100 protein-coding genes, 3 pseudogenes and 3 riboswitches (2 of these 106 running past the window's edge) are annotated in these 115343 nt (G+C 56.6%); of the genes and pseudogenes, 101 read left to right on the forward strand and 2 right to left on the reverse strand.

Going from position 1 to position 115343, the window contains the following annotated elements; genetic code table 11:
* From HMPREF9334_RS10440 to HMPREF9334_RS10640, 40 genes and pseudogenes are all read left to right on the forward strand, one after another.
* Positions 1-251, forward strand: the end of a protein-coding gene (locus HMPREF9334_RS10440) for an insulinase family protein (RefSeq protein ID WP_006693432.1). Its footprint begins 2671 nt before the window's first position; only the last 251 of its 2922 coding nucleotides appear in the window; its start codon lies beyond the left edge, outside the window; the stop codon is at positions 249-251.
* A gap of 68 nt (positions 252-319) precedes the next feature.
* Positions 320-1207 carry a 4-hydroxy-tetrahydrodipicolinate synthase gene (dapA, locus tag HMPREF9334_RS10445; RefSeq protein ID WP_006693433.1) on the forward strand — a complete coding sequence of 296 codons (888 nt, stop codon included), beginning with the start codon at positions 320-322 and terminating at the stop codon, positions 1205-1207.
* A gap of 69 nt (positions 1208-1276) precedes the next feature.
* Positions 1277-1882, forward strand: a complete 606-nt coding sequence (gene folE / locus HMPREF9334_RS10450) for a GTP cyclohydrolase I (protein ID WP_006693434.1) — start codon at positions 1277-1279, stop codon at positions 1880-1882.
* Complete coding sequence (gene folP / locus HMPREF9334_RS10455; protein WP_006693435.1) at positions 1854-2699, forward strand: dihydropteroate synthase; 846 nt, start codon at positions 1854-1856, stop codon at positions 2697-2699. Before folE ends, folP begins: the two co-directional genes overlap by 29 nt.
* Before the next feature lie 2 nt (positions 2700-2701).
* Entirely contained in the window at positions 2702-3076 is a 375-nt protein-coding gene (folB, locus tag HMPREF9334_RS10460; RefSeq protein ID WP_006693436.1) for a dihydroneopterin aldolase, read from the forward strand.
* The gene (gene folK / locus HMPREF9334_RS10465) at positions 3070-4062 is read left to right on the forward strand and encodes a 2-amino-4-hydroxy-6-hydroxymethyldihydropteridine diphosphokinase (RefSeq protein ID WP_006693437.1); all 993 of its coding nucleotides are present in this window, start codon (positions 3070-3072) and stop codon (positions 4060-4062) included. Before folB ends, folK begins: the two co-directional genes overlap by 7 nt.
* Positions 4037-4732, forward strand: coding sequence for a uracil-DNA glycosylase (locus HMPREF9334_RS10470; RefSeq protein WP_006693438.1), 696 nt, complete (start codon positions 4037-4039; stop codon positions 4730-4732). Before folK ends, HMPREF9334_RS10470 begins: the two co-directional genes overlap by 26 nt.
* 28 nt (positions 4733-4760) lie before the next feature.
* A complete protein-coding gene (msrB, locus tag HMPREF9334_RS10475) occupies positions 4761-5897 on the forward strand; it encodes a peptide-methionine (R)-S-oxide reductase MsrB (RefSeq protein ID WP_006693439.1) in 1137 nt (378 codons plus the stop codon).
* Positions 5898-5933: 36 nt separating this feature from the next.
* Positions 5934-6622: pseudogene (locus HMPREF9334_RS10480) on the forward strand (MotA/TolQ/ExbB proton channel family protein).
* Positions 6619-7017: an ExbD/TolR family protein gene (locus tag HMPREF9334_RS10485; RefSeq protein WP_006693440.1), complete on the forward strand. Its 399-nt coding sequence runs from the start codon at positions 6619-6621 to the stop codon at positions 7015-7017. Before HMPREF9334_RS10480 ends, HMPREF9334_RS10485 begins: the two are co-directional and overlap by 4 nt.
* A 235-nt stretch (positions 7018-7252) precedes the next feature.
* Positions 7253-7467, forward strand: a riboswitch (cobalamin riboswitch).
* A 224-nt stretch (positions 7468-7691) separates the two neighbouring features.
* Positions 7692-8747 carry a radical SAM/SPASM domain-containing protein gene (locus HMPREF9334_RS10490; protein ID WP_006693441.1) on the forward strand — a complete coding sequence of 352 codons (1056 nt, stop codon included), beginning with the start codon at positions 7692-7694 and terminating at the stop codon, positions 8745-8747.
* A complete protein-coding gene (locus tag HMPREF9334_RS10495; RefSeq protein WP_006693442.1) occupies positions 8744-9775 on the forward strand; it encodes a magnesium chelatase ATPase subunit I in 1032 nt (343 codons plus the stop codon). The genes HMPREF9334_RS10490 and HMPREF9334_RS10495 overlap by 4 nt, the downstream gene beginning before the upstream one ends.
* Positions 9776-9794: 19 nt before the next feature.
* Positions 9795-11693, forward strand: a complete 1899-nt coding sequence (locus tag HMPREF9334_RS10500) for a VWA domain-containing protein (RefSeq protein ID WP_006693443.1) — start codon at positions 9795-9797, stop codon at positions 11691-11693.
* A 4-nt stretch (positions 11694-11697) separates the two neighbouring features.
* Entirely contained in the window at positions 11698-12801 is a 1104-nt protein-coding gene (locus tag HMPREF9334_RS10505) for an adenosylcobinamide amidohydrolase (RefSeq protein WP_006693444.1), read from the forward strand.
* Complete coding sequence (cobN, locus tag HMPREF9334_RS10510; protein ID WP_006693445.1) at positions 12798-16481, forward strand: cobaltochelatase subunit CobN; 3684 nt, start codon at positions 12798-12800, stop codon at positions 16479-16481. Before HMPREF9334_RS10505 ends, cobN begins: the two co-directional genes overlap by 4 nt.
* A gap of 91 nt (positions 16482-16572) precedes the next feature.
* A complete protein-coding gene (locus tag HMPREF9334_RS10515; protein ID WP_006693446.1) occupies positions 16573-17385 on the forward strand; it encodes a nucleotide-binding protein in 813 nt (270 codons plus the stop codon).
* Positions 17375-18679: a nitrogenase component 1 gene (locus tag HMPREF9334_RS10520; RefSeq protein ID WP_006693447.1), complete on the forward strand. Its 1305-nt coding sequence runs from the start codon at positions 17375-17377 to the stop codon at positions 18677-18679. The genes HMPREF9334_RS10515 and HMPREF9334_RS10520 overlap by 11 nt, the downstream gene beginning before the upstream one ends.
* Positions 18672-19943: a nitrogenase component 1 gene (locus HMPREF9334_RS10525; RefSeq protein ID WP_006693448.1), complete on the forward strand. Its 1272-nt coding sequence runs from the start codon at positions 18672-18674 to the stop codon at positions 19941-19943. Before HMPREF9334_RS10520 ends, HMPREF9334_RS10525 begins: the two co-directional genes overlap by 8 nt.
* Positions 19944-20001: 58 nt before the next feature.
* The gene (locus HMPREF9334_RS10530) at positions 20002-20982 is read left to right on the forward strand and encodes an ABC transporter substrate-binding protein (RefSeq protein WP_006693449.1); all 981 of its coding nucleotides are present in this window, start codon (positions 20002-20004) and stop codon (positions 20980-20982) included.
* Positions 20983-21007: 25 nt separating this feature from the next.
* Complete coding sequence (locus HMPREF9334_RS10535; RefSeq protein ID WP_006693450.1) at positions 21008-21850, forward strand: ABC transporter ATP-binding protein; 843 nt, start codon at positions 21008-21010, stop codon at positions 21848-21850.
* Positions 21847-22878 (forward strand): FecCD family ABC transporter permease, encoded by a 1032-nt coding sequence (locus HMPREF9334_RS10540; protein ID WP_006693451.1) that lies wholly within the window; start codon positions 21847-21849, stop codon positions 22876-22878. The genes HMPREF9334_RS10535 and HMPREF9334_RS10540 overlap by 4 nt, the downstream gene beginning before the upstream one ends.
* Before the next feature lies 1 nt (position 22879).
* The gene (locus HMPREF9334_RS10545) at positions 22880-23617 is read left to right on the forward strand and encodes an energy transducer TonB (protein WP_006693452.1); all 738 of its coding nucleotides are present in this window, start codon (positions 22880-22882) and stop codon (positions 23615-23617) included.
* A 33-nt stretch (positions 23618-23650) separates the two neighbouring features.
* Positions 23651-25819, forward strand: a complete 2169-nt coding sequence (locus tag HMPREF9334_RS10550; protein ID WP_006693453.1) for a TonB-dependent receptor — start codon at positions 23651-23653, stop codon at positions 25817-25819.
* A 98-nt stretch (positions 25820-25917) separates the two neighbouring features.
* Positions 25918-26886: a TIM barrel protein gene (locus HMPREF9334_RS10555; RefSeq protein ID WP_006693454.1), complete on the forward strand. Its 969-nt coding sequence runs from the start codon at positions 25918-25920 to the stop codon at positions 26884-26886.
* 137 nt (positions 26887-27023) lie between these two features.
* A riboswitch (cobalamin riboswitch) is annotated at positions 27024-27268 on the forward strand.
* Positions 27269-27507: 239 nt separating this feature from the next.
* Positions 27508-29433, forward strand: coding sequence for a TonB-dependent receptor plug domain-containing protein (locus HMPREF9334_RS10560; RefSeq protein ID WP_006693455.1), 1926 nt, complete (start codon positions 27508-27510; stop codon positions 29431-29433).
* Between the two features lie 10 nt (positions 29434-29443).
* A riboswitch (cobalamin riboswitch) is annotated at positions 29444-29616 on the forward strand.
* 234 nt (positions 29617-29850) lie between these two features.
* On the forward strand, positions 29851-38061 hold the full coding sequence (locus HMPREF9334_RS11410; protein ID WP_006693456.1) for an autotransporter outer membrane beta-barrel domain-containing protein: 8211 nt from the start codon (positions 29851-29853) through the stop codon (positions 38059-38061).
* A gap of 96 nt (positions 38062-38157) precedes the next feature.
* Complete coding sequence (locus tag HMPREF9334_RS10575; protein WP_006693457.1) at positions 38158-38676, forward strand: hypothetical protein; 519 nt, start codon at positions 38158-38160, stop codon at positions 38674-38676.
* Positions 38677-38832: 156 nt separating this feature from the next.
* Entirely contained in the window at positions 38833-39921 is a 1089-nt protein-coding gene (locus HMPREF9334_RS10580) for a methyl-accepting chemotaxis protein (RefSeq protein WP_039957532.1), read from the forward strand.
* 115 nt (positions 39922-40036) lie between these two features.
* Positions 40037-40525, forward strand: a complete 489-nt coding sequence (locus tag HMPREF9334_RS10585) for a GNAT family N-acetyltransferase (RefSeq protein ID WP_006693459.1) — start codon at positions 40037-40039, stop codon at positions 40523-40525.
* Between the two features lie 291 nt (positions 40526-40816).
* Positions 40817-41476: an amino acid ABC transporter permease gene (locus HMPREF9334_RS10590; RefSeq protein WP_006693460.1), complete on the forward strand. Its 660-nt coding sequence runs from the start codon at positions 40817-40819 to the stop codon at positions 41474-41476.
* The gene (locus tag HMPREF9334_RS10595; RefSeq protein WP_006693461.1) at positions 41469-42188 is read left to right on the forward strand and encodes an amino acid ABC transporter ATP-binding protein; all 720 of its coding nucleotides are present in this window, start codon (positions 41469-41471) and stop codon (positions 42186-42188) included. The genes HMPREF9334_RS10590 and HMPREF9334_RS10595 overlap by 8 nt, the downstream gene beginning before the upstream one ends.
* 3 nt (positions 42189-42191) lie before the next feature.
* Positions 42192-43076: a DMT family transporter gene (locus tag HMPREF9334_RS10600; RefSeq protein ID WP_006693462.1), complete on the forward strand. Its 885-nt coding sequence runs from the start codon at positions 42192-42194 to the stop codon at positions 43074-43076.
* A 30-nt stretch (positions 43077-43106) separates the two neighbouring features.
* Positions 43107-44087: a cell division protein FtsZ gene (locus HMPREF9334_RS10605; RefSeq protein ID WP_039957534.1), complete on the forward strand. Its 981-nt coding sequence runs from the start codon at positions 43107-43109 to the stop codon at positions 44085-44087.
* Positions 44088-44119: 32 nt separating this feature from the next.
* A complete protein-coding gene (locus HMPREF9334_RS10610) occupies positions 44120-44908 on the forward strand; it encodes an HD domain-containing protein (RefSeq protein WP_006693464.1) in 789 nt (262 codons plus the stop codon).
* A 30-nt stretch (positions 44909-44938) separates the two neighbouring features.
* Positions 44939-46606, forward strand: coding sequence for a glutamine--tRNA ligase/YqeY domain fusion protein (locus HMPREF9334_RS10615; RefSeq protein ID WP_006693465.1), 1668 nt, complete (start codon positions 44939-44941; stop codon positions 46604-46606).
* Positions 46607-46660: 54 nt separating this feature from the next.
* Positions 46661-46957 (forward strand): hypothetical protein, encoded by a 297-nt coding sequence (locus HMPREF9334_RS10620; RefSeq protein WP_006693466.1) that lies wholly within the window; start codon positions 46661-46663, stop codon positions 46955-46957.
* 32 nt (positions 46958-46989) lie between these two features.
* Entirely contained in the window at positions 46990-48276 is a 1287-nt protein-coding gene (locus HMPREF9334_RS10625; RefSeq protein ID WP_006693467.1) for an ArsB/NhaD family transporter, read from the forward strand.
* Between the two features lie 259 nt (positions 48277-48535).
* Positions 48536-49462, forward strand: coding sequence for a DUF1848 domain-containing protein (locus tag HMPREF9334_RS10630; protein ID WP_006693468.1), 927 nt, complete (start codon positions 48536-48538; stop codon positions 49460-49462).
* A gap of 219 nt (positions 49463-49681) precedes the next feature.
* Positions 49682-49978, forward strand: a complete 297-nt coding sequence (locus HMPREF9334_RS10635; RefSeq protein WP_006693469.1) for a zinc-ribbon domain containing protein — start codon at positions 49682-49684, stop codon at positions 49976-49978.
* Positions 49979-50077: 99 nt separating this feature from the next.
* A complete protein-coding gene (locus tag HMPREF9334_RS10640; protein ID WP_006693470.1) occupies positions 50078-50848 on the forward strand; it encodes a basic amino acid ABC transporter substrate-binding protein in 771 nt (256 codons plus the stop codon).
* A gap of 58 nt (positions 50849-50906) precedes the next feature.
* Here HMPREF9334_RS10640 and HMPREF9334_RS10645 read toward each other — a convergent pair whose 3' ends face one another.
* On the reverse strand, positions 50907-51773 hold the full coding sequence (locus HMPREF9334_RS10645) for an RluA family pseudouridine synthase (RefSeq protein ID WP_006693471.1): 867 nt from the start codon (positions 51771-51773) through the stop codon (positions 50907-50909).
* The gene (gene uraA, locus HMPREF9334_RS10650; protein WP_039957535.1) at positions 51770-53029 is read right to left on the reverse strand and encodes a uracil permease; all 1260 of its coding nucleotides are present in this window, start codon (positions 53027-53029) and stop codon (positions 51770-51772) included. The genes HMPREF9334_RS10645 and uraA overlap by 4 nt, the downstream gene beginning before the upstream one ends.
* 333 nt (positions 53030-53362) lie before the next feature.
* Here uraA and HMPREF9334_RS10655 point away from each other — a divergent pair, with 333 nt between their 5' ends.
* The 61 genes and pseudogenes from HMPREF9334_RS10655 to rsmB form a co-directional block, all read left to right on the forward strand.
* Entirely contained in the window at positions 53363-54289 is a 927-nt protein-coding gene (locus HMPREF9334_RS10655) for a DUF2156 domain-containing protein (RefSeq protein ID WP_006693473.1), read from the forward strand.
* Between the two features lie 114 nt (positions 54290-54403).
* Positions 54404-56071: a 2-isopropylmalate synthase gene (locus tag HMPREF9334_RS10660; protein ID WP_006693474.1), complete on the forward strand. Its 1668-nt coding sequence runs from the start codon at positions 54404-54406 to the stop codon at positions 56069-56071.
* 1 nt (position 56072) lies between these two features.
* The gene (uvrC, locus tag HMPREF9334_RS10665; protein ID WP_006693475.1) at positions 56073-57902 is read left to right on the forward strand and encodes an excinuclease ABC subunit UvrC; all 1830 of its coding nucleotides are present in this window, start codon (positions 56073-56075) and stop codon (positions 57900-57902) included.
* Between the two features lie 117 nt (positions 57903-58019).
* The gene (locus HMPREF9334_RS10670; protein ID WP_006693476.1) at positions 58020-59033 is read left to right on the forward strand and encodes an extracellular solute-binding protein; all 1014 of its coding nucleotides are present in this window, start codon (positions 58020-58022) and stop codon (positions 59031-59033) included.
* A gap of 232 nt (positions 59034-59265) precedes the next feature.
* Positions 59266-60960: a sensor histidine kinase gene (locus tag HMPREF9334_RS10675; RefSeq protein WP_006693477.1), complete on the forward strand. Its 1695-nt coding sequence runs from the start codon at positions 59266-59268 to the stop codon at positions 60958-60960.
* The gene (locus HMPREF9334_RS10680) at positions 60953-61720 is read left to right on the forward strand and encodes a response regulator transcription factor (RefSeq protein ID WP_006693478.1); all 768 of its coding nucleotides are present in this window, start codon (positions 60953-60955) and stop codon (positions 61718-61720) included. The genes HMPREF9334_RS10675 and HMPREF9334_RS10680 overlap by 8 nt, the downstream gene beginning before the upstream one ends.
* Positions 61721-61868: 148 nt before the next feature.
* Positions 61869-62030, forward strand: a complete 162-nt coding sequence (locus HMPREF9334_RS10685; RefSeq protein WP_006693479.1) for a rubredoxin — start codon at positions 61869-61871, stop codon at positions 62028-62030.
* Between the two features lie 140 nt (positions 62031-62170).
* The gene (gene putP, locus HMPREF9334_RS10690) at positions 62171-63643 is read left to right on the forward strand and encodes a sodium/proline symporter PutP (RefSeq protein WP_006693480.1); all 1473 of its coding nucleotides are present in this window, start codon (positions 62171-62173) and stop codon (positions 63641-63643) included.
* 63 nt (positions 63644-63706) lie between these two features.
* Complete coding sequence (locus HMPREF9334_RS10695) at positions 63707-64072, forward strand: VOC family protein (RefSeq protein ID WP_006693481.1); 366 nt, start codon at positions 63707-63709, stop codon at positions 64070-64072.
* A 67-nt stretch (positions 64073-64139) separates the two neighbouring features.
* Positions 64140-65003, forward strand: coding sequence for a response regulator (locus HMPREF9334_RS10700; RefSeq protein WP_006693482.1), 864 nt, complete (start codon positions 64140-64142; stop codon positions 65001-65003).
* A 3-nt stretch (positions 65004-65006) separates the two neighbouring features.
* Positions 65007-65471 carry a chemotaxis protein CheX gene (locus HMPREF9334_RS10705; protein ID WP_006693483.1) on the forward strand — a complete coding sequence of 155 codons (465 nt, stop codon included), beginning with the start codon at positions 65007-65009 and terminating at the stop codon, positions 65469-65471.
* A gap of 15 nt (positions 65472-65486) precedes the next feature.
* Positions 65487-65576, forward strand: a pseudogene (locus HMPREF9334_RS12715) (secretion protein HlyD); the annotation flags it as partial.
* Between the two features lie 98 nt (positions 65577-65674).
* Positions 65675-66106: a YwiB family protein gene (locus tag HMPREF9334_RS10710; protein WP_006693485.1), complete on the forward strand. Its 432-nt coding sequence runs from the start codon at positions 65675-65677 to the stop codon at positions 66104-66106.
* A 16-nt stretch (positions 66107-66122) separates the two neighbouring features.
* Complete coding sequence (argS, locus tag HMPREF9334_RS10715; protein WP_006693486.1) at positions 66123-67781, forward strand: arginine--tRNA ligase; 1659 nt, start codon at positions 66123-66125, stop codon at positions 67779-67781.
* Between the two features lie 49 nt (positions 67782-67830).
* On the forward strand, positions 67831-68160 hold the full coding sequence (rpoE, locus tag HMPREF9334_RS10720; RefSeq protein ID WP_006693487.1) for a DNA-directed RNA polymerase subunit delta: 330 nt from the start codon (positions 67831-67833) through the stop codon (positions 68158-68160).
* 16 nt (positions 68161-68176) lie between these two features.
* Positions 68177-69787 carry a CTP synthase gene (locus HMPREF9334_RS10725; protein WP_006693488.1) on the forward strand — a complete coding sequence of 537 codons (1611 nt, stop codon included), beginning with the start codon at positions 68177-68179 and terminating at the stop codon, positions 69785-69787.
* Entirely contained in the window at positions 69784-73068 is a 3285-nt protein-coding gene (gene mfd, locus HMPREF9334_RS10730) for a transcription-repair coupling factor (protein WP_006693489.1), read from the forward strand. Before HMPREF9334_RS10725 ends, mfd begins: the two co-directional genes overlap by 4 nt.
* A gap of 3 nt (positions 73069-73071) precedes the next feature.
* Complete coding sequence (locus HMPREF9334_RS10735) at positions 73072-73764, forward strand: SAM-dependent methyltransferase (RefSeq protein WP_006693490.1); 693 nt, start codon at positions 73072-73074, stop codon at positions 73762-73764.
* A 141-nt stretch (positions 73765-73905) separates the two neighbouring features.
* On the forward strand, positions 73906-74178 hold the full coding sequence (locus HMPREF9334_RS10740) for an HU family DNA-binding protein (protein ID WP_006693491.1): 273 nt from the start codon (positions 73906-73908) through the stop codon (positions 74176-74178).
* A gap of 74 nt (positions 74179-74252) precedes the next feature.
* Positions 74253-75029, forward strand: coding sequence for an SDR family NAD(P)-dependent oxidoreductase (locus tag HMPREF9334_RS10745; RefSeq protein ID WP_006693492.1), 777 nt, complete (start codon positions 74253-74255; stop codon positions 75027-75029).
* A 63-nt stretch (positions 75030-75092) separates the two neighbouring features.
* Positions 75093-76250: an MGDG synthase family glycosyltransferase gene (locus HMPREF9334_RS10750; RefSeq protein WP_006693493.1), complete on the forward strand. Its 1158-nt coding sequence runs from the start codon at positions 75093-75095 to the stop codon at positions 76248-76250.
* A complete protein-coding gene (locus HMPREF9334_RS10755) occupies positions 76228-76527 on the forward strand; it encodes an FtsB family cell division protein (protein WP_006693494.1) in 300 nt (99 codons plus the stop codon). The genes HMPREF9334_RS10750 and HMPREF9334_RS10755 overlap by 23 nt, the downstream gene beginning before the upstream one ends.
* A 96-nt stretch (positions 76528-76623) precedes the next feature.
* Positions 76624-77070 (forward strand): S1 domain-containing RNA-binding protein, encoded by a 447-nt coding sequence (locus HMPREF9334_RS10760; RefSeq protein WP_006693495.1) that lies wholly within the window; start codon positions 76624-76626, stop codon positions 77068-77070.
* 94 nt (positions 77071-77164) lie between these two features.
* Positions 77165-78577, forward strand: coding sequence for a tRNA lysidine(34) synthetase TilS (gene tilS / locus HMPREF9334_RS10765; RefSeq protein ID WP_006693496.1), 1413 nt, complete (start codon positions 77165-77167; stop codon positions 78575-78577).
* A 16-nt stretch (positions 78578-78593) separates the two neighbouring features.
* A complete protein-coding gene (gene hpt / locus HMPREF9334_RS10770; protein ID WP_006693497.1) occupies positions 78594-79139 on the forward strand; it encodes a hypoxanthine phosphoribosyltransferase in 546 nt (181 codons plus the stop codon).
* 14 nt (positions 79140-79153) lie between these two features.
* The gene (gene ftsH / locus HMPREF9334_RS10775; RefSeq protein WP_006693498.1) at positions 79154-81148 is read left to right on the forward strand and encodes an ATP-dependent zinc metalloprotease FtsH; all 1995 of its coding nucleotides are present in this window, start codon (positions 79154-79156) and stop codon (positions 81146-81148) included.
* Between the two features lie 292 nt (positions 81149-81440).
* Positions 81441-83306, forward strand: a complete 1866-nt coding sequence (locus tag HMPREF9334_RS10780) for a glycosyltransferase (RefSeq protein ID WP_006693499.1) — start codon at positions 81441-81443, stop codon at positions 83304-83306.
* Positions 83307-83362: 56 nt separating this feature from the next.
* A complete protein-coding gene (gene rfbF / locus HMPREF9334_RS10785; protein WP_006693500.1) occupies positions 83363-84163 on the forward strand; it encodes a glucose-1-phosphate cytidylyltransferase in 801 nt (266 codons plus the stop codon).
* Between the two features lie 43 nt (positions 84164-84206).
* Positions 84207-85559 (forward strand): bifunctional glycosyltransferase/class I SAM-dependent methyltransferase, encoded by a 1353-nt coding sequence (locus HMPREF9334_RS10790; RefSeq protein ID WP_006693501.1) that lies wholly within the window; start codon positions 84207-84209, stop codon positions 85557-85559.
* 97 nt (positions 85560-85656) lie between these two features.
* Entirely contained in the window at positions 85657-86628 is a 972-nt protein-coding gene (locus HMPREF9334_RS10795; RefSeq protein ID WP_006693502.1) for a biotin--[acetyl-CoA-carboxylase] ligase, read from the forward strand.
* 15 nt (positions 86629-86643) lie between these two features.
* Positions 86644-87411 carry a type III pantothenate kinase gene (locus tag HMPREF9334_RS10800; RefSeq protein ID WP_006693503.1) on the forward strand — a complete coding sequence of 256 codons (768 nt, stop codon included), beginning with the start codon at positions 86644-86646 and terminating at the stop codon, positions 87409-87411.
* A gap of 8 nt (positions 87412-87419) precedes the next feature.
* Complete coding sequence (dusB, locus tag HMPREF9334_RS10805) at positions 87420-88391, forward strand: tRNA dihydrouridine synthase DusB (protein ID WP_039957536.1); 972 nt, start codon at positions 87420-87422, stop codon at positions 88389-88391.
* An 11-nt stretch (positions 88392-88402) separates the two neighbouring features.
* Positions 88403-89791, forward strand: coding sequence for an aminopeptidase (locus tag HMPREF9334_RS10810; protein ID WP_039957537.1), 1389 nt, complete (start codon positions 88403-88405; stop codon positions 89789-89791).
* 75 nt (positions 89792-89866) lie between these two features.
* A complete protein-coding gene (locus HMPREF9334_RS10815; protein ID WP_006693506.1) occupies positions 89867-91063 on the forward strand; it encodes a pyridoxal phosphate-dependent aminotransferase in 1197 nt (398 codons plus the stop codon).
* 208 nt (positions 91064-91271) lie between these two features.
* Positions 91272-91859: a MotA/TolQ/ExbB proton channel family protein gene (locus tag HMPREF9334_RS10820; protein ID WP_039957582.1), complete on the forward strand. Its 588-nt coding sequence runs from the start codon at positions 91272-91274 to the stop codon at positions 91857-91859.
* Positions 91849-92259, forward strand: a complete 411-nt coding sequence (locus HMPREF9334_RS10825; RefSeq protein WP_006693508.1) for an ExbD/TolR family protein — start codon at positions 91849-91851, stop codon at positions 92257-92259. The genes HMPREF9334_RS10820 and HMPREF9334_RS10825 overlap by 11 nt, the downstream gene beginning before the upstream one ends.
* On the forward strand, positions 92260-92901 hold the full coding sequence (locus HMPREF9334_RS10830) for an energy transducer TonB (protein WP_006693509.1): 642 nt from the start codon (positions 92260-92262) through the stop codon (positions 92899-92901).
* Between the two features lie 39 nt (positions 92902-92940).
* Positions 92941-94137: an FTR1 family iron permease gene (locus HMPREF9334_RS10835; protein WP_006693510.1), complete on the forward strand. Its 1197-nt coding sequence runs from the start codon at positions 92941-92943 to the stop codon at positions 94135-94137.
* Between the two features lie 52 nt (positions 94138-94189).
* Positions 94190-94759: an iron transporter gene (locus tag HMPREF9334_RS10840; RefSeq protein WP_006693511.1), complete on the forward strand. Its 570-nt coding sequence runs from the start codon at positions 94190-94192 to the stop codon at positions 94757-94759.
* A gap of 121 nt (positions 94760-94880) precedes the next feature.
* The gene (locus HMPREF9334_RS10845) at positions 94881-96146 is read left to right on the forward strand and encodes a DUF2318 domain-containing protein (protein ID WP_006693512.1); all 1266 of its coding nucleotides are present in this window, start codon (positions 94881-94883) and stop codon (positions 96144-96146) included.
* Positions 96147-96167: 21 nt separating this feature from the next.
* On the forward strand, positions 96168-97451 hold the full coding sequence (locus tag HMPREF9334_RS10850) for an ABC transporter permease (protein ID WP_006693513.1): 1284 nt from the start codon (positions 96168-96170) through the stop codon (positions 97449-97451).
* 3 nt (positions 97452-97454) lie between these two features.
* Positions 97455-98588: an ABC transporter permease gene (locus HMPREF9334_RS10855; protein ID WP_006693514.1), complete on the forward strand. Its 1134-nt coding sequence runs from the start codon at positions 97455-97457 to the stop codon at positions 98586-98588.
* 13 nt (positions 98589-98601) lie between these two features.
* Positions 98602-99261: an ABC transporter ATP-binding protein gene (locus HMPREF9334_RS10860; RefSeq protein ID WP_006693515.1), complete on the forward strand. Its 660-nt coding sequence runs from the start codon at positions 98602-98604 to the stop codon at positions 99259-99261.
* A gap of 2 nt (positions 99262-99263) precedes the next feature.
* Entirely contained in the window at positions 99264-99734 is a 471-nt protein-coding gene (locus HMPREF9334_RS10865; RefSeq protein ID WP_006693516.1) for an FMN-binding protein, read from the forward strand.
* A 101-nt stretch (positions 99735-99835) separates the two neighbouring features.
* A complete protein-coding gene (gene pepD / locus HMPREF9334_RS10870; RefSeq protein WP_006693517.1) occupies positions 99836-101290 on the forward strand; it encodes a beta-Ala-His dipeptidase in 1455 nt (484 codons plus the stop codon).
* A 163-nt stretch (positions 101291-101453) separates the two neighbouring features.
* Positions 101454-101576 (forward strand): annotated as a pseudogene (locus tag HMPREF9334_RS12725) (secretion protein HlyD); the annotation flags it as partial.
* A 26-nt stretch (positions 101577-101602) separates the two neighbouring features.
* Entirely contained in the window at positions 101603-102085 is a 483-nt protein-coding gene (locus HMPREF9334_RS10875; RefSeq protein ID WP_006693518.1) for a Fur family transcriptional regulator, read from the forward strand.
* Positions 102082-103587, forward strand: coding sequence for a coproporphyrinogen dehydrogenase HemZ (hemZ, locus tag HMPREF9334_RS10880; protein ID WP_006693519.1), 1506 nt, complete (start codon positions 102082-102084; stop codon positions 103585-103587). The genes HMPREF9334_RS10875 and hemZ overlap by 4 nt, the downstream gene beginning before the upstream one ends.
* A complete protein-coding gene (gene hisS, locus HMPREF9334_RS10885; protein ID WP_006693520.1) occupies positions 103587-104852 on the forward strand; it encodes a histidine--tRNA ligase in 1266 nt (421 codons plus the stop codon). The genes hemZ and hisS overlap by 1 nt, the downstream gene beginning before the upstream one ends.
* Before the next feature lies 1 nt (position 104853).
* Positions 104854-106662, forward strand: a complete 1809-nt coding sequence (gene aspS, locus HMPREF9334_RS10890) for an aspartate--tRNA ligase (RefSeq protein ID WP_006693521.1) — start codon at positions 104854-104856, stop codon at positions 106660-106662.
* A gap of 66 nt (positions 106663-106728) precedes the next feature.
* Positions 106729-107454, forward strand: a complete 726-nt coding sequence (locus HMPREF9334_RS10895) for a WecB/TagA/CpsF family glycosyltransferase (RefSeq protein WP_039957584.1) — start codon at positions 106729-106731, stop codon at positions 107452-107454.
* Positions 107455-107926: 472 nt separating this feature from the next.
* Positions 107927-108559: a phosphatidylserine decarboxylase gene (locus HMPREF9334_RS10900; protein ID WP_006693523.1), complete on the forward strand. Its 633-nt coding sequence runs from the start codon at positions 107927-107929 to the stop codon at positions 108557-108559.
* Positions 108556-109269, forward strand: a complete 714-nt coding sequence (pssA, locus tag HMPREF9334_RS10905; protein WP_006693524.1) for a CDP-diacylglycerol--serine O-phosphatidyltransferase — start codon at positions 108556-108558, stop codon at positions 109267-109269. The genes HMPREF9334_RS10900 and pssA overlap by 4 nt, the downstream gene beginning before the upstream one ends.
* A gap of 6 nt (positions 109270-109275) precedes the next feature.
* Entirely contained in the window at positions 109276-110550 is a 1275-nt protein-coding gene (locus HMPREF9334_RS10910) for a glycosyltransferase family 2 protein (protein ID WP_006693525.1), read from the forward strand.
* A 198-nt stretch (positions 110551-110748) separates the two neighbouring features.
* On the forward strand, positions 110749-111129 hold the full coding sequence (queD, locus tag HMPREF9334_RS10915) for a 6-carboxytetrahydropterin synthase QueD (protein ID WP_006693526.1): 381 nt from the start codon (positions 110749-110751) through the stop codon (positions 111127-111129).
* Between the two features lies 1 nt (position 111130).
* Positions 111131-111862, forward strand: a complete 732-nt coding sequence (locus tag HMPREF9334_RS10920; protein ID WP_006693527.1) for a 7-carboxy-7-deazaguanine synthase QueE — start codon at positions 111131-111133, stop codon at positions 111860-111862.
* A gap of 85 nt (positions 111863-111947) precedes the next feature.
* Positions 111948-112769, forward strand: coding sequence for an amidohydrolase family protein (locus HMPREF9334_RS10925; RefSeq protein WP_006693528.1), 822 nt, complete (start codon positions 111948-111950; stop codon positions 112767-112769).
* 13 nt (positions 112770-112782) lie between these two features.
* Complete coding sequence (gene def, locus HMPREF9334_RS10930; protein ID WP_006693529.1) at positions 112783-113253, forward strand: peptide deformylase; 471 nt, start codon at positions 112783-112785, stop codon at positions 113251-113253.
* Positions 113254-113258: 5 nt separating this feature from the next.
* Positions 113259-114197: a methionyl-tRNA formyltransferase gene (gene fmt / locus HMPREF9334_RS10935; RefSeq protein WP_006693530.1), complete on the forward strand. Its 939-nt coding sequence runs from the start codon at positions 113259-113261 to the stop codon at positions 114195-114197.
* Positions 114194-115036, forward strand: coding sequence for a DUF116 domain-containing protein (locus tag HMPREF9334_RS10940; RefSeq protein WP_006693531.1), 843 nt, complete (start codon positions 114194-114196; stop codon positions 115034-115036). The genes fmt and HMPREF9334_RS10940 overlap by 4 nt, the downstream gene beginning before the upstream one ends.
* Positions 115036-115343: the start of a 16S rRNA (cytosine(967)-C(5))-methyltransferase RsmB gene (gene rsmB / locus HMPREF9334_RS10945; protein ID WP_006693532.1), read on the forward strand. 1039 nt of this gene lie beyond the right edge of the window; 308 of the gene's 1347 nt are visible here — the first part of the coding sequence; its start codon is at positions 115036-115038; the stop codon falls past the right edge of the window. Before HMPREF9334_RS10940 ends, rsmB begins: the two co-directional genes overlap by 1 nt.

Below are 115343 nucleotides of genomic sequence, written 5' to 3' on the forward strand. Positions count from 1 at the left end.
TGGATGCGCCGCTCACGCCGCAGATGAAGGGCGATATTGCGGCGACGTTCCACCTGCGCGGCATTACATGGGAGGATCGCCAGAAGGCGCGCGCGGAGATTCTCACGGCACGTCAGGAAGATGTGCGCGCACTCGCGCCGATGATTGAGGCGGCAATGCGTGAAAATGTGCGCTGCGTGCTCGGCGGCGAGGAGAAGATTCGCGCAAACGAGGCACTCTTTGGGGAGATTCGTCCTGCGCTGCGGACGTGAGGAAAGTTTTTGACTTTTCACGCTGCGCGTGGGATAATAGCAGAAGATAAACTGAAGGGGGAACTGCCATGAAAAAGACGATTTTCCGTGGTGCCGGCGTTGCCATTATCACGCCGTTTACGGAAACAGGCGTAAATTATCCCGAACTCGGACGTATCATTGACGATCAGATTGCGGGCGGTACGGATGCCATCATCATTACGGGGACGACAGGTGAGTCTGCGACGATGACGGACGCAGAGCACCGCGAGGCAATCCGCTTTGCGGTGGAGCAGGTTAAGGGGCGTATCCCCGTCGTGGCGGGAACCGGCTCGAACGAAACTGCCTATGCGGTCGAGCTCTCGCAGTATGCGGAGAAGGTCGGGGCGGATGCGCTGCTCCTCGTGACCCCGTACTACAATAAGTGTACGCAGAACGGGCTCATTGCCCACTATACGAAGATCGCGGACAGTGTGAGCATCCCCGCGATTCTCTACAATGTGCCCTCGCGTACGGGCGTGAACATCAAGACGGAGACGTACGCCGCACTCGCAAAGCATCCGCGCATCGTCGCGGTGAAGGAGGCGAGCGGAGATCTCTCTGCGATCCTGCGTCTGCGTGCGGCAGTCGGCGACGAGCTCGCGGTCTACTCGGGCAACGACGATCAGATCGTGCCCATCCTCTCGCTCGGCGGCGCGGGGGTTATCTCCGTACTTTCAAATGTTGCGCCGCAGGCAACGCACGATATCTGTCAGAACTATTTCGACGGGAACGTTGCGGAGGCGGCGCGGCTCCAGATTGCATACGCCGACCTCATCGACGCACTTTTCTGTGAGGTCAATCCGATCCCGGTCAAGACAGCGATGCGCAGTCTTGGCTATGAGACGGGTCCCCTGCGTATGCCGCTCTCGGAGATGGAGCCCGCGCATGCGGCGCAGCTCGACGCGGCACTGCGTGCACACAATCTGCTGAAATGATGTCAGACGCTCTCCTTTTGTGCAGTGCAGCGCGGGGGAGCGTTTTTGATATGGAAAGGACGGAGTGCGGTGACAGAGGATAAAGTCGATCTCGCGCGTGCAGAATGTGCCATGCGCGAATTCCTCACGGCGGTCGGCGTTGATCTTGCGGCGCAGGGAATGGAGGAAACTCCTGCGCGTGCGGCTGCGCTCTATGCGGAGCTTTTCGCAGGGCTGCATACGGATACGCAGGATCTCTGGGCGGATGTGCTGACGGAGAAGACGGACGGGCTTGTCGCCGTTCGATCCATTTCCTTTCACTCTATCTGTGAGCACCACCTGCTCCCGTTCTTTGGGACGGCACATATTGTCTATCGTCCGCACGCAGGACGTGTGGCTGGGTTTGGTGTTTTCGCGCGGCTCGTTGCACGCATGGCACAACGTCCACAGCTGCAGGAGCGGCTGACGGAAGATATTGCGCGGGAGATCGAGCAGGGGCTCGGTGCGGAGGGCGTTCTTGTCGTTCTCGACGCGCGGCAGCTCTGTATGACGATGCGCGGAGCGCATGCACACGGAACGCGAACGACGACCTCCACGTGTCGGGGGGGCTTTCGCGAGGACAAAATGATGGAATTACAGGCGTGGCAGATGCTCGGAGAGAGGAATCATGGTGCAGAGAATATATCGCTTTCGTGACGGCAAGGAGCTGACGATTGGCGGACGGACGCTCGTCATGGGGATTCTGAATGTGACACCGGATTCGTTTTCGGACGGCGGCAAATGGAATACACGGGATATGGCGCTGCGCCATATGGAGGAGATGGTGCGGGATGGCGCGGACATCATCGACATTGGCGCGGAGTCCAGCCGTCCCGGCTTTGTGCCGATGGGGGCAGCAGAGGAAATGGAGCGGCTTTTGCCATTCCTTGAGACAGTCCTATCGGAGTGTCCCGTGCCCGTCTCCGTGGATACGTTCAAGGCAGAGACCGCACGTACGGCACTGCGGGCGGGTGCGCATATGCTGAACGACATCTGGGGTCTGCAGTATGCGGAGGAGCCGGAAGCGATGGCGCGTGTTGCTGCCGAGGCGGACGTGCCCGTTGTCGTCATGCACAACCAAAATGAAACAACGTATGACGGGGATATCATCCGAGAAATGCGTGCGTTCTTTATACGCTCGCTTGCGATAGCGGACACGGCGGGGCTTTCGCGTGAGAATCTCATCCTTGACCCGGGCATCGGCTTTGGCAAGACGGCGGAGCAGAATATGCACGTTCTCAGACGCATGGATGAACTCATCTCGTATGACGGCGTGGACTATCCCGTGCTTCTCGGCGCGAGCCGCAAGAGCTTTATCGGGGCGGCACTCGATCTGCCTGTCACGGAGCGCATGGAGGCGACGGGGGCGGTGTGCGTCATGGGGATTGAGCGCGGCGCGTCAATTGTGCGCGTGCATGATGTGAAGCCGATTGCACGGATGTGCCGTATGACGGACGCGATTTTGGGAGCGTAGGTATGGATCGAATTTTTCTGCGCGGGATGCGCTTTATGGCGTGTCACGGCGTACTGCCGCATGAACGGGAAGTGCCGCAGCCCTTCGAGGTAGATGTGGAGATGGGGCTCGATCTGCGAGCGGCGGGGGAGAGCGACGACCTTGACGATACGGTGAACTATGCCAAGGTCTATGATGTTGTGTCCACAGTTTTGACGGTCACACGGAAATATCTCATTGAGGCACTTGCAGAGGAGATCGCGGACGATCTTCTGCGGGACTTCGATGTGCTTCGATGGGTGCGCGTGACGGTGCATAAACCGACTGCACCCATCGACGGCATATTCTCCGATGTCGGTGTGACGATCCTGCGCCGCAGGAAAGACCTCGTATGCTGACGGCATACATCGGTATCGGAGCAAATCTCGGTGCGCGCGGGGAGACGATGCGTGCGGCACTGCGGCGTGTGGCGGAGCTTTCCTCTGTGCACGTGGAGCAGGTATCGCATTTCTACGAAACGCCGCCGTGGGGGAAGACCGATCAGCCGTCGTTTCTCAATGCGGCAGCACGCATTTCGCTTGACGGTGCGCCGCACGAACTGCTCGGTGAACTCCAACGCATCGAGCATGAGCTCGGACGCGTGCGTCACGAGCACTGGGGGGCACGGACGATTGACCTCGACATTCTGCATATCGAGGGGGTGACGTATGCGGATGGGGGGCTGACCCTGCCGCATCCCTATCTTACGGAGCGTGCGTTTGTGCTTGTGCCGCTTGCGGAGATTGCGCCCGATCTGATGGTGAACGGTAAGAGCATTGCGGCGTGGCTTGCTGCAGTCGATACGGCAGGGATTGTACGCGCATCGGAAATCTTTGAGCCGTATCCCCTCGAACTCATCGCCGCCTGTGACGAGGCGGGCGGCATTGGGCGCGATGGCTGCTTGCTGACGGATTGCCGTGAGGATATGGCACATTTCCGCCGCACGACGATGGGCGGCATTGTCGTTATGGGGCGGCGTACGATGGAGAGTCTGCCTGACCGCCGACCACTTGCAGGGCGCGAGAACATCGTGCTCTCGCGGACAGTGGAGCACGCCGAGGGCTTTCGTGTCGTACATGATCTTGTCGAACTGTGGGCACTGCTCGGTCGGTTGGTGAGCGAAATGCCACGACCGATCTTTGCCATCGGCGGCGCGGCGTGCTATCGTCTCCTGCTGCCCTATGTGCGCCGCGCCTATGTGACGCGTCTTACGGGGGATTATGGCGCGGATGTCTTTCTGCCGCCGCTCGATGGCCTTGCTCGGACAGAGTTGCGGCGCGGAGAATACTGTATGTTTGAACTTTACGAGAGAATTTATCATGGCAAAGGAAATTTTTCAAAATGATTGGCAGGAGCTCCTCGCGGATGAGATGGCACAGCCCTACTATCGGGAACTGCGGCAGTTTCTCATCGAGGAGTACCGCACGAAGCGCATCTATCCTGATATGTTTGCGATCTTCAACGCGCTGCACTATACGAGCTTTGCGGATACAAAGGTCGTCATTCTCGGACAGGATCCATACCACGGTGACGGGCAGGCACACGGGCTTTCGTTTTCCGTGCAGATCGGCATCGATCCGCCGCCATCCCTTCTCAATATTTACAAGGAGATGCAGGATGATCTCGGGATCCAACCACCCGCACACGGCTGTCTCATCCCATGGGCAAGGCAGGGCGTGCTTCTCCTCAATACGGTGCTGACCGTACGCGCACACGCAGCGGCCTCCCATGCGGGGCACGGCTGGGAGCGGTTCACCGACCACATCATTCGACTGCTCGGTGCACGTGAGCGTCCGCTCGCCTTTATCCTCTGGGGCAGCCCTGCACGGAAGAAGCGCAGCCTCATCGCGAATCCGCGCCATCTCATCGTCGAGTCGCCGCACCCGAGCCCGCTCTCGGCACACCGCGGCTTCTTCGGCAGCCATCCCTTTTCGCGCGTCAATGAATTCTTGGTGCGGGAAGGTGAGACGCCGATCGCGTGGCAGCTGCCGCCGGCGGAGGAGATTAAGGCGTGACTTTGAATACAATGGAAAGGTGTTTATCATGAAATTTTCATCCCTGCGTAATATCTGCGCACTCGGATTGCTTGCCTGTCTTGGCGGATGCGGCGCGCCCGCTGCGACTTCGGCGGAGATGCCGCATGAGATTGTGCAGGCGAATGCCCCCGTGTATGGACAGAAGGAAATCTATCTTGCGGGTGGCTGCTTCTGGGGAACGGAACTGTATCTTGACCTTGTGTACGGCGTGGTCTCAGCGGAAAGCGGCTATGCAAACGGAGCAACCCCACATCCCTCCTATCGTGAGGTCTGCAGCGGGAGTGGTCATGCGGAGGCAGTTCATGTTGTCTACGATCCGCAGCTTGTTTCTCTCGACGAGATCCTGACGGCGTTTTATGACTCCATTGACCCGACGGCGGTGGATCGGCAGGGCAACGATATTGGTCGACAGTATCGCTCGGGCATTTACTACGTGCCGAATGCGGACGGCGGTGAGAGCGATGATGTGCGCGTGATACGAGCATCCCTCGATGCCCTGCAGAAGCGCATCGGCAAACCTGTTGCGATCGAGGTGAAACCGATTGTGAACTTCTATCGCGCGGAGGAGGAGCACCAAGAGTATCTTGAGAAAAATCCGAATGGTTACTGCCACATCTCGCCTGCCCTCATTGCTCAGATGCGCGAGAAACGCGCCGCTGCAGAGCATGCTGAGAGAACGGAGAAGGGGGCGGTGCAGCGCATATATGAAAAACTGTCGGATGCCGAGCTCAAGGAACGCCTGACGGATCTGCAGTATGAGGTCACACAGAAGAAGGCAACGGAGCGACCGTTTTTCAACGAATACGATCATGAATTCCGAGCAGGAATTTACTGTGACATCACGACGGGCGAGCCGCTCTTTATCTCAACGGACAAATACGACTCGGGCTGCGGCTGGCCGGCGTTCTCGCGCCCGATTGACAGCGCACTCATTGCCGAGCACGAGGATCGATCGCATGGCATGGTTCGTACTGAGGTGACAGCATCGAACAGCGGCGCACATCTGGGGCACGTCTTTAATGATGGGCCTGCGGCAACGGGCGGTCTGCGCTATTGCATCAACAGTGCCTCTCTGCGCTTTATTCCGAAGGAGGAGATGGAGACGGAGGGATACGGCGACTATCTCTATCTATTGGAAAAATAAGTCTAAAATATTAGGGGATATAGGAGGCATCGGATTATGGAGTTTATTTCGCAGGGGATCGAGTTTTTTCGGCACGGTGGCATCATCATGTATTTCCTGCTGGCAGCTTCGATCTTTGTCGTCTTTATCGGCATTGAGCGTGCATTTTATTTTGCGCGTGCGGATGCGGGGCGTGCGTTCGCGCGTACGTTTATGCTCCACGTTGCCAACGAGCGTTATAAGGATGCCCTCGCGCTGACGGACGCACACCGCGGTGCGATAGCGGACATTCTGTTCAGCGCAATCTCGAAGAACAGTAAAAACTCGCGGAAGATGTCCTCCTACATGGAGATTCAGTCCGGCTCGCGCTCTCGAAGCTGCGTAGCCGTATGTACTATCTGAGCGTGATCGTCACGATGGCGCCTCTTCTTGGTCTGCTCGGTACAATCAGCGGCATGATCTCGGCATTCAGCGTATTTAACCTTGAGTCAGGTGAGCCGAGCGCTATTACGGGCGGCGTTGGCGAGGCGCTGATCGCAACGGCAATGGGGCTCTGTGTTGCCATCATCGCACTCTCTGTGCACGCATATTTCTCCCAGCGCATCGAGAACATCGTTACGGACATGGAGATGTGCTTCTCTGCTGCGGAGAATAGCCGCATCGAATTGGCGCGTGCGGCGGAGGTCAAGGGCGTGATCGAGACCTCTCTGCACACGGGAGACTCCTCGGAAGGTGATGAGGGATGAGGCTGCGCGACAGAAGGGCATTTGAAAAGCCCGAGGTCATGATTATCCCCATGATCGACATCATGTTTTTCCTGCTCGTATTCTTCATCATGAGCACGCTCTATATGGTGAATCTGAGGACGGTGGACGTGAATCTGCCGAAAGCGCAGACAGCGCAGACACAGCTGAACGTCACCTATCTCGTCACCGTGCGTAAGGACGGCTCGCTCTGGCTTGAGGATCAGCAGATCGACGAGGCGACTCTCCTGCGCCGTGCGCGTGCCGAGAGTCAGAAGAATGCACGGTTTGCCGTTGTCGTTCGCGCAGATGGGGATATGAATTACAGCGGCGTCATGGAGCTGCTGGACAAGTTCCGCAAGGAAGGGATCACGCGCTTCGGACTTGCGGCGGAGTAAATGAAAAGACCGAAGTCATTGTGGTTTCGCTCTTTTCATTTCTGGTGCACGGCTCGAAATATTTCTTTGGCGCATTGACAAGTACTTCTTCCAATGTTATCTTTAGGAAGCACTGATAAATTCAACCGCGCCATTTTGACGCATCTTTTTTGTCCGCACTTCGGCGGAAAATCTACACCAATCTGACGGATTTTATTTTATCAGTGATTCCTATTGCAAAGTCTATTATGAAAACTTTATAGTAATTGGATCAGGTGTTTTGATACTTAAAAGAAAATCTGGTGAATGAATCGGTATTCATGAAGCCGGAGCGGTCCCGCCACTGTAACAGTGAGCAAACCTGCATGGAAATGCGATCGTATTTCCGAGAACGTCACTGGGGGAGTCCTGGGAAGGCGCAGGTGCGCGATGAACTGGAGTCAGGAGAACTGCCTGATTAACAATCGCCGTTTGACCTGCGAGTGATGGGGATGGGGATTCGTATCCTTTCATTGTGTGAAAATAAGTCCTTTTCTGTTGCCGCAGAAAGGGACTTTTGTTTTTTGCTATGCCTAAAGGTTTTCAAAATATAAATGTGGTGCATGGAGCGTGTTGCAATACAGGGCAGAATGCGATGGCGTGCGTCTGCGGATCGGTACACACGGTCTGCTCTGAGTCCTTTGTGGAGGTGAGGAATGATGCCGCTGCGGATGCTCGTGCTGAGTCTCACAGGGACCTGCAACCTTGCGTGTCGATACTGCTACGCCGCAGGGCAAGACCCACGCACGATGACGTGGGAGACGGCGCGGCGTGCGATTGACCTCGCGGCGGCGGGCGGTACGTCCTTTATCCTTCAGTTCTCGGGCGGCGAGCCGCTGCTGGCACTTCCTCTGCTATGCCGGATTGCGGACTATATCCGCACCAATCGGATACGGGCACGTATGGATTTGCAGACCAATGGCACATTGCTGACCGAGGAGACAGCAGATTTCCTGCGCAACGCACGCATCGGTATCGGTGTCAGTCTCGACGGCAGACCTGATGTTCACGATGCACTGCGTTGTTATCCGGATGGACGTGGAACATCGGTAGATGTGGCGGCAGGGATTCAGATGCTTGCACAGCGCGGCATCGAGATCGGTCTGACGTGCGTTGTCACGGCGGAGAATGTCAGGGATCTCTCCGGCGTCATCGAGATGGCATACTATCTCGGCAATGTGCGCCGTGTGGGTTTTGATCTCCTGCGCGGACAGGGGCGTGGCGGCTCTGTTCAGTCCGCGCGTGCTGAGGATGTGGCGCGGGCGATAACGCAGGTCTTTGCACTGAATCGGAGGCTCGGGAGTTTGAGCGGACGTCCCATAACCATCTCACAGGCAGATCAGGCGGCATGTCTTGCGCGCCGCTCGGATTGTGGATTTTCCCACTGTCACGCGATGAACGGGGCAGGGGCTCACGTCGATCCAGTTGGGAATATCTACGCCTGTTCCTCCTTTGTCGGCGATGTGCGTTTCCTGCTCGGCAATGTGAAGCAGGGGATCTATGAATGGAGACAGAAAGAATTGGTACATGAGATGCAGAATGCTATGGCATTTTGTCGGGCGTGTGCCGACTTTTCGGTCTGCGGCGGTGCATGCTATGCGCGTGGGGTGGAAAGAAGTGCTCCGTATATGCCGGAGTGTGTGCTGAAACGTGCGGCGATTCGGGAGACTGTACCGACTCCGTGGAAGTATAACGAAGGGAAATTTGCATGAAACATAGAACAGTTTATCCGTTTACTGCCATCGTCGGGCAGGAGGAGATGAAGACGGCGCTTCTCCTCAGTATCATCATGCCATCGCTCGGCGGTGTGCTCATCAAGGGGGAGAAGGGGACGGCGAAATCCACCGCTGTTCGCGCTGCTGCAGCACTCCTGCCGGTTCTGGACGCAGTGCGCGGCTGTGCCTGTCACTGCGATCCTGCGCTTCCCGATCTATGCTGCGATGCCTGTCGCAGCAAGCAGCAGGAGAGCGTATCGCTCCCCACGGAGAAGATCCCTATGCGCGTAGTGGAGCTGCCCGTCAGCGCGACGGAGGACCGCGTCGTCGGGACACTTGACATGGAGGCGGCGATCCAACACGGGCGCAAGGAGTTTGAACCCGGTATCCTTGCGGCGGCGAACCGCAATATCCTCTATGTGGATGAGGTCAATCTGCTTGAGGATCACATTGTCGATATTCTGCTCGACTCTGCGGCCATGGGGGTAAATACGGTCGAGCGCGAGGGCATTTCCTATGCGCACCCTGCGCGATTTGTTCTCATCGGTACAATGAATCCGGAGGAGGGGGACATTCGTCCGCAGCTTCTCGATCGCTTTGCCCTCTCGATGACGGTAACGGGTGAGCACGATGCCGCGTGCCGTGTTGAGGTGATTCGTCGGCGAATTGCCTACGAGCGCGACCCCGATGCCTTTGCGGCGGCGTATACAGCGGAGCAGGAACGCCTACGCACGCAGATTGTCGAGGCGCGTGAACGCGTCTCCCGCGTGGAGGTACCGGATGAAATCCTTGACCATGCGGTGCAGATCTCACTGACACTCGGGGTTGATGGGCATCGCGCGGACATCACACTCATCAAAGCGGGCATTGCACACGCAGCACTTGCAGGGCGCAGTGTGGTTACGCCGGAGGATCTTCGGCGTGTCAGCCGCCTCGTCCTTGCACATCGTATGCGCCGCCGTCCCTTTGAGGAGGAGGCGGTCGATTGGAGTATGGTGGACGCGATACTGGGAGAAGCCTCATGATCGTTTTCGGAGGAAAAACTTGGACACGTCGCATTATCCGCTGACTGCCGTCGTCGGGCAGGAGCAGGCACGCCGCGCACTTGCGATTGCTCTGGTGAACCCGCGTGCGGGTGCTCTTCTGATCTCCGGTACGCGCGGCACGGCAAAATCCCTTCTTGTCCGTGCAGCTGCACCCTTCACGGCGACGGGACGCATGGTTGAGCTGCCGCTTGGCGCATCGGAGGACATGGTCTTTGGCACCATCGACATGGAGACGGCTCTGCAAAAAGGAGAACGCCGCCTGCGGCACGGGCTGCTCCATCGTGCAAGCAATACCGTTCTCTATATGGACGAGGTGAATCTCCTGCGCGAGGATATTTTGCTGGCGGTTCTAAAATGTGCGGGGGATCAATTCTTTCACCTCGAACGGGACGGGCTTTCGTTCACCGAGGAGGTTTCCTATACGCCTGTCGGTACGATGGATCCCGCCGAGGGAACGCTTCGTGCCTCACTGCTGGATGCCTTTGGTCTGTTTGTGTCGATGGAGGATGTGAGTGACCCCGCGCAGCGCAGGGAGATTGCTGCGCGGGTGCTCGCATACGAGCGCGATCCTGCGGGATTTCGTGCGTCATACGAGGCGCAGGAAACAGTGTTCGCTGCGACAATTCGCCGTGCACGTGTGCTGCTGCCGGATGTAGAGGTCCCGTCTGCCATTTTGCATTTTGCGGCGGCATGTGTCCTGCGTGCGCACTGTGTCGGCAACCATGCAGAGATCTATCTCATTGAGGCGGCGCGTGCGCTTGCTGCGCTTGCGGGCAGATCGTTCGTTATGCCCGCAGACGTGGAGGAGGCGGCGGCGTTCGTGCTCGTACATCGAATGAGCCGATCGCAGGAGGAGCAGCAGCCGCTGCCCGAGGACGGGAATGTATCGGAGCAAGGCGAGATTGATATGCCGGATGCACCGCAGGATGAGGGCATAGAGACGCAGCGTCAGGAGCCAACAAAGGAGAATGGGCAGCAGGACTCTGCGCGGGATGGGGAGGAGGCATCCCCGTCCTCGGAGGAGACAAGGCACGCCGATGCAGATGAGAGCGTTGACGCTCCACTTGAGAATGTGATGGCGCGGCTCTCGCTGCTGCGTATGACGCTGCGTGTGCAGGGGGGGAAGAGCGGCAAGCGCGACATCATCCGTAGGCATATGGCGGATGGCCGTTGTATGCGCACGGGATTGCCGCAGACGGGTGTTCGCCCCGATCTCGCACTCTCTGCCACGCTGCGTGCAGCTGCGCCCCATCAGCGTATGCGTCAAGGGAATCAAGCAGTTGTCATACATCCCGAGGATGTGCGCGTCTGGGTGCGTGCAAAACGCACGGCGGCGAACATTCTCTTTCTCGTTGATGCGAGCGGTTCGATGGGAGCGCGTGCGCGTATGCGCATGGTGAAAGGGGCGATTCTCGCCCTCCTGCAGGAGGCGTATCAAAAGCGTGACTGTGTGGGGCTTGCTGCCTTTCGACGCGACCGTGCGGAGACGCTCCTGCCGATGACGCGCAGCGTGGAACTGGCGGAAAAGCTCCTGCGCGACCTGCCGACGGGCGGACGGACGCCGCTTGCCAAGGGGATCGCCCATGCGCTGCAAATGCTGCGCGCGTTGGAGCGCAGGGGCAGCGGGAAGAATGTTCTCGTTTTGGTCACAGATGGGCGCGTGAATGCCAAAGAGGGGGACGCCGGGATGCAGCGTGCGCTACGTGCGGCAGAGGAACTGGCGGGGACAGAGACGCTTGCCCTCGTCCTTGATACAGAGCACGCCGTTCCGCGCGTCGGTATTGCGCCCGAACTCGCACGCCGCATGGGAGCGCGGTATTACACATTGGATCAGCTCTCGGCAGAGGGCGTGTTGGAGATTGTCCGCGCATCCCGCAGACTTACAGGAGGTCAATAGAATCGTGGAACTGGCAAAGTTGACGACGGGGGACACTATCTACCGATATGACAAGAGCCTTGTTTTGTTTTTTTCGGGTGTGCGCAAGGTGCTCAGCACCTCGCTTTACAACGGGGGGTACCATGAGGATTTTACCGCAGTGTTCAACCGTGATATGACGCAGGGCGCGGGTATGCCCTGCGAGACGTTCGCGGATACCTATGTGGAGAGTATGCGCATCGTTGCGCAGAAGATCGGTCTGGATCCGAACCGTACAACGGGGATGGGAACCGCCGCACAGATGGAGAACGTCTCCATAGAGTCGCGCAGCTATAAGGAACTCACGGTGACCGCCATTGTGACGGGCGGCGTGGAGACGAACGGGGGACGCGTTGGCGATCCGGCATCGTATTACAAGACAGTACCGAAGAAATGTGGGACGATCAACATTATTCTCGTGATCGATGCCGATCTGCCACCGGGGATTCTTGCGCGTGCACTCGTGACCTGTACGGAGGCAAAGACGGCGGCGCTGCAGGAACTCATGGCAGACAGCCGTTACTCTTGCGGGCTTGCTACCGGCTCTGGCACAGATCAGACGATCGTCGTCGCCAATACGGATTCACCGCTGTACTTCGAGGGCGCGGGAAAGCACTCCAAACTCGGCGAGCTGATTGGTCAGTCGGTCATGACTGCGGTCAAGGAGGCGCTTGGAAAACAGTCGGGGCTGACCCCTGCGCACCAGCACAATCTGCTGCGTCGTCTGCGCCGTTTCGGCATTACCGGAGACACGCTCTGGCATGACTATGAGGAGCGGGTGCAGACCGTGCGGCTTATCAAGCCTCGTTTTTTGCAGATCCTTCATGAGTTTGGGGAGCATTCGGGTGTCTTTGCCCTCGGCGTGAGCTATATACATCTCTACGATGAATTTTTGTGGGGGCTGCTCACGGAGGAAGAAACGCACATGATGGGTGCACATTTTCTCATGGAGATGGCGCACCGTGCGGATGTTCCCCTGCCTGCGGAGCGACAGGCGGGAGAGGACTATATGCAGGCTTTGGCGACCTTCCTTGTGGATTCTGTCTGTGCGAGGGCGGAGAACCTGCCCGAAGAAGGCGGGACGGTATGAGGATTGCAGTCTATACCAATATTCTGCGCGTTACCGCTCTTACACGTCGTTGTGCCGCATTGATGGAAGAACCCGAGGTATGCGTGTGCGCCGCAGACGGCATGGACGACTGGAGGTCAATGCGTGCGGCGGCGGATCTCCATCTCTTTCTCTGGATGGGGACGGGACTGGACAATGTTTTTTTGCAGAAGGCATCGCGTGACTTGCAGAGGAATCGGATTCCCCATCTGATCGTCGTGGACAATGCCGATCATGACAAGGTAACGTACAGTTTCTCGGAGGAGCAGATTCAGCGGGCATGGGCATATTTTCGCTATGACGGCGAGGAGAATATGCGCAATCTCTTTCTCTGGCTTGGCAGAGAGTTCGGGGGGCTTTCCTACATCGCAGCACCGCCCGTGCCGCTTGCGTGGAACGGTGTCTATCATCCGAGATGGCAGGGAAATCCTGAGGATATTGCGGGCTATCTCGCTGCTCATTACAAAGAGGGCCGTCCGACGGTCGGCGTAATTTTCTATCGCGCGGAGTGGATTACGGGCGATTTCACCTATCATACGGCGCTCATACATGCGATTGAACGGGAGGGGATGAACGCCATCGCCGTGTTCTCCAACTCCTACCGTGACGAACGCGTAGCGTCGCCGACGCTGATGGATGCGATTCGGAAATATTTTTGCAGGGACGGACAGCCCTTTGTCGATGTCATCATCAGTACGATGAAGTTCTCCATCAAGGCGGGCGGCACGCGCATCGAGGATCTCTATGCGCTCGGTGTGCCTGTTCTGGAGGCATATACGGTGCTTGCGCCAAAGGAGGAGTGGGAGCAGTCGCCGGCAGGGCTTGACCCGATGGAGGTCTCGATGAGCGTCGCCATGCCGGAGTTTGACGGTGTGATCCACGCCGTTCCGATCGCGGCAAAGGTGCGCGATGAGCGCGGCGAAGTCAGCTATGCGGCACTGGATGAGCGCATGGAGCGCATTGCCCGAAAGGCGCGGAAATGGGCGGCGCTGCGCCGGAAGCCGAACGCAAAGAAGAAAGTCGCGATCGTGTTCCACAACTACCCGCCGACGAACGCGAACATCGGCAGTGCGGCGGGACTGGACTCGCCCGAGAGCGTGCTCCGCTTGCTGAGGGCAATGCGTGCGGCGGGCTATGTCGTGGATGAGATTCCCGAGAGCAGCAAGGCATTTATGAAGTTGCTGACGGATCATGTGACGAATGATCGACGGTTCATGAGTGCGGAGCAGGCAGCGGCGGCAGACGGACAGCTGACGGCAGAGCAGTACGGTGCCTTTTTCACGGAGCTGCCCGAGCAGGTGCGCACGCAGCTCGCGCTAGACTGGGGCGATGCGCCCGGCGACGTGTTCAATTACGACGGGAAACTGCTCATCCCGGGGACGCTCAACGGGAATTTGTTCATCACAGTGCAGCCGCCGCGCGGCTTCGGCGAGGATCCCGGCAAGCTCCTGCACGCGCCGGATGCTGCGCCCACGCACCACTACATCGGCTACTATCATTGGCTACGCGATGTATGGAAGGTGGATGCGGTCATCCACGTCGGGACGCACGGCTCGCTCGAATGGCTGCCGGGAAAGGGAACGGCACTATCGAGCACCTGCTATCCGGATGTATCCCTCGGCGATCTGCCGGACATCTATCCCTACTGGATCACGATTGTCGGGGAGGGGATTCAGGCAAAGCGGCGCGGTGCGGCGTGCCTCATCAGTCATCTCTCGCCGCCGATGGAGCTGGCGGGGGCGTTTGAGGAGATCGAGGAGCTGGAACAGGCTCTTGATGAATACGTCCATTTTCGCGCAGCGCAGCCGGAGAATATCGAGGCAGCGCAGACGCTTGTCCGCGAGAAGGCTGCCGCCTGTCATTTTGAGGGGGAAATCGACGAAGGCGATTCTTTTGACGACTATGCCGATGCCCTGCACAACTATGTGACCGACATCAAGAATATGCAGATCCGCACGGGGCTGCATATCCTCGGGTGTGCGCCCGAGGGCGAGGAGCTGATCGATTTCCTGTGTGCGCTCATGCGCATGGAGCACGGCGGGGAGCAATCCCTCGTCCGTCTGATTGCGGCGCAGTTCGGCTATGACTATGAGGAGCTGCTCACGCACAGCGAGCGCATGACGGCGGACGGCATGACCTACGGGCGAAAACTGGATGCGGTCGAGGCGGAGATGCGTGCGCTCATCTCCTTCCTTGCCGAACATGGCTACGCACCGGAGGTCGTCGAGCAGGCAATGGGATTGTCTGTGATTGCCGCCGCCGCAGAGGAGGAGCGCACAGCATTTCTTCATGCCCTGCACGAGATTGTGGAGGATATGGTGCCGCGTCTGCGCCGTACGGAAGGGGAGATTACGGAGACGCTGCGTGCTCTTACGGGGCGTTACATCGAGCCGAGTCCTGCGGGTGCGCCGACGACGAACGGCGTTGACGTACTGCCGACGGGACGCAATTTCTACGGTCTTGATCCGCGCTGTATGCCGACGCCCGCCGCGTGGGAATATGGAAAACAACTGGGGGACGCGCTCATCGAGCAGTATATCAGCGATGAGGGGCGCTATCCCGAGGCAGTCGGCATCGTCTTCTGGGCGGGATCGAATATGCGTAGTCACGGGCAGTGCATTGCCGAGCTTTTCTATCTCATGGGCGTGCGTCCTGTGTGGCGGCGTCCGTCGCAGCGCGTCTCGGGACTTGCGATTATCCCGATTGCAGAATTGCAGCGTCCGCGCATCGATGTGACGGCACGCATCAGCGGACTATTCCGCGATGCTGTTCCGAATGCCGTGCATTGGGTGGACGAGGCGGTGCGCATGGTGCGCGACCTCGACGAGAGCAATGCGGAGAACTATGTGCGAAAGCATGTCCTCTCTGATACCGCGTGGCTTGAGGAACAGGGCGAGACGCGGGAGAGCGCATGGGAACGCGCCTCCGTGCGCATCTTTGGCGATCCGCCGGGGGCGTATGGCGCAGGTGTTGGCGACCTGCTTGAGACGAAGGAGTGGGAGACACTGGATGATCTTGCCGCTGTTTATACGCGGTTCTCTGGGACGGCATACGGCGGCGACGGATACGCACGCGGCTATGATCCCGAGGTCTTTCAGCGGCGCATGGCGGGGCTGGATGTCACGGTCAAGAACGAGGATACGCGCGAGACGCACATGTTCAGCTCGGACGACTACAACGCCTACCACGGCGGCATGATTGCGACCGTGCGGGCACTGACAGGCAAGGCACCGCGCTCCTATACGGGCGATTCGAGCGATCGGCAGCGCATTTCTGTGCGCAGCGTGGCGGAGGAGGCGGCGCGTCTCTTTCGCGGGGAAGCGATGAATCCGAAGTTCATCGAGGGCATGAAAAAGCATGACTACAAGGGCGCCTCCGATCTCGCCAATTATTTGGCGCACAGCTATCAGTGGGACGCGACGAGCGCCGTGATGAAGGACTGGATGTACGAGGGCTACGCACGCAAATACGTGCTTGACGCAGGGATGCAGGAATGGATGCAGGAGGTCAACCCGTGGGCGCTTCATCGCATGGCAGAGACACTGCTTGAGGCGCAGCAGCGCGGGCTGTGGAACGCATCGAAGGAGACCCTTGCGGAGTTGCGCAGTCTCTACCTCTCCATTGAGGGCGATCTTGAAGAACGTGCGGAGGGTGTAGTGTGAACAGATTCAAGAAACGGCGCGGAGCCTTTTCGACGGCGGCTTCAAGCAGTTGTGCCGCGCGTTTCTTACTGCCGTGAAATGAGGAGAGCTTATGAAAAAAATTGCGTTCTACGGCAAGGGCGGTATCGGCAAGTCCACGACTGCCGCGAATGTCTCCGCCGCATTCGCACAGATGGGGCGGCGCGTCTGTCAGATCGGCTGCGATCCGAAGAATGATTCGACTCGCCTCCTGCTCGGGCGTATTGCCCCGTCTACCATTCTCGATCTCGAACGGGAGAAGAAGGGCGCTGCACTCACGCTCGCCGACCTCGTGCACGAAGGGGCTGGCGGCATTCGCTGCATCGAGGCGGGCGGCCCCGATCCGGGGGTCGGATGTGCGGGGCGCGGGATCATCGTCGCACTCGAACGTCTGAAGGCGCTCCATGCCTTTGACGATCTGGATGTCGTACTCTACGATGTCCTCGGCGATGTGGTCTGCGGCGGCTTTGCCGTTCCGATACGCGAGGGGTATGCCGAGGAAGTCTATATCGTGTCCTCGGGCGAACTCATGTCGCTCTATGCGGCAAACAATATTGCAAAGGGCGTGTGCCGTTTTGCCGCACGCGGCGCAGTGAAGCTCGGCGGCATCATCGGCAACGGGCGGGACGTGTTGAACGAGCGCGAACTCCTCACGGCGTTTGCCGCACGTCTCGGCACACAGCTCATCACCTATATCCCGCGCGCGCGTGCCGTGCACGAGGCAGAGATTCATCGGCAGACACTCATCGCCTACGCGCCGGAGTCGGAACAGGCACAGCACTACGTAGGGCTTGCGCGTGCAATTGATGCGAATGAAATGCTGACAGTACCGACTCCGATGAACTTCGAGGAACTGGAAGCACTGGTGGAGCGCTATGGGGATTGAGGTCAAGCGCGTCGGCGTGCGCCGAACGAACTGCAGCTGCAGCATGCCCGGTGTCTGGCGTGCGCTTTCGTTCGTGCGCGGTGCGCTCGTCATCTTTCACAGTCCGCGCCCATGTGCGCATATTGCGCACGGGATGGATGTGAGCAGCTTCCATAAGCTGACGGCGGTGGATGCATCGGTGCGTCTCTCGCCCGTGCCACTTCTGACGAGCGGTCTGGGTGAGAGTGAGGCGGTCTTTGGCGGGGAGGAGCGGCTGCGGGAGTGCGTGCGCTTTGCCGCAGAGAAGTATCATCCGCAGGCAGTCTTTATCGCAAACTCCTGTGTCAGCGGCGTGATCGGCGATGATACAAAGGCGGTTGCGGCAGAGATGGAGGAGGAACTCGGGCTGCCTGTCATGGCAGTCTCCGCGCACGGCTTTCTCGACGGCGAATACTATGCGGGGTATCTCGATGCTGCGCGTGCGCTTGTAGACCGCTTTATGCAGCCCGCCGCACGAAAAGAGGGGACGGTGGTTCTCCTTGGCGACTGCGGGGGCATGCACGGAGAATATGCGAAGGAACTGCGGCGGCTGCTCTCCCTGCTCGATCTGCGCGTGACGGGACAGTTCCCGTCCTACCTCGCGCTCGATGAATTGCAGGCAGTACCGGAGGCGGAGCTCATCATCCTGCTCGGACGCTGGATGAACGACGAAAAACAGGCGCAGCTTGCAGAACTTGCAGCGTGTATAGAGGAACGCTTCGGCACACCATATCTTGCCGATATATATCCCGTCGGAGCAGAGGAGACGACCCATTGGATGCGGCGTGTCGGTCAGCTCTGTCGCCGTGAGGAGGCGGCAGAACGTGCTATTGCTGCGGAGGAGGAAAACTTTGCCGCTGCCGTGGAAAAGGCACGCAGCGACCTTGCGACGCGCAGATGCGCACTTGCCATCGGTCGTGATCTTGCATGGTTCCGACCGGAGATTGTCCTGCGTCTGCTGGAGAAGGTCGGCATCACGTTGTCCGGTGTCGTTTTGCTCGACTGCTTTATGCCCGAGCGGCGTGACGTGATGGAGGAGGAACTGCGCCGCCGGACAGATGTCCCCATCCATTATGAGGGAGGGGCTGCGGCAGAGGAATTACTGCACAGTGTGGATTTTGTTCTTACAACGCATGAGCTTGTCGATACGAAGCTGCGCCAGCTCTTTCTTGCACTGCTGCCGTCGGTCGGCTGGTCGATGGAGTGCCGTCTGCTGGGCGATATGCGGCGGATTTTGCATCGGCATGAGAGTAGGGGAGGGCTGATCTATGGGTGAGCGTGAAGCATCCTTCGATGATGTCTGTATGTGCACGGATACTTGTGCACTCGCGGGAGCATCGGCGTTCTTTGCGGGCATCAAGGATGCTGTTATTGTTGTCAACGGCCCTCTCTGGTGCTATTTTTTTGCGATGCGCCAGATTGAGCACAGTCAGCCGACGATCTCTCATCGCATGATCTGTACGCAGCTCGATAACGATGCGATCGTATTCGGTGCGGAGGAGTATCTGTGCGAGGTTCTTGCGCCCTATGTGGAGCAGCCGCCCGCCTTGCTCGCCATCGTCAGCAGCTGCGCGGCGGGACTCATCGGCGACGATGTTGAGGCGATTGCACGCGGAGTGGGGCTGTCCTGCCCGATTGTCGCGCTCGACACGAGCGGACTTACCGGCAGTTTTGCAGACGGTTGGGACAAGGCGGCACGCTGTATGCTTTCGACAGCTTTGTCGGAGCGGCGTGCGGCGCAGGAAAACGCCGTCAATCTCATCGGTATGACAAGCGCTTACTGCAGCGGCGGGAACGATGCGAACGAGCTTGTCCGTCTGCTCGAAACGGCAGGTTATGCGGTGAACGCTGTCTTTGGCAGCAATATGTCTGCAGCGGAACTGGGCGGGCTGACGCGGGCATCGCTGAACATCGTGGTGCACGATGAGCTGGGGCTTGCGAGCGCCCATATGATCGAGGAGGTCTGCGGCACACCCTATATCGCACCTCTGCCGCCATACGGACGTGCGGGAACGCGGAAGTGGCTCGCGGAGATTGAACACGTGCTGTCAGCTCCCCGGAGAGAGGCAGCAGAGGAGGAAATCGCGCACGTGACGCGTACGGATTTTTTGCGCATCAACGAGTGCAAGAGCCTCTGGGGCGATCTCTGCTATGATACGGCGATCATTCGCGCCCCACGCTCCGTCGCGTGGGGGCTTGCACAGGCGCTGCGGACAGAGTGGGCAGATATATGTCATCTCGTTGTGGCGGCTGAGGGGGCGCGGGAGGCAGCAGCGATCGCGGATGAGATCGTGGGTGAGACAGATACCATGCGGATGCAGGAGCTTCTCACCGGGCTGACGGGAGGACTCCTGCTCGGCAGCAGCAACGAATCCGCACACATACGCCCGCAGAGCGCACAGTATCTCGCGGTCGCCTATCCCGTGCAGGATGCACTGCACTTGACCGAGGCACCCTTTATGGGACTGCGTGGCGCGCGTCACATCGAGGAGCAGCTGTGGAACGGCAGTATTTTGCGGAAAAAACTCTTTCTTTCATAGAGCGGGCGTAGACTGTCAATTTTGTGGTATAATTGCGGATAAGGAGGACGAGATTTTGATGAAGAGATGTGCCACATTTCTCCTGTTTTGCTTCATGAGCGCTCTGCTCATCTCATGTGGTTTGCCGAACCACAATACGGAAACACCTGCGGCGTACACGGTCACGGATATTGAGGGGACGGTTGTTGCCTTCCCTGCGCCGCCGCAGCGCATTGTCACGCTCTCGATGGGGACGGATCAAACCATGCTTGGGTTGGTCGAGCCGGAACGCATGGCGGCGGTCAACGGCCTGCTTGACGACCCTGTCAGCTCGAATATTACGGAGCTTGTCAAGAAGATCCCGCAGCGCATCGGCAATCCGTCGATAGAGGAGATCATGGCACTGCAGCCCGACCTCGTCGTCGTACCGGACTGGGGCGACCTCTCGATGGTACCATCCCTGCGCGAAGTCGGGCTGCGGGTTGTCGTCTGTAAGGGGGCGTCGAACCTCACGGAAATTCGTGAGACGGTCGAACTCCTCGCGGAGGCAGCGGGAGTGCCGGAACGTGGACAAAAGATCCTCTCCATGATGGATGCAAAACTCGCGGAGATTCAGGCAAAGGTGGAGCGGATCCCGCAGACGGAGCGCAAGCGCGTCGTCCTCATCTCTCTCATGGGGGGCTATGGAGGACTTGGCAGCGCCTTTGACGAGGGCTGCCGGTATGCGGGCGTGATCAACGGGCGTGCAGAGCTGGGCATTCGCGATTTTCAAGTGATGACGAAGGAGCAGCTCGTTCAGATTGATCCCGACATCCTATTTTTGCCGACGTACAACGATCATGGAAAGTACGATGTGGAGAAATTCCGCAGGGAGTATTTGGACGATCCATCCTTGCAAACGCTGCGGGCGATCCGAAACAAGTCATTTGCCGAGCCGTTCGAGGGCTATCTCTACAACTGCTCGCAGGACTTTGTCTTTGGCATACAGGAGATCGCGTACCGTGTTTACGGCGATGACTTCAAGCAGCCCGAGAATGAACATCTTTCGGCAGTCGAGTAATGGGAGGGAATGATTTTTGAACGCGATGGTTCAGACGGACGGACTCTACGCAGGGTACAACGGAAAGGTCATCCTCGAAGATGTTTCGTTCCGTGTCGGCGCGGGGGAGATCGTCGGGCTGATTGGCCCCAATGGCGCGGGTAAGAGTACACTCCTCAAAACGCTGCGTGGCATTCTCCCACCACTCTCCGGCTCTGCCATACTGATGGGGGATGACATCCGTACGCTTTCGGCAAAGGCGTTTGCACGACGCGTCGCATACTTGCAGCAGCACGTGGAAATGACATTTGACTACACGGCACGCGACATCGTGCTCGCGGGACGCTATCCCTATCTCTCGTGGTGGCGGCAGGAAAAAGCGGACGATCACGCCATCGCCAAGGCGTGTATGGAATACACGGGGGTCTTGGAGCTGGCGGACAAGCCGCTTCACGCCATGTCGGGCGGGCAGCGTCAGCGCGTTCTGCTTGCGAAGGTACTCGCCCAGCAGACCCCAGTCCTCTTTCTCGATGAGCCGGCGACGGGTCTGGATCTCATCTATCAGGAGGAGATCTTTCGCTTTTGCCGCGAACTCTCCGCGGCAGGCAAGACCGTTCTCTTGGTCGCGCATGAACTGAGTCTTGCTGCGCGTTTCTGTTCGCGTCTGCTGCTGATCGCGCATGGCACACTCCTCGCTGACGGCGTGCCGGCATCGGTGCTCACGGATGAACTCTTGACGCGAGCCTACGGGGCGCCCGTGCGCGTCGTCGAGAACCCGCTGACACGTCATGCGGACATCTATACGGCGGCAGAGGCAGATGGGAGAGAGAACGCACAGCTTCTTCGCGTGATCCTCGGCAGACCGGAGAAAGAGAAGGTGACGGCATGAGCTTTGGACGGGTGCAGATCTTTTTGTGCGCTCTCATCGGCGCACTTTTCTTTGCGATTCTCCTGTCCATGAGCGCAGGGCAGTATGACATCCCGATGGAGGCGGTCGTCGCCTCCTTTGCTCATGCGGCAGGACTTCCGGTCCTCACCGATGTCGTCGTGACACCGGAGCAAGAGGCGGTGCTCTGGCACATCCGTCTGCCGCGTACACTCGTCGGAATCATGGTTGGTGCGGGGCTTGGCATCTCGGGTGCAGTCTTGCAGGGCATCTTCAGCAATCCGCTCGCAGACCCCGGGATCATCGGCGTATCGAGCGGCGCATCGGTCGGCGCTGTGCTTGCCATTGGGTTGGGCGTGACGGCGGGGAACGTGCTCGCACTGCCCGTCTTTGCATTCACGGGCGCAATCCTCGCGGTCAGCTTGACCGTTGCACTCTCGATGCGGCACGGTCGGATTCCTGTCATGACGCTCCTGCTTGCGGGTGTTGTGGTGGGCATGTTTCTCGGGGCGTGTACGGCAGCGATTCTCACCGTGATGAACGAGCAGAAGATGCAGCAGTACCTTTTCTGGACGATCGGGGGGCTTGACTATCGGCGCTGGGATCATGTCCTACTCGGCATCGGGCCGATCGGCGTAGGGGTATCTGTCATGGTGCTCCTCGCACGGCATCTGAATCTGCTCGCGTTCGGTGAGGTGGAGGCACGTGCGGCGGGCATGCCCGTAACGGCATTCCGCCTCCTCTTTCTCACGCTTGCCGCACTCACGACGGCGGCGGGGGTCTGTATCAGCGGCAGTATTGGTTTTGTGGGGCTGGTTGTACCGCACATGGTACGACTTCTCATCGGCCCCGATCATCGGCGGCTGCTCCCTGCGAGCCTTCTTGCGGGCGCGGTGTTCCTCGTGCTCTGTGATTCACTGGGGCGCATCCTGCTCTCTGGCATGGAGATCCGTGTCGGCATTATGACAGCGTTTATCGGTACGCCGTACTTTTTGTATCTCCTGCGCAGACACATAAAAGAAGGGGGATGACATGGACGTTCGGATGGAAACGAATGAGGAGCGCAAGGCGTTCGGTATCTCTTTGCTGCTGCATCTGTTCCTGTTTCTGATTGCTGCAGCATTGGGACTGTTTTCCGCTGCAGCGCCATCGGGAAAGACACAGCCCATTGATGTTGTACTCTATGACGCAGGCGGCAATGCGGGCGGTGCCGCCGGTGATGCTGCCCCCGCTGCCGCTCCGATGGTGACTGTGGATGACATTGTTGTGCAGGATAAGAATGTCGTGCATGAGGAGGTACAGGAGCAAGAGGTAAAACCGCAGACGAATCCCGTACGCACGGTGCAGAGCGCATCGCATGCCGTGCAGCCCGCATCAGCGGGAAATAACGGCAGTCAGGGCAGGAGTTCCTCCGGTTCCGGTTCTGTTGAAACGGGCAGCAGTGGTACGGGTGAGGGCAGTGGTGACGGGGCTGCGGGGCTTGGTAGTGCTCCTGCACCGCCGCAGGAACGCGTGGAGGCAAGTATTCGCTCAGAGGCGATTCCCGACTACCCGCAGGAACTGATCGACGATGATGTGGAGGGGGTTGTTACGATTGAGATTCTAGTCGCGGCAGATGGTTCTGTGGAGGCTGTCAATGTCGAATCCTCATCGGGCTATCGCGCGATGGACAGAGCTGCGGTTGCTGCAGGCTGGAAATTCCGGTTCAATCCGGGGGACAATGGGCGGCGCGGTGTCTGGACAAAGATCTTCCGTTTTCAGCTTAACTGATGTTTTTTAGATATTTTACAAAGGAGAATGATAATGCAGATGTGGAACAAGAAACTTCTTGCGACGGCTGTTGTGCTTTCGGCAATGACAGGGCAGGTCTATGCAGCGGAGGTGCCTCCGGCGGACGAGGAGGTGCCGACCTACTCACTCGGCGAGGTCGTTGTGACGGCGACGCGGAAGAAGGACCGCATCAATGAAGTCCCCGCGAATATCACCGTGATTACGGCGAAAGAACTGGAAAAGCGGAATGTGTTCAGCATTCGCGAGGCACTGACAAGGGAAGCGGGCATTTATGTTTCGCCAACGGCAGAGGTGAAAAACGGCGTCAGCTTACGTGGCTACTCGGGATCTGACCTTCTCGTGATGTATAACGGACAGCCGCTGAATGACTCTTTTGACGGAAGCGTGAGCTGGGACTCCATCCCGCTTGAAAGCGTTGAGCGCATTGAGATTGTGCGCGGTGCGGCATCATCTCTTTACGGTGGGCATGCGGTTGCGGGTGTCATCAACATCATCACCAAGAAGACGGAGAAGGACGGGATTCATGGGAGCGCCGCACTTTCCTATGGAAGCAACAATACATGGAAGCGCGGTGTTCAGGTTACTGGCGGGGAGGGACGGATTTCCCTCCGTGCAGGATACGAGAAACGCACATCGGATGGTTGGGCAGGCTATTTCAAAAGTGTTGACGCAAAATCATCGGGGACTGTGAGTGCTACGGGGACGCTTCCCCAGTTGTCCAACGGAAAATACGTAGTAGGCAGCCGAGGTGCAAAGAAGAAGGAAAATGAAAATATCTCCATTGACTTGAACTATGACTTTGATGCAAATCGTTCGCTTTCCTATTCCTACATGCACCATTCGTATCAGTATTCCTATCACGATCCGTTTTCCTATCTGAGGGGAGCAGATGGGGCACAGGTGTTTTCCGGTACTGTCCTTACGCCGAGTGGGCGGTATGTGAAGGCACAGCCGTCAGATTACCTTGGATATGTAGGACAGCGCGGGCAGGACATTCATAAGGTTCGCTATGAAGATACCGCGAACGACTTTAAGGTAGGCATCGGGTACAGCGATACCTATAAGAATGGGTATTCCAGTGCTGATGCAAGGAGTGCATCGAGTGTGTCGTGGGCAGGCAAGGGAGAATTAACGGAATATCCGAACCAAAACTATAATCTCGATATGCAGAAACAATGGAAGATGGGCAACAGCTCCCTCTTGGCAGGGCTTTCCTGGATGAAGGACGATATGAGCTATCGCTCCTATAACCTAAAGAACTGGAAAGACTGGGGGTCGGTCACGGGAAGTGCGACCAAAGAGAGCGGGGGCAGCATTATATCCTCCGCATTGTTTGTCCAGGATGAACTGCGTCTCGATGCCCGCTGGAAGCTGAATCTCGGGCTGCGCTATGATCGGGTGGAAAAGAAGGATGGCTATTCCGTCATTGGTGCATTGCGCAAGGACTATGAAGATAGGACGTTCCAAGCATGGAGCCCGAAGATCTCTGTCAGCTATGCGCCGCAGAAAGATATGATGCTCTATGCAAGCTTTGGAAAATCCTTTAACCCGCCTTCGATCTATAAACTCTATCGGAGAGCCGGCAACTTGATGTCGCAGGTACAGGCGAATCCGGATCTGATACCGGAGACCTCGCAGACCTATGAAATCGGCATCAAGCAAAGCCTTAATGCAAAAACCTCATACGGGCTCACGTTCTTCCGCATTGATACGGTTGATAAAATTGCCCTTGCAACACTTGGCGGCGTGAAAGCCTACTACAATATGAACGAAGCGATGACGAAGGGCGCAGAGCTTGAGATTCGTCACCGCATCAATCGGGACTGGCGCACGTATCTCACCTATACATTTGAATCCGGAGAACTGACGAACAAGGGGGTTACCAAGCGGAACTGGGATCTGCCCAAACACATGGTTCGTTTTGGCGTGGACTACACGTATAAGAACTTCAATGGCATTTTGGATGCACAATACGTTGGCGCACGCCAAAGCGTGGACAGTGCTACAGGGGAATATGGATCGGAAGACAGCTTCTTCCTCACCAATCTCTATCTCAATTACAAACTCGATGACAGAACAAAGATCCAGTTTGGGATAGAGAATCTCTTGAACCGTAAGTTCTATGCATACGAAGCGACGAACGAAAGGACATACTCTCTTGGTGTGAATTATAGTTTTTAACAAATTGCGGATTTCCCGTGTTCTCTCTTTACAAATGATGAAAATTGCGTTAGGATATGAATGAATCTATTATCATTTGTGCCGGGAATGGGGCGTCTATGCTTGAATTAACGAATCTGTCCAATGCGGACTGCGATGTGGAGAATATCCTTCGGAACGATACGGATTCCGTTCCTGCCATCGTGCGTGAACACGGTCTTGACGGCATCGAGTTCATGTTGTGTGCGCCGTGGGACCCCGCGATGTACCCCCCTGAATATATCAAGGGGGTACATCTTATGTTCTGGCCGACATGGCTGGACTTTTGGCGCGGCGACCGCGTGGCGCTCATCGAGGAGTTCGGCAGCGAGGAGAATGTTCGCGCCTACTATGGTTCTTTGGATGTTGCAGACTGGGTGGAGCGGTGGAAGGAGAATCTGCGGCGGGCGGCAGAATGCAGACCGCATTATGTCGTATTTCACGTTGCACACAACCGCACATCGGAGATGTATACGCGGGAGTTCTCCGCATCGGATGAGGACGTTATCCGCATGAGCATCGAACTTGTGAATGAGATCGTGAGCGAAATGCCGCAGGACTGCAAACTCCTCTTTGAAAATCTCTGGTGGCCGGGGCTGACCTTCTGTCAGCCACGCCTTGCCGCCATGCTCCTAGAGCAAGTGAGCTACGCTGATACAGGTTTTATGTTGGACACAGGACATCTGATGAATACGAATTTTGACCTGTCGAGTGAGGCGGACGGCGCGGCATATGTGGAGAAAATCTATCGTGATCTCGGTGAAATCGGGAAACGTGTCTATGGTGTCCATTTGCACCAGTCCATTTCGGGCGCGTATACGAAGGAAATGATGCGCCGGCACGCGGACGAGCATGAGCCGTTGGACTGGCGAGAGGCGATGGAGTACGTTCTGCAGGTGGATCTGCACCAGCCGTTTCAGACAGAGGCGGCACGGCGCATCGTCGACACCGTTCAGCCGGCGTATCTCGTGCATGAGTTTCAACAGCGTTCGCGCAGCGATGCGGAGAACAAACTTCTTACGCAGCGTCGAGCCTTGGGCTTTTTGTAGAGTTTTCAAAAATTATGGAAGCACTGATAAATTCAACCGCACCACTTTTTATCAGCGATTCCTTCAATGTTCTGTATTTTTTACTTGACAGGAGTATAATCTCGTATTATAGTCTGATTGATAAAGTTTTAGAAAACTAAATATCCATTGAATCAGGTGTCGAAAGACTTAATAGAGAATTTGGTAAAGGGAGACAGCCGCGAAGCTGCGCTGTCCTTACCCTATGCCAAAGCGGTCCCGCCACTGTAACAGCGAGTGAACCTGCATGGGAATACAGAATGTATCTGTATTTCTGATATGTCACTGAGGAATCCGTTCCTTGGGAAGGCGCAGGAGAGCGATGACCTGGAGCCAGGAGAACTGCCTGATGGACAATCACTGTTTTTACCTGCGAGCGACAGGGAAGGGATTGCACAGTAAAGTTTTATAGTAGATATTCACTATACTTCTTCTCGTATGAGTCTGCCCCTTTCTGCATAGCAGGAAGGGGTTTCTTAATTTTCTATACATTTTGTGCATGATTTGAATGTACTGATGGAATGCTTTTGTCTGGTTGCTGAGACTTTTCGGTGACAGATAATATAAACTACCAAAGAGTAGAAAATTTAGGAGGAGTTCAGAATGAAGAAGAGGGGAGCCGAGAAAAGGCTTCGTATGGCTGTTGCTGCCGCACTTACCCTTGGAGTGCTGTCCACAGGGGGGGGGCACGTGTTTGCTGCTGATACGACTGGCTCTGCGGATGAACATGCGCTTGGGGAGACGGTTGTCACAGCGACGCGCACGCCGAACAAGGAACTGAAGGCAGATGCGAATATCACGGTGATTACAGGCAGAGACATCGAGCGTCGTCACTATACCGATCTGACACAGGCGCTGCGCGATGTGCCGGGTGTTACTGTCAATCAGTATGCGCCGGCGGGATATAACAACAGCACCAAGTTCTACATCAACGGTTCGGAGGATGTCGTCCTGCTCATCGACGGTGTCCGGCAGAACTATGCAGGCGGCTTTGCTGCGTCTCTGACATCTGCGCTGAAGGATCTCAGTGGCATCGAGCGTGTCGAGGTGCTGCATGGCTCGGCATCGACCCTCTACGGTTCGGATGCCAAGGGCGGCGTTATCAACATCATCACGAAGAAGGCACAGGGGATGAAAACGACGCTCGGCATCGGCTACGGCAGTTACAGCCGTCAGCTCTATAGTGTCGCGAACGAGGGTGGCGCGAACGGCTGGGATTGGCGCGTCAAGTACCAGAAGGACAAGAGCGGCGACTTTAAGGATGCACACGGCGATAAAACCCCCTCCGAGCTCAACGCCGACTCAATCAATGCACATGTCGGAAAACAGTTGAGCAAGGCATCCTATCTTGGCATCGACTTCCGCTCCTACAAGGATTCGGATCGCTATCAGGCGCTCCATGAAAAGCGGGCGGGGCTGCATATCAACCGCGGGAATTATGACCATTTTGACGGCAGTCTGATCTGGAACGTGCAGATCAACGACACGACGAAGAACCAGATGAGCGTCTCCCGCAGTAAATATGACTATGACATCTTTACCTATGGAACATGGACACCGCTCGGCTCGCTCTACGAATTTGACGTTCGGACGTGGAGGTTCAGTGACCAGTTCGACAAGCAGCTCGGCGATCACCTGCTGACGGCGGGCTTTGAGTTTACGAAGGACGATACGACGATCAAGAACGGTGGAAGTGTCAGCATTGATGACCGCACGCTTTTGAACCGTTCCTTCTATTTGCAGGATCAGTGGAGCATTCTGCCCTCACTGAAGCTCACGGCGGGCATTCGCCATGACAGCAACTCTGCGTTCGGCAGCCACAACAGCCCGAGCGTCAGTCTCGGCTACGACATCGACCCGATGACGCACGCCTATGTTTCCTATAGCGAGTACTTTATCACGCCGACGCCGAATCAGCTCTATGCGCCGACCTATGGGAATGCGAAACTCAAACCAGAGTCGGGCAATACGAAGGAGATTGGCATCGCACGTGACTTTGGCAGGGGGCTCAGCCTCACGGCGAGCTACTTCATGCGCCACTCGAAGAACCGCATCGGCTATCATCCTGTGACCTATCAGAACATCAATGTCGGAGATGAGGACGCACATGGCTGGTCGTTGCAGCTTACAAAACGCATGGATTCCCATTGGCGCACACGTCTTGGATATACGCTGACGCATATCGGAAAGACGGAGCAGCGCGACGTGAATGTCGACGGCTATCTGCCGAAAGATCAGTGGAACATCGGACTGGACTACCGCAACCGCGATTTTGATTCCTCGCTTCTTGCACGCGGTATGATCGGTCGTCCGGGTCCCGTGAACGGGGCATTCCCGATCGACAATTATTGGGTCGTCGATCTTGCGATGAACTACCAGATCGCTGACGCGACAAAGATTTATCTGAAAGCGAACAATATCTTCAACCAGTTCTATGCCGAGCATTCCAATGTGAAGTGGGGAGGTCCCGGACAGTGGTGGACGGCACCCGGCCGCAACTTCATGATCGGGATCGAACAGAGCTTCTGACGAGCAGTATACCTGTATCAGAATAATAAATTTCATAACCGTAGGAAGCAGAATGCGGGGAATCCGGTGCGAATCCGGAGCTGTTCCGCAACTGTATGGGGAGTCCTGCCATCGTACGTCTCTCACAAAGAGATGGGAGGATGATGAACCGAGTCAGAGTGCCGCCTGTTTCTATATCTTAACGTCACTTGCGCGATACAAGATGATGCAGCTGGAATGTGTGTCAGGATGACATCGTTATCTTTGCACAGATTTTAGGTGCTCTTTTGTGTCGCGTTTTTTAATGCTCGGAAGGAGTGAGAACAGAGTGCTGTATAGAAAGCTGGTTGGCTTTTAGGGAATCGCTGATTATGGCAATTTGCTTGACAGATGCAGATGGCGTGCCCGTCTGCATGACACGAAAGGAGATTATTCGACATGAAGAACACAGCGCGTACGAGGCGGTTGGCGCTCGGGATCGCCGCAGCCCTGCTCGCCGGTGCATGGCAGGTACCGGCGTGGGCAGCGGATCGAGGCCCGATCAAAGAAGATACGACGCTGACCGAAGATACGCAGGTCAAGGCGAATAAGAGTAATCTGGGACTGGCTAGCGGCGCTGTCCAAGCCGATGGGACGCGTACGATTGATATGGCAGGGCATAACCTCGGTCTTGATATTCGCGATCTGAAGAAGCCCGATAATCGTGGATCCGGCATCTATATCCGCAGCAAAGCGTCGCTCACCATTGACAGCGATAGGAACAATCCGTCAGCACCGAATCGTCTCATCACCATTGCTGCACATGGCGAGTGGCAGGGTGCGGGTCGAAAGGGCGGTGCGACGAGCGGCATCCGCTTCGATGAGTATGCGAGAGGGCCGATGCGGTCAACCATCAATGCGGATGTGGAAATCAAAGAGTTGTGGGCAGGCAAGGAGGAGGTGCGCGGCATCTGGGCGCCGGGGCAGGCGACGCTGAACCTCAACGGTACGTTCACGATAAAGCCGGATGCCAATCTCTATCACTACTGGACAGAGTTTGGGTTGGGTCCTCAGAGCTCGCCGAACATCTACGGCATCCATGTCCTCGGCAAGGACAACAACATCAATATCCGCAGCGTGGATATTGACCATCAGAAGATTCAGCGCGGCATTCAGCTCGGTTCGGAGTATGAAGATGCGCAGAACAGCATCGTCCGCATCGGTGGCGGTACGTTCAAGGTAGCGGACAACACGGCGCGCGATCAGTGGCTCATGTGGCTGCGCGGCGCGGGCAAGGTCTATTTCGGTGTCAACGAGGACGGGACGGATGCAGGTACGACAAAGACAGTGCTTGCAGGTTCGATTCATATGGAGGAGAGGAGTGGCAGAAAGGGAGAGGTGTACCTCGGTCTAAATGGAGCGGATTCCAAGTGGACGGGCGGCACCGAGGCAACGACAAAGGGAAGCACGACCCTCTATCTCAAAAACGGCGCGACATGGGATACGTCGAATAACGGACGCGGCACACGGCTTGCCAAGCTCTCGAGCACCAATGGCAATGAGGGGAATATTTTCCAGAATGATAAGGGCACGCTGACGATCGACGAGTATGAAGGTCGGCAGAAGATCTACTATCAGCATACGGGTGACGGCACCGATGCCTCCCACTATGCGGCGGGCGATACGCACATCAAGAAGGCAGCGGCCGGCTCCTTTGTCACGATGGTGACCGATCGTACGGGTGTTACAACGACAGATCCGAATGCCGTGCATCGCACGTTGAATGCACTCGCGGGCAAGCTCTACTACGATGCGGCAAAGAACGGTGAGAATAAACTCACGGGACGGGTCATGCTCGCCGAGGGGCTGACCGCATCGTCGGCATCGCTCAGTGTCGAGAAGATGAACTTCTCTCAGACGGATGGAAAGGGCAGCGCCTCCGGCACGGCAGCAGATCCACTGCCTCCGGTCACACCGGGTGGCGGTACAACGCCGCCTGCTCCGCCATCGACGGCACTGGATACCGAGCAGCAGATCGCCGAGGTTGGTGCGGCGAGCGCTGCCCAGAGTGCTCAGTGGAAGTCGCAGAATTATAGCGATGGGAACGGAAACTATACCTTTGACCGGGATGTTGTCCTCCGTGCCAAGGCGGGAAGCAGCCCGTTAAACCTGAAACGATATTTTGGCGGCAATATTCTCCTGGGTGATGAGGCAGCGAACGGGATGAACATTGATATGAAAGGTCATAAACTGACCCTTCATACATTGGCAGACAACGGAGCAACCCGCCCGTTTGCCACCGGTATTTCTGTCATAGGAAACACCATGGAGATCAAGAACGCGGGCGGCGTAGACATCAATATCTCCGGCACCGGTCGTTCGATGGGTGGAATCTATGTTTCGGGAAAAGGCGATACAGCCGGCAAAGTCATCATTTCCAATGACAATAACCCGGATCATGCTGTGAAGATTCGCAATACCACAACAGGTGAAAAGTCGTCTGTCATTCGTGCAAAAGATGGGCTTGTTGACATCAAAGGCCTTGTCGATCTTGAACAGGAGGGCGATTTTCTCGTCGATGCGGGGGCAGGCGGCGAAATCCGTATCGGTGGCGGACGCATCATCGCCAAGGGCAATACAGGCGGAGCCGTGACCGTTGGTACAGCGGGTAAGGCTTATATCAATGCAGCAGTCGATGGGGATGGCATAAAAGCGATATCCACAGAGCGCGATGTGCATATCGAAGGAAATGTGACGGTTTATGGGGAGAATTCTGTCTTTGGTGCGGCACTGAATACGGAGCGTTCCTACCTCAAAGGGCTGATCTATACGAACCAGGATACCGACCGCCCTGAACGGAGTGCAAACTCGCGTCTGCTTCTTGCGAATGGTGCACGTTGGGAGAACCAAGCGGTAGGTGATCCGTATGACGGCAGTCATGACGGGAGTCATGTGACACATCTGACGGCGCAGAATGGCTCGATTTTCCAGAAGGACAGCAGACCGCTGACCATTGACCACTACGCCGGTACAGCAAAGCTCTTCTATGCGCATACGGGCGACGGCACACAAGCCTTGGACTATGCGGCGGGCGATACGCATATCAAAAAGGCTGCCGTAGGTTCTTCCATCACGATGGTGACGGATCGACAGAATGTCAATACGGCGAACGAGGAACAGGTCTACAAGACGTTGAACGCCCTGGCAGGCAAGCTCTACTACGATGCCGCAGGCAGCGAGAAGAATCTCAAGGGCAAGGCGATGATCGCCGAGGGATTGACTGCCTCTTCCGCCTCCGTCAATATGCGTGATATTACGTTCAAGCCCAATGGGCAGGGCAGTGTCAAGAAGCCGGAAACACCCCCCACACCACCACCTGCCACCGGCGGCAAGCAGATCGCAGAAGGTGCATGGGAGGGCGCGGCGACGGAGCAGTCGCATTGGGATGCAAAGGGGGTCCGCACGGGTTCCACCTACAATTTCCAAAGCGATCTCTCGCTCACGCCAAGTCTGGCGGACAACCCTGTCAAGGCGCATAATGAATACAGCCGCTATGATTTTGCCGGCATCCTCTGGGGCAAGGGCAAAAACGGCAATATCAATATGAATGGACATACGCTCTCTATCGACACCGGCAAGGGCGATGCCCGTACACAGTCCGGTGAGCGGCGTGGAAATGAGTCCACGGGCATTCTCGTGAATGGCGGCACACTCACGATGAACTCGCTCGGCACGACGACGATCAAGGCGCATGACAACGGTATCCATCTGGTCGGTGACAGCACAAAGGGCAACGCAAATCTCCACATCAAGAATGCGGGCGATACGGCACACACCGTCAAGATCGAGTCGAAAGACAAGGGGATTTACCTTGAGAGCTATAATGGCGCGGCACGTCTTTCGATCGACGGTATGGTCGATATAACGGCACCGCGCGGCATTGTCGTCGATGGAGGAGAGCTCAGCATCGGCGGCGGCAAGATTGTCTCCAGCGGTGCAGCGGCGCTCTATGTCAACTCGCCGGGCAAGGCGTACATCAACGCCAAGCTGGACAGCGATGGCAATGTTGTTCCCATGCACGAGGGGCGTGATGTACAGATCTATGGGGATGTGCAGGTGAAGGCAGGTTCTGCCGCCGCCCACATCGGCATTGTTACGCCAAACTCTATTTTCAAGGGTCTCTATACCACAGATCTCTATACATGGCCCCAAAACAACTGGGAACCGGCAAAGGGTGACGGCTATCTCGTCCTGAAGAACGGCGGTACTTGGGAGCATATCAAGTACGGCGATGTCATGCAGGATAAGAACGGCAAAGCAGAGGTAGGCGACAGCCGTGTCAAGCGGCTGAATGCCGATCGCGGTATCATCCGTCAGAAGGATAAGCGCAAGATCCATATTGATGAGTTCCGCGGCAACATGAAGGTCATATACGAGCATGAGAACGACGGGACGAAGGCTGCGGACTACAAGGCGGGCGACGTAACCATCGCCGCAGCGAAGCAGGACTCTTTCATCACGATGGTGACGGACAACAACCGCATTAACATGGCGAATGAAACGCAGGTCCGAAGTGTGCTGAACGCCTTGGCGGGCAAGCTCTACTACGATGGAGCAACCTCCGGTCTGACCAATCTCAAAGGCAAGGCGATGATCGCCGAGGGGCTGACCTCCTCCTCAGCAGAGTTGAAAACATCCGAGATCGTTTTCAAGAAGGAGAATGGTCAGGGTAGCGTGAAGACGGATACGCCGACACCGCCGCCCGTGCCGCAGCCCGTGGACACAGAGGATCAGATCGCGGAGCTGGGGGCTGCCGGTGCAGCACAGGCGGAGAAGTGGAAGCAGCAGAATCTTAGAGACGATGCCGCGAACTACACCTTCGCCAAGGGCGCTGCACTCCATGCCAAGGCATCGACGAGCCCGTACGCCATCGACGGCACAGTGGGTAATATCCTCTACAAGAACAAAGACGGCAGCATTGACATGAAGGGGCAGAAGCTGACGCTCACATCGACGGCGGACAGCGATACGAAGCGTGCCGGGGGCATTCATCTCGTGGGCAGCAGCCTTACCGTCAAGAATGCCGGGGCGGTAGACATCAGCATCAGTGGCTCCAAGAATGCGGCGAGTGCCATCTATGCCGAAGGCAGGGATGGAAAGGCAGCGAATCTCGTCATCAAAAACGGAGACGCGCCGGAACATATCGTCAAGATCCGCAATACGGCGAGCGGCGATAAGGCGGCCGCCATTGTGGCGAAGAAGAAGGGTGCGGATGCACGCGTCACGATCGAGGGGCTCGTGGACATCGAGCAGGAGGGGGCTGATCTCCTCCATGCCGACGGCGGCGAGATCCGCATCGGCGGCGGCTCCCTCATCGCGCGTGGTCCCAATGCAAAGGCGGTACAGATTTCCAAGGGGGGCAAGGTCTACATCAACGCGGAAGATGACGGGGATAGTGTAAAGGCAGTCTCCGATACGCGCGATGTGAAGGTGGAAGGCAACATCGTAGTCGGCAACGTGTTTAACGGCGGTACGTTTGGCGCGGCGCTTGCCACGAAGGATTCCTACATCAAGGGACTCATTGGTACGGCGGGGTATAATGCCAATACGCGACTCTTCCTCGGTAATGGCGCACGGTGGATCAATGAGTCGGTGGGCAGCGGCAGTGACCGGCTCGATGAAAGCCATCTCACGCATTTGAGAGCCAATGGCGGCGCGATCTTCCAGAAATCCAACAAGAACATCACGATTGACAACTTCTCGGGCAGTGTGAAGCTCTACTATTCCCATGTGAACGCCGGTACGGAAACGGAGGACTATGGCACGGACAAGGGGCATCTCGACTCGTCCAAGTTCTTCGGCGAGACGCACATCAAACATGCGGCACCGAACTCCGAAATCACCATGGTGACGGACAGCAACGGCATCACGATGTCCGATGAGACGCAGGTACGCAAGACGCTCAACGCTCTGGCGAGCAAGCTCTACTACGAAGGGGCAAAGAACGGGGAGAAGAATCTCAAGGGCAAGGCATCCATTGCCGAAGGTCTGACGACCTCCTCACGGACACTGCGCACAGGTGATATGGATTATTGGGAATCCAACGGGCGTGCCTATGTGAAGTCCACGGAGACGAATCCGCTGACGGAGGAGACCGTTCACAAGCAGATCGCCGAATCCAATTTCGATGCGAACGAGACGAAAGCCTACTGGAAGGCGAAGGGCGTCTATGACGGCAAGGGCAACTATACCTTCCGCAAGAACATGAAGCTCATCACCAGTGCGGCGGACAATCCTGTCATCTCGGCAAAGGACAACAAGTTTGGCACGATCTACTGGAACGGTGACGTTGACGGTTCGATCGACATGACCGGACATCGCCTCGACATTCAGGCGGGTCCTGGTGGTCACGGCCTCCTGCCGGGACAGGGACCGAACGCCGGTTGGGAGCGCACGCCGAATGCCATCACCGTCTACAGCGGAACGCTGCGCATCAAGAATGTCAAGGGTATGACCATCGAGTCCGACCCCAAGGGCAGCCTGTACGGGCGTGGAATCTTCGTCATGGGCTATCCGGGGAACCCCTCTCATCCGAGCGGGCACGGCAAGGCAAAACTCGTTATCGAGAATGACGATGATCCGGCGAATGCCGTCAAAATCCGTGTGAAGAATACGGGGGAGGACTTTGGCGCGATCGAGGCACGCAGGAATGCGGGAAGTGCAGAGGTTGACATCAAGGGTCTGGTTGACATTGACTCGCGGATGTGGCGTGCGATCGAATCGCATGGTGCACGGATCTCCATTGGTGGTGGTATCATCAAGGGGAAGGATGTCGCATCCATTGCTGCCTACTCACGTGGCACGGTCTCGGTCAACGCCAAGCTCGAAAACGGCAAGGTCGTTGCGACCTCGAACACGCGTCCTGTGCAGATCACAGGCGACATCAGCGCAGAGGGCGGCGGTCACGTTGTCCTGGGGTTGAACAATAAGAACTCCTTCTTCAAGGGACTGGTATCGACCGACATCAACGGCATTATCGACGGTGTACTGGGCAAATGGGGCTACAACCCCGGCGATGTGTCCATGCTGCTCGCCAATGGCGCTGAATGGGAGCATAAGCAGGTCGGCAGGGGTTACCATCATAAGAGAGAGTCCAACAGTGCCAAGGGTATCTCCATCGACAGCCGCGTCACGCGTCTGCAGGCGGACAAGGGCATCCTCAGGCAGAACGATCCGCACAAGCTGACGATCGACACCTACACCGGTAATATGAAGCTCATCTATCAGCATGTTGGTGACGGTACGAAAGCTGAGGATTACACAGCAGGTGATGTGCACATCAAGAAGGCCGAAGCAAACTCCTATGTTACAATGGTGACGGACAGCAACGGACTCAACCTGACGAATGAAACACAGGTATATAAGGCGCTCAATGCACTTGCTGGAAAGCTCTACTATGACGGTTATAAAAACGGTGAACGGAACCTGAAGGGAGAGGCGACGATCTCCGAGGGGCTGACCGCATCCTCCAAGACGCTCAAAAGGGCTGATATGGACTGGAAGGAATCGAACGGGCAGGGCTCTGTAAAGATGCCGAAGCCGCCGGCACCGGGCACTGATCCGAAGCCGCCGGCACCGGGCACTGATCCGAAGCCGCCGGCACCGGGCACTGATCCGAAGCCGCCGACGCCGGGACCCAACCCAAAACCGCCGACGCCGAATCCCAAGCCGCAGCCGAAGATTGAGTATGGCGATTACGAGACGAAGCTGATGAGCGGTGTCAAGTCCGCCATGACGGCATCGTCGATGGCATGGCGTGCAGAGGCGAACGATCTCATGAAGCGCATGGGCGATCTGCGTCTCTCGCCTGAGGACGCAGGTATCTGGGCGCGCGTCTACCGCGGCAAGTCGACCAGCAACAAGGATAATGCGAACTTCCATATGAACTATTCGACCATCCAGGTCGGCTACGATAAGAAGGTCAGTGACTCTTGGCGGGTCGGCGTTGCGGGCAGCTATATGAGCGGCAGCTCGAGCTATGCCAGCGGCAGCGGGAAGAACAAGGAGGGAAATCTCGGTATCTACGGCACGTGGACGGGTAAGTCTGGTCAATATGTCGATGTCATTGCCAAGGTGGGCAGGCTTCAGAATGAGTACACGGTCTACAACGAGTACAGTCACTATGTCAAGGGCGACTTCCATACATGGGGTAGTTCGGTCTCGGCAGAATACGGCAGGCGGATTGCTCAGAAGGGCGGTAGTTTCTTTGAGCCGCAGATCGAGGTGATCTACAGTCATCTGCAGGGTGTCAACTACGTCGGTTTGACGGACTATGTGGGGCAGAGTATGCATGTGCGGCAGGGCGCAATGAACAGTCTGATCGGACGGATCGGCCTCGGATTTGGTCAGGAGACGGCGCGCAGCACATACTTTGCAAAGGTATCGCTCTATCATGAATTTGCGGGTGATCTGTCGACGGACTACTCAGACGGAACGAATTCGTGGAAGACCACACATCAGGAGGGCAAGGATACCTGGATCGGTGTGCAGCTTGGCGGTACGCTGAAACTCAGCGACCGGACGAATGTCTATGGCAACTTCGAGAAGACGTTTGCCGGCGATATCAAGACAGCTTGGCGCATGGATGCCGGTATCCGCTGGAACTTCTGATTGGAGATGCAGGGCGCTGCGGCGGGCAGATGAATTTTGCCCGCCTAGCTTCCTGTGTATGTACAAAGTGGTAGAAATAGGAGGAATACAGGTCGTATGATCGAAAATAAAGTAGAGGCACCGGAAATGGTTGTCGAGAATGCAGAAGAGTCGGCAGTCGCAGCAACAAAGGCAGCGGCATTTCGCACGTATATCGAGAAAGAGAACATCGGCGGCGTGCAGGAGCACGAGGTCGGGGACGCTGTACATTCGCACGTCTTTCGCAGCAATCTCCCCGTACAGGGACAGAGTCTGCCATTCATGATCCTGATCGATGACAGCGTCTACACGCTGATCCAGGTGGAGATTGCCGCGCAGCTTGTGACAGCGGAGAAGAAGCCCGGCGTTGCAGTGTATTTGAATGACCTAAACGATCAGTATCGCATGCTGAAATATGGCAGTGATGAGATGGGCAATGTACTCCTGACCTGCAGCATTCCGTCCGGGATCGATCAATTCGATCCCTCACTCATCGTGGCACTCTTGAACCAGATTCAAGGGCATTTGAACGCGTTGTATCCGGATGTTATGGCGAAGCTGTGGAGCAAAGAACGGGACGAGAAGAGCGAGGCCTGAGATCTTTCGAGATTCTTAAGGAAGCTGCCGGGAGAAAAATTTCCGGCAGCTTTTCTCTTCTGCAAAAAATATTTCGATAGATATTTTCATTAGATGAACAGTGTGGTAGTATATTAATACGTCGATTATGTGTCACGAAACGATGGAGGGAATGTAATGCTTGATAAGAATGCGGGACAGGATTTTGCAGGGACGATTCAGGGGATTGTCGCGGAGCATAAGAAGAACGAGCTCTTCACGAAGCTACACGGTGGTGAGCCGTATGCCGCTGAGTTGAACGCGCTGATCGACTGTGTGAACGAGGAGCTGGAATACCAGAGGTTCCGTCTGCGCACGGTCAATGAGGCGGTCAAGTCTGGAATGTGGTATATGAAGATCAATCCGGATTTCAGTATTGCCTACGCGATCTGGTCGGATGAGTTCCGCCGTATGATCGGTTTCCGTGGCGAGTCGGACTTCCCGAATACGATCGAGTCGTGGAGCTCGCGTCTGCATCCGGATGATGTAGAGGGGACGTTTTCTTCCTTTAATGCTTGCATCAAGGATCTCAGTGGACGTACCCCGTACGATGCGGACTACCGGCTGAAAATTCATGACGGCAGTTACCGCTGGTATCATGCATCCGGCAATGTCGTACGCGACAAGAGCGGGCATCCTGAGGAGATCATCGGCGTCTTTGTCGATATCGACGAGGAAAAGCGGAAATCGGAGGTGCTGGCTCAGACATCGCAGAAGAAGGAGAAGTTCTACGGCGAGCTTGAGACGATGCTCAGCAGCCTGTATGCGTCGATTGATACGATCACGGAGAGTGTGAGCCAAACGATGGAGCGCACGATGGAGATCTCGAACGTACAGGAGGAGATCACGAAGGCTGCGGAGGATACGCGCAGCCAGACAGAGAACACGCTCAAGATGTCCGAACTTGTTATGACGATCTCGAAGCAGACGAACCTTCTCTCACTGAATGCCTCCATCGAGGCTGCACGCGCGGGCGAGGCAGGACGCGGCTTCTCCGTTGTAGCGGAGGAGGTCAGAAAACTTGCCGACAGCAGCCGCGATGCCGCAAGTAAGATCTTCGAGGCACTCGAATCGATGGAGAAGGCGGCAAGTCATATCGCTGAGCGCGTTAAGTCTATTAACGGGATGATTGAGAATCAGGCGGCGAACATGAAGGAGATCAGTGCCTCTGTCGAGGAAGCGAAAGCGATGTCCGACAACATTGAGGAGCTGTCCAAGAAGCTGTGATTTGCTGGCATTAGCATTGCCTTGAAAACAATAGCAGTCCCCCATAAGCAGCATCGTTCTGTGTGCTTATGGGGGAAATTTCATTCATTAATTGAAATAAGATGGGGATGAGAAGATGGTAAGTGAGATTATACTTCGTACCTATCAGCCGGGAGATCCAAGCAAGGTTTGTTATTTTCAATACGAACTCTACAGGCGTCAGTATGGCTTCAACGGATTTTATGAGCAGGAGATGCTGCGGGGGATGGCGGAGCTCTACGATGATTTGGCGGGCAGTCAGATGTGGATTGCCGAGCTTGATGGAAAGATGGTCGGCGATATCGCAGTCATCAAAAAAGACACGGACAGGGCACAGCTGCGTTGGCTCGGCGTAGATATGGATGTGCAGGGACATGGGCTTGGAAATCGTCTGCTGGCCGAGGCGATTTCTTTTTGCCGCAAGAAAGGTTATCGTCATCTTTTTTTGGGGACGCTTGATCTATTGAAACCTGCACGCCATCTTTACGCTAAGTTTGGATTTCATCGGACGAAGAACGAAGCCTACAATAAGTGGGACAAAAACAGAGAGATGTGCCGTGAGATTTGGGAATGTGAATTAACATAATATAGCAGTCGCAAAGAGCCTGAATTTATTGACAGCACTCTGCGATTGAAATATAATATGGAGAACGGCTATTTATGCAAGATTGTCATTGGAATTATAAGGAATCGCTGATAAAATGAAGTCCGTCAGATTGGCGTAGATTTTTCGTCCGAACAAGGAGGCAAACCGGACGCATAGCCAAAGCTATGTGGAGGCTTTGCCGACACAGTGCGGGCAAAAAAGATGCGTCAAGATGGCGCGGCTGAATTTATCAGTGCTTCCTAAATCTATACGGGGAGAATGGATGGGCTTATGACTTTTGATATGAATCTCGTCATCAACTCATTCCCGTTGCTGCTCATCGGCGCGGGGGTTACGATACAGATCACGGTGCTGTCGACGGCGATCGGCTTTGTGATCGGTCTGATCGTGGGTGTGGCGCGCATCTCGAATCTGCGCCTCCTGCGTATGCTTGCAGAGGTCTATGTGGAGTTCTTCCGCGGAACACCACTGCTCGTGCAGATCTTCCTTTTTTACTTTGCCCTGCCCGTCATCACGGGGCAGCGCATCGACCCATTCATCGCGGCAATCTCAGCGTGTGGCATCAACTCGGGAGCGTATGTGGCGGAGATCTTCCGTGCGGGTATCCAGTCCATCGACGATGGACAGATGGAGGCGGGACGCTCGCTCGGCATGACGTGGCTGCAGACGATGCGCTACATCATCGTGCCACAGGCGTTCAAACGCGTTATCCCGCCGCTTGGCAATGAGTTCATTGCCATGCTCAAAGATTCGTCTCTGGTCTCGGTCATTGGCTTTGAGGAGTTGACGCGCCGCGGGCAGCTCATCATCGCAAAGACCTATGGATCGTTTGAAATCTGGATGAGTGTCGCCGTCATCTACCTTGTGATGACGCTGACGATCTCGCGCTTTGTCGCATATCTGGAACGGAGGTGTCGCGTCCATGATTGAGATTAAGGGGCTGCGTAAGGCCTTCGGCGCAGACGAAGTGCTGAAGGGGATTGATCTCTCCATTGATGAGAAAGAGGTCGTCGTTATCATCGGTCCTTCGGGCTCGGGCAAGAGCACACTGCTGCGCTGCATGAACCATCTCGAGGAGCCGACGGGGGGCGAGGTCATCGTTGACGGGATCACGCTCTCAAGCGAGGCGAATATCAACAAGGTGCGTGAAGAGGTTGGCATGGTGTTCCAACGGTTCAACCTCTTTCCGCATATGACGGTGCTTGAGAATATCATGCTCGCACCGATGAAGGTGAAGCACGTCGCACGCGATGCAGCGGAGAAGACAGCGCGTGAACTGCTCGGACGTGTAGGGCTTGCGGAAAAGGCGGATGCCTATCCCGACAACCTCTCGGGCGGTCAGCAGCAGCGCGTCGCGATTGCGCGTGCGCTTGCCATGCATCCGAAGGTTATGCTCTTCGACGAGCCAACCTCGGCACTCGATCCGGAGATGGTCGGTGAGGTGCTCGATGTCATGCGTGCGCTTGCGAACGAGGGTATGACGATGGTCGTTGTCACGCACGAGATGGGCTTTGCCCGTGAGGTGGGCGACCGCCTGCTCTTCGTGGATGAGGGACGCATTATTGAGTCTGGTGCGCCGCGTGAGGTGTTCGAACATCCAAAGGAGGAACGCACACGCAGCTTCCTGTCGAAGGTGCTTTGATTGATGCGCCTGCGTGGGACGTTGATGCTGCTGGCGGCATCGTTTTTTTGGGGCACAACCTTTGTCGCCCAGATCCTCGGGATGGAGGGGCTCGGTCCATATACCTACGCAGCCTCCCGTTTCGCACTCGGCACACTCCTGATTGGGACTCTTTGGTATGCCTATCGTGGTAAGCGTGCCGCAGAGCGCCGTGCGGGAACATTCCACTCAGGATTTCGCGCGGGGATTCCCGTGGGGCTTGCGATGTTTGTTGGCGTGACGCTCCAACAGGTCGCGCTTCTCTATACGACGGCAGGAAAGACGGCGTTCATCACGACGCTCTACATCGTCCTTGTTCCGCTCGCCGCTGTCCTGCTTGGACAGCGCGTACGCGCAGCACAGTGGGGCGGCGCTCTGCTCGCCTTTGCAGGGGTCTACTTTCTCTCTGTACATGGGGCGCTCACACTCAACACGGGGGACGTCCTCGTCTTTCTCTGTTCCTTTTTCTGGATGGGGCAGATTCTCCTCATTGATCGCTTTGCGCGTGCGGTAGATCCCATCGAACTATGCTTGATGCAGATGATTGTCTGCACCATTGGGAGTACGGCACTCGCTGTCGTCTACGAGACATTCGTCTGGATGGATCTTTGGTATGCAGCGGTTCCCATTCTCTATGCGGGGATTTTTTCCTGCGGTGTCGCCTACACCTGTCAGATTCTCGGACAGGCATATGTAGAGCCGACACAGGCGGCGATCCTCATGTCGACGGAGGCGATCTTCGCCGCCGTGGCGGGGTGGATCATCCTCGGGGAGACGATGAGCGGCATTCAGATGTTGGGCTGTGCGCTTCTCCTCGGTGGTGCGCTTATGGCGCAGGTGCGCGGGACAGGGAAATTGCAAAGAAACTGATGGAATCGGTACTTCGATAGGAGTATGTATATGCCGGCAGCTGAAATCATTAAACCAAAAATAACAATCAAGGTGGTCGGCGTGGGCGGCGGCGGCAACAATATTGTGCGTTGTGTGCGTGAAAAATACGACCTCGACATCACACTCATTGGGATCAACTCTGATCTGCGTCAGCTGAATACGCTGCACAAGCAGGGGATTACGGTTCTGCCCGTCGGGGAGAAACTGACGAATGGACGCGGTACAGGCGGACGAGTCGAGATTGCCGAGCAGGCGGCACGTGAGGAGGAGAAGGCGATCCGTACGATGCTCGAAGGATCTGACCTCGTTATCATTGCGGCGACGATGGGTGGAGGCTTCGGGACGGGGGCAGCACCTGTTGTTGCAGAAATCGCGCAGGATATGGGCATTCTCTCGATTGGTGTGGTGACGATGCCGTTTCACTTCGAGATGCCGCGCAAGACACAGACGGCACAGGTGGGGATCGCCAAAATGCAGGGACGTACGGATGCGTTCATTACGATCCGCAATGACAACCTACTCAAGATCGCGCCGGATCGAAATATGTCCTTTGTCGAGGCCTTTGCCCTTGCGGATGAGGTTCTACGGCAGACCGTCGGTTGTGTGGCGGAGCTGATCCTCACAACGGGGATTATTAACGTCGATTTCTCCGATGTGACAACGATCTTCCGACAGGGAGCATCGAGTGATGCCCTGCTCGCGATCGGTACGGACGTAAGTCCTCAGAAGGCGGTACGGAAGGCAGTCGAGAGTCCGCTCATCGACCGCGGCATCGATGGAGCGCGCGGAATTGTACTGAACCTCACAGGCGATCCTACGATGAGCTTACGCGATGTGGATGAGGCGGTACACTATATTCATAAGAGTGCACACCCCGAGGTCAACGTGATCGTGGGGCTTGTCGTGCAGCCGGAGATGGCGGGCAGGGTGCAGGCGACACTCATTGCAACGGATTTTGATGACAGCTATATCCCTGCTTCTGAGGGCTGATTCGGACAAAGTTTGTGAAAGGAGGAACGCAGATGGAAGAGCTCCTGCAAGAAATGCATGCATGGATGAATGTCTATATGCGTTCCTTCCGCGCGGATGACCCAGATGTCATGCGCGGGATCCGCCTGAAGGAGATTCATACGGGCTATGTGACGGCGAATGCGCGTGCACTTGCAAAGCACCTTGGCTGCAATGCACATGATGTAGCACTCGCCGAGATTATCGGGCTCTTTCACGATGTGGGGCGGTTTCGGCAGTATGCTGTCTATCAGACGTTCAATGATGCACAATCAGAGGATCATGCGGAGCTTGGGCTGAAAGTGCTCGCGGAGGAAGTAGACTTTTTGGCGCGGCTTCGTCCACAGGATGCTGACATTGTGCGTTTTTCCATCAAGTACCACAATAAAAAGGAAATTGCGCCGACGGACGATGAGCGAAAGCTGTTTTTCGCGAAGCTCATTCGCGACGCGGACAAGCTTGACATCTATCGTGTCCTCCTTCCGTTTCTCGCGCCCGATGCGGCGGAGAAAGCACCGCACTTCGTACCGTCGGATGCGGCGCAGGAGGTCAGCCCTGAATTTGTGGCGGACTTCGCGGCGGGACGACAGGCGGACTACTATCGTCTGCGTACGCACGGTGACCGCAAGATTGTGCGGCTCATGTGGATCTATGACATCAATTTCATGTGGACACTGCGCCGTATTGTGGAACGTGGCTATGTGGACGCCTTTATTGAGAGCCTTCCGGCGCAGGATGGAATTGCCGAGGGCGTTGCGCGTCTGCGCGCCTATATCGAACGGCTCTGCGCACAGAACGATTGATTGAAATTATACGGATCGAGGGGTAGGGACATGGCGGACGTAAAGACATCGAATTTTATCCGAAATATCATCGACGAAGATCTGCGTGCGGGACGGCACACGGAGGGGATTCACACGCGCTTCCCGCCCGAGCCGAACGGCTACCTGCATGTCGGGCATGCGAAGTCCATCTGTCTCAACTTTAGTGTCGCCGAGGACTACGGCGGATTGTGCAATCTGCGCTTTGACGATACGAATCCGACGAAGGAGGATGTCGAGTATGTGGACTCCATCCAGGAGGACATCCGCTGGCTCGGCTTCTCGTGGGGGGATCGCCGCTTCTATGCGTCGGATTACTTCGAGCAGATGTATAACTATGCAGTTACATTGATTGAAAAAGGACTTGCATACGTGGATGATCTCTCGGCGGATGAGATCCGTGCCCATCGCGGTACGCTGACCGAGCCGGGGGTGGAAAGCCCGTACCGCAGCCGCTCCGTGGAGGAGAATCTCGACCTCTTCAGGCGGATGCGTGCAGGTGAGTTCCCCGATGGGGCACGTGTCCTGCGTGCAAAGATCGACATGGCATCGCCGAACCTCGTGATGCGCGACACGGTGATCTATCGTATCGCGCATGTACCACACCATCGGACGGGGGATGCGTGGTGTATCTATCCGATGTATGATTTCGCGCACCCGATCTCAGATGCAATCGAGGGCATTACGCACTCGCTGTGCACGCTTGAGTTCGAGGAGCACCGTCCGTTCTATGACTGGCTGCTTGAGGCACTTGGCTTCCCTGCGGGGGAGCGTCCGCGCCAGATCGAGTTCGCGCGTCTCAATCTCTCGGGGGCGATCACGAGCAAGCGCAAGCTGCGTCAGCTCGTCGAGGAGGGGCATGTGCGCGGCTGGGATGATCCGCGTATGCCGACCATCTCGGGGATGCGGCGCCGCGGCTATCCGTCTGCAGCAGTTCGTGCGTTCTGTGAGGAGATCGGCGTCGCGAAGAGCAACAGCACGGTCGATAACGCCATGCTCGAGCACAGTGTCCGCGACGAACTGAACCGCAATGCGCCGCGCATCATGGCAGTGCTGCGTCCGCTGAAGATCGTCCTCACGAACTATCCCGAGGGCGAGACAGAGTATCTGCTCGCGGAGAACAGCCCCACCCACGGCGGACAGCGTTATGTGCCGTTCGCGCGTGAACTCTATATCGACCGCGAGGACTTTATGGAGGATGCACCGAAAAAGTTCTTCCGTCTGAAGCCGGGCGGCGAGGTACGCCTCAAGCACGCCTACATCATCAAATGTGAGGAAGTCATAAAGAATGCTGCAGGAGAGATCACGGAGCTGCGCTGTACGTATGACCCTGAGACGCGGAGCGGCGGTGCTGCGGCGAACCGCAAGGTGAAGGGGACGATTCAATGGGTCGCGGCAGAGTACGCGCTCACGGCGGAGGTTCGGCTTTATGAGAGCCTCCTGCGCGATATCCCCGAGGGTGAGGAGGTACCAGAGAATTTTATCGACGCACTGAATCCCCACTCGCTTGTGGTGCTGACGGATGCGAAGGTTGAGCCGAGTGTTCGTCTTATGGCGGCAGGTGCACACTATCAGTTCCTGCGTGTCGGTTACTTTGTGGTTGACCCGGATACCACACCGGATCATATTGTGTTCAATCGTGTGGTCGGCCTGAAGGACTCGTGGAGCAAGGTGAAGTAGAGCCCTCTCGAACCATGCGTATGTGTTGTCTTGCACAGCATAAGGAGGTTTGCCGTGGCAAAAATACCGAAGAACCGATCTGACAAGGATATGATGCAGGGCTTTGAGGAGGAGGAAACTCTCGCCGAGGTTTTGCTGAAAAAGGAGCGGCAGGCAGAGGAACGCGCACGTGCTCAAGCGGCACATGAACCTCCCGCCGACCTTGCCCGTGCGGGGCTTTCCTCCGCACAGGTGGATGAACTCGGTCGCGCGCTGATGGAGCTGAAGCTGTCTCTGGCACAGGAAGGTGTGCAGCACTATCGGCTCAAGATTCAGCGCAAGGGCCGACAGGTAATCATCACGGCAACGTGATGGATTTCTCGTAACGAGAAGAAGGATGTGTAATGATGGAAAATGCAACGATTGTGGCGATTGTCATCTTCGTCATCGCTTATGCGCTCATCATTTCCGAAAAGGTACACCGTACCATTGTCGGACTGTTTGGCGCAATGCTCATGATACTCTTTGGGATTATCAGCCAGGAGACAGCAGTCCACCATATCGACTTCAACACGCTCGGACTCCTCATGGGCATGATGATTATTGTGAACATCACGAGTGAGACAGGGCTGTTCAACTTCCTTGCGATTTGGGCGGCACAGAAGGTCAAGGCGCAGCCGATCGCCCTCCTCGTCGTGCTCTCGACCATCACGATGGTCTGCTCGGCGCTGCTCGACAACGTCACAACGGTTCTGCTGACCGTGCCCATCACCTTCAGCATTACATCGCAGCTCAAAGTCGATGTCATGCCCTACCTCATATCGCAGATCCTATCTTCAAATATCGGAGGTACGGCAACCCTCATCGGCGATCCGCCGAACATCATGATTGGTAGTGCCGTCGGTCTCGACTTTATGGCGTTTGTGGAGAATCTGACACTCGTCTCAATAATTATCTTTATCTTGGTACAATTCATTCTTATCGCGCTTTACCGAAAGAGTCTGCACACACAGCCGGAGCTCCAGGACAAGATCATGCGTCTGCCTGCAGGGGCACAGATTACCGATCATAGTCTCCTGCGCAAATGCCTTGCCGTCATCTTTCTGACGATCACACTCTTCGTCCTGCACGGCAGCCTCGGGCTTGAGTCTGCAACGGTCGCTCTCTCGGGCGCAGGGCTGCTGCTCCTCCTCACGGCGACGCGTGACGAGAACACGATTGTCAAGGTGCTCTCCAAGATCGAGTGGCCGGCAATCTTCTTCTTCGGCGGACTCTTCATCCTCGTCGGCGCGCTTGTTGAGACGGGCGTGATTCGAATGCTTGCTGCAGAGGCGATCAAGGCGACGGGCGGCGATGTCGAAGCAACGGCGATCCTCATCCTGTGGATGAGCGCATTCGCATCGGCATTCATCGACAACATTCCGTTTGTTGCGACGCTCATTCCGCTGATTCAGGATATGGGGCAAATGGGGCTCACGAACCTCGATCCGCTCTGGTGGTCGCTCGCGCTTGGCGCGTGCCTTGGCGGCAACGGAACGCTCATCGGTGCGAGTGCAAACGTCGTCGTTGCGTCCATGTCGGCGCAGCGCGGACGTCCGATCTCCTTCATAGGCTTCATGAAGATCGCACTCCCGATCATGACGTTCACCATCATTATCTCGAACATCTACGTCTGCATTCGCTATCTCTAAGGAATCGCTGATAAAATGAAGTCCGTCAGATTGGCGTAGATTTTTCGTCCGAACAAGGAGGCAAACCGGACGCATAGCCAAAGCTATGTGGAGGATTTGCCGACATAGTGCGGGCAAAAAAGATGCGTCAAGATGGCGCGGCTGAATTTATCAGTGCTTCCCTAAGCGGTGTGATATCGGAATCCCCGACTGCTTCGACGGTCGGGGATTTATCTTTGCGGTTGCGTGTGCTATGCTATGATAAAAAAGGAGGATGGCAATGATACTGCATACGGGAATGCGCACGGACATCCCTGCGTTCTATGCGCCGTGGTTCGCGAACCGTCTGCGTGCGGGTGAGGTCTGTGTACGCAATCCCTACGATGAGCAGCAGGTTACGCGCTACCGCCTTGATCCGTCCGTTGTCGATCTCATTGCATTCTGCACGAAAAATCCCGCGCCCATGCTCCCGCACATGACTCTTCTCGCGCCGTTCGGACAGTTCTGGTACGTTACCATCACGCCCTACGGAAGGGCCATCGAGCCGCATGTGCCGCCGTGGCAGGAGGTCGCGCGCGCCTTTCGCCGGCTCTCGGAGATTGTCGGCGTGCGCGCGGTCGGCTGGCGGTATGATCCCATCATTATCGATGGACGACATACGGTTGACTGGCATCGAGGACAGTTTTCCATGATGGCAGAGATGCTTGCAGGTGCGACTGAGATGGTCGTCATCAGCTTTCTCATGCGCTATGCCAAGACGCGGCGGAACTTCCCCGAGGGGCGCGAGGTGACGCACGCGGAACGGTTGGAACTCGGCGCGTATATCGTGGAGACGGCAAAAGCATACGGCATGACTGTCTATCCCTGTGGCAATGGGGATGAACTTACTGTATTTGGCGCGGATACGGGCGGTTGCATGACACCACGTATCTATGAGCGCGCGCTCGGGCAACGGATTCGATTCCCGAAGTATCAGCGGCAGCGCAAGGAGTGCGACTGCTATCTCGGCACGGATATCGGCGTGTACGACAGCTGTCCGCACCTCTGCCGTTACTGCTACGCAAATACGCATTTTACGCGTGTGCAGAGGAACCGCCGCCGCCACGATCCTGCATCTCCCTTTCTCATCGGGTACGCAGAGGCGGGCGATCGTGTGCATGATGCGGTGCAGGTGAGTTGGCTGGACGTTCAGGAGAGCCTGTTTTGAGCAATCTTTTGAGGTATAGAAAAAATGCTTGCACTTTATGAAAAACATCTGTATAATACAGAGCGTTGAAATCCGTTCCTCAAGACCTGATAGTCGTTCAATGAACGAGTGAAGCCTTGTTTATGTAATCAAGCTTACCCGTACCATAATCTCAGTGAACGCTTTCCCAGTTCGGCGAATGGAGAGACTCTATAATTATTCAAGGGAGATTGTGGAAGAATGGCTTTTGAAGACAAGACACTCGTATGCAAGGAATGCGGCAACAACTTCGTATTCACCGCTGGTGAGCAGGAGTTCTACGCAGAGAAGGGCTTTGAGAACGAGCCGGCACGCTGCCGTGATTGCCGTGACAAGCGTCGTCGCGGTCGTGACGAGCAGCGCAGCGGCGAGCGTCAGATGTTCCATGTGGTCTGTGCCGAGTGCGGCAAGGACACGGAAGTCCCGTTCGAGCCGAAGACGGATCGTCCGGTCTACTGCCGCGACTGCTTCAACGCGAAGCGCGCAGCACGTTTCTAAGGATTTTTTGAGGGACTTTCGGGTTCCTTCATGGGAGGGATTGCTGCCTTGTGTGCGGCGTCCCTCTTTTGATTTTATCTCATTTGAGGAGGCTTCCCTATGAAACTGAAGAAATTGGCACTTGTTCTGACCGGTGCTCTCGTGAGTCTCGCGCTTGTTGGCTGCGGTGGCGGCGATCAGGCGAAGCAGGATGCAAAGGTGCTGCGCGTGGGTGCAGCAGTGGACTTCGCACCGTTCGAGTTCCAGGATGAGGGACAGAAGGAATATCAGGGCTTCGACATGGATCTCATCCGTGCGGTCGCAAAGGAGATGGGCAGCGAGGCGGAGATCCAGAACATTGGCTTTGATGGCCTGATCCCTGCGCTTCAGGCGAAGAACATCGATGTCATCATCAGCGGCATGACGATCAATGATGAGCGCAAGCAGAAGGTGAATTTCTCCGATCCGTACTATCAGTCGGGTCTTACGATGATCGTCCGCAGCGATGAGGAGGCGATCAAGTCGTTCAAGGATCTCAAGGGGCACAAGGTCGCCGTCCAGATCGGCACGACGAGTGCGAATATGGTCAAGGAGATGGAGGGCGTTACGGTCACGGAGCTGAATACGCCCGCAGACTGCTTTATGGAGCTCAAGGCGCGTGGCGTGGATGCCGTTGTCAATGACCGCCCCGTCAATGATTACTACATCAACCAGACACAGGCAGTCGGCGTGAAGTCGCTTGCGGACAAGCTCTCTGCCGAGGACTACGGCATTGCGATGGCGAAGGACAACGCTGACCTCCAGAAGAAGGTCAATGAGGCGCTCAAGAAGCTGCACGAGAACGGCGAATACGATAAGATCTATCAGAAGTGGTTCGGCGCAAGCAAGTAAGCGCGCATCTAGGAAAGCCCCGCAGATGGAAAAATTCCGTCTGCGGGGCTTTTTGTGTTTACAGTGATAGGATGCGAGCCATATCATTAGGCAGGGGGGACGTTACAGAGAGCCGCTCACCTGTGTGCGGATGCGTGAGGGTGAGCTGGGCTGAATGGAGTGCGTGGCGTGGGATGAGCTCTGTGCTGCCGCCGTATAGGTCGTCACCGAGCAGGGGATGGCCGAGGTGGGCGAGATGCACACGAATCTGGTGCGTGCGCCCCGTCTCAAGCCGCAAGTGCAGGAGGGAATGTCGTCTGTTCGTCCACTCCGTTTGATAATGCGTACGCGCCGGTTTTCCATTAGGAGAGACGCAGCGCAGGATAATGCTCGGCAGTGCACGCGCAATGGGCGCGTCGATCGTGCCCTCCGTTGGTGTGAGCATTCCGTCAATTAGTCCAAGGTACTCGCGTGTCAGAGTGCTTTGCTTTGCAATTTGATACTGCACCTCGGGATGTTTCGCGATGAGCAGGAGTCCCGTTGTATTGCGATCGAGGCGGTGGCATGGGTGAAAGTCAAGTCGTATGCCACGCTCTTCGTAAAGACCAAGTATGGCATTTGCGACCGTTCCGTGCGCTTCCTTTGTCGTCGGATGCACGAGTTGACCTGCGGGCTTGTCGATAATGAGCAGATCCACGTCCTCGTACACGATTGCAAGCGGAAGACGCTCGGGGGTGACGGAGCTGACGATCGGCAGCTCATAGGATACAATGTCACTCGTGCGCAGCGTGGTATGCGCGGCGATGGCGGGTATGCCGTTTACAGCGAATGTTCCGCTGTGCTTGATGCGTTTCCAGAGCCCCGAGGAAACTCCGCACACGCGCATCAGATATGCCTTTGCGGGACATTCCGCGCCCTCGGGCAGCGTTATGATATGCTTCGTCATTCGCTGTGCGTTTGCCCCTGACGGCGCAGCGCGAGAATGATGCGGAAGGAGATGGAAAGAATGATGGCGATGACGGTCGCAAGTGCCATGCCACGCAGTGTGACTGTGCCGATGGTAAGGCTTGCCGTCGATACACCGATACCCATGACGATGGAGGTGAGGAGGAGGTTCATCGGGTTGTTGTAGTCCACCTTTGCCTCGACGAGGATGCGGATCCCTGAGGCGGCGATCACACCGAAGAGCAGCATGGAGACACCACCCATGACGGGAACGGGGATGCTCTGGATGAGTGCAGCGAGTTTGCCGAGGCAGGAGAGCAGGATTGCGAAGATGGCAGCACCGCCGATGACCCATGTGGAGTATACCTTTGTGATGGCGAGTACGCCGATGTTTTCCCCGTAGGTTGTATTCGGCGTTGAGCCGAAGAAACCGGAGAAGATAGTCGAGATACCGTTGCCGAGGAGGGAGCGGTCGAGCCCCGGATCCTTTGCGAGGTTGCGTCCGACAATGTTGCCCGTCACGATGAGATGCCCGATGTGCTCCACGACAACAACGATGGAGGCGGGCAGGATGATGAGGATCGCGCGCAGGTCGAACTCCGGCGTGTAGATGGTCGGGATCGCAAACCACGGCGCACTCTCAACGTGCGAGAGATCGACGATTCCCGCGCAGAATGCGATGATGTAGCCCGCGACCACACCGATGAGAATCGGGATGATGGAGAGGAAGCCACGGAATGCCATCGAGGCAAAAATGGTGATGGCGAGGGTCGCAATCGAGACGAAGATTACGGTTGCATCCGTATTTTCGCCCGTCAACCCCGCCATGCCTGCTGCCGTGGGCATGAGTTCAAGCCCGATGACGGCGACGATCGCGCCCATCGAGGCAGGCGGGAAGATCACGTCGATCCAACTTGTTCCGATGGTATGTACGATGAAGCTGACCGCACAGAACACAATGCCGACGATGATGAAGCCGCCGAGTGCCGCTTCATAGCTGTACTCGGAGAGCACGAGGAAGACAGGGGAGAGGAAGGCGAAACTCGAGCCGAGGTATGCAGGGATTTTCCCCTTACAGAGGATGAGGTAGAACAGTGTACCGATACCGTTGAAGAGCAGCACGGTCGCCGGGTTGACATGAAAGAGGATCGGAACGAGTACAGTCGAGCCGAACATGGCGAAAAGGTGCTGCAGGGACAGCGGGATGGTGGTTAGGAGCGGCGGGCGCTCCGTGGTGTCAATCGTCTTTTGGGACATAAGATCACTCCGTTTCAAATGGATCATAACATAGCGTCCCTATGATACCATAGACAGCGGCGGGGGACAATCATTATCCGTGCATTCCTGTGGATTTAAGGAAGCACTGATAAATTCAGCGCCGCCATCTTGACGCATCTTTTTTACCCGCACTGTGTCGGCAAATCCTCCACATAGCTTTGGCTATGCGTCCGGTTTGCCTCCTTGTTCGGACGAAAAAATCTACGCCAATCTGACGGACTTCATTTTATCAGCGATTCCTTAAGCAGGGCTTGACGGCTTTGTTATAATGAAACCGTTAGGAGAACTTTTATTAGTAAAGCCGATTGGAAGGTGAGACTCATCGAATTTCATGCCTTGACAAAGGAAGACAAGCCCCTGCTTGATCGCTATTTTCGTGCGAATTACTACGAGAATTCGCATTTTAACTTTACAAATCTCTATATGTGGCGCGAGCCGTTCCACGTTCACGTTGCGGAGGAAGATAATGTCCTCTACGTGGTGAGCGAATGGAAGGCTCGTGTGTCGGCGCTGCAGCCATTCTGCGATCCCGCACTTTACCCCGCAGCGACGAAGAAGCTGCTCGCGTACTTTGAGGACATCGAGCAGCCCTTTCACATCTATGATATGGAGCGCAGCTATGCGGATTTTTTGCGCGAATGCAACTGCGTGAACTTCGAGGTGGTTGCCGACCGCGATAACTTCGACTATGTATATCTTTCGGAAAAGCTCATCACACTCGCGGGACGCAAGCTGCACTCGAAGAAGAACCATCTGAATGCGTTTCGTAAGGAACACCCCGACGCGGAGTTCGTACCGATTACGGATGAGATCGTGACGCTGTGTAAGCTTGAGCTGAACAGCTGGTACAAACAGCATAAGCAGGAGGACGGTACGGTTGATCCGTTCATCGGCTACGAACGCACGGCAATCCTTGAGGTGCTGAACAACTTCGAGGACTTTGGCCTGAAGGGCGGCGCAATCCTGCTCGGGGGACGCGTCATCGCCTTTACCTTTGGCGAGCAGCTGAACACGGATACGGCGGTCATTCATGTAGAGAAGGCGGACCCCGAGCTGCGTGGCGCCTATCCCGCGATCAATCAGGGGTTCGTGGAGCATGCATGGAGCCATCTGACCTACATCAACCGCGAGGAGGATATGGGGATCGAGGGGCTGCGCAAGGCAAAGGAATCCTACAAGCCCGAAAAGTTGATTGAGAAGTTTAACGCGACCTTGGTCGGGTTTGCAAACTGCTCGTGAATATGGTAAGATAGCACAACGCTAGGATAACGTAGGCTCGTCCTTCGCCCCACATAAGCGGCGAGGGACGTTCTTGTTTTATAAGGATGTTTTGACAATGCGGGGGGAACGATCATGAATCACGTGAAGTACACCAAGGGTTACTATATGCCGCCCGAGATCTGCCTGGATTGGCTGCGTAAGGATGCGCCCAACAAGGCACCGATCTGGTGCTCGGTCGATCTGCGCGACGGCAATCAGGCACTTATCATCCCGATGAGTTTGGACGAGAAGCTTGCGTTCTTCGATCTTCTCGTGCGCGTGGGGTTCAAGGAGATCGAGGTCGGTTTCCCTGCTGCGTCGGAGACGGAGTATGAGTTCCTGCGCCGTCTCGTCGAGGACAATCTTATCCCCGACGATGTGACCGTGCAGGTGTTGACGCAGGCACGCGAGCACATCATCCGCAAGACATTTGATGCGCTGCGCGGCGTGAAGAATGCAATCGTGCACGTCTACAACCCCACGTCTGCGGCGCAGCGTGAGCAGGTCTTTGCGCGCTCGAAGGAGGAGATCCTCCAGATCGCCGTGGACGGCGCAAAGCTCCTCAAGCAACTGACAGATGAGGCGGGGGCGAACTATCGGTTTGAATATTCGCCCGAGAGCTTTACGGGGACAGAGCCGGAGTATGCGCTCGAGGTCTGCAATGCCGTTCTCGATGTGTGGCAGCCGACCCCCGACCGCAAGGCGATCATCAATCTTCCCTCGACAGTTCAAATGTCGATGCCGCACGTCTATGGCATGCAGATTGCCTATGTCAACGAGCGGCTGAAATACCGCGACAGTGTCGTTCTTTCCCTCCATCCGCACAACGACCGCGGCTGCGGTGTGGCGGATGCGGAGATGGGGCTGCTCGCAGGTGCGGATCGCGTCGAGGGTACGCTTTTCGGCAATGGGGAGCGCACGGGCAACGTCGACATCATCACGGTTGCGATGAATATGTTCGCACTTGGTGTCGATCCGCATCTCGATTTCTCCGATCTCCCGCATCTTGTCGAGGTCTATGAGCAGGTGACGCGTATGCAGGTCAATCCGCGTCAGCCGTACTCGGGTTCGCTCGTCTTTGCCGCGTTCTCCGGCTCGCATCAGGATGCGATCGCCAAGGGTATGAAGTACTGGGATGAGAACAAGCCGCAGTACTGGTCGCTGCCATACCTCTACATCGACCCGAAGGATATCGGACGTACGTACGATGGCGATGTCATCCGCATCAACAGTCAGTCGGGGCGGGGCGGCGTTGGCTACATCATGGAGCAGCAGTATGGCATCAGCATGCCGAAGAAGATGCGCGAGGATCTCAGCTACCGCGTGAAGTCCGTGTCCGACAGTGGACACAAAGAACTCCTGCCGGACGAGATCTACAAGGTGTTCATGGACACCTATGTCAATGTCATTTTTCCGTTCGAGCTTTCAGACTTCCATCTCAAAAAACAGCCGGATGGCACGCGCATGGGCGATGTTCACCTCAAGGTGGACGGTGAGGACCGCATGTATGAGGCACGCGGCAATGGCCGCCTCGACGCGATCTCGAACGCCATGCAGGCAAATCTGGGGCTTTGCTATACGAATCTGACTTACAGCGAACACGCGCTTGAGATCGGGCAGACCTCGCGTGCCATCTCCTATATCAGCATCACAGGGGAGGACGGCAATGTTTACTGGGGCGCTGGACTGGATACGGATATCATCACCTCGTCCATCCTTGCCCTGTTCAGTGCGATCAACCGCATGAAGGCGGGACACTGAGGTGACAGACCTTGTTGCCGAAAAACTGAAACTGCTGCCCGATTCGCCGGGTGTCTACATCATGAAGGACGCACGCGGGAAGATCATCTATGTGGGCAAGGCAATTGTCCTCAAGAACCGCGTGCGGCAGTATTTCCAGAGCAGCCGAAATCAGGCTCCGAAGGTGCGGGCAATGGTCTCGCACGTCGCCGACTTCGAGACCATCATGACCGCGAACGAAGTCGAATCTTTGATTCTGGAAGCAAACCTGATCAAGAAACATCGTCCTCGGTATAATATTCGACTGAAGGACGATAAGAGTTACCCCTATGTAAAGGTGACGGTGCAGGAGGAATATCCGCGCGTCTTCATCACGCGGCGTGTTGTACGTGATGGGGCGCGCTACTTCGGCCCTTATACGAATGTGACGGCGCTGCGGGACAGCTTGAAGCTCCTGAAGCGCCTTTTTCCTCTGCGCACGTGTCGGACAATGCCCGATCGTCCCTGCCTTGAGTACCACATCAAGCGCTGTCTCGCGCCCTGTGTGGGCAAGGTGATGGAGGAGGATTACTGCGCGATGATCCGTGCCGTCCTGCTCTTTCTCGAGGGGCGGACGGACGATGTGGAGCGCGAGCTGGAACACCGCATGAATCTTGCGGCGGAAGCCTATCATTTCGAGACGGCGGCACGTCTCAGAGATCAGCTCAGTGCCGTACGTAAGGCGGCGGAGCGGCAGAATATCGTCACGGGCGCAGGCGATCAGGATGCCGTCGGCATGGCGCGCTCGGCAGCGGGCGTCTGCGTGCAGATCTTCTTCATTCGCGGCGGTAAGATGATCGGACGTGAGCATTTTCTTCTGCGCGGGAGCGAGGAGGAGAGCGATGCGGACATCCTACGCGCCTTTCTTGAGCAGTACTACAATCAGGCGACATTTGTGCCGCGTGAGGTGCTGCTCCCGTGTGCGATTGAGGCGACGGGACAGGAGATCATCGAACGCTTTCTTGCAGAGAAAAAGGGCGGGGGAAAGGTCGCTCTCCTCACGCCGCAACGCGGAACAAAGCACGATCTCATCGTGATGGCGACGGGGAATGCGGAGAAATTCCTCGCGGACGAGGAGACGCGGCGCAGCCTTGCGGATGAGCAGACACTCGGTGCAGTCGAGGAGCTCGGGCGTTACCTTGGTCTGAAGAAGCCGCCGTATCGCATGGAGTGCTTCGACATCTCACACAATCAGGGGCAGGAGACCGTTGCCTCGATGGTTGTGTTTGAGGGTGGTATGCCGAAGAAGTCGGACTATCGCCGCTTCAAGATCAAGAGCGCGGAGGGCAAGCCGGATGACTTTCTCTCCATGCGCGAGGTCACAACACGCCGTTATGTGGGGCTGTCTGAAGAGGAGTTGCCTGATCTCATCATCATCGACGGCGGGAAGGGACAGCTCTCCTCCGCACTTGAGATTATTCGTAATGAGGCGGGACATAAAAATGTTCCCGTCGTCGGCCTTGCCAAGCAGTTTGAGCTCGTCTTTACCGAAGGGAATTCCGAGCCGATCGAGCTGCCGCGCCGCAGTCCGTCCCTCTATCTCATTCAGCGCATCCGCGACGAGGCGCACCGCTTTGCGATCACGTTTCATCGCAAACTGCGCGGTAAGCGCAATCTTGTTTCTGTATTGGATCATATTGTCGGTGTCGGTCCGAAGCGGCGTCAGGCACTCTGGACTCACTTCGGAACACTGGACAAGATTAAGGCGGCTTCGGTCGACGAACTCGCCAGTGTCCCCGGAATGAATCGCCCTTCGGCGGAGGCGGTGGTTCATTTCTTCGAGGCACAACGGGAATTGCGTGGAAAACAATAGAAGATAGGATTATCATACCAAATTGATGAATTGCCTAATTGCATATTAGTTCTGATAATTCTATAATAACAAAAAAGATTTGAAATTGATGACATCTCGTTGAGGAGGTGTCGCACGATGATCATCTTTCAACGTATGCAGATGTGGGGTGCGGCGCTTCTCCTCGCCGTGGCACTTCTCCTTACGGCCTGCGCTGCAGAACCGCAGCCTGTGCGGTCGGACGCCAATGTTGTGGTAGTTTACAACTGCAATGACGAGGACTGGACGGCTTCGCTTGCCAAGGAGTTTCAGGAAGAGACCGGCATACAGGTGCAGCTTGTCTGCGGGACTTCGGATGAACTCATGGCGCGTGTGCGCACGGAGCAGGAAAAACCACGCGGTGATATTATCTGGGGCGGCACGGCGGATGCCTATGTTGCACTCACACCCTATCTCGAACCCTACGTGTTTCCCGAGAAGTCTGCAATTCAATCTGATTTTGTACGCAGAGACAATGTCTTCTACAATATGACGATGGATCCTTACGTCATCGCCTACAACACCGATCTGGTGAGTGAGGCGAATGCCCCGAAGGGGTGGCGAGATCTTCTCGATCCGAAATTTCGTGGACGCATTGCCCTCGCAGACCCTGCCAAATCGAATCATGCCTACATCGTGCTTCTCACGATGATGGATGCCCTGGGCGGCGACACAGCTGTCATCGGGCAGATGGCGGAGCAGCTCAATGGACGCATCATCGGCAGTTCGGCGGAGCAGATCAAGGCGCTCTCAAATGGGGCGTATGCAGTCACAGCGACGTTTGAAGAACCGGTGCTCAAATACATCAAAGGTGATGCACATATCAAGATTGTCTATCCTCGAGAGGGGACAACGGTTTCTTCGACCGGCATTGCGATCATCAAAAATGCTCCGCATGCAGACAATGCAAAGAAATTCCTTGATTTTGCGATGAGCCGTGAGGTTCATGGGCGTCTCGGCTCTTATGAATTTCGCTCATCCCGTGTCGATATCTCGACACCTCCGAATCTCCGTCCATTATCGGAGATTCCTCATACTCGGTTTGATACGCAGCGCGCCGTCTCCTTTCGGGACGAGTTCCTAAGCAAATGGCGCGCAGCGGTTATCAAATAAATCCCCATTTCCCCCCATCCCCCATTCCCATATTTTCCCCTTCCAAGACCGTCACTTAGTGTGGCGGTTTTTCCTTTGTCTGAACATAAAAGTATACATTACGATTTATTTATAATTTTGCTTGACAGAAATGGAATTTATCCGTATTCTTTCTATATAGTCTGAAGATTGAGGGGCATTTTCCTCGTTTTTCCGTTGTGTATATCACAGCAGGAGAGGGGCTGTCTTTGTTATGGATCGATATCGGATCAGTTATCAAAAACGTCTGCTGGCGTATTTGTTCTTTGGCGGTCTCTTTCCCCTTCTGCTTGCTTCCGTGATGATTCTCTATGCCGCGGATCGTGTCTATGAGAATACGCAGGCGAAGAGCGGACGTGCGGAGGTACAGCGCATCTCGCGTGAGATCGACAATCTTGTTGAGAGTTATGAACGACTGATGAATCCACTGCTTGTGCGTGCGGAGACACTCGCATTTCTGCGCGGTGCACGCGGCAATGTGGAACACATCTACGGCGATCTCTATGGGATTCTTGCGGGACGTACGGGGGAGGCCGCGATTTACCTACTCTCGTCAGACGGTGCACAGGTCATTGCGACGGACGATCTGCCGCATGACTACCGCCTCCCGGAAAATCTGCACTGGGGACTGCTCGGACGTGCAGTAAAGGGGCAGAACTGGGTACTGATTTCGGCAGACCGTTATGAGGCGGATCGCAGGGAGACGGTTTTTTCGATGGCACGTGCAATTCGGGAGGGGGATAAACTTCTCGGTTTTGCCGTCATCGATATACGGCGTGAGGCTCTTGTACCGCTCATTCAGCGTGTGCAGGACGGCAACGAGGGGCAGATCATCCTGACGGATCGCTATCACTATGTGATGATGGATATGCTCGATCATCACCGCGAGGGCTTTTCCTCGGCACTGCTGCCGCAGACGGGGACAGAGCCGATGGAGTCCGTGTTCCGCGACTATGCGTATACCTCGCCCGCTACAGGCTTTGTCGTGCATCTGCGACAGCGTCTGGATTCTGCGCCGCTGGACTATCTGTTCCGCCTTGTGCTGATGGTGGACGTGATTGCACTCGGCGTGACGGCATATCTTGCCTATCGTTTGAGCCGCCATCTCTGGCGGCCGCTGCATACGCTCGCGACGGCAATGGGACACGTGCGCAGCAGTGATGACTTCTCCGTGCAAGTGGAGGTTCGCCGCACCGACGAGATCGGTGAGCTCGCACTGACGTTCAATCGTCTGATCGAGCATATCCGCGTCCTACTCGCAGAGAACAGGGAGCGTGAGCGGACGCTGCGCGTGGCGCAGGTGAAATCTCTGACGGAGATGATTAAGCCGCATTTCATGTATAACACGCTCAACCTCATCAAGTGGAGTGCAAAGCTCGGGGACAGCGATGGCGCAGCCGATATCGCAGTACAGCTCGGCAAACTCCTGCGCGCCTCGGTGAGCATGAAGGACTTTGTGACGGTGGCAGAGGAACTGACCTTTCTGCGTACCTATCTGAAGATCCAGCAGCGGCGTTTTGCGGGGCGGCTGAAGGTCTCAGTGCGTGTCGATTCAACGGCGTATGGATGCTATGTACCGAAGCTGATTTTGCAGCCACTCGTGGAGAACGCGATTCGGCACGGCATTGAGATGGCGGAGAGCGGCGGGCGTATTACAATTACGGGGAGGCGGGAGAACGGACATCTCGTCTTTCGCGTGAAGGACAACGGACAGGGAATGTCATCGCAGCGACAGAAGGAAGTGCTGGAGCGGCACGATGATAATCATTTTGGCCTTTACAATGTGCATATGCGTGCGGTGCTGAACGGGGATGAGGACTGCGGAATTACGCTGCACTCGACAGAGGGGAAGGGAACGGAGGTAATATTGACGCTGAAGCGCATGGAGGAGGCTCCTCATTATGATTAAAGTGCTCATTATAGACGACGAACCCATGCAGCGGCAGGGCATTATGCGCCTGACACCATGGGGGGATTTTGGCGCGGAGGTAATCGGGACGGCGGGCAGCGGGATGGAGGGCATTCTCCTTGCGCGTGAGCGACATCCAGACGTGCTGATTGTGGACATCAAGATGCCGGGGCTTTCGGGTCTGGACGTGATCGCACGCCTGCGCGAAGAGCTGGATGCGGAGTACATCATTCTCTCGGGATACAGCGAGTTTGAATATGCCCAGCAAGCGATTTCTCTCGGGGTATGTGCCTATCTCCTGAAGCCGCTCGACGACGAGGAGCTTGCCGCTGCCGTGCGTCTTGCAGCAGATCATATCGCGGCACGGCGTCTGCCCATGCAATCACCTGACGCAGCGGAGGCGGACTACGTCCATCTTGATCTTCCCGCCGAGGAGCCGATTCGTGGCTATCTGCTCCATGCCGTGCGTCACATGGAGGAGCATATGGCAGAGCCGATTACCGTTCGTGAGGTCGCGGATGAGCTCGGTCTCAGTGTAAGCTATGTTCACAAGCTTTTTGCGCGCTGCGGAACTTCGTTCAGTGCATATCTGACAGATTGTCGTCTGCGTCGTGCTGGGCAGCTGCTGCGCGAGAGCGACGAGAAGATCTACGCGGTCGCCGCGGCGTGCGGCTATCAGGACACACGCTATTTCAGCAAAATTTTTCAAAAACACATGGGGGTCAAGCCGACGGAATACCGTCATAGAAAAAATCTATAAGGGGTTTTATGAAAAGACTGGTAAAACACAAAAAAATGGTGTAATATAATAATTGTTATTGGGTAGTAATTTGTACGTGAGATAGACTTCCTGATACATCTGTGTATTATAGATCAAAGCTGTGTATTATTGATGAGGAGGGTTTCTTATGAAGACATGGGTTTGTACAGTTTGCGGCTGGGTCTACGATGAGGCGGCCGGGGATGCCGACTACGATCTGGCTCCCGGTGTAGCTTTTGAGGATCTGCCGGATGATTTTGTCTGCCCGCTCTGCGGTGTGGACAAGTCTCTGTTCGAGCAGCAGGAGTAGTGCTGCTTTTAGAAGAGCGACCCCGCGTATGCGGGGTTTTTTTCGTGTCAAGGTATGAGCCTATTTTGAAATGTCTTTGCTTTTCGGCGGAAAATCCCGTATAATAAGCGGCATAGTTTTTTGAGCGAGGGGTCGTACATTTGGCAGAAAAAATTGAAATTAGCATCATCTTCGTTGTATATATGCTGGTCATGATGGCGATCGGTGTCTACTATTATCGACGGACACGCAATATGAGTGACTACTTTCTCGGCAACCGCAAGCTCGGTGCATGGGTCACGTCGATGAGTGCAGAGGCGTCTGATATGTCGGGCTGGATGCTCATGGGGCTGCCCGGATTCGCCTATATGGCGGGGTTGAATGCAGGGTGGATCGCCTTGGGGCTTGCGCTCGGAACGTGGGCGAACTGGCAGTTCATCGCTGCGCGTCTGCGCGTCTATACAGAGCTGGCGAACAACTCACTGACACTGCCGGATTTCTTCGAGAATCGTTTTTTTGCGACATCGGGGGCATTGCGCATTGTGCCGGCGATCTTCATTCTGATTTTCTTTATCCTCTATACGTCCTCGGGCTTTGTGGCTGCAGGGCGTCTCTTCGAGACGATCTTTGCCCTGCCATATTTGACGGCTCTGTTTGCGGGGGCGGGCGTTGTTGTGTTTTACACGCTTGTCGGCGGATTTCTCGCCGTCTCGCGCACGGACTTCATCCAGGGCGTGATGATGTTCTTTGCGATCCTTGTTGTGCCTGTGGGCGCGGCAATCATGCTCGGCGGCTTCGGCGCGACGGCGGATCTGATCTACGCGGAGCATGCCTCGTTTTTCTCGCCGCTCACGAAGGTGGACGGCTCTACGCTCGGGCTCATCGAGTTTGTTTCGCTCATGGCATGGGGCATCGGCTATTTCGGACAGCCGCATATTCTCGTGCGCTTTATGGCGATTCGCCATGCGGAGGAGCTGCCGCAGGCGACACGGATTGCAATGGCATGGGTGGTGATCTCGCTCTCCGCAGCAATTCTGGTCGGTATGGTTGGCACGGTCTATTTGAAAACTCCACTTGAGGGAACGGCGGCAGAGACCGTTTTTCTTGCGATGGCGGGGGAACTCTTCCCTCCGGTCATCGCCGGTCTGATTCTCGCGGCGGTGCTCGCAGCGATCATGAGTACAGCGTCTGCGCAGCTCCTTGTGGCGGCATCTGCGTTTGCGCAGGACATCTATCGGCGCAGTTTCCGTCCGCACGCACAGCAGGTGGAGCTGGTTTGGGTGAGTCGTCTCTCGGTGCTCGTGATTGCAGCGGCGGCAATCTACCTCGGCATGAGTCCTGACAATTTTATCCTCGATATGGTGGCGTATGCATGGGCGGGCTTTGGTGCTGCGTTTGGCCCGGCACTCCTCATGTGCCTGTTTTGGCGGCGTACGACGGAGCGCGGCGTGCTTGCAGGGATTGTGACGGGCGGTATGACGGTGCTGATCTGGAAGCAGTTCGCACTGTTTGGGCTCTACGAGATTGTACCGGGGTTCATTCTTGGGCTTCTCGCGATTTACATTGTGAGTAAGCTGGACGCAGAGCCTGCGCCCGAGGTGACGGAGCTCTTTGACCGCGTGGATCGCGCATAGTTTTGCATTTGTTACTGCATTTGTATTTTTTCCGTAATACAATATTATTTGAGGGAGGAGAACATGGCATTTACATTTACGCATGTAAACTTTAATGTGCTTGATCTCGCGCGCAGCATGGATTTCTATGCAAAGGCGTTTGGCTTTCGTGAGAAGCGGCGCCTTGCGGCGGAGGGATTCACGCTCGTCTATCTCTGGGACGGCGCAACGGATTTTGAGCTGGAACTGACCTATCTGCACGAGCGAACAGAGCCGTACGATCTCGGGGAAAAGGAGTTCCACCTCGCGCTCTACACGGACGATTATGCGGCGGCGCGGGAAAAACATGCAGAGATGGGCATCATCTGCTACGAGAACGCGGCGATGGGGATTTACTTCGTCGAGGATCCGGATGGATATTGGGTTGAAGTTTTGCCAAAAAACATGTGACGAAAGCCATTGTTTCGTGCTATAATAACGGATGGATAAAGTGATCCGTAAAAGAGGGTGAAGTTGTATGGGGAAATTACGGGTGCTGATCGTGGATGACTCTAAGATCAGCCGCGTGATGATTGCCGAGAATTTAAGGGATACGGATTTCGAGGTCTGCGGCATGGCGGCGGATGCGGTGGAGGCCCTTCGTCTTTACGCAGAGTTGCGCCCGGATCTCGTGACGATGGATATGAATCTGCCCGATGCGAATGGTCTGGAGTGCAGCAGGCGGATTTTGACCGTAGATTCCGATGCGAAGATCCTGATGATCAGTGCGATGAAGGATCTGAATCTCATCACGCAGGGAAAGGCGATCGGGATTCGTGCGTTTTTGCAAAAGCCGGCGGCAAAGTCCGATCTGGTGGACACGCTCCATCTGATCTGTGAGTCGGCGGCAAGCCAGGAGTCGGTCTTTCGTGAGCTTTATGCCAAACCGTTTGCGCGCGGCCTCCAACAGGGAATTGCGGGGCTTCTCCGCATGGAGGGAGAGACCGAGATCGAGCCGTATGAGCCGCGCTCGCTTGATGTGAGCGGTGCGGCGGTCATTATCGGCATTACGGGATTCACAACGGGACGTGCGATTCTCTACATGGATGAGCCGATGATCAAGCTGTTTGCAATGCACATGCTTGGGCGTGCGTCTGTGGAAGAGCTCGATGACGATGAGGCCGTGGATGCCGTAGAGGAGGCCGCGAACATCCTGGCGGGACGTGCCGTCTCGAAGATCAACAACGTACTTGAGGGAAAGGAACTGCGTTTGACGCCGCCGGGGACGATACGCGGCTCCCAGGTGCATATTGTCAGCCCTCGTATGACGACATTCTGTATCAGTATACGCCTGCCAATCGGAATGGTGCGGATGAATGTGGGCTTTGCAGAGGGAGAGTAATCAATGGATGCAAAACTGATCAATCCTTTTGTGGATGCCTTCACAACGGTGATGCCGATGTTGGGGTTTCCGGAGCCGACACGAACGAAGCTCTATGCCTCTTCGTCGCGGGTTAAGAGTCTCGGTGTGTCGATGCTGGTCGGATTTACAAAGCAGATCCGTGGGAATGTCGTCTACAATATGAGTGAAGATACGGCGAAGTTCATCGCGTCTCAGATGATGATGGGGATGCCGGTTGAGGCGTTCGACGAGATGGCGCAGAGCGCGATTTCGGAGCTCAGCAATATGCTGACGGCGCACACGGCGACGAACATCACAGGACTTGGTCTGGACGTAGATATATCTACACCATCGCTGACGGTCGGAAAGGACTTCGAGGTCAAGATCAGCGACGGGCAGTATCTCGTCGTGGAGATGAATCTGAGCGGTCAGCTGGTGGATTTGGCGATCGCTGTTGATCAGAATTAGGGAATCGCTGATAAAATGAAGTCCGTCGGATTGGTGCAGATTTTTTGTCCTGTCAAGGAGACAAACCGGACGCATAGCAAAAGCTATGTGGAGGAGTTGTCGACATAGACAGGGCAAAAAAGATGTGCTAAGACGGCGTGGCTGAATTTATCAGTGCTTCCCTAGGCTGTGCAGGACACACTTTTTATCGGAGGGAGTATTCGATGAAGGGTGCGGAGCAGGTACGTGTCTTCCTGGACGGGAGACAGGTGGATGCTGCTGGCGAGGAGAGCCGCATTGCGCTGTCCGTTACCGGACGGCGTTTTTTGCGTGGAGAGAGCCGTTATGTGAGCTATGATGACAGCGAGCTCATCGAGGGGGCAGTCGTTCCCTCTGTGCTGCGGATCAGTGATGCAGGCATCATGCTCCAGCGGCGCGGTGTTGTGCGCTATGCGCAGCATTTCGCCGCAGGGGAGGAGCGTACGAGCAACTACCGTACGCCATACGGTACGTTCCTCATCAAGACGCTGACGCGCCGCCTCCGTCTCCGCGTGTTCCCGGATGGGCGTGAGGAGGCATATATCTTCTATACGCTCTATGTGGACGGTGTGCGGCAGAGCGACAATACGTTGGAAATACGAATTGAGCCGATGTAAAGGAGAATCAATCAAGGTGGATATAAAACAGCAGATGGAACAGGCACTCATACGCGCTGTGGAAGCGGCTGCAGCGGAGGGCGTCCTGCCCGAGGGCGCGGCACTGCCGCCTGTTCTTCTGGAAGAGCCCCCGGAAAAGGAACTGGGCGATTTTGCGACGAACTTCGCCATGCAGTCGGCGCGTGTCTTTCGTCAGTCCCCGCAGAAGATTGCTGCGGCGATTCGGGATCGCCTTACGGGCGACTGGCTCGATCATGCGGAGGTCGCAGGCCCCGGTTTCCTCAATCTCTACCTCAAAAAGACGGTGCTTTCGGACACCCTGCGCGCTGTGCTTGCGGCGGGGGAGGAATTCGGCACGCTGCCGCCCAACGGCGCGCCGCGCATCCAGGTGGAGTATGTCAGTGCGAATCCGACAGGACCTCTGCACGTCGGGCACGGGCGCGGGGCGGCAGTCGGTTCGGCACTTGTGAAACTCCTGCGCACGGCGGGTTATACGGTGGACAGTGAGTACTATGTCAACGATGCGGGCAACCAGATGAATCTGCTCGCTGTGTCGGTGAATGCGCGCTATCTGGAACTGCTGGGAAAGCCCGTGGAGTTCCCCGAGAACGGCTACCACGGGGCGGACATTGTGGAGACGGCGCAGCGCATCATCGACCGTGACGGGGACAAGTATCTCGAACTTCCCGAGGAGGAGCGTCTGAAGCTGTTTCAGGATGTCGCCTATCGTGAGAAGCTCGCAGCACTTGAGGAGGATCTCGCGGATTTCGGCGTGACGTTCGACCGCTGGTACAGCGAGCGCACGCTGCATCCCGATGCTGTGCGGCGTGTTGTGGACGTGCTCCTCGAACGCGGCACGGCATATGAGAAGGACGGGGCGGTCTGGCTGCGCTCGACGGACTACGGCGACGATAAGGATCGCGTCATTTTCCGCGACAACGGTGTTCCGACCTATCTCGCAGCGGACATTGCCTACCATGATGATAAATACAGGCGCGGTTACGGCCGCCTCATCAACATCTGGGGCGCGGATCACCACGGTTATGTCGCACGTGTCAAGGCGGCGATGGCGGCACTCGGACACGATCCCGAGGAGCTGACGGTGCTGCTCCTGCAGATGGTGAGCCTCTATCGGGACGGTGCCCTCGTGAAGCTGAGCAAGCGCACGGGCGAGACGGTCACGCTGCGTGAGCTGATGGAGGAGGTTGGCGTCGATGCAGCGCGCTATTTCTTCCTCATGCGCTCACTGGACAGCCAGCTCGACTTCGATCTTGACCTTGCGACGAAGAAGTCGAATGAAAACCCCGTGTACTACATCCAGTACGCACATGCGCGCATTTCCAGCATCTTCCGCCAGGCGGACGAGGCGGGGATTGCCGTGCGGGACGGAGTGGAGTTGGAACTTCTGACGGACGAGACGGAGATTGCGCTCATCAAGAAGATCGCCGCCTATCCCGAGGAGATCGCGCGTGCGGCGGCGGAGTTTGCACCGCAGCGCATTGCGCGCTACAGTCACGAACTGGCGGGCGCATTCCATTCGTTTTACAACAAATGCCGCATTGTCGGACAGGAGCCGCCGCTTGCCTCGGCGCGCCTTGCCCTCGTGCTGGCAGCGGGGCGCGTGATCCGTCACAGCCTCGGTGTACTCGGTGTTTCGGCGCCGGAGAAGATGTAAGGAAGTGCGGATCATCAGTGTTCCGTAACTCTCTGAAAGGAGCGTATTCATGGATTTTGAACAAATGGCGGAAATGGACATTGCCCATCATATCCTCACGCAGAAAAAAAAGCCGATGCACTACAAGGAGCTCATTACCGAGGTCATCGAGGCGAAGCACAAGCCTGTGCAGTCGCTTGCAATGGCAATTTCCGAGATCTATACGATGATGAACATGGACAGTCGTTTTCACTATGAAGGCGAGGGCAAATGGGGACTGACCGAGTGGGTTCCGCCCGAGGTCAAGAGATCATCGTCACGTGCGTCCGGAGGGGCGGCAAAGACCGCCATTACGAAGGAGGCAGCACGCAAGAAGAAGCTCGAGAGTATTCAAAACTAACGTGCGGAGGAACGGCATGGCAAAGTATATTTTCGTCACGGGCGGCGTGGTCTCATCGCTCGGAAAGGGCATTACGGCAGCATCGCTCGGGCGTCTGCTCAAGAACCGCGGGCTGAAGGTCACGATCCAGAAATTTGATCCCTATATCAACATCGACCCGGGCACGATGAGCCCCTACCAGCACGGCGAGGTGTTCGTCACCGACGACGGCGCGGAGACGGATCTCGATCTCGGGCACTATGAGCGCTTTATCGACATCAACCTCACAAAGCGCTCGAACATTACAACGGGCAAGGTCTACTCTTCCGTCCTGAACAAGGAGCGTCACGGTGACTACCTTGGCTCGACCGTACAGGTGATCCCGCACATCACGAACGAGATCAAACAGCGTGTTTATGACGTGGCAAAGGCGGACAACGCCGATGTCGTCATTACGGAGATCGGCGGTACCGTCGGCGACATCGAGAGCCTGCCGTTCCTTGAGGCGATCCGTCAGGTCAAGAAGGAAGTCGGCAAGAACGATGCGCTCTACATCCATGTCACACTGCTGCCCTACATCAGTGCGGCGGGCGAGCTCAAGACGAAGCCGACGCAGCACAGCGTCAAGGAGCTGCGTGCCATCGGCATTCAGCCGGATATTCTCGTCTGCCGTACGGAGCAGCCGATCCCGCGCGACATGAAGGAGAAGATCGCGCTGTTCTGCGATGTGGATGCGGATGCGGTCATCGAGAACCGCACGGCATCGACGATCTATGAAGTCCCCCTGATGATGCAGCAGGAGGGGCTTGACCGTATTGTGCTTGAGAAGATGGCAATGACCTTCGACCCATCCAACATGGAGGCGTGGGAGAAGATGGTCTTTAAGATCAATCATCCTGCGAAGAAGGTGAAGATCGCCGTCGTCGGCAAATACGTTGCCCTGCCCGATGCTTATATGTCAGTGACGGAGGCACTGCATCACGGCGGCATCGAGAACGATGCGCAGGTCAAAATTACGTGGATCAATGCGGAAGAGCTCGAGAATCCAAACGTGGATCTCGACGAGCTCTTTGTCGGGTGCAAGGGCATCCTCGTGCCCGGCGGATTCGGCGACCGCGGTGTCGAAGGGAAGATCCGCGCCATCCAATACGCGCGCGAGCATGAGATCCCGTTCCTCGGGCTCTGTCTCGGAATGCAGTGTGCCGTCATTGAGTTTGCACGCCATGTCGCGGGGCTGACAAACGCGCACAGCACGGAGTTTGTGCCGGAGACACCGCACCCCGTCATCGCGTTGATGGAGGATCAGCAGGATGTCGAGGAGAAGGGCGGCACGATGCGCCTCGGCGCCTATCCCTGTCTCCTCGCGGACGGCTCGCGTTCGCGCGAGGAGTACGGTGAGGGGGAGATCAGCGAGCGGCATCGTCACCGCTTTGAATTCAACAACGCGTTTCGCGCGCAGCTTGAGGAGAAGGGGATGGTCATTGCGGGCACAAGTCCGGACAACCGCCTCGTGGAGGTCGTGGAGATCGTGGATCATCCGTGGTTTGTTGCCTCGCAGTTCCATCCGGAGCTGAAATCGCGCCCGAACCATCCGCATCCGCTCTTTGCAGGCTTTGTACGCGCGGCACTCGCCGCAGCTCCCAAATGAACGCACTCTTTTCTATCCTACGTGCGGATCGTGCGGTCGGGCAGCTCGTGGAGACCCTGACCGCTGCTCCGCAGCAGACACTCGCATACGGCTTTGCCGGCTCGATGAAGCACGCCGCCGTTGCAGCCGCCTATGACAGCAATCCGCGCCCGCTCGCCATTGTCACGAGCGGGCGCGAGGCGTTGCGTGCGTGGCAGGAAGATCTGACGGCACTGCTGCCGGAGGCGGATGTCTATGAGCTGCCCGAACTGGACCGCATGGACTTCGCTGCACCAGGCGCGGCAAAGGGACTGGAACGCTCGGCACAGCGCATGAACATCCTCGCTCGTCTCCTGCGCCGCGAGCCGATCATCGTGCTTGCGGACATTGGCGCAGCGGTGCAAAAGGGGCTGAGCTCGGCGGAGTTCTCGCGTGCGGCACTCTCCCTGCGGCTTGGGGAACAGCTGCCGCGTGAGGTGCTGATCGAACGCCTTTCGGCACTTGGCTACGAGCACGCGCCCGAGGTAGAGCATGTTGGGCAGTTCAGTGTACGCGGCGGCATCGTCGACATCTTTCCGATCAATGCGCTCTCTCCGATTCGCGTGGAGCTCTTTGATACGGAGATTGACTCCATGCGCGAGTACGATTCTCTGACGAAGCGTTCGATCAAGAACATTGGCACGGCTTCCATCATGCCGCTGCGCGCAGCGGACGACGAGGGGGAGGCGTGCTTTTTGTCGTACCTCGGGGCAGAGGGGGTGACGGTATTCGATGAGCCGTCACGTCTCATCGCTGCACTTTCGGATGCTGTGCAGGAAGATGAGGGGCGTGCGGCACGCCTGTTTTCGTGGGAGGAGATCGTTGCGGCGGGCATGGCGGGTCACGAGGTCTTTGCCGCACTGATGAGCCGCTCCTTTCCCGCATGTACGCCCGCCGAGCTCATTGCCTTTCAAATGGTGCCTATGACGGCATTCGGGCGGCAGTTTCACCTCCTTGAGAGTGAGCTGCGCCGTTATCTGTCGGATGGAATGCAGGTGCTCGTGCTCGCGGGTGGGGTGGAGCGGGCAAATCTCGTCCGCGATATGCTGATGGGATGGAAGCTCCCCACTGTCATCGTGCGCAGGGAGGGCGATGCCCAGGACGGTGCTGTCGCCGTTGCCTCTGGTAGTCTGCGCGCGGGTTTTGAGCTGAGTGGAGCGCGGATCGCCGTGCTCACGGAGCAGGACATCTTCGGACGGCACAAGGCGAAGCTGCGCCGTACGGCATCGGCGGGGGAACGGATCCGCCACTTCCGCGAGATTGCACCCGGCGACTATGTTGTCCATGTCTCGCATGGTATTGGGAAATACCTCGGCGTGGAGACGCTTGAGGTGGCAGGAGTTCACCGTGACTACCTCCGTATTCTGTATGGCGGAGATGACAAACTCTTCGTGCCGACGGATCAGGTCGGGCTGCTGCAGAAGTACATCGGGTCAGAGGGAGCCGCACCGCGTCTGCATCGCATGGGGACGGCAGATTGGGCGCGTGCGCGTGCGAAGGCACAGAAGTCCGTGGAGGACATCGCCGATCATCTGCTTGAGATCTATGCACAGCGGCAGCTTGCACACGGGCATGCCTTTACGCCCGACGATGCCATGCAGCGTGAGTTCGAGGAGGCGTTTCCCTACGAGGAGACGGAGGATCAGCTGCGTGCCATCGCGGAGATCAAGCGTGATATGGAACGTGATAAGCCCATGGATCGTCTGCTCTGCGGTGATGTGGGCTTTGGCAAGACGGAGGTCGCTGTGCGTGCGGCGTTCAAGGCGGCAATGGACGGCTTTCAGGTGGCCGTTCTCGTGCCCACAACGGTTCTCGCACAGCAGCACTACCAGACGTTTGCCGCCCGTTTTGCGGACTTCGCACCAAAGGTGGATGTGGTCTGCCGTTTCCGTTCCGTGCGCGAACAAGCGGCAACTTTGCATGAGGTAGCGCGGGGGCGTGTGGACATCCTCATTGGGACGCACGCCATCCTCAACCGCAAGCGCGTCCGATTTCAGAATCTAGGCCTTTTGATCGTGGACGAGGAGCAGCGGTTTGGCGTCACGCAGAAGGAGAAGATCAAGGAGTTTGCAGCAGGGGTCGATGTGCTGACACTCTCGGCAACGCCCATCCCGCGTACGCTGCATATGTCGCTCGCGGGTGCGCGCGATATGAGCATCATCGAGACCCCACCTGCCGACCGTCTGCCTGTGCAGTCCTACGTTGTGGAGAGCAGCGATGCGATGATGCGCAGTGCGATTGAGCGTGAATTGGCGCGCGGGGGGCAGATCTACTTTATATATAACCGCGTGGAGAGCATCGACCGTATGCGCGAGCATCTGCTGCGTCTCGTGCCCGAGGCTCGCATTGCCTCAGCACACGGACAGATGAATGAGGACATCCTTGAGCAGGTCATGATGGACTTCTATGAGGGGCATTATGACATCCTGCTTGCGACGAGCATCATCGAGAACGGGATCGATGTCGCCAATGCGAACACGATCATCATTTATGATGCCGACCGTTTCGGGCTCTCGCAGCTCTACCAGATGCGTGGGCGTGTCGGGCGCTCGGCAAAGATGGCGTTTGCCTACTTCACCTATCGGCGTGACAAGGTCCTCAGTGAGACGGCGGAGAAGCGTCTGCAGGCGATGAAGGAGTTCGCGCAGCTCGGTTCGGGCTTCAAGATCGCCATGCGCGATCTCGAGATCCGCGGGGCGGGCAGCCTCCTCGGCGCACAGCAGCATGGACATATTGCGGGCGTCGGCTTTGAGATGTATGTGAAACTGCTTGAGGAAGCTGTGGCACGCAGGCGGGGAGAAGCGCCGCCGCCCCCGCCCGTGGAGACGGTCATTGACCTGCCCGTCGAGGCGTACCTCGACGGCGGATACATCGATGATGCCATGCACAAGATAGAGGTCTATCAGAAGATCGCCGCCGTGCGCACAAACGAGGATTTGGAGGCACTGCTCGATGAACTGATCGACCGTTTCGGCGAACCGACGAAGCCCGTACTCGCACTCCTCGACATCGCACGCATTAAGAACTATGCGCGCAGTTTTGGCGCGCGCAGCATTGCAGCGAAGGGAGATGCTCTGGATATCACCATGGGGGAGGTCGAGAAACTGCCGCTGCCGGTACTTATGCGTCTGGATCGTGCATTCGGGCGTCGCGTCGGTCCTCTGTCTGAGGGCGACGGTTACCGCATCCGCCTTCAGCCGAAGGAGCGCAGAGAGATCTTGGATACCGCATTGGAAGTTGTGAAGATGGCAAGTGGAGAGTGAGACATGGCATATCAATTGACGGTGGCGGGGCTTGGTCCCGCCGGCGCGGAGCTGATGACACGCGGCACATGGACGCGCATTGAGATGGCGGCGCACATCCTCCTGCGCACGCACATTCATCCGACGGTGGAGGCTCTGGATGCGGCGGGAATCCGCTATGAGACATATGACGATTTTTACGAGGACGCCGAGGATTTTGATGAACTCTATGAGCGCATTGTGAACGATCTCATGGAGCGTGTCAAAGCATCTGATGTGCTCTATCTCGTTCCGGGCAGTCCCTTCGTTGCCGAACGCACGGTGCAGCTGCTGCGCGAACGGGCGATGGAAGATGGGATACCGCTTGAGATTCTGCCTGCGATGAGCTTCTTGGAGCCCCTTTTTGCGGCACTCGGTGTCGACCCTGCGGACGGTCTGTCCATCATCGACGCGATGGACGAGGAAGCGGTTGCGGCTCCGCCCGCACAGGATCTCATCATCACGCAGCTCTATTCGCGCGAGCTTGCTTCGAATCTCAAGATCCTCCTCATGGAGCATTTCCCTGATACGCAGGAGGTGATCTATCTGCATCATCTGGGACTTCCCGATGAACGTGTTGTGCGCATCCCGCTTTTTGAACTCGATTGGCAGGAGGATATCGACCATCTGACCACACTCTTCATCCCATATATCCCTGTTTTTTGGGGGAATGGGTAAAAAAACCTATATTTTTAGGGAAAAAATCGCTTTTTTTATTTTTCCACTTGATTTTTCTAGGTAATTCTGTTAAATTCTCTCATGACAGCGCGACCCTAGGGTTGCAAGGTAAATGGAAAATATCTAAAGGAGGATGCTACTTTGAACAAGCAGGAATTGGTCGCAAACGTAGCAGAGCAGGCAGGCCTGACGAAGAAGGACGCGGAGAAGGCGGTCAACGCCGTATTTGAGACGGTCAAGAACGCACTTGCCGAGGGTGACAAGATTCAGCTGATCGGCTTCGGTACATTCGAGGTGAAGGGGCGCAAGGCTCGCAAGGGCCGCAATCCGCAGACGGGCAAGGAGATCGACATTCCGGCTTCCAAGTCGCCTGTGTTCAAGGCTGGCAAGGCTCTGAAGGATTCTGTGAACTAAGACAAGGGTTCTCTTGAACATGAGACCGGGCTTCCGATTGGGAGTCCGGTTTTTTTATCTGTTGGTGTGATGGTATGGAACAGAAAATTTTTGCCGCTGATGCTTTTGCAGGGAAAGTGGTGCTGATCTCGGGCGGCACTTCGGGAATCGGGCTTGCCTGTGCAAAGCTCTTTCTTGCAGGAGGGGCATGCGTCGCCCTTGTGGGGCGTGATGAGGGACGCGGACGCGCTGCGCTTGTCACTCTCTCAGAGGGGGAACGCGCCCTCTTTGTGTCCGCTGATGTACGCAGACGTGCGGACTGCACGCATGTGTTGGAGGAGACGATCCGTACGTTTGGTACGCTCGATGTACTCATCCACTCTGCCGGAATCTATGCAGAGGGGGGGCTTGATGATCTTGCGGGGGATCTGCTTGAGGATCTGCTCGCGACGAACGTCAAGGGAGTCTTTTATCTGACGCAGGCAGCATTGCCGCATCTGCGGGAGACGCACGGCAATATTGTGAGTGTCGCCTCGGATGCGGGGCTGCACGGCAACTATTTCTGTGCGGCGTATGCAGCGACGAAGGGGGCAGTCATCGCCTTTACGCGTTCGCTCGCGCTGGAGCTCGCTTGCGACGGTGTGCGCGTCAACGCCGTTGCGCCAGCCGATGTGCTCACCCCCCTGACGGAGCGGCAGTTTTCTCCGATCCTGCCTCGTGAGGAGCAGCTGAGAGAAATGGCGGCGCACTATCCTCTGGGGCGCATCGGGAGCCCCGAGGAAATCGCCGCTGTCATCGCGTTTCTCGCCTCCTCCGCGGCATCGTGGGTGACGGGGAGCATTTACCGTGTTGATGGTGGCTTGACTTCGTAAAAAAGTTTTGTCCATGGCGAAAAAATGTGATATTATAGACATAATTGTGCGAGGAGGTGGAGCATGGAGCACGTCCGTATTCTCATTCTGACGGCATCCATCGGCTCCGGGCATACGCGTGCGGCAGAAGCAATCCGCGCGGCACTTGCGGCACATCCTGCGGCGGCGACGATGCAGGTGGATGTGGTGGACTTTATGGCACGTGATATCTCCATCATCCACTATCTGATGAAGCGTATCTATCTCCTGATGCTGCGCTTTGTTCCCGATCTCTACGATGTGTTCTTTCGCGTTGCGGGCAAGAATGCGAGCGGCGGCGTTGTACGCGGTGCATTCGCACAGGTGATGGTGCATACTGTGGGACGGGTTATCAGGGCATATGCCCCTGACCTCGTCATCGCGACGCATCCGTTCCCTGAGGGAGCGGCTGCACTCTGGCGTGCACGGCATGGAGCATCCTTCACGCTTGCCGCATTGCTGACGGACTATGCCCTGCATGCCATCTGGCTTGTTCCCGGCGTCGATGTTTACTTTGTCGCGACCGAGGCGATGGCAGAGGGGATGGCGGCACGCGGCTTTGACACACACATGGTGCACGCGACGGGCATCCCGATCGCGCGCGCGGACTATGGACTGGAACGCAGTGCGGCACAGACGCATGCGGGGCTGGCCGAAGATCTGCCGACGATCCTCCTCATGGGCGGAGGGCTTGGTCTCGGAGGAATGGATCGGACGCTCGCGGCCCTTGAGCAGGTGAAGCTGCGGCTTTCGATCCTTGTTGTTGCAGGGCGAAACGCGGTGCTCGAAGAACACGCGCGCACTGTCGCACGCACATCGCGTCACGTCATCCGCGTCTTTTCCTACACCGATGAGATTCCAACGCTGATGTGCGCTGCGGATCTCCTCATCACGAAACCGGGCGGGCTGACGATCAGTGAGGCGTTTGCAGCGGGGCTCCCACTCCTCCTGCATGACCCCATCCCAGGGCCTGAGACGGAGAACGCCGTCTATGCGACGCGGCGCGGAGCTTCCGTGTGGCTGCATCCGGGGGAAGCAATGGCGCCCGCGGTGGAGGAAATTCTGGCACATCACATTTCGGAAATGCGCAGGGCTGCGCATGACTGCGCGCGCGCGGATGCGGCTCAGCATGTGGCGGCAATTCTGATGGAGCAGCTGACAAGGAAGAGAGGAGCGGCGCATGGCACGGAGAAGCAACCCTAGGAGACCGCGCTGGTTTGTCATCACGGTACTGCTCATACTTGGTTATTTTGGTTCGATGATCGTTTCGCAGGGACTGTATCTCTCCCATGTGCACGAAGATCAGCGGCTCGCATCGGAGCGGCTCGCGGCAGCGCAGGCGGAGAATGATCGCCTGCGTGCGGAAAAGCAGCGTTTGGGCGAGCTTCCCTATATCGAGAAGCTGGCACGAGAGGAACTCGGCATGACGGGTGCGGGGGAACTTCCCTACGCACCGGGAAAGCGTGCAAACGGCAACTGAGAACTCCTTGACATAGCGTACATCTCCCCTGTATAATGAGCGGGTAATGATACTGGGGGCAACCCCGTCGGTTTGTAGTTGAAGGGAAGAATTGTATTGGCCATCGAAGTTGGCAGTGTAGTAGAGGGCATCGTAACAGGCATCACCAATTTTGGCGCTTTTGTCGAGCTCCCCGAGGGAAAGACGGGACTGATCCACATCTCAGAGGTTGCCGATGTCTATGTGAACGATGTGCACGATTTCCTCCGTGAGCGGGATACGGTCAAGGTCAAGGTGCTTACCGTGGATGATCGTGGGAAGATCGGCCTTTCGATCAAGGCTCTTCAGGATAAGCCGGCAGTATCGGCACAGGCGGCTGCACCTCCTGCGCGTCCGCCGCGCCCCCCACGCGATCTGCGCCGCACCGCCGCTTCGCGGCAGATGGGGTCTCCTTCCTTCGAGGACAAGCTGTCGCGCTTCCTAAAGGACAGCGACGAGCGACTGACCGATCTGCGCCGCAAGACGGATTCCAAGCGCGGTGGACGTGGCTCACGCCGTGGCTGAAACAGGGATGTGCTGATGCCAAAGTGACTGTGCGCGCAGCGCACCTGTCCATATGAGGATAACAAAGGGCACTCCGTTCGGAGTGCCCTTTTTCATGGAGCTGACTGTGCAGAAACTTGTGGAACACATCCTGCGCGCGCATGATTTTTTTTGCTCCGCACGTACACTTCTCGTTGCCTGTTCCGGCGGGACGGATTCACTTGCCCTTCTGGACACGCTGGACACTCTGCGGAGGACAGAAGGTCCGCAGCTTATCTGTGCGCATTACGAGCATGGGATACGCGGAGAGGATTCACTTGCGGATGCGCACTTTGTAGAGGCGTTCTGTCGGGCGCGGGAAATTCCGTTCGTCTGCGGCGCAGGCGATGTGCCCACCTATGCGCGTGCACATAGATTCTCGTTTGAGATGGCTGCGCGTGTCTGTCGGTATGACTTTCTCCATCGTGTGCAGATGGAGCACGGCTGTGACGCACTCGTCCTTGCACATCACGCGGATGATCTTGCGGAGACGGTACTCCTGCGCATCCTGCGCGGTACGGGACCTGCGGGGCTTGCAGCAATGCGGGTGTGGGACGGTCGGCATCTGCGGCCGTTTCTCAGTGTCACACGCGCAGAAATCGAGGCATATGTGACGGAGCGGGGACTGATGCCGCGCCATGATGCGACGAATGACGCATTGGATGCACGGCGCAACCGCATTCGGCACGAGCTCTTGCCGCAGATCGCGCGTACATACAATCCCGCTGTGCGCCAGGCGCTTATGCGTCTCAGTGCGCTTGCCGCCGAGGAGGATGCGTTTCTTACGGAGCTTTCCCATGAGGCGTTTCAACGAGCGCTGTGTGTGGACGGGCTTTCACTCGCTGCGCTGCGCGCAATGCATCCCGCCATGCAGCGGCGCGTTCTGCGCCTTTTTTGGATGCAGGAGACGGGGGCAGCGCAGGATTTCTCCTATCTCCACGAGGAGCGTCTGCGTGCACTCATCTCAGCAAAGGGAGCGACGCGTGCCGAAATGCCGTATGGTTGGGTTGCGCACAGCCGCTATGGCGTTTTGACCCTGGTCCGTGCGTACGAAAAAACCTCCGCACAAAAGGAAGAAATTTTGCTTCCTTTCGTCCGCGAATATGCTATAATAAACTTTCAGGGTATGGCGCTTCAAATCAATCGCATAACCTGTATGACAGTAGACGATTGGCACAGCGTAGAAGAACGGACGGCGGTGTATGCCGACCTTGCCGTATTGCCGCCGCTTGTGCTGCGAACGCGGCGTGCGGGGGACTATATGCGGCTCCCGATCGGGCGAAAGAAACTCAAGGACATCTTGATCGACGATAAAATTCCGCGCGAGGAGAGGGACTCCATTCCCTTGCTTGCACTTGTGGACTCGCATGAGATTTTTTGGATTGCGGGTGGGCGGCGCAGTACGCTTGCGCCCGTGACAGAATCCTGCACGGATATTCTGAAAATAGAAATTGCTGACATGGACGGTGCTTCCCAACAACCTGTGTGAAGGAGACGATGGACAGATGATGAACAATGATATTGAGCGCATATCCTTTTCCGCCGATGAGATCCACACACGTGTACAGGAGCTCGGTGCGGAGATTGCGCGGGATTATCGCGATGCCCCCGAGACGGTCTACTGCGTTGGGATACTCAAGGGGGCTGCGGTCTTTTTCACGGATCTCGTTCGTGCGATCGACCATCCCGTCGCATTTGATTTCATGATCGTCTCCAGCTACGGGGATGCAACGGTCTCGAGTGGACAGGTCAAGATTCTGAAGGATCTCGACTTTTCGATCGAGGGCAAGCACGTCATCATTATCGAGGACATTATCGACTCAGGGATGACCATGCACTATCTGAAGCAGATGCTCCGTGGGCGGCATCCGAAGAGCATCAAGATCTGCGCGTTCTTGTCGAAGCCCTCGCGCCGCGTTGCGCCCGTGGAGATCGACTATCTTGGGTACGAAGTTCCGGATGAGTTCCTCGTGGGCTACGGACTGGACTATGCGGAAAAATATCGAAATCTGCCCTATATCGGGGTGCTCAAGCGTTCTGTTTACGAATAAACGGGAGGGAAGAATTGAATCAATCAATCCTGCGAAACCTGGCTTTTTATGCACTCATGTTCTTCGTCGTGTGGACGGTCGCCGACTATATGTCGGGCAGCCATCAAGCCCCGCAGGCGACAGCACTCGGCTACAGCGACTTCAATGCGAAGGTGACGGCGGGCGAGGTGGACAAGGTCGTCATCATCCAGAACAACATCCGTGGGACACTTACGGATGGGACGGAGTTTACAACGATTGCGCCGGACGCACCAAACAGCGACCGTGATCTCTACAAGCGCCTCGCGGACAAGGGAATCACGATCTCGGCGGAAAACCCGCCCGAGCCGCCGTGGTGGCAGACGATGCTCACCTCACTCATTCCAATTGCGATTCTCATCGGGTTCTGGTTTTTTATCATGCAGCAGTCCCAGATGGGCGGCGGGCGCATGATGAATTTTGGAAAATCCCGTGTACGTCTGATGGTGAGTGACAAGAAAAAGGTGACGTTCGCCGATGTTGCGGGTGCAGATGAGGCGAAACAGGAACTCGAGGAAGTTGTCGAGTTCCTGAAGACCCCCGATAAATTCAACGAACTCGGTGCACGGATTCCGAAAGGCGTGCTGCTCTTCGGCCCTCCGGGCACGGGCAAGACCCTTCTTGCGAAGGCCGTTGCCGGAGAGGCGGGTGTGCAGTTCTTCACGATCAGCGGTTCGGATTTTGTCGAGATGTTTGTCGGTGTCGGTGCGTCGCGCGTGCGTGACCTCTTTGAACAGGCGAAGAAGTCTGCACCGTGCATTGTGTTCATCGATGAGATCGACGCAGTCGGTCGTCAGCGCGGCGCGGGGCTCGGCGGTGGTCATGACGAGCGCGAGCAGACGCTCAATCAGCTGCTCGTCGAGATGGACGGCTTTGCCTCGAATGAGGGGATCATCATCATCGCGGCGACAAACCGTCCCGACGTGCTTGATCCCGCGCTCCTGCGTCCCGGTCGCTTTGACCGTCAGATTGTCGTGGACAAGCCCGATGTACGCGGACGTGAGGCAATTCTCAAAGTGCATACGAAGGGCAAGCCCATTGCGGAGGATGCGAATCTGGACGTGCTTGCACGCCGCACGCCCGGCTTTACGGGCGCGGATCTCAGCAACCTCGTGAATGAGGCGGCACTCCTCGCTGCACGCCGCAACAAGAAGAAAATCTTCATGGCGGAGATGGAGGAGGCGATCGAGCGCGTGCTGGCAGGTCCCGAGCGCAAGTCCCACGTCATGACGGACGAGGAGAAGCGTCTCACGGCCTATCACGAGGGTGGTCATACGCTCGTCGGGCTGCTGCTCGAGCATGCCGATCCCGTGCACAAGGTCACGATCATCCCGCGCGGGCGTGCGGGTGGCTATATGCTGTCCCTGCCGAAGGAGGATCGTTCCTATCGTACGCGCTCCGAGCTGTTCGACCGCATCAAGGTCGCGCTTGGCGGACGCGTTGCGGAGGAGGTCGTGCTCGGCGAGATCAGTACGGGTGCGTCAAGCGACATTCAGCAGGCGACACAGATCATCCGCAGCATGATTATGCAGTATGGCATGAGCGAGGCGATCGGTCCGATTGCCTACGGGGAGGAAAATCATCAGGTCTTTCTCGGGCGCGACTTCAACCGTGACCGCAACTACTCCGAGGAGGTCGCGGGTGAAATCGACCGTGAGGTGCGCCGCTACATTGAAGAGGCATATGAGGCGTGCCGTGTCCTCATCACAGAGAATCGTGAAAAACTCGATTTGATCGCTGAGGCTCTCCTTGAACGTGAGACGCTGAATGCAGCCGAGCTCGAGGAGCTGATGACAAAGGGCAAGATCAGCGACAAGGGGACGAAGAGCGACGAGCCAGATGATACAGGAAAGCCTCTGCCGATCCCTGTCGATGTCGTGATCGATGACTCCACGCAGACGAGCGAGGAAGCGGAGCGCGCTGCTGAGGAGCGCACTGCGCCTGTTCCGACGACGGAGCCGAAGTTTAACCTGACTCAATGGAATAAATAGGAGACAAGACAAAGGCTCTGCCGCGGAAGTGAGAATGCGGCAGTGCCTTTTCTTTAGGGACGGCAATATTTTGACGATAGTATAGGAAGCACTGATAAATTCAGCACCGCCACCTTGACGCATCTTTTTTGTCTGCACTGTGTCGGCAAACCCTCCACATAGCTTTGGCTATGCGTCCGGTTTGCCTCCTTGTTCGGACGAAAAATCTACGCCAATCTGACAGACTTCATTTTATCAGCGATTCCTATAGTTGTGTCATACAGGACGATCAGAGATGCAAAGAGGAGTTCCTATGCAGTGGTATGAGGAGATCATGGAGACGGCGCAGGTGGCAGTTGACTATGTCGGCTCCGTACTGGACGCGGGGACATTTACAGATGAGGCGCGGCAGGTGCTTTCTGATTTTGGTGCGGTGATGGACAGCGTTGCTGACTACCTGTCACGCGAGGAAGGGACACTCGTCGAGAAATGTCGTCGCTATGCATTGAATGCCGCGCATTCGGCAGATAAAACACTCGCGGCGCATACATCGGAAGAGGCACGACAACTTTTTTTCTACGAAGTGCGTCCGCTTGTTCTCGATCTGCGCATCCAGCTCGATCTCGAATACAATATCCTGCGCCATCCGGAGCGGGAGGAGGAACATCTTGCTGAGACATTGGCGGCGTTCGAGGCAGCGCGTAAGCGCTCGCACCGCACAGATTTCAAGTACCGTGTCTCGATCATTGTACCTGCTTACAACAAGGTGGAGTTTTCGCGCTGTGCGATCGATAGCCTGTTTCGACATACGGATTTTTCGCGTGGGGACATTGAGCTCATCACGATCAACGACGGCTCGTCCGACGAGACGGAGGCGTATTTTAACAGCCTTCCGCATGAGAAGAAAATCAATCTGAAGTATAATGTTTACAACCACCTCGGCTGGGGGATTGCCCGTCACATTGTCGAGGGGGAATACGTCGTCTATTTCTCGAACGATGCCGTTGCGACGGAGCACTGGCTTGAGAATCTGCTTGCTATTCACGCGGCAGAGAAGGATGTATTCTGGGTTGTGCCGACCTGTAACGAAGACTGTATCTCCAACGGGCAGGGGATTCCCGTCGACTACGCGAACACCTTTGAGGACATGGAGAAGATGCAGGTATTCGCAGCCCGCAATAACATGTCGAACCCGCTTCTCTGGGAGGAGCGGGCTATTCTCATGCCGTTTGTGAGCGTTGTGCCAAATCTCTTCGATGTGCCTGAAATCCGCGCGGACTATCGCTATGTCATGTGCGATTTCGAGGATGATGATTTTTCTGCGATGCTGCGCCGTTCGGGCTTCCGACAGATTCTCGCGAAGGACACCTTCGTTCATCATTTCGGTGGTGCGACATTGAATGAGGTGCGCACAAAGCGCGGTAACTATAAGAGCATCGTCTCCATGCGTCCTGTCTTTCGCGCAAAGTGGCAGGTCGACCCGTGGGAGTCACGCGGACATCTTGCCTTTTTGGAGGATTTTTTGAAGGAGCAGGATATACGGGATTCTCACGTTCATGTACTTATGATTGAACCGATGTTTGGTGAGGGACTTCTGGCTGTCCGCAATTATTTTCACAAGCTGCGGCAGAGTGTGGTGATCGATGCCGTTGTGACCGATGTCCGCTATCTGTCTGATGTGCGCTCCATGGCGGACAATATCGTGCATATGGATACATTGGATCATCTCGCGGAGGAGATCCATGATCTCTATGACATCATCATTATTGCCGCTCCGCTCAACAATCTGCCGATCACGCGCATTCTCCCGTTCTTCCACGGTTGCCATGAACATCTGCGTCCAAACGGCTTTGTCTACGCCTTGCTGAGAAACTACAACAGCTTTGAGCATACCATGGAGAGCCTGCCGAATGAGGTTCCATTCCTTACCTACGATATCATTATGCCGCTCGATGGACGGCGTACATACCCGGTGGCGCGTCTTATTGCGGCATTGCGGGCGCAGTATACAGAGACTGCGGTACAGATTGGTTATGTGACAGGGGCACAGTATTTTGGTGCGACGGAGCCCTTTGCACAGAGCATATACGCTGCGTTGGGAACCCCGGAGAATGACAGGGCGTATTTGTGCCAGTTCTTATCCGGAGACAGTGTTGTTTTTCGCATTCGTAAAGTGTAGTGATACACCGCTTTGCTGTCATTTGCGAAGCATTCTATGGTGAAGGGAGCAGATGTATGAAGGTTGTTATCCTAGCGGGTGGATTTGGTACGCGGATCAGCGAGGAATCTGTGCTCCGACCAAAACCCATGATCGAGATTGGGGGAAAGCCAATCCTCTGGCACATCATGAAGATCTACTCGTACTATGGTTTTCATGAGTTCGTGATTTGCCTCGGCTACAAGGGCTATATGATTAAAGAGTACTTTGCCGATTACTATCTGCACACATCAGATGTCACCTTTGACTTCACGCAGGGGAACCGTATGACAGTGCACAACAATGTCTCGGAGCCGTGGAAGGTGACGCTCGTCGACACGGGACTCAATGCGCAGACAGGGTGCCGCATCAAGCGTGTTCAGAAGTATATCGGTGATGAGCCGTTTATGCTGACGTATGGCGATGGGGTGAGTGATATCGATCTGCATGCACTCATTGCAGCGCATGAGAAGAAGAAGGGGCAGGTACTCGTTACGATGACGGCAGTTCAGCCGGGCGGCAGATTCGGTATGCTGGATATCGAATCCACGACCAATGCGGTCAGCCGCTTTGTCGAAAAGGCAAAGGAGGACGGCGGTTGGATCAACGGCGGTTTTATGGTGGTTGAGCCCGCGGTATTCAACTATCTGCGTGACGATGATACGTGTATTTTTGAGAAGGAGCCGCTTGAGACGATTGCGCAGCGAGGCAGGCTTCATGCGTTTAAGCATATGGGGTTCTGGCAGTGCATGGATACGCAGCGCGATAAGGGACGATTGGAGACTCTATGGGCGAGTGGTGATGCTCCGTGGAAGTTATGGCAACTGTCAAGAGGGTGATAGGAAATTCCCTTGAAGCCATTTATGGAAAGATGAGGTATCTATGCCAAAGCTGAGTATCATCATCCCCGCATACAACATGAATGCACAGCTCAATCGCTGCCTTTTGACAATACGAAAGACCATTCGTCTGCCGTATGAGGTCATCATTGTCGACGATGGATCGTCGGCAGATGAATGTGTCACAGTTCCCGCAGCGGGGGATGATGTTCGTGTGATCCGCCGGGCGGAGCATCGCGGCTTTTCCCATGCAGTGAATACGGGGATTCGTGCTTCCGTCGGCGAGGTTGTCCTATTTCTCCATGCAGATATTTTGCTTGCTCCGCACGCGGCGGAGGATATGCTGGATGCGCTGATCCGAGATTCGTCGATCGGAGCCGTGACGGCGGTTGCGCCGCGCACATACGCATTGGCGCGGCGGCTTCCGGAGACGAACTATCAGTCATGGTCAGATTTTGCGGCTGTGGCAGAGAGGATTCGATCCGGTGGAGTAAAACCGCATCCGGAAATCTTTGCAGAGATGATCGCATTGATGGTACGTCGGGATGTCGTTGAATCCGTGGGATTCCTTGACGAGCAGTATGTTATGCCTCCACTTGCGGCGTACGACTACACGCTGCGTATGACACAGGCAGGCTATGCTGTCGCGTCTTTGCCAAACGTCTATGTGCATCATGATGACCGTGTGTATGGATGGGAGGCTTGTGAACAACAAGAGTATGAGAAATTCCAGGCGAAATGGGGGCTTTCGCTCAACTACTCTTTTGCTCTGCGTTCAGATCTTTTCCCGTTGATGGATCTGTCGCGGGAGGGGCTGCGTGTTCTGGAGATTGGCTGTGCCTGCGGGGTGACCCTACGCGAGATCGGAAGCCGGAATCCTACGGCGAAACTCTACGGAGTGGAGCTGAATGAGCGTGCGGCGGCGATTGCTGCGCCGTTTGTGCAGATACTCACGATGAATGTGGAACATCTGGATCCTGCGAATTTCGTCGAACGCTTTGACTATATTATTATGGGGGATGTGATCGAGCATCTCTTGGAGCCGTGGGCGGCGATCCGCAATATACGGGAACTGCTCGTGCCGGGTGGTTCGATCATTGCGAGTATTCCAAATGTGGCACATATCAGCAATCTCCACAATGTTCTCTGTGGACACTGGACGTACGAGGATGCCGGGCTGCTTGACCGCACACATCTCCGGTTCTTTACAAAATCCGAGATTATCAAGCTGTTTGAGGGTGCAGGTTTTCTTGTTGGTGAGATTCGAGCCAAGAGATTTCCTCTGGATCCACAGTGGAAAGAGTTCAGAGATGAGGTCCTTTCGCTTCAAACAATTCATGTAAATGCGGAGGATTTGGAAGCATATCAATGGCTTGTGCGAGCACAACGCGTATAGAGGAGAGGACGTTCATATTTTTCTATATTTTTGTGGCGGGAAGCCGTTATCTGCGCTATAATGGGGCGGATAACGGCTTTTTGATTGGATGGTGCATATGAGCAGCGATGTGTTGGAGCTCCTGCGTGCGGCGGGCGGCTATATCTCGGGCGAAAAGATGGCGGAGCGGCTCGGCGTGACGCGTGCGGCGGTGTGGAAAAAGATTGCGGCACTGCGCGACGCAGGCTATGATATCTCAAGTGCGCCGCGCAGCGGCTATGTACTGCGTTCGTCTCCCGACCGATTGATCGAGACGGAAATCACACGAGGGCTCGCGACACGGCTCATCGGGCAAAAGGTGATCTGCTATGATGCCGTGAACTCGACAAATCTTGTCCTCAAGGATCTCGCCCGTGCGGGGGCGGAGGACGGGACGGTGGTAGTCGCCGACAGTCAGGGGACGGGGCGCGGGCGCATGGAGCGTGCGTTTTTTTCGCCGCCCGGCAAGGGGATCTGGGTGAGCATTCTCCTGCGTCCGACGTTCCTGCCGCAGGACGCGCCGAAGTGTACGCTGATGGCAGCGGTCGCGGTGGCGCGTGCGATGGAGAAATTTGGACTGCGCGCGGCGATCAAGTGGCCGAATGATATCATGCACGATGGGCGCAAGCTGGTCGGTATCCTCACGGAGATGAGTGCGGAGATGGATCGCGTGAACTACGTCGTGATTGGCATCGGCATCAACGTGAATATTGCGCCCGAGGATTTCCCTGAGGAGCTGCGTTCGGTTGCGACGTCACTGATGCAGATGAAGGGCGAGCCGCTGTCGCGCGTGGCGTTTTTGCAGGAGCTTCTGCGTGCGCTGGATGCGCTCTATGCGGACGTGCAGCGCGATGGATTCGCTTCCGTGCTTGCAGCGTGGCGGGAATACGCTGTGACACTCGGTCAAACCGTCCGCGTGATTGCACCTGCGGGCGAGGAGTTCGAAGGGGTTGCGTCGGATATTGATGCAGAGGGGGCGCTGCTCATCGATACGGAGCATGGGCAGCGGCGTGTGTTGGCGGGGGATGTGTCCATCCGCCCGAAGAAATAGTACGGAGGAAAGAACTTGCTGCTAGTATTGGACATTGGCAACAGCAACATCGTCATGGGCGCGTACGAGGGGAAAAAACTTCTGCGCCACTGGCGCATCTCGACGGATCGGCAGAAGACGGGCGATGAATACGGCATCTTATTCAATGAATTGTTTCGTTATCAGGGCATTGAGATGTCCGATATCAAGGCGATCATCATCTCCTCGGTTGTACCGCCGCTTGTCGTTCCCCTGCGCAAGATGTGCGAACGGTATTTCCGCATCCGCCCGTTGATCGTAGGCCCCGGCATACGTACCGGGATACGCCTGAACTATGAAAATCCGCGTGCGATTGGTGCGGACCGCATTGTGAACGTCATCGGCGCGCATGAGCAGTACGGCGGGCCGCTCATCGTCATCGATATCGGGACGGCGACAACATTTGACATCGTGGCGGAAAACGGGGATTTCCTCGGCGGCGTGATCGCGCCGGGGCTCGGCTCAAGTGCGGAGGCACTCTTTCAGCGTGCGGCACAGCTGCCGCGCATCGAGCTTGTGCCGCCGAAGACCGTGGTCTGCCGCAGCACGATCCAGGGCATGCAGGCGGGCATCATCTACGGATACGTCGGGCAGATCGACGAGATCGTCCGCCGTATCAAGGCGGAGCTGGCGATGGAGATGAAGGTGGTCGCGACGGGCGGCTTTGCACGCATGGTGGCAAAGGAATCGCAGACGATCGACAAGGTCGATCACTTCCTGACGCTGACGGGGCTGCGCGTTCTCTACGAGCGGAATCAAGCGTGAGTACTGTGATGCGACCCATGAAAATAGGTGCGTTTACGTTCGATGATCCTGTCTTTCTCGCACCGATGGCGGGGGTTACGGACACGGCGTACCGCGTGATCGCGCACGATATGGGCTGCCCGCTCGCGTTTGCGGAGATGGTGAGCAGTCAGGGCATCCACTACCGCAACGAGCATACGATGAAGATGCTCCATACGGAGGCGGGCGAGCGCCCGATTGCAATGCAGATCTTTGCCAAATCTGCGGCGATGGCGGCGGAGGCTGCCGCCTACATCGAGGAGATCGGGACGGCGGATATTCTGGACTTCAACATGGGGTGCCCTGCACCGAAGGTCGTGAAGAACGGTGAGGGCTCGGCACTGATGCGTGAGCCGAAAAAGGCGGAGGAGATACTCACAGCAGTCCGTCGGGCGACAAAGCTGCCGTTCACGGTGAAAATGCGGCTCGGCTGGGATGATGCCTCGCGCAATGCCGTGGAGATTGCGCGGATGGCGGAGGCGGTCGGTGTCGATGCCGTTGCCGTGCACGGGAGGACGCGTGAGCAGTTCTACAGCGGCAATGCGGACTATGCAGCGATCGCCGAGGTGAAGCGTGCCATCAATATTCCCGTGATTGTGAGCGGTGACATCCGTCGTCCCGCCGATCTTGCGCGTGCACTCGACATCACAGGTGCAGATGCGGTGATGATCGGACGTGGCGCGCAGGGGAATCCGTGGATTTTTCCGCAGCTCATTCACTGGCTGCACACGGGGGAGGAGCTGCCCCCGCCGACACGCACGGAGCGTGCACAGGTCATCCTGCGGCATCTGGATCTCCTTGTCGGATACAAAGGCGAATACATCGGCATCCGTGAGATGCGAAAGCATGCGGCATGGTACACGCGCGGGCTAAAGGGCAGTGCAGAGCTGCGTGAGCGCTTCAATCGTGCGGCATCAAAAGATGAATTCGTGCAGATTTTGCACGAGGCATGGGATATATGAAAGGAATACATATGAGTGACGATAAGAAGATCTCGGTCTGGTCGAAATACACATCGGAGGAACGCGCAGCAGTCGATGCACTCGCGCACAGCTACATTGATTTCCTCTCGGACTGTAAGACGGAGCGCGAGAGCGTGACGGAGGCAGTCCGCCGTGCACGCGCAGCGGGCTATCGCGACCTTGCGGATGTCATCACGAAGGGGAAAACGCTTGCGGCGGGGGATAAGGTCTACGCCGTCAACATGAAGAAGGCAATCGTGCTCTTCCATATCGGGACGGAGCCGATGGAGCGTGGCATGAACATCCTCGGCGCGCACATTGACACCTGCCGTCTTGATGTGAAGCAGAACCCTCTGTACGAGGACAATGGTTTGGCGTATTTCGACACGCACTACTACGGCGGCATCAAGAAGTACCAGTGGGTGACGATCCCGCTTGCACTCCATGGTGTCGTCGTGAAGAAAGACGGCACGGTTGTCGAGATCACACTTGGCGAAAAGGAGGACGACCCCGTCTTCTGCGTGACGGATCTCCTCGTACATCTCTCGCAAGAACAGCTTGAGAAAAAGGCATCAAAGGTCATCGAGGGCGAGAAGCTGGACGTGCTCATTGGTGGCTATCCGCTGAAAAAAGACGACAAGGAGTCCGTCAAGGACGGAATTCTCGCGCTCCTCAAGGAGCACTATGACATTACCGAGGAGGACTTCAACTCAGCGGAGCTGACGCTCGTTCCGGCGGGACGTGCACGCGAGCTTGGTTTTGACCGCAGCATGGTGCTCGGCTACGGGCAGGATGACCGCGTCTGCTCCTATACGGCACTTTGCTCCATGCTCGAGACGGAAGCAGTAAAGCGCACGGCGTGCTGTCTGCTCGTGGACAAGGAGGAGATCGGCAGCGTCGGCGCGACGGGGATGCAGTCGCGCTTCTTTGAGAACATGGTCGCGGAAGTGCTCTCCGCCTGCGGACAATACACGGAGATCGCCCTGCGCCGTACACTCGCACGCTCAAAGATGCTCTCCTCGGATGTCTCGAGCGCGTACGATGGGCTCTATGCGGACGCGTTCGAGAAGAAGAACGTCGCCTATCTCGGGCGCGGCATGGTGTTCAACAAATTCACGGGTGCACGCGGTAAATCCGGATCGAGCGATGCGAGTGCAGAGTACCTTGGCGAGCTGCGCCGCATGATGGACGAAAATGGCGTCAGCTATCAGCTCGCGGAACTCGGGCGCGTCGACCTCGGTGGCGGCGGTACGATCGCCTACATTATGGCACGTTACGGCATGGATGTCATCGACAACGGCGTTGCCGTCATGAGTATGCACGCGCCGTGGGAGGTTACGAGCAAGGTTGATATCTACGAAATGAAGAAGGGCTACGACGTGTTCCTGCGGAACGCATAAGTGTCCTCACCGCCGCTTACGCGGCTTCCCTCCCCCGCAGCAACGGGGGAGGCTTTATTTGGAAAGGAGCATTCGATGGTCTCAGAGCAGATGTACGAACTCGGCACGAAGAAATCCACGATTCGCACGATCTTTGAATACGGGCAGAAGCGTGCGGCGGAGGTCGGCGCGGAGAATGTTTTTGACTTCAGCCTTGGCAATCCGAGTGTGCCGACCCCCGACTTCATTCGAGACGCGGCGGTGGACATCCTGACACACAGTGATCCGATGGAGGTGCACGGCTACACGATTGCGCCCGGAAAACCGCAGGTGCGTGAGATCCTTGCCGCCGATCTCAAAAAACGATTTGGCATGGAGGTCACGGGAAAAAATCTCTTTCTCACGGCGGGCGCGGCGGCATCCGTGACCATTGCGTTCAAGGCTCTTGCCGAGCCGGGAGATGAGTTCGTCACGATTGCCCCATTTTTTCCGGAGTACCGTGTCTTTGTCGAGGCGTGCGGGGGGAAACTTGTCGTTGTGCCTGCAAAGACAGACGATTTTCAGATTGACTTTGCCGCTCTCGAGGCGTCAATCACGGCGCATACGAAGGCTGTCATCATCAACTCTCCAAATAATCCCAGCGGTGCGGTCTACAGCGCGGAGACCCTTCGGCGGCTTGCAGAACTCCTGTATGCAAAGGAGCAGACGTATGGACATCCGATTTTTATCATCGCGGACGAGCCCTATCGCGAGATCGTCTACGATGGACTGACCGTACCGTGTATTCCTCTCTATTATGATAACACGATTGTCTGCTACTCCTACAGTAAGTCCTTCTCCTTACCGGGTGAGCGTATCGGCTACATCGTCGTTCCGGATACCGCTGCGGATTTTGCACGCGTCTATGGTGCGATAGCAGGTGCTGCACGTGTCCTTACGCATGTTAATGCACCCTCCCTTTGGCAGCTCGTCATCGCACGCTGTGCGGGAAAATCTGCAGATCTGAGCACCTATGCACATAATGCAAGCTTCCTCTACAACGGACTGACGGCGGCGGGGTTTGAATGCATGCGTCCGCAGGGAGCGTTCTACCTCTTTCCGAAGGCACTTGAGGAGGACGATGCGACGTTCTGTGCACGCGCACGTGAGTTCGATCTTCTGCTCGTGCCGGGCACGGACTTCGGCTGTTCCGGGTATTTCCGCGCGGCGTATTGCGTGCGTACGGAGATGATCGAGCGTGCGCTGCCGCAGTTTCAAAAATTGGCAAAGACTTATAAAGAAATACATGAATGAAATTCGTTAATAATAGCTTCATTAAAAATATATATTGACAATCGGTCTCTGCAGAGCTATACTTAATACCGATTTACATTTCGTAAGGGATATCATTATCGACTGATATACTACGAATTTATAGGGGGATTACGCGCGTTTTGTGCGTTTGACAAGGAGGGTGTTCCTTTTGACCAGTGCTGAACTCTTTGAAAAAGGCGGGCCGGTAATGTACCTGCTGCTCCTGTGCTCGCTCACAGTGGCGGCGATTGCCATCGACCGTTTTTTGCTCTATCGACGTGCATCGCAGGGCGCACGCGCTCTTGAGGCAGATGTTGCCGCTGCACTTCGCAAGAAGAAGCTGGATGAGGTAGCACCTGCCGTGAAGGGCAAGGACAACATGGTCGCCCATCTCATACAGAGTGCGGTCGATGCGCGTGCGGCGGGGGAGGATGTTCCCATGACGCTTGAGGCGGCCTACGGTGATGCGGCAATGCTTCTGCGTGCACGCCTCAACTATCTCTCGACGATCGTCACACTTGCTCCGTTGCTCGGGCTTCTGGGGACGATCTCGGGGATGATCCAGTCGTTCAGCGTGTTCAACCTGCAGGCGGGTCAGCCGATGGCGATTACAGGCGGCATTGGCGAAGCACTGATTGCAACGGCAACGGGACTTCTTGTCGCGATCTTTGCACTTGTTGTGCACACCTACTTTGCGCAGCGCATGGACACGATGCTGACGCTGCTCGAAAAGACGATGAATACCCTGCTCGCGGGTTTTGCCGCAAATGATGGAGGGCGTTCTCATGCGTCGTAATTTTCATGATGTGCGCGAACCGCTCGTCATGATTATCCCGATGATCGACATTATGCTCTTCCTGCTCGTCTTCTTCATGCTCAGTACGATGTATATGGTGAATGCGAGCACAGTGCAGGTCAGTCTCCCACAAGCGGCAAGCGCCAAACAGGATACGCGTCCGCACATTGTCTCCATCACGGTGACAGAGGACGGCAAGGTCCTCTTCGACCGCGATGAGGAACCGACGCGGGAACTCACAGCGCGGGTCAAGACACAGCTCGAAGATGATCCCGATACGGTCTTTGTCGTACGAGGCGACCGCAAGGCAGACTATCAGTTTGTCGTCACCGTCTTTGACGCGCTCAAGGAGGCGGGGACGCGCCATGTGTCCATCGCAACGGAGACGGGAGGGGTCTGAGTGCAGTATCAGACACATTGGCGTCTCGCCTTTGTTCTCGCGTTCTTCTTTCACATCATTGCGTGGCTCTTTCTGACGATCCTGATTCCGCACGTATTCAAAGCACTTGAAGCACCTCCACAGGAGGAGCCGATGGAGTGGGTCGAACTCGCGGATGATCCAGGGCCTCCCGAGGAGGAGCAGGCGGAGGAACCTCCGCCGCCGCCACCGCCGCCTGAACCGGAACAGGTCGAAGAAGAACCTGCCGTGGTCGAGGCGGAGGTCCCGGAAGAAGCCATCACGGAGATTCTGAAGGAAGTTGAGGAAACGCCGGAGAAGGAGGAACCAAAGGTCCTTCGATCCGGTGAGGGGAAGCAAATCGGCATGCCGGGCAAGATCCTGCACGCGGAACAGCCGCCCTATGGTGTCATTCAGTTCAAGGGACGCATTGCCGTCTCGGCACGCATCGGTACGGACGGCAAGGTTATCAGCACCCGCATCCAGGTCTCCTCCGGAAATGCGCTCTACGATCGGATGGCGCGGCGCATTGTCGAGAAGCAGTGGAAATTCGAGCCCGCGAAGGATATGAACGGGCAACCGATGGAATCCGATATGCAGTGTCCTGTTTACTTTAACATGAAGCCTGCACGCAATATCAAATAATGTGCATGTGCTGGAAGAAGGAGAGGAATAAGTAATCCCATGAGAAAACTCATTGTATTCATTATGGCACTCTTTCTGCTCCTGCCTGCAGCATCCACAAATGCTGCGCAGACGTGGCAGCAGATCCACGACCACATTGCCGCTGAGATGAATAATGTCTATACGATCTACCAATCAGGCAATGCGGAGGGGGCAAAGGATGCCGTCAATGATATCTACTACGGCATCTATGAAAAGGACGGTCTGGAGAGTGCCGTGCGCAGCGGGATCTCTTCCAAGAGTGCGAACCTCACGGAGTACCAGTTCTACACGCTGAAAAAGGCGATCCGCTCGGGTGCACCGCAGTCCGAGGTAGAAGCCGAGGGAAAAAAACTCCTCGATATGGTTCAGGCAGAAGTGACAACCCTCGAGACGGCGGGGGTGCAGTCGGGCGGTTGGGGCATGTTCCTGCAGGCGTTCCTCATCCTTCTGCGTGAAGGCGTTGAGGCGATCCTCGTACTCGTCGGCATCATCGCCTACCTTGGGCGTGCCGGACACGAGAAGGAACTCTCCACCGTCTATAACTGGGCGATTGCAGGCGTTATTGCAAGCTTTATCAGTGCCTATCTCTTTGCCGAGATTCTCGACAATACGACGACAACGGGCTCCGGACGTGAGATCATCGAGGGCTGTACGGCACTCTTCGCCGTCCTTGTCCTCCTCGGCACATCTGCATGGATGGGCGGCAAGTCCAACGCGAAGGCATGGAAATCCTACATTGACAGCCAGGTGAAGCTGACGCTCTCGACGGGGAAATCACGTGCGCTCGGTTTCGCCGTATTCCTCGCCGTCTATCGCGAGGGCGCAGAGGTCATTCTCTTCTATCAGGCACTCTTCAACAACGCCATCGGCGATGTCGATATGATCTGGGGCGGTTTTGTCGCTGCGTGTGCGGCGCTTGCCTTGCTCTTCTTCCTCATGCAGCGCGGTGCGCTGCGCATCCCGATCGGTCCGTTCTTCAAGGTGACGAGCGCGTTCATGTTCATTCTCGCCGTTACGTTCCTTGGCGGCGGACTCAAGGAACTGCAGGAGGCCGATGTGATCTCCACCTCGGTCATCGAGGCGGTTCCCGTGCCGAGCATCGACTTGCTCGGGCTTTATCCCACCTATGAAACCATTGTGCCGCAGATTCTGCTGATTGCAGCGGCGGTCGCGATGGTATCATATAGAAAACGCTCTGCTGCGGCAGAGGCGTGAGTTTTCCCCGCAAGAGGGAGCAGTGTTTCATCTTTGTAAGGAGGATTATCCCATGAAGAAATCCGGTCTCAGCATGCTCAAGAAGGCGCTTGCCGTTGGCGCCGTCGCATTCTCTACGTTTGCGATCAATGCGAATGTCAGCGAAGCTGCGTTCGAGGAGTTCCCGATCGGCGACGAGATTGAGGATACGACGAACCACTTCAAGGTTGCGCTCGTGTACTTCCAGCCAGTTACGATGGAGCCTGCCGGCATGAGCCTCCCGGCAGATCAGGCGGATATCCACATTGAGACGGATATCCATGCAACCGAGGGCAACGAGTGCGGCTTTGGTGTCGGCGAGTGGATTCCCTATCTGACGGTGCACTACAAGTTCACGAAGCGTGAGACGGGCGAGAGCCTCGAAGGCGTATTCATGCCGATGAGCGCAGACGATGGTCCGCACTATGGCGCGAATGTCAAGATGCTCGGCGCGGGCACCTATGACTGCGAGTTCACGATCGACAGCCCCGCACGTCAGAACTACATGCTCCACACCGATAAGGAGACGGGCGTTCCGGGTCATCTCTGGACCGAGCCGGTCAAGATGAGCTGGGTGTTCAACTACGTTCCGCGTAAGTGGTAATTTCAGCTACTCCCGGACGATGACGGCGCGGGATTCCTGTGCCGTACACTGTCCTGCCGGAATTAGAATGGCTGCCGTCCTTCGGGGACGGCGGCTTTTCTAGTAGGAAAGGGTTATTACAATGTTACAGGCGTTTCTACAACAATTGGTACCGGCGCTCGAAGAGAGCATCAAGCTCGCTGTGCCGCTCGGTATTCTGCTTGCAATCATTCTGCCCCTGCCGAATCAAAGCATCCGCCATACGTTTGTGCGCGTTTTGAAATGGGGCTTTTTCCTCTCGCTCTTTATGACTGCCGTGCGTGTCGGCACAAAGTCCGCAGTCAACCGCGAGATTTTCGAGAGCATGGCAATCGGTGTCGATCTCGTGGGCGCGCTCGTTCTCTGTACGATCCTCCTGCGCAGCCTGCACCGCGAATGGACAGCGGGGGAGGAACGTGTCTTCCGCCTTGGAACCGGAGCACTCGCGCTTGGCATCTTCCTCTATCATGGGTTGGAGCTTTGGCTGATCCCCGTTGCTACGGTTCAGGTTGCGATGGGGGATTATTTCACATTGACCTTCTTCGTGAAGATGCTCGGCTTTTTCAGCGGGATCTTCCTCGGCTTCCTCTCAGGGTATCTGGCGTACCACGCGGCTGCAGCACTCAACCACGGACGTCTTGTTTTCGTCTTTACTGTGCAGATTGCGGCGACTGCCGTGCAGCAGGTTATATTTGTCATGACGGTCATGATGGCGCGGCAGGTGTTTGGTGCAGAAAGCCTCATCTCCTTCATGGCTTCGTTCATCGACAATCAGAACAAGATCATCTATGCGATTTACTTTGTGTCGATTCTCGTGCCTGTCACGCTCTTTCTGCAGCCGCGTCCCGAGCGTCCCGCTTGGGCAAATCCCGCGCAGTACCGTCAGCTGCTCGCCCGTGCGATTCGGCGCAAGCGCTGGGGATCGGGACTTCTTGCAATGCTCGTCCTGACAATCCTCATATCGAGCGTCGGCGGCTGGTATGCGAACAAGAAGGAGCAGCTTGTCCCTGCCGTTGCAGTCAAGGCGGAGGATGGTCTTGTGCAGATTCCGCTCGAGGAGGTCTCGGACGGACATCTCCACCGTTATGCCTTCCGTGCCTCAGATGGGACGGAGGTGCGTGTCATCATCGTCCAGAAGGGCGGCTCCGCATTCGGTGTGGGCCTTGATGCGTGTGAGATCTGCGGACCGACGGGGTACTTCGAGCGCGACGGACAGATTGTCTGCCGCCTTTGCGATGTCGTCATGAACAAGGCGACGATCGGCCTTCCCGGCGGCTGTAACCCGATCCCCGTGGAGTACCGTGTGGCAAACGGTGCGGTGCAGATCGCAGGGGATACGCTTGAAGCGGCGCGCATTCACTTCCGCTGACGGCATGAGAGGAGGAAAGCCATGTTTTGGCAAATGGTAAAAGGGGCACTCATCCGTCAGCGCGGGAGGTTCATCCTCATCGCCCTGACGGTCGCCCTTGGCGTTTCGCTCGCGACTGCCATGCTGAATGTCATGTTCGACATCGGCGAGAAGGTCAATCAGGAGCTGAAGGCATTCGGTGCGAACATCACGGTAACACCGCGCAACTCGATGGTGCTCAAGGATCTTTACGGCGTGGAAACCACGAAGAGTACACATCGTGAATACCTCGAAGAATCGGATCTCGGCAACATCAAGACAATTTTCTGGACGAACAACATCGTCGCATTTGCACCATCACTGACGACGAATATGACGCTTGCGGACGGTGAGACCGTTCCGCTCTTCGGTACGTGGTTTGAGCATACGCTCACGCTGCCGACGGATGAGGTCTACACCACGGGTGTGAAGTTCATGAAGTCATGGTGGCACGTTGACGGTGACTGGGCAGACGATACGCAGACGGAGCAGGTACTCGTGGGTACGAAGCTTGCACAGAAACTCGGCGTGTCGGCGGGCAGTACACTCTCGTACAAGAAGCCGGACGGGGCGGATGGCACGTTGACGGTCACCGGCATCCTTTCGGGCGGCGGCGATGAGGAGAACCAGATCGTCGGCTCACTTGCTCTCGCGCAGAATCTTGCAAACGCTGCGGGGAAGATCGATCAGGTTGAGGTCAGTGCGATGACGACACCGGAGAATGATCTTGCACGCAAGGCGGCAGAGAACCCGAAGTCGCTCTCACAGGCGGAGTATGACATCTGGTACTGCACCTCATATGTCGGCTCGATCGCCTATCAGATCGAGGAGGTCATGCAGAATGCGGCGGCGCATCCCGTGCGCCAGATTGCAGAGTCCGAGGGCAAGATTCTCGGCAAGACGCAGCTCCTTATGCTGCTGATTACGGTTTTGTCGCTGCTCTCTTCGAGCCTCGGTGTCAGTAACCTCATCAGTGCGAACATCATGGAGCGCAGCCGTGAGCTCGGACTTCTCAAGGCGCTCGGCGCGACGAATCTCGCGGTCGTGCTCTCCGTGCTTGCGGAGATCTTTATCGCGGGGATTATGGGCGGCATCCTCGGCTATGTCGTGGGGCTTGGCTTTGCGCAGCTCATCGGCGAGAATGTCTTTGGCTCGGGCATTGCGGTCAATCCGTATGTCATTCCGATCATTGCCGTGCTCATGTCGCTCGTGCTGATCATCGGGAGTGTGCCCGCGATCCGTATGCTTCTGTCGCTGCAGCCGGCAGAGGTTCTCTATGGCAGGTGATGAATGATGAATCGATATAAAATGTTCTTTATCATGGTCGCCAATTCCCTCCTGCGCCGGCGTGCACGCATGGCAATCGCTCTGCTCGCCGTCGCCATTGGGGCGACGATCATCTCGGGCATGATTACGGTCTACAAGGAAGTCCCCGAACAGATGGGACGCGCATTCCGCGCCTACGGTGCGAACCTCCTCATTCTGCCGGGGACGGACAAAGGAGCGATTCAGGAGGATTCGATTGCCGCCGTGCGTAAGTCCCTCTCGGGCTATGAGATCGTCGGCATCACACCGTTCCTTTACGATACGCTTCTCATCAACCATCAGACGGTGATGGCGGGTGGTACGGATTTTTCCGTCCTGCAGGAGGTCAGTCCGTATTGGCAGATTCGCGGTGACTGGCCGACGGCAGGGGAGAAGGAGATCCTGCTCGGTGCGGAGTTTGCGGCAAAGCTGCGTGTGAACCCCGGTGATACGATTACCGTTTCGGGCGGCGAGGGCACGATCGTGAGCGATTACCGCGTGTCCGGCATTGTCCGTACGGGCGGAAACGAGGAGAATTTTGTCTTTGTCTCCTTGCCCGATATGCAGAGCATGAAGGAACGCCCCGGTGAGCTGAGCCTTGCGCAGGTCTCGGTCGTTGCGGGGCAGGATGAACTGACGCGTGCGGAGGAGAAGATCCGTGCGGACGTGCCCGGTGTTGAGCCGCAGCTGGTCAAGCAGATTGCCCAGTCCGAGGGCACGGTGCTTGGGAAACTTCAAGCGCTCGTGCTCATCGTCACCGTCGTTGTCCTCGTCTTGACGCTGATCTGCGTCTCGACAACAATGATGGCGATTGTGACGGAGCGTCGCCGCGAGATCGGTCTGAAGAAGGCACTCGGTGCGGATAACCGTCACATTGTCATGGAGTTCTTCGGCGAGGGGTGCCTCCTCGGTGCGCTCGGCGGCGTGCTCGGCTCGGGCTTTGGCTATCTCTTTGCCCAGAGTGTCAGCGTCAACGTCTTCGGACGCGGCATCGAGTTCTCGGCGACCATCGTCGTTGTTGCACTCGTCATGTCTGTCTTTGTCACGGGGCTTGCATCGCTCCTGCCCGTGCGCATTGCGACGAATGTAGATCCCGCGATTATCCTGCGCGGCGAATGAGGAGGAATAACGCATGAGTTTGCTTGAACTGCGGCACGTTTCCAAGGCGTACAATGAAAAGGTACTCGCTCTGGACGATGTCAATCTGAAGGTTGAAAAAGGCGAATGGCTTGCGGTCATGGGCCCCTCCGGCTCGGGCAAGTCGACGCTCATGAACATCATCGGCTGTATGGACAGTGCGACGAGCGGCGAGGTCATCCTCGACGGCGAGGTGCTGACGGATGCGACTCCCGAGGAGCTGACGCGCTATCGCCGCGACAAGATCGGCATCGTCTTTCAGCAGTTCCACATGATCCCGTACCTCACGGCGGTCGAGAACATCATGGTCGCGCAGTACTACCACAGTATGCCCGACCGTGACGAGGCAATGGCGGCACTTGAGCGCGTCGGACTCGCCGACCGCGCGAGCCATCTGCCGAGTCAGCTCTCGGGCGGTGAGCAGCAGCGCGTCTGCATCGCGCGTGCCCTCATCAACTATCCCGTCCTCATCCTTGCAGATGAGCCGACGGGCAACCTCGACGAGCAGAACCAGAAGCTTGTCATGAAGATCTTCCATGAGCTGCACGATGAGGGGCATACGATCCTGACTGTTACCCACTCCGCCGAGGTCGGCGATGAGGCGCAGCGCTGCGTCATCATCGAACATGGTCATATGCGTGAAAGGACGGCGTGACGATGAAGAAAAGCGTATTGGGGCTTGCTGTACTTCTCTCGATCGGGGTTATGATCACAGGCTGCGGCGATGAGAAAAAGGAAGCACCGAAAAACGATGCGAAGCCTGCCGCACAGACGGTGTCACTCGATATGACAGGGGTCAAGGATGGTACGTTTGCGGGGGATAGTTCCAAGCACGAACAGCTTGGTCACTCGCATGTTGAATTGACGATCGCAAACGGTGCGATCACGAAGGTCGTTCATACGGGCTTTGACAAGGACGGCAAGGTAAAAGACGAGAATTACGGCGCGGATAAGCCCGAAGGTGTGCGCAAGAAAGCGCAGAACGCCTACAAGGCAATCGGCTCGTACGCAAGCCAGCTGGAGAGCAAGAAGGATCTCGCGAAGGTCGATGCCATCGCGGGCGCAACCGTCAGCTATGACCAGTTTAACGAGGCGGTCGCAAAGGCGGTCGAAGCGGCGAAGAAGTAAATCGTATACAGATAAAATGGAAGTCGTTATACATCTTGTATGGCGGCTTCTTTTTGTCTGTGGTACAATAGGGAAGACAGTTAGAGTCAGGAGGTAATCATATGATAGACGATGCAAAATTATTGGAGACGGTCATTTCAGAATTTGAGACACTGACGCACATTCCGCGTCCGTCGGGACATGAGAAAGCCGTCAGCGATTATCTGAAGAAACGATTTGAAGAGATCGGCTGCACGGTGACGCAGGACGAGGCGCTGAACATCATTGCGGAACTCCCCGCGACGAAGGGCTGCGAGGCTGCGCCGCGCACGATCCTGCAGGGGCACATGGACATGGTCTGCGTCGCGAAGCCGGGCGTAATCTACGATCCGCTCAAAGATCCAATCAAGCTCGTCCGCACGGAGGAGTCTCTGACGGCAGACGGTACGAGCCTCGGCGGTGACGACGGCATCGGCGTTGCGGAGATTTTGACCGCGATGCAGCATACGGAGGAACACGGACCGCTGCGCGCCATTGTTACGGTCGATGAGGAGCAGGGGATGTCGGGAGCGCGGCATCTCGCTGCGGATCATCTGAAGGAGGCGCGTTTCCTCATCAACTGCGACTCTGAGGACTACCATATCATGACAGTCGGCAGTGCGGGCAGTGTCAACCTTGACTTCTCGAGTATACTCTCGCGCAGGGAGTCGGAGCTGCCCGCCTATCGCATTGCGGTGGAGGGCTTGCTTGGCGGGCATTCGGGGGAGCGCATTGGCGATGGGCGCGGCAATGCGATTCGCATACTTGCCCTTGCACTGCAGGCACTTGAGGCACATGGTAAAATTGAGATTGTCACGTTCACGGGCGGTACGGCACGCAACGCCATCCCTCCGACGGCAGAGGCGGTCATTCGGACAGGCATTAACGAGCGTGAGATTGTCAACGTACTGGTCGCGGAGGAGAAGCGTTTTCATGCGCTCTATGGCACGGCCGATCCCGCAATGAAGTTTGCATTTACTACGGTGGAGAATGCAGGGCGCGTCATCGGCGAAGCAGAGAAGCGTGACCTCATCGACCTGCTTACACTCCTGCGTACGGGCGTGCATGATATGTCGCGTCTCCACGTGGGTAAGGTGGAGACCTCGGCGAACCTCGGCGTTCTCCACATGGACGAAAATGATGTGCGCGTTCAGTATTTCCCGCGCTCCTCGGTGAATGAGCGTCTGGATGAAATCGTCGTGATGGGGCGGACAATGGCGGAGCGCATGAACTTCAACCTCACCCTTGGGGCGCAGTCGCCGGCATGGCGCGAGCGCGAGAACAGCAGGCTTGCGCAGATCATGGGCGAAGTGTATGCCGCGCAGAACGGCGGTGCGCAGATGACGGTCGAGAGTATTCATGCAGGACTTGAGACCAGCTGGCACGCAGCGAAGAATCCGGAGCTGGACATGGTGTCCATCGGTGTGACGACGACGGGCATCCATACGCCTGACGAGCGCGTCGATGTTACGACGATTGTTCCGGAGGCGAAGCTGATGATGGAGACGCTGCGCCGCATTGCACAGGAGAAAGCATGAGTGTGGTGCTGCAAAATTTCAACAGTAACATTCTCAATTAGTTTTTCATCTCTATAGAAAAAACGTGTCATGTGTGCTATACTATTCTCATTGATTGTGATTATATATTGGAGAGTTATCATAGGGAATCGCTGATAAAATGAAGTCCGTTAGATTGGCGTAGATTTTTCGTCCGAACAAGGAGGCAAAACGGACGCATAGCAGGGGCTATGTGGAGGATTTGCCGACACAGTGCGGGCAAAAAAGATGCGCTAAGATGACGGGGCTGAATTTATCAGTGCTTCCCAGCAATAACACATGGAGGGGAATAGTATGGCAGATACCTATACGATGGAAGATCTAAAGAAGCGCCTGCAGGCAACGCAGCGCAAGATGACACCGCAGCGTCAAATCGTCCTGCAGGTGATCCTCGATCATCCGAGCGAGCATCTGAGCGCGGAGAAGATCTACGACATCCTGCGCGGCACGGAGTCGGAGATCGGGCTTGCGACGGTCTATCGCAGCCTTGAGATCCTCGTATCACTCGGCATCCTGCAGAAGATCGAATTCGGAAAGGAATTCGACAAGCGCAACAAGGGCTCGTACTCTTATGAGCTGAACCCGATTGATCCGAACCAGCACTTCCATCATCATCTGATCTGTACGGAGTGTAAGGAGATCTCGGAGTTCGAGGAGGATATGCTCGATCATCTGGAGGAGGATATCTTCAAGAAGACGGGCTTCAAGGTCGAGAACCATCAGGCGAAGTTTTTTGGCATCTGCAAAAACTGTCAGGAGAAGCAGAAAAAGTCGTGAAGATTCGGTCTCTTACGATCAACAGCAGAGCCGAGGTCATAGTCAAAATTGTCCGCGAGGTATTGACGCTCTTCAAGGTGGAGATCGTCGGGCGGACTGGGGAGGCGGATTACGTCCAGCTGTCGGTGGTGAACCGGCAGTCGGGCTGTGAGCCGCCTTCTGTTATGACCGAGGTCTTTCTTTTTGCGCATGATGGCGCGTGCGAAAAATTTCATTTTGTTTCGGATGGCAAGGCGGATGAAGTGCCGCGTGCCGCTGTTCATCGTGCCATCAAGCGGAATGTCTACGCATTCTTCCGCACACGCTTCGCTGTGCCGCCTGCGCCGTGGGGCATCCTCCACGGGGTGCGTCCGACGAAGATTGTGCATCGTTGGCTGCGCGGCGGCATGAGCCCCGAGGAAATTGTTGCGCGTCTCGGTGAGGACTACGATTGCAGTGCGGGTAAGGCACGGCTCATCACGGATGTTGCCGTGCGTCAGCTGCCGTTTCTCGCGCAGGGGAATGCGCGAACTGTGAGCATCTACGTCGGCATTCCATTCTGTCTCTCGCGCTGCCTCTACTGCTCCTTTCCGTCGAATTTGCTTCCCTCGGAGAAGAAGCTCCGCGCCTTTATGGATGTGCTCGCACGCGACCTCGATGCGGCGGCAGAGGATGTGCGTGCTTTGGGACTTACGGTGCAGAGCATTTACATCGGCGGAGGAACGCCGACCAGTCTTCCAAATGATTTTTTTGCCGAAATGCTCAAAATGGTATATAATGCGTTTTATGGATCGCATATCGCGGAGTTCACGGTGGAGGCAGGGCGTCCCGACAGCATGAGTGCAGAGAAGATTGCTGCGATGAAAGAGCACGCGGTAACGCGTGTGAGCGTCAATCCGCAGTCGATGCAGGAGGTGACGCTGGAACGCATCGGCCGCCACCACAGCCCCGAAGACATTGTGCGTATGGTGCATGAGATTCGCGCGGCAATGAACGTGCACATCAATATGGATGTGATCCTCGGGCTGCCGGGAGAAACAGCAGCGGATGTGGAGCGGACGATGGCGGCAGTGACGGTACTTGCGCCCGACGATATCACGCTCCATGCACTTGCCCTCAAGCGCGGCTCGAATCTCCGGCTGAAAATGGAGACGGAGCACGTCGAGCTGCCGTCCGATGCGGAGACGAGGCGCATGAGTGAAGCCGCTGTACGCGCGGTGGAGGAGGTGGGCTATCGTCCGTACTATCTCTATCGGCAGGGCTATATGAGCGGCGATCTTGAGAACGTCGGCTATGCCCGCGCAGGTGCCGAGAGCATCTACAACATTCAGATCATGGAGGAGCACCAGACGATCATCGGTATCGGCGGTGCCGCCACGACGAAGGTGCTCGGTATTCGCAGCGGACGGATGCGCTCTGTATTCAACGCAAAAGACCTTGTGACCTATCTGCGCGATATTGACATCTACATTGAAAAACGCCGTGCGCTTCTGCGCGCGGAATACGAGGAGGAAACACCCTGATGCTGACGAATGCGCCACGGGGGACAAAGGATATACTGCCCGATGCGGTGGGGGCGTGGACATACATGGAGAATGTCATCCGCGAGCTCTGTGCCCGCTATGGCTATTATGAGATCCGCACGCCGGTCTTCGAGCACACGGAGCTCTTCCAGCGCGGAATCGGCGACGGTACGGATGTCGTGGACAAGGAGATGTATACCTTTACCGACCGTGGGGAGCGCAGTCTGACGCTGCGCCCGGAGAATACGGCATCCGCCGTGCGTGCCTACCTGCAGAACAAGCTCTATGCGGATGGTGGGCTGCAAAAGCTCTTCTACATCGGCTCGATGTTCCGCTATGACCGCCCGCAGGCGGGACGTATGCGCGAGTTCCACCAGTTCGGTGTGGAGGCAATCGGCGGGGAGAGCCCTGCCGTGGATGCCGAGGCAATTCTCCTCGCGTACGACTTCCTCACGACACTCGGGCTGCAGGGGCTGACGCTCAAGCTGAACTCGGTCGGCTGCCCGAACTGCCGCCCCGTCTATCGGGAGCGTCTGCAGGCGTATTTCAAGGAGCATCTGGCATCGCTCTGCGATGATTGTCAAAGTCGCTATACCGTGAGACCAATGCGGATTCTCGACTGCAAGGCGGACGCGGAGAAGCCGTTTATGGCAGGTGCGCCTGCGATTACGGACTGCCTCTGTGAGGAATGCTCCTCGCATTTTGAGGCAGTGCAGAATCATTTGCGGGCGGCTGGCGTATCCTATGAACTCGATTCGCGTCTCGTGCGCGGGCTCGACTACTACACGCGGACGGCATTCGAGATCGCCTATCCGCCGCTCGGTGCACAGAGTGCCGTTGCGGGTGGTGGACGCTATGATGGTCTTGTCGAGGAGCTCGGCGGGAATCCGACCCCTGCGGTCGGGTTTGCGGCAGGGCTTGAGCGCGTTCTGCTCGCGCTCGGACAGCAGAATCTCCTGCCCGAGCGTCCCCCTGCGGCAGATGTCTTTCTCATCGCACTTGGGGAGGCTGCGGCAGCGGCTGCGTTTCCGCTGCTGCACGAACTGCGGCAGGGCGGTGTGCGTGCGCTGATGGACTATGCGGGGCGCAGCATGAAGGCACAGATGAAACAGGCGAACAAGTCCAGTGCGCGCTATGCCGTCATTCTCGGCGAGGACGAGCTTGCAAGGCATGAGGCAGTCGTGCGAAACATGGCTGAGAGTACGCAGGAGACATATTCTCTTGACGATATGGTAAAACGATTGATTTCTGAGGTGAAGGGCTGAGATGGAAACGATGCAGGGACTTAAACGGACACATGATTGCGGCATGCTCCGTAAGGAGCAGGTCGGCGGGGAGGTAACGCTGTGCGGCTGGGTATCGCGCCGCCGCGACCACGGCGGACTGATCTTTGTCGATATGCGCGATCGCTCGGGATTTGTGCAGATTGTCTTTGACGAGGCGGCGATGGCAGCGGGGACATTCCACGAGGCAGAGACGCTGCGCTCGGAGTTCGTCATCTGTGTGCGCGGCACGGTGCGTGCCCGCAGCGCGGAGACGGTGAACCCGAACATGGAGACGGGTGAGGTTGAGGTCGTCGTCAATGAGCTGCAGATTCTGAACAAGGCGAAGACACCGCCGTTCTACATTCAGGACGGCATCGACGTGGATGAGATGATCCGTCTGCGCTATCGCTATCTCGACCTGCGCCGCCCCGAGATGCAGGCGAATATCATGCTGCGCCACCGCGTGACGAAGATCATGCGCGATTTCTTCGATCGGAACGGCTTCCTTGAGATCGAGACCCCCATGCTCTGTAAGAGCACGCCCGAGGGCGCACGCGACTTCCTCGTGCCGAGCCGCCTCAATGCGGGCGAGTTCTACGCACTGCCGCAGTCGCCGCAGATCTTCAAGCAGCTCCTCATGGTCTCGGGCTTCGAGAAGTACTTCCAGATTGTACGCTGTTTCCGCGACGAGGATCTGCGTGCCGATCGTCAGCCCGAGTTTACGCAGCTCGATATTGAGATGTCCTTTATGGATCAGGACTCCATCCTCACGCTGATGGAGGAAATGGTGAAGGAACTCTTCGACAAGAGCATGGGCATCAAGGTCGAAACGCCGTTCCGCCGCATGGGCTGGGACGAGGCGATGGAGCGTTTCGGCTCGGACAAGCCCGATCTGCGCTTTGGCATGGAACTGCAGGACATCACGGACTACGTCGGCGGCTCGGAGTTCAAGGTCTTCAACGCCGTCATGGAGGCGGGCGGACGCGTCAAGGTCATCAATGTCGAGGGCTATGCGAACATCCCGCGCCGTGAGCTCGACGAGCTCGTCCTGTATGTGCAGAACTACGGTGCGAAGGGGCTCGCGTGGATTCAGTACACGGAGGAGGGCGTAAAGTCGCCCTTCAAGAAGTTCTATTCGGATGAGACGTTCGAGACGATCAAGAATGCCGTCGGCGCAAAGACGGGCGACCTCCTGCTCGTTGTCGCCGACCAGCCCGCCGTCGTGGCACAGGCACTCGGCGAACTGCGCCTTGAGATGGGCCGCCGTCGCAATCTGATGAATCCCGACGAACTGTCTTTCCTCTGGGTTGTGGACTTCCCGATGTTTGAGTACAGTGCGGAGGAGAAGCGTTACAAGGCGATGCACCATCCGTTCACCGCACCGCGTGACGAGGACATTTCGCTGCTTGCAACCGATCCCGGGCGTGTCAAGGCGAATGCCTATGACATGGTGCTGAACGGGGTCGAGATCGGCGGCGGCAGCCTGCGTATCTATCGCAGTGATCTGCAGGAGCAGGTCTTTGAGACGCTCGGATTTGCACCGGAGGAGGCGCGTGAGCGTTTCGGCTTTATGATGAATGCGTTCGAGTACGGCACGCCGCCGCATGGCGGTCTTGCGTTCGGTCTGGATCGGCTCGTCATGATTATGGCAAAGCGCCGCAGCATCCGCGACGTCATTCCGTTCCCGAAGACGCAGAGTGCGTCGGACGTCATGTGCGAGGCACCTTCGCCGGTCGACGAGAAGCAGCTGCGTGAGCTCTATATCCGTACGGCTGTGCCGAAGAAAAAGGCGGAGAATCCTGCACAGTAAGAATTGAAAAGAGGAGGGCGTCCGTTGATGGCGCTCTCTTTTCACGATATTTGGAGGGAATACTCCTTGAGTGAACGGGTTAATATACTGGGCGTGCATGTCGATGCGGTCACGATGACGGAGGCGGTTGCCGCCGTGCGTTCCTATATGGACGAGCGTGCGGGCGTGATGATTGCCACGGCAAACGCGGAGATGATTATGCGTGCGACGCATGACCCCGAACTGTGCGACATCCTCAATGCTGCGGCACTCGTCGTGGCGGACGGGGCGGGGACGGTCTGGGCGGCGCGCCACCTCGGGCATCGGATGCCCGAGCGTGTGGCGGGCTATGATCTCGCGCAGGAACTGCTGCGTGCGGCTCCCTCAGAGGGGCGGCGTATCTACTTCTTCGGCTCTGCGCCCGGCGTTGCGGAGAAGGCAAAGGCAAAGGCGGAGAAGCTGTACCCCGGCATCGAGATTGTCGGTGTGCGCGATGGCTACTTCAAGCCGGAGGACAATGCGGCGATCATCGAGGAGATTAAGGCCGCGAAGCCTGACCTCCTGCTTGTCGCACTTGGCGTGCCGAAGCAGGAGAAGTGGATTGCCGCACATCTGGCGGAGCTCGGCGTGCCCGTTGCCATCGGTGTCGGCGGGACGCTCGACGTAATGGCGGGGGTGATGAAGCGCGCACCGCGCTGGATGCAGAAGGCAAAACTCGAATGGCTCTTTCGCGGGATGCTTCAGCCGAAGCGTGCGGGTCGATTGCTTGCACTGCCGAAATTCGTGTGGAAGGTGCACGCCTCGCGAAAATAAAAGCACATATTTTGGAATCTGTTATCTCGCGTGCTCCACGCAAACGCTTAGTTGCGCAAGCGGCCGCGTTCTTGTTCGCCTAAATACCGGCGCACTTCTTAAGGAATCGCTGATAAAATGAAGTCCGTCAGATTGGCGTAGATTTTTCGTCCGAACAAGGAGGAAAACCGGACGCATAGCAGGGCTATGTGGAGGATTTTCCGACGAAGTGCGGGCAAAAAAGATGCGCTAAGATGACGGGGCTGAATTTATCAGTGCTTCCTTAAACGCGCTTCGCTTGAACGAAAGAAGTACGCCGGGGGCGAGTCGAACGCTTTCTCCGCTTGCTCCACTAGGGTTTGCTTAGGAGCATCGCAGACTGTGTTCCCGCATAACTTTGTCATAGAGGCAATACAAGTTATCTGTGGACAAAGAATAGGCTTTCCATTATAATTGATGGAAGTGCAATCATTTGATAAGGAGGCGGATGCGCATGGTCATTGTAAGCGAGGGCTATAAGTTTATCGGCGCGGCGCTTATTTTGGCTGTTATTCTCGGATTCTTTGCACATCCGTACGCAGCGATTCCATTTGTCGTGCTCGCGTGCTACTTTGCATATTTCTTCCGCAGTCCTGCGCGTGAGATCGTGCAGGACGTGAATCACATCCTCTCTCCCGCAGACGGAACGGTCACGGAGATCTCATCCGTCGGGATGGACGACTTCGTGGGGGAGAAGTGCAATAAGATCGTCATCTTTATGTCGGTGTTCAACGTCCACGTCAACCGCAGTCCCATCAATGGGGAGATCAAGCTCCAAAAATACTACTGCGGACGCTTTCAGCCTGCGTATAAGGATGAGGTAGGCTTTGAAAACGAGCACCATCTGATCGGCATTGACCGCGGCGATCTGCGCATCACGGTGAAGCAGATTGCGGGCATCCTTGCGCGCCGCATCGTCTCGTGGGTGACGCTCGACGATCGGCTGCGGCAGGGCGACATTTACGGCATGATCCGCTTCGGCTCGTGCCTTGAGATCGTCATGCCCGAGCGCGCAGCGATCTTGGTGCAAAAGGGCGAAAAGGTGCAGGGCGGCAAGACCGTTCTGGGGAGGCTCGAAAGCGAATGAATTACAGACGGTTTCTGCCGAATCTGTGTACGGCAATGAATCTTGTCTTTGGAATGTGCTCAATTCTTTCGACGGTCGAGGGGTATCTTGACTGGGGCGCAATTTTCATCTTTTGCGCGCTCGTCGCAGATGGTCTGGACGGGCGCATTGCGCGTGCGTTTGGTGTGTCCAGCGAATTCGGCAAGGAAATGGACTCGCTCTGTGACCTTGGTTCGTTCGGCGTTGCACCTGCGATCCTTGCATGGACACTTGCCCTGCATAACTATGGTTTTCTCGGCATTGCCGTGACGATCTTCTTTGCCGTCTGCGGCATGTGGCGGCTCACGCGTTTTAACGTGAACGCGAGTGTCGTGCATGGCTACTTTATGGGGCTTGCGATTCCGGCGGGCGGCAATCTCGTCGCCATGTCGACGTGGCTCTTTCTCGAACTCAAGGTCGATCCGACCTCGTTCGGACTGGTCTACCCGATCGCCGTTGCTGTGACTGCATATCTGATGGTCAGTCATGTGCACTATCCCGATTTCAAGGGGGGCGGAGAGAAAATCTATATGGCCTCCAAAATTTTTGCGCTTGTCGTATTCGCTGCAATCCTCTATTTCGGCAGCGCAGCGATCCTGCCCGCTGTCTTTGCAGGGATCTTTGCGACCTATGCGCTCTTTGGGATTGTCAATCATGCGATTGCCGTTATGGCGCGTGCAAAGGAAGGCTGAACCCACATGACTGAGTTCGTTCAATTTGTTTCGCCCTATCTTCCGGCACATATCTTCGACATCATCATGGTGCCGATGCAGATCATTCTGCTGCTCTTTACCCTCTATTTTTTCTTTATCGGCTTCTGCTGTCTCTGGCGGCGGAGGGAGCAGAAGATCCTGACCCCCGAAAAGACTTTTGCCGTTGTGGTCGCCGCACACAATGAAGCGGCGGTCATCGGTCAGCTGATCGAAAATCTGAAACGCCTCGACTATCCCGAGGAACTCTATGACATCTATGTCATTGCGGACAACTGCACGGACGAGACGGCACAGATCGCGGGGGACGCGGGTGCGATTGTCTGTGAGCGCACGCATCCGACGAAAAAGAGCAAGGGGTTTGCACTCGAGTGGATGTTTGAACGTCTCTTCGAAATGGACAAGGAATACGATGCGATTGCGATTTTCGACGCAGACAACCTCGTTCATCCGAACTTTCTCAAGGAGATGAACAACCGTCTGCTCAAGGGCGACAAGGTCATTCAGGGCTTTCTCGATGCGAAGAACCCTTACGACACCTGGGTTGCGGGGACGTTTGCAATTGCGTTCTGGGTCATTGACCACATTTCCCATCTCGCCAAGACGAACATCGGGCTTTCCGCGTGTCTCGGCGGCACGGGCATGTGCATTACGACAGATGTGTTGAAACGGCACGGTTGGCGTGCGACCTGTCTCACGGAGGACATGGAGTTCACGATGAAGCTGCTCGCGGAGGGAATCAAGACGACGTGGGCACACGATGCCATCGTCTATGATGAAAAGCCGCTGACGTTCAAGCAGGCGTGGAATCAGCGCCGCCGTTGGGCACAGGGGCAGTTTGACGTGGCGCACCGTTTCATTCCGACGATGATCCGCGAGGGCTGGAAGCGTCGCGACATTCGCATCTGGGACGGCTGCATCTATCTGCTGCAGCCGCATTTCCTGATGATGTCGACGTTTTTCATCATCATCAGCTATGTGCAGCTCGCATTCCCACCGTTCTATACGAGCATCTATAAGTTCCTGCCGTCGCAGCTCATGACCGCGATTATGATCGGGCAGTACGTCCTGCCCATGATTATCCTCATCAAGGTGCGTGCAAAGCTGAAGGCATGGTTTTATCTGCTGCTCTACCCGGTGTTCATCTACTCGTGGATTCCGATTATCTTCCTCGGATTCATCCACCGCAACGAGCACGAGTGGAGCCATACAAAGCATACGCGCGCCATGAGCATGGATGAGGTCATGAGCGACGTGAAGTGAAAAAGGGGCGCCCCTATCGGCTCGCCGAGCTCGCCACTTCCCCCGTTTCGACGGGGGAAGCTAATATGCCGTTATCCTAAGCCTTCCCCGTATGACGGGGAAGGGGGACCGCGTAAGCGGTGGAAGGGGCACGAAGAAGGGCTGTTGTACGAAGTTTTAGCTTTGTGCAGCAGCCTATTTCAATAAAAGGAGAACATTATGTATACATTACGCGTCGAGGGCGCATTCGAGGCGGCGCACCGCGTCGTGAACTATCCCGGCAAATGCGACCGTCTGCATGGGCACAACTGGGTGCTCGAGGCAACGTTTCAGGGGACGCAGCTCGATGAACTCGGAATGCTGATCGACTTCAAGATTGCGAAAAAGGCACTTGCCGAAATATTGGACGAGTTCGATCACTATTATCTGAACGATCTTCCTCCGTTTCATGATGGGGTGAATCCAACGGCAGAAAATCTGGCACGCATCATCTTCGAGCGGCTTGCGGCGTGTGAGGCGGTTGTGGCATCTCCCGCAGAGCTGACCGCGCTGACCGTCTGGGAGTCGCCGAAGTCCTCTGTCACCTATACAAAGGACTGATATGCGCGAGAACATCATCGAAATCTTTTCCTCCATACAAGGGGAGGGGAAATACGTCGGCTGCCGTCAGATCTTCGTGCGGCTTGAGGGCTGCAACCTCGACTGCACTTACTGCGATACAGAGAACGAGATCGGTCGGCATCCCACCTGCATGGTCGAGGAACGGGCGGGTACGCATGAACTCGTTCCATACGAAAATCCTCTTTCGGTGGAGAAGGTGGCGGAGATTGTCACGCATCTTACGGGGGCTGTCCCGCATCACTCGCTCAGCATCACGGGCGGGGAGCCGCTGCTTCATGTTCCCTTTATCAAGGAGCTTGCGGCACATATCGACCTGCCCATTTTCCTGGAAACAAATGGAACGCTCGACAGAGCTCTTGCAGAGTGCATCGACTGTATTTCACACATCAGCATGGATCTGAAACTGCCCGATGTTCTGTCTGCACCTGTCTGGGATGCGCACGCGCGCTTTCTTGAGATTGCGCACACGAAAGATGTCTACGTCAAGGTTGTCGTCGCGGCAGAGACACGCGCAGAGGATGTGGAGCATGCGACGCACCTCGTCGCCGACATCGCACCCGCGACGCTCCTCATCCTCCAACCCGTCACGCCCTACGGTGGCTGCACCGCACCTACACCCGCACGGCTCCTTGAACTCCAACGTATCGCTCTGTGCCATCTGTCCGATGTCCGCATCATCCCGCAGACCCATCGGATGATGGATTTGCTGTGAAACATTGTCTCATTTATCACGAAAAACTATTGACGAATATGGTAAACTAAACGGATAGTTAATTGTTTTTAGAAAGCGAATATACATGAAGATCATTGACGCTCATCTGCACTTTGGCAGAGGGGAGTATTTTGATACCGTGGCGCGGGCAGCGGGGCACGAGAATACGGAGGAGGCTCTGCGCCGCGACTTTCGTGCGTCGAACATTGTCCACGGCATCGTGATGGGCAATCTGCCTGTGGAGGAGACGAGTCCGAACTATCCAGATATCTTCCATTACTGCGTTGGCATCGGGGGCGACGGTGTGACGGAGATCGCGGAGGGGCGCATCGAAAAGATTTTGCCCGCGCTCGAACAGCATCTAAAAAATGAGCGATGTGTCGGCATCAAGCTCTATCCGGGCTATCATTATTTCTATATCTATGACGATATGCTTGCGCCCGTCTACGAGCTTGCCGCACAGTACAAGAAGCCCGTTGCCGTGCACACGGGACTGACGGCGACGGAGAAGGCTCTGCTCAAATACGCGCACCCGAATGTGATGGATGAGGCGGCGACGAAGTTCCGCGCGGTGCATTTTGTTATGTGTCATTTTGGCGAACCGTATTTCACGGACGCAGTCGCCGTGATGGAGAAAAATCCGAATGTGAGTGCCGATCTCTCGGGGATGCTTGCGGGTAAAATTCAGGATTTTGAGCTATTCTGTACGCGCAAGAAGTTCTACATCGAGCAGCTGCGCGGATGGCTCGCATATCTCAATGCCTATGACCGCCTCATGTTCGGGACGGACTGGCCGCTTGCGAATTTTGATGACTACATTGCGTTCACGAAGCTGCTCATCCCCGAGGAGCATTGGAATGCGGTGTTCTATGACAATGCTGTGCGAATTTATCATCTGCACTTATAAACGAGGAAAATCTATGGCAATACTGGAAATCAAAAAGGCGGGCGATCCCGTCCTGAAACAGGTGGCAGAACCGATTGAGCGGCTTACAAAGCGGCATCGGCAACTGCTTGACGATATGGCGGAGACGATGTACTCTGCCGATGGCGTGGGGCTTGCCGCGCCGCAGGTGGGGAAATCCCTGCGCATCGTGGTGATCGACGTGCAGGACGAGCACGGGCTGCTTGAACTTGTGAATCCCGTTATCACGATGCGTGAGGGCTCTGTGGTGGACTCGGAGGGGTGTCTCTCCGTGCCGCAGGTCTACGGCGATGTGGAGCGTGCGGAGCGGGTGACGGTGGAGTATACAGATCGGCGCAGTCGGCGGCGGACTCTGACGGCAGAGGGGCTCTTGGCGCGCTGTATTCAGCATGAGTGCGACCATCTCGACGGCAGGCTCTTTATCGATATTGCCGTGAGTTTGCGCAAGGCGGAGGAAAAGGAGTGACGAGGATGCGTGTCGTCTTTATGGGGACACCGGATTTCGCAGTGCCGACACTTGCGGCGATTGCGGGACGATCCGACCTCGCGGAGGTCGTCGCCGCCATAACGCAGCCCGACCGCCCGCGTGGACGGGGTAAGAAGCTCAGTCCGTCGCCCGTGAAGGCATGGGCAGTGGCGCATGATATCCCCGTGCTTCAGCCCGTGCGTGCACGCGATGCGGCGTTTGTCACCGCATTTCGAGATTTGAAACCCGATGTGGCGGTTGTCGTCGCATTCGGTCAGATTCTCTCGCAGGAGGTGCTGGACGTGCCCGTGCACGGCTGCATCAATGTGCACGCATCCCTCCTGCCGAAGTACCGCGGGGCGGCACCGATTCAGCATGCTATTATGGCGGGCGAGCAGGTGACGGGCATCACGACGATGCAGATGGATGCGGGGCTTGATACGGGCGATATGCTTCTGTGGAGAGAAGTGCCGATTCATGCGGACACGACGTATGGCACACTGCACGACGCACTGATGGAAACGGGGGCAAGTCTTCTCGTTGAGACGCTTGAGCGGCTTGCAGCAGGGACGCTCGTGCGCACACCGCAGACGGGTGCATCCTGCTATGCTGCGCGCATCACGCGCGAAACAGTCGCGATGGACTGGTCGAAAAAGGCGCAGGAGCTTGATGCCTTTGTGCGCGGATTGAACCCCGTGCCCTATGCGCAGACTGCACTGGACGGTGCAGTCTACAAGATCGGTGCAATGCACCGTTCGGAGCGTACTGCAAGTGCGCCTGCAGGGACGATTGTCGTCGCCGACCGCAAGGCGGGGCTTGTCGTTGCTACGGGGGATGAGGATGTGGAAATCACAGAGATTCAAGCCCCCGGCAAGAAGATGATGGAGACGCGTGCCTTTTTGAACGGTTATACACTTCCCGTCGGCGGAAGGTTTTCATCATGAGTGGGCAGACATTGACAGTGAACGGCAAGACGGCGGGCGAGAAAAAGACCATCGCACTTCCATCGCGTCCGAAAAAGCGGCTTTTCATCGGTATGCTGCTCCTTGTGACGGTGCTTGCGGCGATGCTCCTCTTTGGGATCTGGTACATCGGCGTACCTGGGCTTGAGCGTATTCAGCCGGCTCTGCCGTGGGTCATTGGGGGCGCGTTGACGCTCGCCGTTCTGTTGTCCTTCTTTGGAATCTTCAATATGGTGCTGGCAATTGCAGGGCTTCCGTACCTGCCGTGGATGAAACGGCAGACCTATGAGCTCATCAATCTGCTCTTTCCCGCAGCCGTGCGTCTCGGGGCAATTTTCGGCGTGAAGCGGCGGAAACTCGAAGGATCATTTATTGCTGTGAGCAATCTGCTCTTTCACCGCATGCACATCCGCGTGCCCGCGAACCGTCTGCTCGTTGTCACGCCGCACTGTCTGCAGCTTGCGAGCTGCCCACACAAGGTGACGCGCGACCCGAACAACTGCAAGCGATGCGGCGGGTGCAACATCGGTGATCTCGTGGCACTCGCGGAGGAGATGGGCTTTCACTTTTTTGTGGCGACGGGCGGCACGCTTGCCCGCCAGATCATCTACAATATGCGCCCGAAAGCGGTGCTTGCGATTGCGTGCGAGCGCGACCTGATGAGCGGTATACAGGACGTTTTCCCGCTGCCGGCGGTGGGTGTGCTCAATATCCGCCCGAACGGTCCGTGCTACAATACGAGCGTGGACATGGGCGAGGTGCGCCGTCAGTTGGAGGAGATCATTGAACCGCCATCGGACGACACGAGAAAGGGGGCATAATGCAGAACTACCGTGAGGAAAAGATCGACCATGTGCGTGAGCTGGCGATGCGGGTGCTCCAACGGGTACACGTTGAGGACGCATATGCCAATGTCGCACTTGCGGAAACGCTGCGTGAGGTGCAGCTGCCGGAACGTGACCGCCGTTTTCTGACGGAACTCGTCTACGGTGTCACGAAGGCGGGCGCATCGCTCGACTATATGATCGGGTGCTACGTTGCCGATATCCGAAAGGCGCAGCCCGCCATTCGCGAGCTCCTGCGTCTGGGATTCTACCAGATCTTCTGCATGGATCGCGTGCCGCCCTC

The sequence above is a fragment of the Centipeda infelix ATCC 43532 genome (assembly GCF_000234095.1).
In the GTDB taxonomy this organism is placed as follows: Bacteria; Bacillota; Negativicutes; order Selenomonadales; family Selenomonadaceae; genus Centipeda; species Centipeda infelix.

Coding starts and splice junctions, on each gene's coding strand:
- HMPREF9334_RS10820 (WP_039957582.1), top strand. CDS start 91,272: ATGTACCTGCTGCTCCTGTGCTCGCTCACAGTGGCGGCGATTGCCATC.
- HMPREF9334_RS10745 (WP_006693492.1), top strand. CDS start 74,253: ATGGAACAGAAAATTTTTGCCGCTGATGCTTTTGCAGGGAAAGTGGTG.
- HMPREF9334_RS10520 (WP_006693447.1), top strand. CDS start 17,375: ATGGGGATTGAGGTCAAGCGCGTCGGCGTGCGCCGAACGAACTGCAGC.
- HMPREF9334_RS11410 (WP_006693456.1), top strand. CDS start 29,851: ATGAAGAACACAGCGCGTACGAGGCGGTTGGCGCTCGGGATCGCCGCA.
- HMPREF9334_RS10595 (WP_006693461.1), top strand. CDS start 41,469: ATGATTGAGATTAAGGGGCTGCGTAAGGCCTTCGGCGCAGACGAAGTG.
- mfd (WP_006693489.1), top strand. CDS start 69,784: ATGAACGCACTCTTTTCTATCCTACGTGCGGATCGTGCGGTCGGGCAG.
- HMPREF9334_RS10640 (WP_006693470.1), top strand. CDS start 50,078: ATGAAACTGAAGAAATTGGCACTTGTTCTGACCGGTGCTCTCGTGAGT.
- fmt (WP_006693530.1), top strand. CDS start 113,259: ATGCGTGTCGTCTTTATGGGGACACCGGATTTCGCAGTGCCGACACTT.
- HMPREF9334_RS10580 (WP_039957532.1), top strand. CDS start 38,833: ATGCTTGATAAGAATGCGGGACAGGATTTTGCAGGGACGATTCAGGGG.
- HMPREF9334_RS10795 (WP_006693502.1), top strand. CDS start 85,657: ATGAGCAGCGATGTGTTGGAGCTCCTGCGTGCGGCGGGCGGCTATATC.
- HMPREF9334_RS10530 (WP_006693449.1), top strand. CDS start 20,002: ATGAAGAGATGTGCCACATTTCTCCTGTTTTGCTTCATGAGCGCTCTG.
- HMPREF9334_RS10610 (WP_006693464.1), top strand. CDS start 44,120: ATGGAAGAGCTCCTGCAAGAAATGCATGCATGGATGAATGTCTATATG.
- HMPREF9334_RS10940 (WP_006693531.1), top strand. CDS start 114,194: ATGAGTGGGCAGACATTGACAGTGAACGGCAAGACGGCGGGCGAGAAA.
- HMPREF9334_RS10910 (WP_006693525.1), top strand. CDS start 109,276: ATGACTGAGTTCGTTCAATTTGTTTCGCCCTATCTTCCGGCACATATC.
- HMPREF9334_RS10625 (WP_006693467.1), top strand. CDS start 46,990: ATGATGGAAAATGCAACGATTGTGGCGATTGTCATCTTCGTCATCGCT.
- aspS (WP_006693521.1), top strand. CDS start 104,854: ATGGAAACGATGCAGGGACTTAAACGGACACATGATTGCGGCATGCTC.
- HMPREF9334_RS10860 (WP_006693515.1), top strand. CDS start 98,602: ATGAGTTTGCTTGAACTGCGGCACGTTTCCAAGGCGTACAATGAAAAG.
- HMPREF9334_RS10750 (WP_006693493.1), top strand. CDS start 75,093: ATGGAGCACGTCCGTATTCTCATTCTGACGGCATCCATCGGCTCCGGG.
- HMPREF9334_RS10825 (WP_006693508.1), top strand. CDS start 91,849: ATGCGTCGTAATTTTCATGATGTGCGCGAACCGCTCGTCATGATTATC.
- rfbF (WP_006693500.1), top strand. CDS start 83,363: ATGAAGGTTGTTATCCTAGCGGGTGGATTTGGTACGCGGATCAGCGAG.
- folB (WP_006693436.1), top strand. CDS start 2,702: ATGGATCGAATTTTTCTGCGCGGGATGCGCTTTATGGCGTGTCACGGC.
- HMPREF9334_RS10545 (WP_006693452.1), top strand. CDS start 22,880: ATGGACGTTCGGATGGAAACGAATGAGGAGCGCAAGGCGTTCGGTATC.
- HMPREF9334_RS10835 (WP_006693510.1), top strand. CDS start 92,941: ATGAGAAAACTCATTGTATTCATTATGGCACTCTTTCTGCTCCTGCCT.
- HMPREF9334_RS10700 (WP_006693482.1), top strand. CDS start 64,140: ATGGGGAAATTACGGGTGCTGATCGTGGATGACTCTAAGATCAGCCGC.
- HMPREF9334_RS10550 (WP_006693453.1), top strand. CDS start 23,651: ATGCAGATGTGGAACAAGAAACTTCTTGCGACGGCTGTTGTGCTTTCG.
- HMPREF9334_RS10605 (WP_039957534.1), top strand. CDS start 43,107: ATGCCGGCAGCTGAAATCATTAAACCAAAAATAACAATCAAGGTGGTC.
- HMPREF9334_RS10635 (WP_006693469.1), top strand. CDS start 49,682: ATGGCTTTTGAAGACAAGACACTCGTATGCAAGGAATGCGGCAACAAC.
- rpoE (WP_006693487.1), top strand. CDS start 67,831: ATGGATTTTGAACAAATGGCGGAAATGGACATTGCCCATCATATCCTC.
- HMPREF9334_RS10540 (WP_006693451.1), top strand. CDS start 21,847: ATGAGCTTTGGACGGGTGCAGATCTTTTTGTGCGCTCTCATCGGCGCA.
- queD (WP_006693526.1), top strand. CDS start 110,749: ATGTATACATTACGCGTCGAGGGCGCATTCGAGGCGGCGCACCGCGTC.
- dusB (WP_039957536.1), top strand. CDS start 87,420: ATGCGACCCATGAAAATAGGTGCGTTTACGTTCGATGATCCTGTCTTT.
- HMPREF9334_RS10490 (WP_006693441.1), top strand. CDS start 7,692: ATGATGCCGCTGCGGATGCTCGTGCTGAGTCTCACAGGGACCTGCAAC.
- HMPREF9334_RS10600 (WP_006693462.1), top strand. CDS start 42,192: ATGCGCCTGCGTGGGACGTTGATGCTGCTGGCGGCATCGTTTTTTTGG.
- HMPREF9334_RS10850 (WP_006693513.1), top strand. CDS start 96,168: ATGTTTTGGCAAATGGTAAAAGGGGCACTCATCCGTCAGCGCGGGAGG.
- HMPREF9334_RS10695 (WP_006693481.1), top strand. CDS start 63,707: ATGGCATTTACATTTACGCATGTAAACTTTAATGTGCTTGATCTCGCG.
- HMPREF9334_RS10840 (WP_006693511.1), top strand. CDS start 94,190: ATGAAGAAATCCGGTCTCAGCATGCTCAAGAAGGCGCTTGCCGTTGGC.
- HMPREF9334_RS10515 (WP_006693446.1), top strand. CDS start 16,573: ATGAAAAAAATTGCGTTCTACGGCAAGGGCGGTATCGGCAAGTCCACG.
- HMPREF9334_RS10675 (WP_006693477.1), top strand. CDS start 59,266: ATGGATCGATATCGGATCAGTTATCAAAAACGTCTGCTGGCGTATTTG.
- hpt (WP_006693497.1), top strand. CDS start 78,594: ATGATGAACAATGATATTGAGCGCATATCCTTTTCCGCCGATGAGATC.
- HMPREF9334_RS10865 (WP_006693516.1), top strand. CDS start 99,264: ATGAAGAAAAGCGTATTGGGGCTTGCTGTACTTCTCTCGATCGGGGTT.
- HMPREF9334_RS10630 (WP_006693468.1), top strand. CDS start 48,536: ATGATACTGCATACGGGAATGCGCACGGACATCCCTGCGTTCTATGCG.
- uraA (WP_039957535.1), bottom strand. CDS start 53,029: ATGTCCCAAAAGACGATTGACACCACGGAGCGCCCGCCGCTCCTAACC.
- HMPREF9334_RS10780 (WP_006693499.1), top strand. CDS start 81,441: ATGCAGTGGTATGAGGAGATCATGGAGACGGCGCAGGTGGCAGTTGAC.
- HMPREF9334_RS10845 (WP_006693512.1), top strand. CDS start 94,881: ATGTTACAGGCGTTTCTACAACAATTGGTACCGGCGCTCGAAGAGAGC.
- HMPREF9334_RS10555 (WP_006693454.1), top strand. CDS start 25,918: ATGCTTGAATTAACGAATCTGTCCAATGCGGACTGCGATGTGGAGAAT.
- HMPREF9334_RS10670 (WP_006693476.1), top strand. CDS start 58,020: ATGATCATCTTTCAACGTATGCAGATGTGGGGTGCGGCGCTTCTCCTC.
- HMPREF9334_RS10925 (WP_006693528.1), top strand. CDS start 111,948: ATGAAGATCATTGACGCTCATCTGCACTTTGGCAGAGGGGAGTATTTT.
- HMPREF9334_RS10815 (WP_006693506.1), top strand. CDS start 89,867: ATGGTCTCAGAGCAGATGTACGAACTCGGCACGAAGAAATCCACGATT.
- msrB (WP_006693439.1), top strand. CDS start 4,761: ATGAAATTTTCATCCCTGCGTAATATCTGCGCACTCGGATTGCTTGCC.
- tilS (WP_006693496.1), top strand. CDS start 77,165: ATGGAGCTGACTGTGCAGAAACTTGTGGAACACATCCTGCGCGCGCAT.
- HMPREF9334_RS10485 (WP_006693440.1), top strand. CDS start 6,619: ATGAGGCTGCGCGACAGAAGGGCATTTGAAAAGCCCGAGGTCATGATT.
- folK (WP_006693437.1), top strand. CDS start 3,070: ATGCTGACGGCATACATCGGTATCGGAGCAAATCTCGGTGCGCGCGGG.
- HMPREF9334_RS10875 (WP_006693518.1), top strand. CDS start 101,603: ATGGCAGATACCTATACGATGGAAGATCTAAAGAAGCGCCTGCAGGCA.
- HMPREF9334_RS10470 (WP_006693438.1), top strand. CDS start 4,037: ATGGCAAAGGAAATTTTTCAAAATGATTGGCAGGAGCTCCTCGCGGAT.
- HMPREF9334_RS10560 (WP_006693455.1), top strand. CDS start 27,508: ATGAAGAAGAGGGGAGCCGAGAAAAGGCTTCGTATGGCTGTTGCTGCC.
- pssA (WP_006693524.1), top strand. CDS start 108,556: ATGAATTACAGACGGTTTCTGCCGAATCTGTGTACGGCAATGAATCTT.
- HMPREF9334_RS10585 (WP_006693459.1), top strand. CDS start 40,037: ATGGTAAGTGAGATTATACTTCGTACCTATCAGCCGGGAGATCCAAGC.
- HMPREF9334_RS10810 (WP_039957537.1), top strand. CDS start 88,403: ATGAGTGACGATAAGAAGATCTCGGTCTGGTCGAAATACACATCGGAG.
- HMPREF9334_RS10790 (WP_006693501.1), top strand. CDS start 84,207: ATGCCAAAGCTGAGTATCATCATCCCCGCATACAACATGAATGCACAG.
- HMPREF9334_RS10645 (WP_006693471.1), bottom strand. CDS start 51,773: ATGACGAAGCATATCATAACGCTGCCCGAGGGCGCGGAATGTCCCGCA.
- HMPREF9334_RS10575 (WP_006693457.1), top strand. CDS start 38,158: ATGATCGAAAATAAAGTAGAGGCACCGGAAATGGTTGTCGAGAATGCA.
- HMPREF9334_RS10535 (WP_006693450.1), top strand. CDS start 21,008: ATGGTTCAGACGGACGGACTCTACGCAGGGTACAACGGAAAGGTCATC.
- HMPREF9334_RS10495 (WP_006693442.1), top strand. CDS start 8,744: ATGAAACATAGAACAGTTTATCCGTTTACTGCCATCGTCGGGCAGGAG.
- HMPREF9334_RS10735 (WP_006693490.1), top strand. CDS start 73,072: ATGGCATATCAATTGACGGTGGCGGGGCTTGGTCCCGCCGGCGCGGAG.
- HMPREF9334_RS10705 (WP_006693483.1), top strand. CDS start 65,007: ATGGATGCAAAACTGATCAATCCTTTTGTGGATGCCTTCACAACGGTG.
- HMPREF9334_RS10855 (WP_006693514.1), top strand. CDS start 97,455: ATGATGAATCGATATAAAATGTTCTTTATCATGGTCGCCAATTCCCTC.
- HMPREF9334_RS10660 (WP_006693474.1), top strand. CDS start 54,404: ATGAATCACGTGAAGTACACCAAGGGTTACTATATGCCGCCCGAGATC.
- def (WP_006693529.1), top strand. CDS start 112,783: ATGGCAATACTGGAAATCAAAAAGGCGGGCGATCCCGTCCTGAAACAG.
- HMPREF9334_RS10525 (WP_006693448.1), top strand. CDS start 18,672: ATGGGTGAGCGTGAAGCATCCTTCGATGATGTCTGTATGTGCACGGAT.
- dapA (WP_006693433.1), top strand. CDS start 320: ATGAAAAAGACGATTTTCCGTGGTGCCGGCGTTGCCATTATCACGCCG.
- cobN (WP_006693445.1), top strand. CDS start 12,798: ATGAGGATTGCAGTCTATACCAATATTCTGCGCGTTACCGCTCTTACA.
- HMPREF9334_RS10615 (WP_006693465.1), top strand. CDS start 44,939: ATGGCGGACGTAAAGACATCGAATTTTATCCGAAATATCATCGACGAA.
- HMPREF9334_RS10725 (WP_006693488.1), top strand. CDS start 68,177: ATGGCAAAGTATATTTTCGTCACGGGCGGCGTGGTCTCATCGCTCGGA.
- HMPREF9334_RS10755 (WP_006693494.1), top strand. CDS start 76,228: ATGGCACGGAGAAGCAACCCTAGGAGACCGCGCTGGTTTGTCATCACG.
- pepD (WP_006693517.1), top strand. CDS start 99,836: ATGATAGACGATGCAAAATTATTGGAGACGGTCATTTCAGAATTTGAG.
- HMPREF9334_RS10710 (WP_006693485.1), top strand. CDS start 65,675: ATGAAGGGTGCGGAGCAGGTACGTGTCTTCCTGGACGGGAGACAGGTG.
- HMPREF9334_RS10590 (WP_006693460.1), top strand. CDS start 40,817: ATGACTTTTGATATGAATCTCGTCATCAACTCATTCCCGTTGCTGCTC.
- HMPREF9334_RS10900 (WP_006693523.1), top strand. CDS start 107,927: ATGGTCATTGTAAGCGAGGGCTATAAGTTTATCGGCGCGGCGCTTATT.
- HMPREF9334_RS10685 (WP_006693479.1), top strand. CDS start 61,869: ATGAAGACATGGGTTTGTACAGTTTGCGGCTGGGTCTACGATGAGGCG.
- hisS (WP_006693520.1), top strand. CDS start 103,587: ATGCTGACGAATGCGCCACGGGGGACAAAGGATATACTGCCCGATGCG.
- HMPREF9334_RS10920 (WP_006693527.1), top strand. CDS start 111,131: ATGCGCGAGAACATCATCGAAATCTTTTCCTCCATACAAGGGGAGGGG.
- HMPREF9334_RS10680 (WP_006693478.1), top strand. CDS start 60,953: ATGATTAAAGTGCTCATTATAGACGACGAACCCATGCAGCGGCAGGGC.
- folP (WP_006693435.1), top strand. CDS start 1,854: ATGGTGCAGAGAATATATCGCTTTCGTGACGGCAAGGAGCTGACGATT.